Origin of the sequence: Microbacterium lushaniae (genome assembly GCF_008727775.1) — a bacterium.
Lineage (GTDB): Bacteria > Actinomycetota > Actinomycetes > Actinomycetales > Microbacteriaceae > Microbacterium > Microbacterium lushaniae.
The window spans coordinates 227,898-338,488 of the sequence record NZ_CP044232.1 but is presented as its reverse complement, the minus strand read 5'-3'; the positions used below and the strand labels follow the sequence as shown (position 1 = coordinate 338,488).

Annotated in this window: 113 protein-coding genes, 4 tRNA genes and 2 pseudogenes (2 of these 119 cut by a window edge); 53 read left to right on the top strand and 66 right to left on the bottom strand. The window is 70.0% G+C overall.

The window, feature by feature from the left end:
- Together F6J85_RS01575 and F6J85_RS01570 are read left to right on the top strand one after the other, a co-directional pair.
- On the top strand, positions 1–925 hold the 3' portion of the coding sequence (locus tag F6J85_RS01575; protein WP_150923560.1) for a hypothetical protein. 20 nt of this gene lie to the left of the window's left edge; 925 of the gene's 945 nt are visible here — the last part of the coding sequence; the start codon falls outside the window, past its left edge; it ends in the stop codon at positions 923–925.
- Between the two features lie 127 nt (positions 926–1,052).
- Positions 1,053–1,343, top strand: coding sequence for a hypothetical protein (locus F6J85_RS01570; RefSeq protein ID WP_150923559.1), 291 nt, complete (start codon positions 1,053–1,055; stop codon positions 1,341–1,343).
- Between the two features lie 120 nt (positions 1,344–1,463).
- On the opposite strand, the gene F6J85_RS18260 is transcribed toward F6J85_RS01570, so the two are convergent.
- Positions 1,464–1,718, bottom strand: coding sequence for a GNAT family N-acetyltransferase (locus tag F6J85_RS18260; RefSeq protein WP_150927090.1), 255 nt, complete (start codon positions 1,716–1,718; stop codon positions 1,464–1,466).
- Between the two features lie 403 nt (positions 1,719–2,121).
- Here F6J85_RS18260 and F6J85_RS01560 point away from each other — a divergent pair.
- Together F6J85_RS01560 and F6J85_RS01555 are read left to right on the top strand one after the other, a co-directional pair.
- Positions 2,122–2,352: pseudogene (locus tag F6J85_RS01560) on the top strand (IS110 family transposase); the annotation flags it as partial.
- Positions 2,353–2,411: 59 nt separating this feature from the next.
- A complete protein-coding gene (locus F6J85_RS01555) occupies positions 2,412–3,380 on the top strand; it encodes a DUF2332 domain-containing protein (protein ID WP_150923558.1) in 969 nt (322 codons plus the stop codon).
- A gap of 474 nt (positions 3,381–3,854) precedes the next feature.
- On the opposite strand, the gene F6J85_RS01550 is transcribed toward F6J85_RS01555, so the two are convergent.
- Genes F6J85_RS01550 through F6J85_RS01535 form a run of 4 tightly spaced genes read right to left on the bottom strand, consistent with a single transcriptional unit; the run spans position 3,855 to position 7,223 of the window.
- Positions 3,855–4,646 (bottom strand): alpha/beta hydrolase, encoded by a 792-nt coding sequence (locus F6J85_RS01550; RefSeq protein ID WP_150923557.1) that lies wholly within the window; start codon positions 4,644–4,646, stop codon positions 3,855–3,857.
- Between the two features lie 60 nt (positions 4,647–4,706).
- A complete protein-coding gene (locus F6J85_RS01545) occupies positions 4,707–5,015 on the bottom strand; it encodes an EthD family reductase (protein ID WP_150923556.1) in 309 nt (102 codons plus the stop codon).
- A 43-nt stretch (positions 5,016–5,058) separates the two neighbouring features.
- Positions 5,059–6,636 (bottom strand): dihydrolipoyl dehydrogenase family protein, encoded by a 1,578-nt coding sequence (locus F6J85_RS01540; RefSeq protein WP_150923555.1) that lies wholly within the window; start codon positions 6,634–6,636, stop codon positions 5,059–5,061.
- A complete protein-coding gene (locus F6J85_RS01535; RefSeq protein WP_150923554.1) occupies positions 6,633–7,223 on the bottom strand; it encodes a hypothetical protein in 591 nt (196 codons plus the stop codon). The genes F6J85_RS01540 and F6J85_RS01535 overlap by 4 nt, the downstream gene beginning before the upstream one ends.
- Positions 7,224–7,353: 130 nt before the next feature.
- Between F6J85_RS01535 and F6J85_RS01530 the strand changes: the two genes are divergently transcribed.
- Positions 7,354–7,950, top strand: coding sequence for a TetR/AcrR family transcriptional regulator (locus tag F6J85_RS01530; protein ID WP_150923553.1), 597 nt, complete (start codon positions 7,354–7,356; stop codon positions 7,948–7,950).
- Positions 7,951–8,024: 74 nt separating this feature from the next.
- Here F6J85_RS01530 and F6J85_RS01525 read toward each other — a convergent pair whose 3' ends face one another.
- On the bottom strand, positions 8,025–9,506 hold the full coding sequence (locus F6J85_RS01525) for an MDR family MFS transporter (protein ID WP_150923552.1): 1,482 nt from the start codon (positions 9,504–9,506) through the stop codon (positions 8,025–8,027).
- A gap of 127 nt (positions 9,507–9,633) precedes the next feature.
- Here F6J85_RS01525 and F6J85_RS01520 point away from each other — a divergent pair, with 127 nt between their 5' ends.
- Positions 9,634–10,314, top strand: a complete 681-nt coding sequence (locus F6J85_RS01520; protein ID WP_150923551.1) for a TetR/AcrR family transcriptional regulator — start codon at positions 9,634–9,636, stop codon at positions 10,312–10,314.
- A gap of 580 nt (positions 10,315–10,894) precedes the next feature.
- On the opposite strand, the gene F6J85_RS01515 is transcribed toward F6J85_RS01520, so the two are convergent.
- The 4 genes and pseudogenes from F6J85_RS01515 to F6J85_RS01505 form a co-directional block, all read right to left on the bottom strand.
- Positions 10,895–11,140 carry a hypothetical protein gene (locus F6J85_RS01515; RefSeq protein WP_150923550.1) on the bottom strand — a complete coding sequence of 82 codons (246 nt, stop codon included), beginning with the start codon at positions 11,138–11,140 and terminating at the stop codon, positions 10,895–10,897.
- Between the two features lie 1,025 nt (positions 11,141–12,165).
- A complete protein-coding gene (locus tag F6J85_RS17625) occupies positions 12,166–12,339 on the bottom strand; it encodes an RNA polymerase sigma factor (protein ID WP_275094068.1) in 174 nt (57 codons plus the stop codon).
- Between the two features lie 142 nt (positions 12,340–12,481).
- Positions 12,482–12,706 (bottom strand): annotated as a pseudogene (locus F6J85_RS18255) (RNA polymerase sigma factor); the annotation flags it as partial.
- An 8-nt stretch (positions 12,707–12,714) separates the two neighbouring features.
- The gene (locus tag F6J85_RS01505) at positions 12,715–13,086 is read right to left on the bottom strand and encodes a hypothetical protein (RefSeq protein WP_150923548.1); all 372 of its coding nucleotides are present in this window, start codon (positions 13,084–13,086) and stop codon (positions 12,715–12,717) included.
- A gap of 424 nt (positions 13,087–13,510) precedes the next feature.
- Between F6J85_RS01505 and F6J85_RS01500 the strand changes: the two genes are divergently transcribed.
- Both F6J85_RS01500 and F6J85_RS01495 read left to right on the top strand, forming a co-directional pair.
- On the top strand, positions 13,511–14,092 hold the full coding sequence (locus tag F6J85_RS01500; protein WP_202980859.1) for an RNA polymerase sigma factor: 582 nt from the start codon (positions 13,511–13,513) through the stop codon (positions 14,090–14,092).
- Positions 14,058–14,978, top strand: coding sequence for a hypothetical protein (locus tag F6J85_RS01495; RefSeq protein WP_150923546.1), 921 nt, complete (start codon positions 14,058–14,060; stop codon positions 14,976–14,978). The genes F6J85_RS01500 and F6J85_RS01495 overlap by 35 nt, the downstream gene beginning before the upstream one ends.
- 158 nt (positions 14,979–15,136) lie before the next feature.
- Here the strand turns inward: F6J85_RS01495 and F6J85_RS01490 are convergent, their stop codons facing one another.
- Positions 15,137–15,391, bottom strand: coding sequence for a hypothetical protein (locus F6J85_RS01490; RefSeq protein WP_150923545.1), 255 nt, complete (start codon positions 15,389–15,391; stop codon positions 15,137–15,139).
- Positions 15,392–15,912: 521 nt separating this feature from the next.
- Between F6J85_RS01490 and F6J85_RS17855 the strand changes: the two genes are divergently transcribed.
- Positions 15,913–16,419 carry a tyrosine-type recombinase/integrase gene (locus F6J85_RS17855; RefSeq protein WP_238707023.1) on the top strand — a complete coding sequence of 169 codons (507 nt, stop codon included), beginning with the start codon at positions 15,913–15,915 and terminating at the stop codon, positions 16,417–16,419.
- Positions 16,420–16,549: 130 nt separating this feature from the next.
- On the opposite strand, the gene F6J85_RS01480 is transcribed toward F6J85_RS17855, so the two are convergent.
- A tRNA-Ser gene (locus tag F6J85_RS01480) sits at positions 16,550–16,640 on the bottom strand.
- Between the two features lie 101 nt (positions 16,641–16,741).
- On the opposite strand from F6J85_RS01480, the gene F6J85_RS01475 reads away from it, so the two are divergent.
- A complete protein-coding gene (locus tag F6J85_RS01475) occupies positions 16,742–17,695 on the top strand; it encodes an L-lactate dehydrogenase (RefSeq protein WP_150923544.1) in 954 nt (317 codons plus the stop codon).
- Between the two features lie 42 nt (positions 17,696–17,737).
- On the opposite strand, the gene F6J85_RS01470 is transcribed toward F6J85_RS01475, so the two are convergent.
- The 8 genes from F6J85_RS01470 to F6J85_RS01435 form a co-directional block, all read right to left on the bottom strand.
- Positions 17,738–18,202, bottom strand: a complete 465-nt coding sequence (locus tag F6J85_RS01470) for an SRPBCC domain-containing protein (protein ID WP_150923543.1) — start codon at positions 18,200–18,202, stop codon at positions 17,738–17,740.
- 47 nt (positions 18,203–18,249) lie between these two features.
- Positions 18,250–20,733: a glycoside hydrolase family 38 N-terminal domain-containing protein gene (locus tag F6J85_RS01465; protein ID WP_150923542.1), complete on the bottom strand. Its 2,484-nt coding sequence runs from the start codon at positions 20,731–20,733 to the stop codon at positions 18,250–18,252.
- A gap of 93 nt (positions 20,734–20,826) precedes the next feature.
- Entirely contained in the window at positions 20,827–22,179 is a 1,353-nt protein-coding gene (locus F6J85_RS01460; RefSeq protein ID WP_238707022.1) for an ABC transporter substrate-binding protein, read from the bottom strand.
- 126 nt (positions 22,180–22,305) lie between these two features.
- On the bottom strand, positions 22,306–23,250 hold the full coding sequence (locus F6J85_RS01455) for a carbohydrate ABC transporter permease (RefSeq protein ID WP_150923540.1): 945 nt from the start codon (positions 23,248–23,250) through the stop codon (positions 22,306–22,308).
- A complete protein-coding gene (locus F6J85_RS01450; RefSeq protein ID WP_150923539.1) occupies positions 23,250–24,239 on the bottom strand; it encodes a carbohydrate ABC transporter permease in 990 nt (329 codons plus the stop codon). Before F6J85_RS01450 ends, F6J85_RS01455 begins: the two co-directional genes overlap by 1 nt.
- A 187-nt stretch (positions 24,240–24,426) precedes the next feature.
- Entirely contained in the window at positions 24,427–25,029 is a 603-nt protein-coding gene (locus F6J85_RS01445) for a class II aldolase/adducin family protein (RefSeq protein ID WP_150923538.1), read from the bottom strand.
- Entirely contained in the window at positions 25,026–26,279 is a 1,254-nt protein-coding gene (gene otnK / locus F6J85_RS01440) for a 3-oxo-tetronate kinase (RefSeq protein ID WP_150923537.1), read from the bottom strand. The genes F6J85_RS01445 and otnK overlap by 4 nt, the downstream gene beginning before the upstream one ends.
- Positions 26,276–27,025 (bottom strand): DeoR/GlpR family DNA-binding transcription regulator, encoded by a 750-nt coding sequence (locus F6J85_RS01435; RefSeq protein ID WP_191906706.1) that lies wholly within the window; start codon positions 27,023–27,025, stop codon positions 26,276–26,278. The genes otnK and F6J85_RS01435 overlap by 4 nt, the downstream gene beginning before the upstream one ends.
- 74 nt (positions 27,026–27,099) lie before the next feature.
- Between F6J85_RS01435 and F6J85_RS01430 the strand changes: the two genes are divergently transcribed.
- From F6J85_RS01430 to F6J85_RS01395, 8 genes are all read left to right on the top strand, one after another.
- Positions 27,100–28,506 (top strand): FGGY family carbohydrate kinase, encoded by a 1,407-nt coding sequence (locus F6J85_RS01430; RefSeq protein WP_150923535.1) that lies wholly within the window; start codon positions 27,100–27,102, stop codon positions 28,504–28,506.
- A complete protein-coding gene (locus F6J85_RS01425; RefSeq protein ID WP_150923534.1) occupies positions 28,503–29,369 on the top strand; it encodes a hypothetical protein in 867 nt (288 codons plus the stop codon). The genes F6J85_RS01430 and F6J85_RS01425 overlap by 4 nt, the downstream gene beginning before the upstream one ends.
- Positions 29,366–30,019, top strand: a complete 654-nt coding sequence (locus F6J85_RS01420; RefSeq protein ID WP_150923533.1) for an aspartate/glutamate racemase family protein — start codon at positions 29,366–29,368, stop codon at positions 30,017–30,019. The genes F6J85_RS01425 and F6J85_RS01420 overlap by 4 nt, the downstream gene beginning before the upstream one ends.
- A gap of 100 nt (positions 30,020–30,119) precedes the next feature.
- A complete protein-coding gene (locus F6J85_RS01415; protein WP_150923532.1) occupies positions 30,120–31,895 on the top strand; it encodes an alpha-galactosidase in 1,776 nt (591 codons plus the stop codon).
- Positions 31,892–33,739, top strand: a complete 1,848-nt coding sequence (locus tag F6J85_RS01410) for an MBL fold metallo-hydrolase (RefSeq protein ID WP_150923531.1) — start codon at positions 31,892–31,894, stop codon at positions 33,737–33,739. The genes F6J85_RS01415 and F6J85_RS01410 overlap by 4 nt, the downstream gene beginning before the upstream one ends.
- Positions 33,736–34,761 (top strand): LacI family DNA-binding transcriptional regulator, encoded by a 1,026-nt coding sequence (locus F6J85_RS01405; RefSeq protein WP_150923530.1) that lies wholly within the window; start codon positions 33,736–33,738, stop codon positions 34,759–34,761. The genes F6J85_RS01410 and F6J85_RS01405 overlap by 4 nt, the downstream gene beginning before the upstream one ends.
- A 297-nt stretch (positions 34,762–35,058) precedes the next feature.
- Positions 35,059–37,665: an alpha-mannosidase gene (locus F6J85_RS01400; protein ID WP_238707021.1), complete on the top strand. Its 2,607-nt coding sequence runs from the start codon at positions 35,059–35,061 to the stop codon at positions 37,663–37,665.
- Between the two features lie 139 nt (positions 37,666–37,804).
- A complete protein-coding gene (locus F6J85_RS01395; protein ID WP_150923528.1) occupies positions 37,805–38,506 on the top strand; it encodes an alpha/beta fold hydrolase in 702 nt (233 codons plus the stop codon).
- 18 nt (positions 38,507–38,524) lie between these two features.
- On the opposite strand, the gene F6J85_RS01390 is transcribed toward F6J85_RS01395, so the two are convergent.
- Together F6J85_RS01390 and F6J85_RS01385 are read right to left on the bottom strand one after the other, a co-directional pair.
- Positions 38,525–39,544, bottom strand: coding sequence for a Gfo/Idh/MocA family protein (locus tag F6J85_RS01390; RefSeq protein ID WP_150923527.1), 1,020 nt, complete (start codon positions 39,542–39,544; stop codon positions 38,525–38,527).
- Positions 39,541–40,548 (bottom strand): Gfo/Idh/MocA family protein, encoded by a 1,008-nt coding sequence (locus F6J85_RS01385; protein ID WP_150923526.1) that lies wholly within the window; start codon positions 40,546–40,548, stop codon positions 39,541–39,543. Before F6J85_RS01385 ends, F6J85_RS01390 begins: the two co-directional genes overlap by 4 nt.
- Positions 40,549–40,765: 217 nt before the next feature.
- Here F6J85_RS01385 and radA point away from each other — a divergent pair, with 217 nt between their 5' ends.
- On the top strand, positions 40,766–42,130 hold the full coding sequence (gene radA, locus F6J85_RS01380) for a DNA repair protein RadA (RefSeq protein WP_150923525.1): 1,365 nt from the start codon (positions 40,766–40,768) through the stop codon (positions 42,128–42,130).
- A gap of 42 nt (positions 42,131–42,172) precedes the next feature.
- On the opposite strand, the gene F6J85_RS01375 is transcribed toward radA, so the two are convergent.
- From F6J85_RS01375 to F6J85_RS01355, 5 genes are read right to left on the bottom strand one after another with little or no spacing between them, the layout of a single operon-like run.
- Complete coding sequence (locus F6J85_RS01375; RefSeq protein WP_150923524.1) at positions 42,173–43,777, bottom strand: dipeptide ABC transporter ATP-binding protein; 1,605 nt, start codon at positions 43,775–43,777, stop codon at positions 42,173–42,175.
- Entirely contained in the window at positions 43,774–44,571 is a 798-nt protein-coding gene (locus tag F6J85_RS01370; RefSeq protein WP_150923523.1) for an ABC transporter permease, read from the bottom strand. Before F6J85_RS01370 ends, F6J85_RS01375 begins: the two co-directional genes overlap by 4 nt.
- A complete protein-coding gene (locus F6J85_RS01365) occupies positions 44,568–45,584 on the bottom strand; it encodes an ABC transporter permease (protein ID WP_150923522.1) in 1,017 nt (338 codons plus the stop codon). The genes F6J85_RS01370 and F6J85_RS01365 overlap by 4 nt, the downstream gene beginning before the upstream one ends.
- The gene (locus F6J85_RS01360) at positions 45,584–47,191 is read right to left on the bottom strand and encodes an ABC transporter substrate-binding protein (RefSeq protein WP_191906705.1); all 1,608 of its coding nucleotides are present in this window, start codon (positions 47,189–47,191) and stop codon (positions 45,584–45,586) included. The genes F6J85_RS01365 and F6J85_RS01360 overlap by 1 nt, the downstream gene beginning before the upstream one ends.
- A gap of 40 nt (positions 47,192–47,231) precedes the next feature.
- The gene (locus tag F6J85_RS01355) at positions 47,232–48,434 is read right to left on the bottom strand and encodes a metal-dependent hydrolase family protein (RefSeq protein WP_191906704.1); all 1,203 of its coding nucleotides are present in this window, start codon (positions 48,432–48,434) and stop codon (positions 47,232–47,234) included.
- A gap of 234 nt (positions 48,435–48,668) precedes the next feature.
- Between F6J85_RS01355 and F6J85_RS01350 the strand changes: the two genes are divergently transcribed.
- From F6J85_RS01350 to F6J85_RS01330, 5 genes are all read left to right on the top strand, one after another.
- Complete coding sequence (locus tag F6J85_RS01350; protein WP_191906703.1) at positions 48,669–49,190, top strand: PPC domain-containing DNA-binding protein; 522 nt, start codon at positions 48,669–48,671, stop codon at positions 49,188–49,190.
- Positions 49,187–49,936 (top strand): GntR family transcriptional regulator, encoded by a 750-nt coding sequence (locus F6J85_RS01345; protein WP_191906702.1) that lies wholly within the window; start codon positions 49,187–49,189, stop codon positions 49,934–49,936. The genes F6J85_RS01350 and F6J85_RS01345 overlap by 4 nt, the downstream gene beginning before the upstream one ends.
- A gap of 184 nt (positions 49,937–50,120) precedes the next feature.
- On the top strand, positions 50,121–51,236 hold the full coding sequence (gene add, locus F6J85_RS01340) for an adenosine deaminase (RefSeq protein ID WP_150923517.1): 1,116 nt from the start codon (positions 50,121–50,123) through the stop codon (positions 51,234–51,236).
- Positions 51,233–53,041, top strand: coding sequence for an adenine deaminase C-terminal domain-containing protein (locus tag F6J85_RS01335; RefSeq protein WP_150923516.1), 1,809 nt, complete (start codon positions 51,233–51,235; stop codon positions 53,039–53,041). Before add ends, F6J85_RS01335 begins: the two co-directional genes overlap by 4 nt.
- A 301-nt stretch (positions 53,042–53,342) precedes the next feature.
- Complete coding sequence (locus F6J85_RS01330) at positions 53,343–54,230, top strand: acyl-CoA dehydrogenase family protein (protein ID WP_202980858.1); 888 nt, start codon at positions 53,343–53,345, stop codon at positions 54,228–54,230.
- Positions 54,231–54,266: 36 nt separating this feature from the next.
- Here F6J85_RS01330 and F6J85_RS18100 read toward each other — a convergent pair whose 3' ends face one another.
- From F6J85_RS18100 to F6J85_RS01315, 4 genes are all read right to left on the bottom strand, one after another.
- The gene (locus F6J85_RS18100) at positions 54,267–54,392 is read right to left on the bottom strand and encodes a hypothetical protein (protein ID WP_275094056.1); all 126 of its coding nucleotides are present in this window, start codon (positions 54,390–54,392) and stop codon (positions 54,267–54,269) included.
- Positions 54,393–54,463: 71 nt separating this feature from the next.
- The gene (locus F6J85_RS01325) at positions 54,464–54,868 is read right to left on the bottom strand and encodes a dehydrogenase (protein WP_150923515.1); all 405 of its coding nucleotides are present in this window, start codon (positions 54,866–54,868) and stop codon (positions 54,464–54,466) included.
- Between the two features lie 265 nt (positions 54,869–55,133).
- Complete coding sequence (locus tag F6J85_RS01320; protein ID WP_191906701.1) at positions 55,134–55,817, bottom strand: hypothetical protein; 684 nt, start codon at positions 55,815–55,817, stop codon at positions 55,134–55,136.
- Between the two features lie 59 nt (positions 55,818–55,876).
- Positions 55,877–56,377 carry an amino-acid N-acetyltransferase gene (locus F6J85_RS01315; protein ID WP_150918036.1) on the bottom strand — a complete coding sequence of 167 codons (501 nt, stop codon included), beginning with the start codon at positions 56,375–56,377 and terminating at the stop codon, positions 55,877–55,879.
- 84 nt (positions 56,378–56,461) lie between these two features.
- Between F6J85_RS01315 and F6J85_RS01310 the strand changes: the two genes are divergently transcribed.
- Positions 56,462–58,144, top strand: a complete 1,683-nt coding sequence (locus F6J85_RS01310; RefSeq protein ID WP_150923514.1) for an NAD(P)/FAD-dependent oxidoreductase — start codon at positions 56,462–56,464, stop codon at positions 58,142–58,144.
- Between the two features lie 68 nt (positions 58,145–58,212).
- On the opposite strand, the gene F6J85_RS01305 is transcribed toward F6J85_RS01310, so the two are convergent.
- Positions 58,213–60,738: an ATP-dependent Clp protease ATP-binding subunit gene (locus F6J85_RS01305; protein WP_150923513.1), complete on the bottom strand. Its 2,526-nt coding sequence runs from the start codon at positions 60,736–60,738 to the stop codon at positions 58,213–58,215.
- 222 nt (positions 60,739–60,960) lie between these two features.
- On the opposite strand from F6J85_RS01305, the gene F6J85_RS01300 reads away from it, so the two are divergent.
- Genes F6J85_RS01300 through F6J85_RS01285 form a run of 4 tightly spaced genes read left to right on the top strand, consistent with a single transcriptional unit; the run spans position 60,961 to position 63,240 of the window.
- Entirely contained in the window at positions 60,961–61,644 is a 684-nt protein-coding gene (locus F6J85_RS01300; RefSeq protein WP_150923512.1) for a hypothetical protein, read from the top strand.
- Positions 61,644–62,402, top strand: coding sequence for a hypothetical protein (locus tag F6J85_RS01295; RefSeq protein WP_150923511.1), 759 nt, complete (start codon positions 61,644–61,646; stop codon positions 62,400–62,402). Before F6J85_RS01300 ends, F6J85_RS01295 begins: the two co-directional genes overlap by 1 nt.
- A complete protein-coding gene (locus tag F6J85_RS01290) occupies positions 62,402–63,010 on the top strand; it encodes a hypothetical protein (protein ID WP_150923510.1) in 609 nt (202 codons plus the stop codon). The genes F6J85_RS01295 and F6J85_RS01290 overlap by 1 nt, the downstream gene beginning before the upstream one ends.
- Positions 63,007–63,240 (top strand): helix-turn-helix domain-containing protein, encoded by a 234-nt coding sequence (locus F6J85_RS01285; protein WP_150923509.1) that lies wholly within the window; start codon positions 63,007–63,009, stop codon positions 63,238–63,240. Before F6J85_RS01290 ends, F6J85_RS01285 begins: the two co-directional genes overlap by 4 nt.
- Position 63,241: 1 nt before the next feature.
- On the opposite strand, the gene F6J85_RS01280 is transcribed toward F6J85_RS01285, so the two are convergent.
- The 4 genes from F6J85_RS01280 to F6J85_RS01265 all read right to left on the bottom strand — a co-directional run bounded on the left by F6J85_RS01280 (position 63,242) and on the right by F6J85_RS01265 (position 66,765).
- The gene (locus F6J85_RS01280; RefSeq protein WP_150923508.1) at positions 63,242–64,039 is read right to left on the bottom strand and encodes an alpha/beta fold hydrolase; all 798 of its coding nucleotides are present in this window, start codon (positions 64,037–64,039) and stop codon (positions 63,242–63,244) included.
- A gap of 156 nt (positions 64,040–64,195) precedes the next feature.
- The gene (locus tag F6J85_RS01275; protein WP_150923507.1) at positions 64,196–64,912 is read right to left on the bottom strand and encodes a hypothetical protein; all 717 of its coding nucleotides are present in this window, start codon (positions 64,910–64,912) and stop codon (positions 64,196–64,198) included.
- Positions 64,913–65,047: 135 nt separating this feature from the next.
- A complete protein-coding gene (gene cls, locus F6J85_RS01270; protein ID WP_150923506.1) occupies positions 65,048–66,514 on the bottom strand; it encodes a cardiolipin synthase in 1,467 nt (488 codons plus the stop codon).
- A 62-nt stretch (positions 66,515–66,576) separates the two neighbouring features.
- Positions 66,577–66,765 carry an olfactory receptor family 2 protein gene (locus F6J85_RS01265; RefSeq protein ID WP_150918056.1) on the bottom strand — a complete coding sequence of 63 codons (189 nt, stop codon included), beginning with the start codon at positions 66,763–66,765 and terminating at the stop codon, positions 66,577–66,579.
- A gap of 168 nt (positions 66,766–66,933) precedes the next feature.
- Here F6J85_RS01265 and F6J85_RS01260 point away from each other — a divergent pair, with 168 nt between their 5' ends.
- Positions 66,934–68,109, top strand: a complete 1,176-nt coding sequence (locus F6J85_RS01260) for a DUF4192 family protein (protein WP_150923505.1) — start codon at positions 66,934–66,936, stop codon at positions 68,107–68,109.
- 11 nt (positions 68,110–68,120) lie between these two features.
- Here the strand turns inward: F6J85_RS01260 and lysS are convergent, their stop codons facing one another.
- From lysS to tilS, 13 genes are all read right to left on the bottom strand, one after another.
- Entirely contained in the window at positions 68,121–69,665 is a 1,545-nt protein-coding gene (lysS, locus tag F6J85_RS01255; RefSeq protein ID WP_150923504.1) for a lysine--tRNA ligase, read from the bottom strand.
- 82 nt (positions 69,666–69,747) lie between these two features.
- On the bottom strand, positions 69,748–70,605 hold the full coding sequence (gene panC / locus F6J85_RS01250) for a pantoate--beta-alanine ligase (RefSeq protein WP_150918062.1): 858 nt from the start codon (positions 70,603–70,605) through the stop codon (positions 69,748–69,750).
- Complete coding sequence (locus F6J85_RS01245) at positions 70,602–71,336, bottom strand: Rossmann-like and DUF2520 domain-containing protein (RefSeq protein ID WP_150918064.1); 735 nt, start codon at positions 71,334–71,336, stop codon at positions 70,602–70,604. The genes panC and F6J85_RS01245 overlap by 4 nt, the downstream gene beginning before the upstream one ends.
- On the bottom strand, positions 71,324–72,886 hold the full coding sequence (locus F6J85_RS01240; RefSeq protein ID WP_150923503.1) for a PH domain-containing protein: 1,563 nt from the start codon (positions 72,884–72,886) through the stop codon (positions 71,324–71,326). The genes F6J85_RS01245 and F6J85_RS01240 overlap by 13 nt, the downstream gene beginning before the upstream one ends.
- A complete protein-coding gene (locus F6J85_RS01235) occupies positions 72,883–73,476 on the bottom strand; it encodes a PH domain-containing protein (RefSeq protein WP_150923502.1) in 594 nt (197 codons plus the stop codon). Before F6J85_RS01235 ends, F6J85_RS01240 begins: the two co-directional genes overlap by 4 nt.
- On the bottom strand, positions 73,427–73,915 hold the full coding sequence (locus F6J85_RS01230) for a DUF3180 family protein (protein WP_150918068.1): 489 nt from the start codon (positions 73,913–73,915) through the stop codon (positions 73,427–73,429). The genes F6J85_RS01235 and F6J85_RS01230 overlap by 50 nt, the downstream gene beginning before the upstream one ends.
- Positions 73,912–74,439 carry a 2-amino-4-hydroxy-6-hydroxymethyldihydropteridine diphosphokinase gene (folK, locus tag F6J85_RS01225; protein WP_150923501.1) on the bottom strand — a complete coding sequence of 176 codons (528 nt, stop codon included), beginning with the start codon at positions 74,437–74,439 and terminating at the stop codon, positions 73,912–73,914. The genes F6J85_RS01230 and folK overlap by 4 nt, the downstream gene beginning before the upstream one ends.
- On the bottom strand, positions 74,436–74,849 hold the full coding sequence (gene folB, locus F6J85_RS01220) for a dihydroneopterin aldolase (protein WP_150918072.1): 414 nt from the start codon (positions 74,847–74,849) through the stop codon (positions 74,436–74,438). The genes folK and folB overlap by 4 nt, the downstream gene beginning before the upstream one ends.
- Complete coding sequence (folP, locus tag F6J85_RS01215) at positions 74,846–75,646, bottom strand: dihydropteroate synthase (RefSeq protein WP_150923500.1); 801 nt, start codon at positions 75,644–75,646, stop codon at positions 74,846–74,848. The genes folB and folP overlap by 4 nt, the downstream gene beginning before the upstream one ends.
- Positions 75,643–76,233, bottom strand: coding sequence for a GTP cyclohydrolase I (gene folE, locus F6J85_RS01210; RefSeq protein ID WP_150923499.1), 591 nt, complete (start codon positions 76,231–76,233; stop codon positions 75,643–75,645). The genes folP and folE overlap by 4 nt, the downstream gene beginning before the upstream one ends.
- 7 nt (positions 76,234–76,240) lie before the next feature.
- Positions 76,241–78,244: an ATP-dependent zinc metalloprotease FtsH gene (ftsH, locus tag F6J85_RS01205; protein ID WP_150923498.1), complete on the bottom strand. Its 2,004-nt coding sequence runs from the start codon at positions 78,242–78,244 to the stop codon at positions 76,241–76,243.
- A gap of 130 nt (positions 78,245–78,374) precedes the next feature.
- Entirely contained in the window at positions 78,375–78,926 is a 552-nt protein-coding gene (hpt, locus tag F6J85_RS01200) for a hypoxanthine phosphoribosyltransferase (protein ID WP_150918080.1), read from the bottom strand.
- Between the two features lie 9 nt (positions 78,927–78,935).
- A complete protein-coding gene (tilS, locus tag F6J85_RS01195; protein ID WP_150923497.1) occupies positions 78,936–79,955 on the bottom strand; it encodes a tRNA lysidine(34) synthetase TilS in 1,020 nt (339 codons plus the stop codon).
- Positions 79,956–80,117: 162 nt separating this feature from the next.
- On the opposite strand from tilS, the gene ppa reads away from it, so the two are divergent.
- On the top strand, positions 80,118–80,651 hold the full coding sequence (ppa, locus tag F6J85_RS01190) for an inorganic diphosphatase (protein ID WP_150918084.1): 534 nt from the start codon (positions 80,118–80,120) through the stop codon (positions 80,649–80,651).
- A gap of 60 nt (positions 80,652–80,711) precedes the next feature.
- Here ppa and F6J85_RS01185 read toward each other — a convergent pair whose 3' ends face one another.
- Complete coding sequence (locus F6J85_RS01185) at positions 80,712–82,127, bottom strand: M23 family metallopeptidase (protein ID WP_238707020.1); 1,416 nt, start codon at positions 82,125–82,127, stop codon at positions 80,712–80,714.
- A gap of 220 nt (positions 82,128–82,347) precedes the next feature.
- Here F6J85_RS01185 and F6J85_RS01180 point away from each other — a divergent pair.
- The 3 genes from F6J85_RS01180 (at position 82,348) to F6J85_RS01170 (ending at position 82,673) form a co-directional block, all read left to right on the top strand.
- Positions 82,348–82,420, top strand: a tRNA-Glu gene (locus F6J85_RS01180).
- Between the two features lie 26 nt (positions 82,421–82,446).
- Positions 82,447–82,520, top strand: a tRNA-Asp gene (locus F6J85_RS01175).
- Positions 82,521–82,600: 80 nt separating this feature from the next.
- Positions 82,601–82,673: transfer RNA gene (locus tag F6J85_RS01170), tRNA-Phe, on the top strand.
- A 93-nt stretch (positions 82,674–82,766) separates the two neighbouring features.
- On the opposite strand, the gene F6J85_RS01165 is transcribed toward F6J85_RS01170, so the two are convergent.
- Entirely contained in the window at positions 82,767–85,514 is a 2,748-nt protein-coding gene (locus F6J85_RS01165) for an ATP-binding protein (RefSeq protein ID WP_150923496.1), read from the bottom strand.
- A gap of 237 nt (positions 85,515–85,751) precedes the next feature.
- Between F6J85_RS01165 and F6J85_RS01160 the strand changes: the two genes are divergently transcribed.
- From F6J85_RS01160 to F6J85_RS01155, 3 genes are all read left to right on the top strand, one after another.
- On the top strand, positions 85,752–86,267 hold the full coding sequence (locus F6J85_RS01160) for a hypothetical protein (protein WP_150923495.1): 516 nt from the start codon (positions 85,752–85,754) through the stop codon (positions 86,265–86,267).
- A gap of 168 nt (positions 86,268–86,435) precedes the next feature.
- Positions 86,436–86,561, top strand: a complete 126-nt coding sequence (locus F6J85_RS18095; RefSeq protein WP_275094055.1) for a hypothetical protein — start codon at positions 86,436–86,438, stop codon at positions 86,559–86,561.
- 560 nt (positions 86,562–87,121) lie between these two features.
- Positions 87,122–87,556: a protein-tyrosine phosphatase family protein gene (locus tag F6J85_RS01155; protein WP_150923494.1), complete on the top strand. Its 435-nt coding sequence runs from the start codon at positions 87,122–87,124 to the stop codon at positions 87,554–87,556.
- A 39-nt stretch (positions 87,557–87,595) separates the two neighbouring features.
- On the opposite strand, the gene F6J85_RS01150 is transcribed toward F6J85_RS01155, so the two are convergent.
- Positions 87,596–87,943 carry an ArsR/SmtB family transcription factor gene (locus F6J85_RS01150; RefSeq protein WP_150923493.1) on the bottom strand — a complete coding sequence of 116 codons (348 nt, stop codon included), beginning with the start codon at positions 87,941–87,943 and terminating at the stop codon, positions 87,596–87,598.
- Positions 87,944–88,025: 82 nt separating this feature from the next.
- On the opposite strand from F6J85_RS01150, the gene F6J85_RS01145 reads away from it, so the two are divergent.
- The gene (locus F6J85_RS01145; RefSeq protein ID WP_150923492.1) at positions 88,026–89,348 is read left to right on the top strand and encodes an FAD-dependent oxidoreductase; all 1,323 of its coding nucleotides are present in this window, start codon (positions 88,026–88,028) and stop codon (positions 89,346–89,348) included.
- A 46-nt stretch (positions 89,349–89,394) separates the two neighbouring features.
- On the opposite strand, the gene F6J85_RS01140 is transcribed toward F6J85_RS01145, so the two are convergent.
- A complete protein-coding gene (locus F6J85_RS01140; protein WP_150923491.1) occupies positions 89,395–90,435 on the bottom strand; it encodes a DUF4037 domain-containing protein in 1,041 nt (346 codons plus the stop codon).
- Positions 90,436–90,557: 122 nt separating this feature from the next.
- On the bottom strand, positions 90,558–91,535 hold the full coding sequence (locus F6J85_RS01135) for a helix-turn-helix transcriptional regulator (protein ID WP_150923490.1): 978 nt from the start codon (positions 91,533–91,535) through the stop codon (positions 90,558–90,560).
- Positions 91,536–91,661: 126 nt separating this feature from the next.
- Between F6J85_RS01135 and F6J85_RS01130 the strand changes: the two genes are divergently transcribed.
- The 4 genes from F6J85_RS01130 (at position 91,662) to F6J85_RS01115 (ending at position 93,948) form a co-directional block, all read left to right on the top strand.
- Positions 91,662–92,063 carry a RidA family protein gene (locus F6J85_RS01130; RefSeq protein ID WP_150923489.1) on the top strand — a complete coding sequence of 134 codons (402 nt, stop codon included), beginning with the start codon at positions 91,662–91,664 and terminating at the stop codon, positions 92,061–92,063.
- Between the two features lie 87 nt (positions 92,064–92,150).
- Positions 92,151–92,849 carry a hypothetical protein gene (locus tag F6J85_RS01125; protein ID WP_150923488.1) on the top strand — a complete coding sequence of 233 codons (699 nt, stop codon included), beginning with the start codon at positions 92,151–92,153 and terminating at the stop codon, positions 92,847–92,849.
- Entirely contained in the window at positions 92,846–93,418 is a 573-nt protein-coding gene (locus tag F6J85_RS01120) for a pyridoxamine 5'-phosphate oxidase family protein (RefSeq protein ID WP_150923487.1), read from the top strand. The genes F6J85_RS01125 and F6J85_RS01120 overlap by 4 nt, the downstream gene beginning before the upstream one ends.
- A gap of 44 nt (positions 93,419–93,462) precedes the next feature.
- Complete coding sequence (locus F6J85_RS01115) at positions 93,463–93,948, top strand: hypothetical protein (protein WP_150923486.1); 486 nt, start codon at positions 93,463–93,465, stop codon at positions 93,946–93,948.
- A 31-nt stretch (positions 93,949–93,979) separates the two neighbouring features.
- Here F6J85_RS01115 and F6J85_RS01110 read toward each other — a convergent pair whose 3' ends face one another.
- Together F6J85_RS01110 and F6J85_RS01105 are read right to left on the bottom strand one after the other, a co-directional pair.
- Complete coding sequence (locus tag F6J85_RS01110) at positions 93,980–94,531, bottom strand: OsmC family protein (RefSeq protein ID WP_150923485.1); 552 nt, start codon at positions 94,529–94,531, stop codon at positions 93,980–93,982.
- Between the two features lie 78 nt (positions 94,532–94,609).
- The gene (locus tag F6J85_RS01105; RefSeq protein WP_150923484.1) at positions 94,610–95,155 is read right to left on the bottom strand and encodes a CGNR zinc finger domain-containing protein; all 546 of its coding nucleotides are present in this window, start codon (positions 95,153–95,155) and stop codon (positions 94,610–94,612) included.
- 66 nt (positions 95,156–95,221) lie between these two features.
- On the opposite strand from F6J85_RS01105, the gene F6J85_RS01100 reads away from it, so the two are divergent.
- The 8 genes from F6J85_RS01100 (at position 95,222) to F6J85_RS01065 (ending at position 101,387) form a co-directional block, all read left to right on the top strand.
- Complete coding sequence (locus F6J85_RS01100) at positions 95,222–95,887, top strand: LysE family translocator (RefSeq protein ID WP_202980856.1); 666 nt, start codon at positions 95,222–95,224, stop codon at positions 95,885–95,887.
- A 102-nt stretch (positions 95,888–95,989) separates the two neighbouring features.
- On the top strand, positions 95,990–96,304 hold the full coding sequence (locus tag F6J85_RS01095) for a hypothetical protein (RefSeq protein ID WP_150923483.1): 315 nt from the start codon (positions 95,990–95,992) through the stop codon (positions 96,302–96,304).
- 96 nt (positions 96,305–96,400) lie between these two features.
- Complete coding sequence (locus F6J85_RS01090; RefSeq protein WP_150923482.1) at positions 96,401–97,114, top strand: helix-turn-helix domain-containing protein; 714 nt, start codon at positions 96,401–96,403, stop codon at positions 97,112–97,114.
- A gap of 91 nt (positions 97,115–97,205) precedes the next feature.
- Complete coding sequence (locus F6J85_RS01085; protein ID WP_191906700.1) at positions 97,206–98,408, top strand: acyl-CoA dehydrogenase family protein; 1,203 nt, start codon at positions 97,206–97,208, stop codon at positions 98,406–98,408.
- A gap of 32 nt (positions 98,409–98,440) precedes the next feature.
- Positions 98,441–99,013: a flavin reductase family protein gene (locus F6J85_RS01080; protein ID WP_150923480.1), complete on the top strand. Its 573-nt coding sequence runs from the start codon at positions 98,441–98,443 to the stop codon at positions 99,011–99,013.
- A 43-nt stretch (positions 99,014–99,056) separates the two neighbouring features.
- Positions 99,057–99,443 carry a RidA family protein gene (locus F6J85_RS01075; RefSeq protein ID WP_150923479.1) on the top strand — a complete coding sequence of 129 codons (387 nt, stop codon included), beginning with the start codon at positions 99,057–99,059 and terminating at the stop codon, positions 99,441–99,443.
- A 113-nt stretch (positions 99,444–99,556) separates the two neighbouring features.
- Positions 99,557–100,483, top strand: a complete 927-nt coding sequence (locus tag F6J85_RS01070; protein ID WP_150923478.1) for an N-acyl homoserine lactonase family protein — start codon at positions 99,557–99,559, stop codon at positions 100,481–100,483.
- A 28-nt stretch (positions 100,484–100,511) separates the two neighbouring features.
- Entirely contained in the window at positions 100,512–101,387 is an 876-nt protein-coding gene (locus F6J85_RS01065; RefSeq protein WP_191906699.1) for an alpha/beta hydrolase, read from the top strand.
- Between the two features lie 905 nt (positions 101,388–102,292).
- Here the strand turns inward: F6J85_RS01065 and F6J85_RS01060 are convergent.
- Genes F6J85_RS01060 through F6J85_RS01045 form a run of 4 tightly spaced genes read right to left on the bottom strand, consistent with a single transcriptional unit; the run spans position 102,293 to position 106,022 of the window.
- Positions 102,293–102,703: a DUF2255 family protein gene (locus F6J85_RS01060; RefSeq protein ID WP_150923476.1), complete on the bottom strand. Its 411-nt coding sequence runs from the start codon at positions 102,701–102,703 to the stop codon at positions 102,293–102,295.
- A 56-nt stretch (positions 102,704–102,759) separates the two neighbouring features.
- Complete coding sequence (locus F6J85_RS01055) at positions 102,760–103,605, bottom strand: Cof-type HAD-IIB family hydrolase (protein WP_150923475.1); 846 nt, start codon at positions 103,603–103,605, stop codon at positions 102,760–102,762.
- A complete protein-coding gene (locus F6J85_RS01050; RefSeq protein WP_150923474.1) occupies positions 103,592–105,688 on the bottom strand; it encodes a S9 family peptidase in 2,097 nt (698 codons plus the stop codon). The genes F6J85_RS01055 and F6J85_RS01050 overlap by 14 nt, the downstream gene beginning before the upstream one ends.
- Before the next feature lie 43 nt (positions 105,689–105,731).
- Positions 105,732–106,022: a DUF4287 domain-containing protein gene (locus F6J85_RS01045; RefSeq protein ID WP_150923473.1), complete on the bottom strand. Its 291-nt coding sequence runs from the start codon at positions 106,020–106,022 to the stop codon at positions 105,732–105,734.
- Positions 106,023–106,181: 159 nt separating this feature from the next.
- Between F6J85_RS01045 and F6J85_RS01040 the strand changes: the two genes are divergently transcribed.
- Positions 106,182–106,445, top strand: a complete 264-nt coding sequence (locus tag F6J85_RS01040; RefSeq protein ID WP_150923472.1) for a hypothetical protein — start codon at positions 106,182–106,184, stop codon at positions 106,443–106,445.
- 7 nt (positions 106,446–106,452) lie between these two features.
- Here the strand turns inward: F6J85_RS01040 and F6J85_RS01035 are convergent, their stop codons facing one another.
- Together F6J85_RS01035 and F6J85_RS01030 are read right to left on the bottom strand one after the other, a co-directional pair.
- Positions 106,453–107,688, bottom strand: coding sequence for an RNA polymerase sigma factor (locus F6J85_RS01035; protein WP_150923471.1), 1,236 nt, complete (start codon positions 107,686–107,688; stop codon positions 106,453–106,455).
- Between the two features lie 2 nt (positions 107,689–107,690).
- Complete coding sequence (locus tag F6J85_RS01030; protein WP_150923470.1) at positions 107,691–108,119, bottom strand: YciI family protein; 429 nt, start codon at positions 108,117–108,119, stop codon at positions 107,691–107,693.
- A gap of 188 nt (positions 108,120–108,307) precedes the next feature.
- Between F6J85_RS01030 and F6J85_RS17620 the strand changes: the two genes are divergently transcribed.
- Positions 108,308–108,478 (top strand): hypothetical protein, encoded by a 171-nt coding sequence (locus F6J85_RS17620; RefSeq protein WP_191639796.1) that lies wholly within the window; start codon positions 108,308–108,310, stop codon positions 108,476–108,478.
- Positions 108,479–108,494: 16 nt separating this feature from the next.
- Here F6J85_RS17620 and F6J85_RS01025 read toward each other — a convergent pair whose 3' ends face one another.
- The 4 genes from F6J85_RS01025 to F6J85_RS01010 all read right to left on the bottom strand — a co-directional run bounded on the left by F6J85_RS01025 (position 108,495) and on the right by F6J85_RS01010 (position 110,197).
- Positions 108,495–108,752: a helix-turn-helix domain-containing protein gene (locus F6J85_RS01025; RefSeq protein ID WP_150918145.1), complete on the bottom strand. Its 258-nt coding sequence runs from the start codon at positions 108,750–108,752 to the stop codon at positions 108,495–108,497.
- Entirely contained in the window at positions 108,752–109,237 is a 486-nt protein-coding gene (locus F6J85_RS01020) for a DUF2975 domain-containing protein (protein ID WP_150923469.1), read from the bottom strand. Before F6J85_RS01020 ends, F6J85_RS01025 begins: the two co-directional genes overlap by 1 nt.
- Before the next feature lie 205 nt (positions 109,238–109,442).
- Positions 109,443–109,835 (bottom strand): hypothetical protein, encoded by a 393-nt coding sequence (locus F6J85_RS01015; protein ID WP_150923468.1) that lies wholly within the window; start codon positions 109,833–109,835, stop codon positions 109,443–109,445.
- Positions 109,835–110,197: a PadR family transcriptional regulator gene (locus F6J85_RS01010; RefSeq protein ID WP_191906698.1), complete on the bottom strand. Its 363-nt coding sequence runs from the start codon at positions 110,195–110,197 to the stop codon at positions 109,835–109,837. Before F6J85_RS01010 ends, F6J85_RS01015 begins: the two co-directional genes overlap by 1 nt.
- Before the next feature lie 208 nt (positions 110,198–110,405).
- Here F6J85_RS01010 and F6J85_RS01005 point away from each other — a divergent pair, with 208 nt between their 5' ends.
- Positions 110,406–110,591, top strand: the 5' end (the start) of a protein-coding gene (locus F6J85_RS01005) for a glycosyltransferase (RefSeq protein WP_150923466.1). It continues 948 nt past the right edge of the window; only the first 186 of its 1,134 coding nucleotides appear in the window; it begins with the start codon at positions 110,406–110,408; its stop codon lies beyond the right edge, outside the window.

The following is a 110,591-nucleotide window of genomic DNA, read 5'->3' as shown; positions in this document are numbered from 1 at the left end:
TACCGCGGGCGCTCGACACGCGCCGTCGGGCGGTGTCCGCGACGAAGCCGCTGTACTCCTGGCCGTCGGCGCGGTCATCCTCGGTCTGCTGCCGTGGCTCGCCACGGGTCTCCGACTGCCGCTGCAGAACCTCTGGCTCCTGCCCACCGCGCCCGAAGACATGCCGCTCGTGCTGCTGCCGTTCAGCCAGTACTCGCTCGTGCTCATCTTCGCTGTCCTGGTCGTCGGTGCCGCCGTGGCGGGAGTGGTCACGCGGTCACTGCGGAATCGGCTCAGCCGGCGGGGCCGGATGCTGCTGTTCGGCATCGTGCCGGCGCTGCAGCTGATCGCGATCGTGCAGACGGCCGTTGCCGTCCGCAGCGGACTTGCCGAGACGGGTCAGGCAGCGGTGTATCTGGCGGCTCTGGTCGGGGTGAGTGCGCTGTCCGTTCTGATCGGGATGCTCTGCCAGACCCTCATCGCCGTGGCGCCTCGGGCGGGCGCGCTCCTCGGTCTCACGATCGCGGCGGTCGCCGCGTCCTCATGGATCGGAGGCTTCCTCCAGCCGTTCACGCTCTACGGGCCGGACTGGCTTCTTCCGGTGGTGGGACTGATCGCCTGGGTCGCCCCGCTGCTCACCGGACTCGCCATCGCATGGACAGGTGTCTCCTCGCCTGGGCGCGTCGTCGCCGCTCTCGCGAGTCTCATCGTCGTCTGGGTCGCGCCCGCCGCCATCACCGGGGTCAGCAGCGCCGCCGGCAGTCGTGTGCTCGCCTCCGACCCGGCCGCGATGATCGAGTACGCGCTTCAGGTCTTCGCAAGCGCACTCCTGACCCCGGAGCTGGCGCTGCGCCCGATCGTGGCCACCGTCCTCGTCGCCGCGATCGGGCTCGCGGCGCGATGGACGATCCGCCGCCGCCGTGCCCGACCGAGCGCAACGCCCTGAACCGCCGGCAGCGTGCCTCGCTCAGGGCTCCTCGAAGGGCGGCCCAAGTGGAGCCGGCCGGATGAACGACGAAGCCGGTCGCCGACTGCGCTCCGCAGCGAAGTGCCCGCAGCGCTAGTGTCGGGGAATGCACAGCTCTGAGCTTCGCGGCGTCCGATTCCCCCCGGGCAAGCGGAGGGGGCTGTTCCGCGTGGAGGGGTTCTCCGCGGAGGACGTCGACGGTTTCCTGCGGGAGTGCGAAGTCGCTGTCCGCGCCTACGAGAACGGCGGGACGCCCCGCCTGCGCAGCGAAGACGTCGTGACCCGACAGCTCCTCACCTCCGCGCGTCACGGCGGCTCTTACGACATGGATGCCGTCAGCGAGTTCCTGGACCGCGTCGCCGCCGCGCTGCACGAACACGAACAGCGGGTGTCCTGACTGTCTGGTTTCAGGACATCGTGAACGGTGGCCGAGCAGGAGGTGCTGGTCAACAGCGGTGACCGTACAGGGTGCCGGGTGCACGCCGCGTCCCGCGAACGAGCGCCCCTCACGCCGCGGTCACTGTGCTGCGGATGGTACGGCCGCGGCAGGCTTCATGAGTATTGCGACCCGTTCCCCGTCACGCGGGTGGTTCGTCTGGACGAAACCGATACCGGTCAGCAGCCGGAGCGATCCCACATTCTCCGTATCCACAGTGGCGAATACAGCCGAGAGACCTAGGCGGTCGAAGGCGAAGTGAGCGATAAGACGCGCCACCTCGCGACCATAGCCCTTCGCCAGTGAGACCGACGGATGACGTATACGAGTTCCCAGCCGGGGACGTCCTCACGAGGCGAAGGCTTCAGCTCGGCGTGGCCGAGGAAACAGGCCCACGAAGTCTGACTCATCCTCTTTGCGGTACGGTCGCAGCTCGACGGACTGCCCGACGACGACGTCACTCGTCACTCTCTTCACACTCATCCGTGTTCACCCCCGGGTTCCTGGTCCACCGTTCGGCCATCGAAGAGTACGGCACCTTCGGAATGTCAGCGAGCGGCCCTGGGCTACCTCCCCGGGCCCGGGGCGAAGGCGTCTTCGGAACACGCGTTCGCCGACATGACGAAACCCCCGCTCCCCGTCTTCTCAAGGGACCTGCGGGCGCTTCGACGCCGGCGGCGAAGGTGGGATTCGAACTCCCAGCGGATCGAGTTCCTGATGTGTATCCGGTCGCCTATTCGAGTGCTCATCACGACGTGGGAACAAGATCCTCAAGAACGCGATGTTCCTCTCCGCATTCGCCGCGGTCCGCGACCCTCAATCCCGCGCCTACTACGACCGCAAGATCGCCCGGGGCAAGCGCCACAACCAAGCACTCCTCGCCCTGGCCAGACGCCGCTCAGACGTCCTCTACGCCATGCTCCGCGATGGCACCCTCTACCAGCAGCCAGTAGACGGGCTCGCTGCGTAACCGACCATCGAGGTTAATGACGACTCTTCGGCCGACCTGCACCCGATTAGGTTGATGCCATGAGCGCTCGCATCGCAGACGTCTACCGGAGGTTCGCAGAGTTCGAAGCGGAGGGCGTCTCCAACACCTACTTTGAATGGTCTTCCGCAATTGCAGAAGACCCCGAGATCGCTGATCTGATCTCCGAACTCCCAGGGATCAAGGTTCAGCCGAACCTGGTCTTCGCGGCAGCTCGACACCTTGGTGCCCCGGTCGGACCATACCCACCGTTCCGGGCATGGCTTGTCGAGAATTGGACGAGCGTCGTGTCAATCGTGATGGCGCGAGCAACACAGACAAATGAAGCAGCACGCTGCGCGGTGCTGCTCCCAGTACTGAGCCGCATCGACGGCCCGCTCGCGCTCATCGAGGCCGGCGCGTCAGCTGGCCTCTGTCTCTATCCGGATCGCTACAGCTACCGCTACGAGGTGGACGGGCGAACGGTCTCTCTGGACCCAGCGAGCGGCCCCAGTGTCGTTCAGATCCCGTGCGTTATCGACGCCCGCGACGTTCCAACGCGCCTGCCCAGCATCGCCTGGCGGGCGGGTGCAGACCTCAACCCCATCGATCCCACCGATCAAGACCAACTCGCGTGGCTCGAGACACTCGTCTGGCCGGAGCACACAGCGCGGCGCGACCGCCTTCACGCCGCTTCCACAATCGCCGCCGACGACCCGCCGAACCTCCGGCAAGGCGACATCCTGGCCGCCATCCCCGAACTCATCAAGCAAGCGCCAGCAGGCGCGAAGGTGGTCGTCTTCCACAGTGCGGTCCTGGTCTACTTGCCGGCTGATCGACGCCAAGAATTCGCTGAGAAGATGCTCGCGCTCGGCGATGTCACGTGGGTCAGCAACGAAGGGCCCGGCGTGTTCCCATTCATCACCGATCAGGTCGAAAGGCCTGTCGGCGGCCGCACAATTCTCGCGGTCGACGGCAGGCCCGTCGCGTTGGTGGGCCCACACGGTCAGAGCTACGAATCTCTCAACTAACCAACACCCGGTCAGGCCATCCGCAGCCCGGCCCGCCCCTGCCGCGACAAGTCACTCAACGCATCCCAGTACTTGACGGAGGAGATTGCCCCCCGGCAAGCGAATCAGCTCTCGATTGGATCCGGGCGAAGCACAGCGGACCTCGCGGGCGCGGGGCCAGGGGCGGAGGAAATGAGGCAGCATCTGCCGGTCGAGCTTGCGAGCGGCTGTATCGAACTGAGCGGACGTCTCCAGTCGCCAGCGCATCACACGCCCAGCTCACCCCACATCTCCTTCGCCGGCGGGGATCCTTGCCGGACGCTTCCCACCCGCGAACGACGTCACCCGTCCAATGGCGTAGCCCGGGCTTCCGCCCACCGATCCACGCGTGGGCCCCATCCGACACCGAGGGAACAGCGTCGAGCACTCGTCATCCAACACGCACCGGGCGTGCGGGTCACTGTGGCCCGTACGCCCGGTGCGTGACGAGGGTGGTCAGCTGGTCGCGCCGGCGGCCGCCTCGATCAGCTCCGCAGTCTCGTCCGGGTGGGAAACGTATCCGGCGTGCGACGCGTTGATCGACGTGGTGTGCGCGCCCATCCGCTCGGCGAAGAAGCGCTGCGCGACCGGGGACAGGGCCTTGTCCTGGTTGGAGACCTGGTACCAGCTGGGGATGGTCTTCCACGCCGGCTCGCCGGTCTGCTCCTCGAGGACGGCCACGTTGGTCGGGCGCTGGGTCGCGGCCATGACGTCGGTCTGTCGGGCGGGCAGGTCTGCGGCGAAGATCTGCCGGAACCGGGCCGGGGCGATGGTGGCGTCGATACCGCCGGGGTAGGGGCGCACGATGAGGGAGTCGGGCGTCAGCTCGGCGCCCGGGTACGTGACCGGGTCGTTGAACTGCGCGATGATCTCTCCTTCGTCGGGGGTGAAGGCCGCCGTGTAGACCAGTGCCTTGACGTTGCCGGCGCCGGTGGCGGCGTTCGTGATGACCGCACCGCCATAGGAGTGGCCGACGAGGACCACGTCGCCGTCGATCGAGTCGAGGATGCTGCGGACGTAGGCCGAGTCGGATGCCAGGCCGCGCAGCGGGTTGGCGACGGCGAGTACCGGGTAGCCATCCTCCTCGAGCTTGCTGATCACACCGCCCCAGCCGCTCGAGTCGGCCCAGGCGCCGTGCACGAGGACGACTGTGGGCTTCGCAGCCGGCTGCTGACCGGGGCTGTGGCCGGGGGCGGGCTGCGCCGCGCTGGCGCCCTGGGTGAGGCGCGTTGAGAAGTGGGTGTTCATGGGAGTTTCCTTTCGTGTCTTCGTGATGGATGGTTCGCCGGATGGACCCCCGGACGAGGCTCAGGGCTCTTCGACGTCGGAGAAGAGTCCTGTCATTCCTCCGGTCGCGAGTTCGCTGGCGCGCCGGAAGAAGGCCCCTGCTTCGGGCGTACCCAAGGGCGCGTTCGCTGCCTCGTAGTCGGGGAAGTAAAGGTCGATCATGCGGTAGGCCGGAGTGGCGGTGCCGTCCTCCTTGGGCCAGACCTTGGAGGTCTCCATCTTCAGGAGACCCGGAACGCTCCGGGCACGGTCGACCAATTCGGCGTAATCGGACTCGAAGGCGCCGGGGTCGATGGGGTTGTCGAAGATGAGAGTGATTTTCGTGGGCATGTGGAACTCCTTGCGTTGAGTGGTGATGTGGATGGGGGGAGCGTCAGGCGACTGCCGCGTCGGTCGCCGACTCGACCGTGACGAGAGTTCTGTCAGGGGCGGATACGGCGTGATCTCGGCCGTCTGCCTCAAGCAGGCGGAGCCAGATCTCGTTGATGGTCGGATACGCGGGCACCGCGTGCCACAGGCGGTCCAGCGGGACCTCTCCGGCGATGGCGATCGTCGCGGCATGGAGGAGTTCGGCGACGTCGGGGCCGACGGCGGTGAACCCGATCACGGTGTTACGGGCAGCGTCGATGACCATGCGGGCCTGGCCGCGATAGTGGTCGGCGTGCAGTGCGGCACCGGCGACCTTTCCCAGGTCGTAGTCGACGACCCGTGTGTCTCGTCCGGCTGCCGCGGCTTCCTGTGCGGTGAACCCGACGGTCGCCACCTCGGGCGCGGTGAAGATCACCTGCGTGAGCGCCAGTTCGTCAGCGGTCACGGCGTGGCGTCCCCACGGGTCCAGGCCGGGTTCCGCACCGTTCGCTCGTGCGACGATGGCATCGCCCAGCGCGCGGGCCTGATACTTTCCGTGGTGCGTCAGCGGTGCACGATGGTTGACGTCACCGGCGGCGAAAAGCCAGGCTGCGCCGGGGTCGGCGCCGGTGTCGTCGCCGATCCGGTCACCGTTCTGGTCGAGAACGGCGAGGGTGTGGTCGACCGTCAGCCACCTGCCCGGTTCCAGACCGATCCGGTCCAGGCCGAGGTCCTTGGTGTTCGCGGTACGTCCGGTGGCGACGAGAACCTCGTCCGCCGCGACGGTGCTGCCGTCCGACAGGGTGATCTCGAGGATGCCGGAATCGTTCCGTCGCGCCTCGATGACGCCGGCGTCCAGATGCAGTGCGACACCGGCGGAACGGAGCGCCTCGGTGACGTGCTCGCTCGCGAACAGCTCCGCCCGCGGAAGCAGGCGCGTCTGAGAGATCAGGGACACGTGGGAGCCGAGTGCGTGGAATGCCGTCGCCATCTCGGCGCCGACTACTCCGCCCCCGATGATCGCCAGGCGGTCCGGGACCATGTTGGTGGCCACGGCTTCGCGGTTCGTCCACGGCCTGACATCCGCGAGCCCCGCGATCGGCGGAATGTATGCGCTGCTGCCGGTGGCGATGACGACGGCATGGCGTGCCCGCAGGATCGTCGTGGTGCCGTCGCCGGTGTCGGTGACGGTCACGGTGCGAGGGCCGCTGATCCGTCCCTGTCCGCGGACCAGCGTGATGCCGGCACTGCGCAGCCAATCGACCTGACCGGAATCGTGCCAGTGCTCGGCGAACCGGTCCCGACGGGCGAAGACGGCGGCGGGGTCGAGGATGCCGCTCGCAGCGAGCCCCGCGGCGGGAAGGGCACGGGCAGCTCGGAGCGCGGCAGCATCACGGAGGAGTGCCTTGGTGGGCATGCAGGCCCAGTACGAGCATTCGCCACCGACGAGTTCACGTTCGACGATGGTCGCGGTCAGGCCGCCTTGCACGACCCGGTCGGCGACATTCTCGCCGACCGGTCCGGCGCCGATGACGATCACGTCGACGATGGCATCCCGGTCTACGTCGGACGCGATGAGGGACGGTCGGATGACTTCGGTCATGATCGCTTCCCCGCCTTTCGGATGACGAGGTGCAACTGGATTGCCGAGATCAGGAAGAAGATGCCACCGAGCACCGCATAGCCGCCAACGATGGTCAGCGCGGCATTCGGCCCCGCCGCCACCAGGAAGAAGCCGGCACCGGCGAGGACGGAGAGTCCACCGCTGAGGATCTGTGCCAGCTGGCCTCCGATGCGCCAGCGCAGACTCGCGACGATCAACTGGACGATTCCCGCGGTGATCGCCCAGACACCCCACACCCGCAAGACATCCGGGATGCCGGAGCCGACGACAGCGGCGAGGCCGATCGCAGCCGCCAGGCTCAGCGCGATGTTGATGTAGAGCGGGGCCTTCGGTCGGCTGGACCCGGAAGAGCGGAAGTCGATGATCGCTGCCGCGACATCGAACAACGGGTAGAGGACGAGCAGGGCGATCGCGCCAGGGTTGATCGATTGCGCGGTCGCGATCAGCAGGATCGCCCAGGTGACAGCGAACCCGAATCGTACGAAGTAGAGGTTTCGCAGCACTCTCGTGTTACTGGTGGCGGGCTCGACCACCCCTGGTGCGCCGGTGTGGATTGAAGCGGACATGCGCTCTCTTTCTGCTAGATAGAACGGTCGGTACACCGAGCATGCAGCAGCTGGACTCCCCTGTCAAGACCGATCGTTCTGTCTATCTGATAATCTGGAAGGCACAGCAACCACCAGAAACGAGGCACAAATGTCGGAGGCACGAACTCGGCTACTCGACACCGCCAGCCGGCTCTTCTACGCCGACGGGCTACGCGCCGTCGGGATAGATCGCGTCATCGCCGAGGCACAGGTCACCCGCGCCACGCTCTATCGGCACTTCCCGAGCAAGGACGACCTGCTCGTCGCCTACCTCACGCAGATCGACGAGGCGATCCGCGGCCGGATGGACGCCGCCCGATCCTCCGGCGCCGACCCTGACGACATCATCCGAACAGTCGCCCAGGCCATCTCCGACGACATCCAGGGCGCTGGCTTCCGCGGATGCGCATTCCTCAACGCCGCGGCCGAATACCCCGACCCCGATCACCCGGTCCACCATGCCGTCCTCGAGCATCGGGAGTGGTTTCTCAGGACGATGACCGAACTCTTCGCTCAGACCGGCAAGATCGACGCAGAACCCGCAGCACGACATTTCGTGATGCTCCGAGATGGCGCGATGACCGCCGGCTCTCTGACCGACCCGCAGCCCATCTGCGCGACCTTCCTGCGAGGTATCGAAGGACTCCTCGCTTATCGCAGCGGCCTGGAAGCCGACGACGTCACAGCGTTAAGCAACACGCCCTGAACGGGCGCGTTCAGCAGCCCGATTCGCGCACGTGGGCGAGCAGGTCCGGCCCCCACAGCCGATGGAGGCTCGGCCTAGTGCGCGGCTGGGTGAGCGAGCGGCTCCTCGACGTCGGCGGGCTTGCGCACGAAGAGGGTGAGCACGACCGCGACGCTCGCGATCACCGCTCCCACCACGAACGCAGTGTGCACACCCGCGGTCATCGCTTCGCCGGGGGCGTCGCCGGCAGCGAGGGCGCTGGCGGTCCCCACCGACATGAGCGTGACGAACAGGGCGGTGCCGGCGGCGCCGGCCACCTGCTGGAGGGTGCTCGTGATCGCGCTGCCGTGCGAGTACAGGGATCGGGGCAGCGACCCGAGTGCGGAGGTGAGCAATGGCGTGAAGACGAAACCGAGCCCCAAGTTGAGGGTCATGTGGATGAGCACGATCCACCAGATCTCGGCGTTCATGTCGAACGTCGTCATACCCCACAGCGCCGCTGCGGCGACGACCATCCCGGGAAGGACCAGCGGACGCGGCCCGAAGCGATCGAACAGCGCCCCCACGATCGGTGCGATGACGCCCATCAGGATGCCGCCGGGCAGCATCATGAGGCCGACCGTCAGGGTGTCGAGACCCAGCGCCTGCTGCAGGAACAGCGGCAGCAGGATGAGCGAACCGAACAGCGCCGCCATCACGACGACGACGAGCACGACGGCGAGACTGAAGGAGCGCGAGGCGAAGGTGCGGAGGTCGAGGAAGGCGGCATCCGTCTTCTGCAACGACAGCTGGCGCAGCACGAACACGACGAGCGAGACGACGCCGACGACGAGCGGGATCCAGACCGGCACGGGTGCGTGACCGGACGCCGACTCACCGATGAGGCTGAGGCCGTAGATGAGCCCGCCGAAGCCGAGGGCCGCGAGCACGGCCGAGAGCGGGTCGAATGAAGGCCGTGAGGTCTCAGTGACGTTGCGCACCCACACGGCGCCGAGCGCGATCGCGAGCAGGGCGATGGGAAGCACGAGCCAGAACATCCAGCGCCAGTCCAGTGCGGAGAGGATGACACCGGCCACCGTCGGACCGACCGCCGGCGCGACGGCGATGACGATGGAGATGACGCCCATCATGCGCCCGCGATGGGTGGGCGCCACGACGTTGAGCACGGTGGTGAACAGCAGGGGCATCATGATCGCGGTGCCGGACGCCTGCACCACGCGGCCGGCGAGCAGCATCCCGAAGCCCGCCGAGAGCGCGGCGATGAGGGTTCCGGCAGCGAACAGCGACATCGCGGTGAAGAACAGGCCTCGTAGCGAGAACCGCGCCAGCAGATAGCCGGTGCACGGGATCACGATCGCCATGGTGAGAAGAAATCCGGTGGTCAGCCACTGCGCGGTGGCGGCGGTGATGTCGAGGTCGGCCATGAGCCGGGGTAGGGCGACGCCCATGATCGTCTCGTTGAGGATGACGACGAAGGCCGAGGCCACGAGGAGGGCGATCACGGGGCCGGTCCGGGGCGCAGCTGCTGCGGCGGGAACGGATATCGAAGCGGTGTCGGGGTTTTTCTCGAGCGTCACGAAGGGCTTTCTATCGGCAGGGCTGCACACGGTTGCGGGAGGGGGCGCCGGATGAGCCGCACGAACGCCCCACTCAGTATATGGCAGTGACTGCCACTATCGGTTCTTCGGGTGCGAGAATGGGCGGATGCTCGAACCCGACGATCGGCGCCGGAACAACACCGGTCCCGCCGATGACCCTGACGCCCACCGCGGTCTGCGCGAACAGCGACGTCGTGAGACCCGTCGCGGTATCGCCGACGCGGCGATCGAGCTCTTCGAGCGCCAGGGTGTCACCGCCACGACGGTGGAGGAGATCGCCGAAGCGGCCGGCATCGCCCCGCGTACCTTCTACCGCCACGCGGTGACGAAAGAGAACGCCCTGTTCGTCGACGACGACTCGATGGAGCGGCTGATCGCCAGCGTGCGCGCCGTCGACGGGGCGGCGCCCGAGGTGAGACGCACGATCGAGCAGGCCTACCTGGCGTCCATCGATGCCTTCGACGCCGAGCAGCCCGACACCCACACACGCATCCTGCGGGCGCGTCGCCTCGTTCTCGCCGAGCCGGGCCTGCTCTCCCGCGCCCTCGCCCGTGACGACGAATACGTGCAGGCCCTCACCACCATCGTGTTGCACGCCGACGACGACCCGGACGCCGACGAGATCCGGGCCCGGGCTGTCGTCACCGCGATCAACACGAACGTTCGCCTGGCCTACGACGAGTGGGCGCGCCGCGCCGAACGCGGCCAGAAGGCATCCGTCCGACACCTCTACCTACAGGTGCGGTCAGTGCTGATCGACCACTTCACAGCCGACGACGTCGACTGAACGCAGAGCCCGCGCTGTACGCGATAGCACGTCGTGGACGTTCCTGTAGGGGGAGCCGCCCTCATCCTTCGCCGTGACGATCCGATGACGTCGGTACCCGGGAGCCTGAAGCGCACGAGCTTTCCCAGTCTTCCCACAATGCAGATCAGCGCCCTCAAAAGGGGCGCTGATCTGGGAAATGGCGGTGACGGTGGGATTTGAACCCAAAGAGGTTGAATCCTGCTCGTTCCCGATCGGTCGGATACCGCGGAATCACGCCGTTCTGGGCCAGGTGGAACCTTGGCCCGACTCGGTTCATTCGCCCCCGATCGCCGTCGCTTGTGGGCAGGATGTGGGCACGCCCTATTAGCCGCCGGAGAGCAAGATCGAGTGCTCGCTGCGACGCCGCCGGCCTAGAGTTCTCCCAGTTCTACGCCCCCAGCATCGCCAGCGTCACCAACGGCCCGTGAGCGGAGCCGGAGGGATTTGAACGTCGTCAGTAGAGACCGTGTTCTCACAACAAGGTCAAGTCGCTACGGGATCCTTCAGCCAGAATGTGGCACCGACGGTTGAAGGGTCGTCCTGCGCGGTTTACCACTGGTCAGATCTGCGTTTCGGTTTCTTGTCGTTTGATTTCCCGGCGCAAGGGAACCTTCGCGATCAGCGCCGCGACGAAGAGGCCGAGCGCCACGTATTGCAGCGCCTCAACGCGGACGAAGAATCCGGAGATGCTCGGGGGGAGAATTTTAAAGAGACCGAAGTCGAAGAAGTGCAACGCAATGTAGGCAGAGAAGACGATTGCGGACAGCAGCATGGCGGCGCTTAGCGCCACGTCGAGGAGCTTCATGATCTCTCCACGATCGCGTCCAGTCCCGGTCGGCTGCGGGTGAGTATCGCCATGACGGATCGGACGATCTCGCGCACCGGCCTCACGAGATCCTGAAGGTTGCCTAAGAGTTCTTTACGCGGGTTCACGGCTGGGTTCCTTTGCTGTGTAGGTCGTCACATCGAGAAGCTCTCGACTTCTGCCCCAGTAGAAGCCCTGTTCCCAGAACAATGTCAAGCTCCAGATGAACAACAACATCCTGGTGACCAGGTCAACCCCAAGAACTCAGTCCGAGCCTCGCGCTCTCCGCCAGTCGCGCTCTTTCTGCCTGCCGACGACGGGTCCGCCCGGTTCGGCTCGGACGCGGGGGCGTCGATGACATCGCCCTCGACCCGATCGAGCGGTCATCTGAGGCCCCCATGCGCGAGCTGACGTTGCGCTCCCGAGGCAGGCCGACAGGCGGATGGATAGCGTTCAGCCGTACAAGACTCGTCAAGGCAAGCGGTATCTCGTGTCCCCGTCACCCTCCAGTGGGCGAGATTCCCACGGTAGGTCGGAGCCAGTCCCGACCCGAGATCCGCGTCTTTCCGCGTTGGACGACCGTTCGAACCTCATCGAAACGGTCCGCAGGAGAGCGAAGCGTGAACAACCCGTGAACGAAATCTGTTCACGGATCTGTTCACAAACGCAGATCAGCGCTACTCGAAAGTAGCGCTGATCAGGTATTTTCCGTGGCGGTGACGGTGGGATTTGAACTCTTATCGGATCCCGTTTCGAAGGTAGGCACAGGCCCGATTTCCCTGTCATTGCGCGGCGGACGACCTTTCAGGGATCGACCGCACGAGGCCTGGACTTTCCTCGGCTTTGCCCACGGCCTTGCCCGCAGCGGGCACGAACGGCAGCCGCGCCGCGACGCCATGGCCGTGGGCAGCCACCTCCCAGGCCCAGGGGTGTCTTCGCCGATAATCACCGTTAAGGAGGCAAGCGGGGCAAAGCCGCGGCCATGTGCAGAGTGCCTGTCGGGCTGGGGCGGCACCGCGACGCATCTACGGAACAGGCGAGGGGCCGGGGGCTTTCGTGTGCCGTTGATGCTCCAGCTGCAGCTGGGAACGCAGCGACGCGCGGGCGCGGTGATACCGGCTTCGGACGGTGCCTTCCTTCATAGCGAGGATGCGACTTACTTCTACGAGCGAGAAGCCCTCCCAGTGGATGAGGCCGATGATATCGCGGTCGACCCCGGTCGAGGCGCGCTATGGCCTCGTGCAACTCGGGGTGTTCCGAGGGATCGTGGAAGCCCGGGTGGGGAGTGACAGACAAGATGGTTCGAACCCGATCAGCGAGTGCGTGTTGCCTTGTGGTGTGGCGGTAGTGGCGCAGCAGGACCTTTCGTGCGATGCCGAAGATCCATGGCCTCATTTCAGCGTCGGTCGGAGGTAACGACGAAGCACGCCGCCAGATCACGAGGAACGTTTCAGATAGGAGGTCAGCGGCGTCCTCTGGCTGGTCCACTCGTCGGGCGAAGTAGCCGAGAACGTCCGACGCGTTCGTGTCGACGGCCGCGGCGACTCGTGCCGTACGGGCGTCCATGCGAGGGTTCACGACTTCGGGGGCACGCAAGTCATGCCCCATCCATCGACGGCGGGCGCATCTTCGATACCGCCCTCGCTTAGCCAGCCGATGCCTGGAAATGTTTGCTCCGCAAACGACCGGATGATGGGCGCTAGGCCATCGCTGACCCGAATCTCACCGTCTACGTCCTCCGCATTATGGCCGACGGTGTTTTCGTCGTAGAGACGCTGCCCGAGGCCTGACCAGTCGTGAGCGGTGACGGCCGCATCAAGGGTTTCGCCATCGCCAGATTCCGGATTGCGGATCTCTATCCACCCCCAGCACTCTTCGGTGTGGCCGGTTTCGGTCGTCCAGCTGATCGGAATGGGTTCGTTATTGCGAAGGTGCTCAGGCGGCATTCCAACCCCTGCCCAGTGGGCCATTACAACGGCCGTACTTGCACCTGCAGTGAGTGCCACCCCGCCTGCAATGACCGCTGGCAGGACCCACCTCCCCCGAGGGGCGCGCCCGCGCCGTAGGCGTGCGGGCACCGTCGATTGCGCCAGTCGCCGCGCCTCGGAGTCGGCCTCATGGGGAAGCGGGCGCGCCAGTCGCGCAAGTAACTCATCTAAGTCAGATCGGGACATATCCCCTCCAGGGTTCACCACTACATGCCCCTTCACCGCAGAAACGTTGCAAACGCCTCGCATACTGCACTCTCGAGCGTCGCACCGCACGTGGCTGCGAAAGTGGAACGGAATGAGATGGTTGCCTTAAAGCAGCGCGGAAATTTGGGGGAGTGCCGGTCGTGAACCTTTCCGTGGTGAGCGATGAATACAAGACGTGAGCACAGACAGCAGCGTGATCCAACGGTCGGTGCGCGAGCCTGCGGTGTTCGGGGAACTATTCCACCGACACGCGTCACGGCTGCATCGGTACGTGGCGCGCCGCGCCGGTGACACCGTCGCGGACGACGTCATCAGCGAAACCTTCTTGATCGCTTTCGAGCGCCGGGCCCGGTTTGACCTCTCCCACGAGGACGCACGGCCATGGCTGTTCGGGATCGCGACTAACCTCATCCACCGCCACCGCATTGCGGAGGCGCGCACCCTTCGAACCGCCGAGCGGTTCGTGGCGGACAGCCCCGCCGTCAGCGACCCGGAGCGCATGGATGAACAAGTTGCAGCGCATCTGGAGATGAAGCGCGTCGCGAAGGTTCTGCGGAGGTTGCCCATTGGCGATCGGGACTGTCTGCTCCTGTACGCGTGGGAGGACCTCTCCTACGAGCAGATCGCGGAGGCGATGTCGATCCCGACCGGCACCGTCCGCTCACGACTCAACCGGGCTCGGCGCGCACTACGCGCAGAGCCCCTCATCGAGGAGGGAACTCATGAACGAGCTCACTATGCTCCGGACCCTGCGTGAAGACGTCTCCGAGCCCACGTCAGACCAGCTGGCACCAGCCTTCACCAAGCTGACTCACGCCATGCAGGCACCCAAACGGCGTCGTGGCCCCCGCGCGCGCTGGATTCTTGCCGGCGCAGCCGGAGCGGCCGTTCTGACGCTCGTCGGTGGAAATGCCGCGATGGCAGCCGAGTCCGCAGAAGCCGCATCCGCGCTGCGCGCACTAGCAAACGAGACGATCAATTTCACCGACCCCGCATCCGGTCAATATCTCCTCTCCCGCACGCATGCGGACTGGCTGATCGAAAGCACGCAGGCGGGCGGCACCATCGACCGCCAAATGAACGAACAGATCATCGAGGTCTACATGCCAACGGACCCCGACGCGCCATGGGTGATGTATCGGGATTGGCGAGCCAACGTCCCCGGCGACGAAGAAACGCTGAGAGCAGCCGATGGCAACTTCTACGGCGATTACCCCTCACCCGTGGCAGACCTCTCCGACATCCCCACCAACTCCGGAGCCGAAGCCCTCGCCTACTTCGACGCGCAGTACACCGGGGGCAACAAGTCGCGTGACGAAGACAACTTCGACCGCATCACCGACGTGCTCGCCACCGGCCTCGTTCCCGCGGACCTTCGTGCCGCGCTCTTCGAGGCGCTGGCCCTCATTCCGGGCGTAAGCAGCACCGCAGACGTGGAGAACTACGACGGCAAGCTCGGCATCGCGATCGGCCGCACCGAGTTCTTGCGCGGAGGCCAGAGGCAGGAAATCATCGTTGATCCTGCGACCGGACTGGTGATCGGAGAGCGCGACCTCTACACCGTCGCTGTCTTCGGCTTCGGCGTCAACGAGGTAGTGGGCCACACAGCAATCGAGACGACTGTTGCGGAGACCGCACCGTGATGTCGTCCCCGATCGGTCCGGCATCTCTCGCACTTCCCCCAACCGTCCCGATAGAGATACTGATCGAGCCGGAGGCCGCCGACACCCGCGCGCCCGAAGAGCGCCATAGGTCACGCGCGTCCTCGAACCCACCTGCGCATACTCCCTTGACCGATCCCCTACCGCTGTTGATCGGGCCGAGCCGCTGGTAACGAGCCGTCGCGACGAAGTTCGAGGACGCCCTGGCTCGGATTGATAGCCATCCAGCCGTCTCCGGTTTTGTGGAGGAACAGGATGGCTTCTTCATAACCCACCGCCGTCTCGAAGGGGTCAGGGCCGAAATACCGATCGTCACTCTCTCCGCACGCCGCAGGTGGCGAGGTCACCTCGATCTGCGAATCGCCGCGGCCGGTGAGCCACTCGTCGACACGCACGGACCAAACCTTCGCGGTTCACCGCGCGCCGATGACGTCTGTTGTTCGGGATTGGGAGCGCGAGACGACGGTGAACGGGTGAACCAGTGACATTTGTAGTTACTGATGCTCTAGACCTCGCCGATGGCTTGACCGAGTTGCAGGTACATTTCGGGCGCCCAGGTGCTCTGCGTATCCGTGCGTGGGTGACGGACATCGCTGGCCGACGGAAGGCGACGACGAAGATCCGCGCCTACGGAGTACTCGCGGCCATCCTCGATGTGGCGGTGCGTGACCGCCGGCTCGCCGACAATCCCGCACGCGGGATCAAGCTGCCCAGGAAAACCCCCAGCGGCGGGTGTACCTAACCCATAGCCAAGTGGACCTGCTCGCCAACCAGGCCCTACACCCAACGCTCGTCTACTTCTTGGCGTACACGGGACTGCGATGGGGCGAGGCGACAGGGCTCCGAGTCGCCGACGTCAACCTCAGTCGTCGTCGAGTTAATGTCCAGGAGAACGCCATCATGGTGAACCGCGGTCGTGACCGGTACCCCGAAGACCCATGCCACACGCTCCGTGCCCTACCCGGAGTTCCTCGAGGACCTCATCCGAATACAACTGCACCTCAAGCGCCCTAAGCATCTTCTCTTCGGAAACGGCTCCGAGCCGCAACGACTGCCGAACTCCCGCGACGGATGGTTTGCCGCTGCCGTGCGCCGCGCAATGCGCGTCGACCCAACTTTTCCTCGTATCACTCCGCACGACCTGCGCCATACGGCTGCCAGCCTTGCGATCAGCGCCGGAGCAAACGTCAAAGCCGTTCAGCGCATGCTCGGGCACGCATCGGCGGCCATGACCCTCGACACGTACGCCGACCTCTTCGACGATGACCTCGACTACGTAGCTCAGGCCCTCACGAGCGCCCGCCATGCTGCGGTCGTCGTCGTCCAGGAGCAGCAGGCGCGGGGCGCATCAATACGCCCGTCGGCGATACTGCCTCCGATGCCTTCCCCAGGCTCACCCAGGGACGCTGCGCGCGGTCTGTGAAGTCGGCCAGGCGGATCGTCATAGGGGCTCCGCGAAGCGGTTTTTCCCGAATCTTTCCCACGAAGCCGAACGAGGCAAGACGAAAGCCCCGCGATCCCAGTGTTTCCAAGGGCTCGCGGGGCTTCGACGCTGGCGGTGACGGTGGGATTTGAACCCACGGTAGGGGGTTACCCTACACAACTTTTCGAGAGTTGCACCTTCGGCCGCTCGGACACGTCACCGCCGATCAGTTTACGACACCACACGCAACCCCGCGAATCGGCGCTTTCCGGCGGGCCCGGGACCGTAGCCGGGCCGGGAGGGCGCCTGTAAGACTGGGCCCATGAGCGTGATCGAGAATTCCAAGATGACGGTGGTGGGCGCGGGCAGCGTGGGGGCCAGCGTCGCGTACGCCGCCCTCATCCGCGGATCGGCGCGGCATGTGGCGCTGTACGACATTGCGACGCAGAAGGTCGAGGCCGAAGTGCTCGACCTCGCCCACGGCACCCAGTTCACCGGGTCGAGCGACATCATCGGTGGCAGCGACATCTCCGTCGCCGCGGGATCGCACGTCGTCGTCATCACCGCCGGCGCGAAGCAGAAGCCCGGCCAGACGCGCATCGAACTGGCCGGGGTGAATGCCGGCATCCTGCGGTCGATGATGCCTCAGCTGCTCGAAGTCGCTCCGGATGCCATCTACGTCATCGTGACCAACCCGTGCGACGTCCTGACTGTCCTCGCGCAGGAGGCGACGAACCTGCCGCCGGAACGCATCTTCTCCTCCGGCACGGTGCTCGACACCTCCCGCCTGCGGTGGAAGCTCGCCCAGCGCGCGGGCGTGGCGACCTCGAACGTGCACGCCTACATCGTGGGCGAGCACGGCGACACGGAGTTCCCGCTGTGGTCGCGCGCGACGATCGGAACGGTGCCGATCCTCGAGTGGGAGTCGCCGGGGCACCCGCGGATGAGCGCCGAGGAGCTCGACCGCATCGCGGTGGACGTGCGCGACGCCGCCTACAAGGTCATCGAGGGCAAGGGCGCGACGAACTATGCCATCGGGCTCGCCAGCGCCCGGATCGTCGAGGCGGTCCTGCGCGACGAGCACACCGTCCTGCCGGTGAGTACCGTGCTCGACGACTTCCACGGGCTCGACGGGGTGGCCCTGTCGGTGCCGTCGATCGTGAGCGCGTCGGGCGCCGTGCCGATTCGGGAGACGCTCTTCTCCGAGGACGAGATGACGCTGCTCCAGCGCTCGGGCGATGCGTTGCGGACGGTGGCGGCGAGCCTGCGCGAGTGACCCCCGGCCGGTTCGCGGCCCCGGTGGGACCAGACCGACGCGTCAGCCGACGGTTCCGTGCTCCACGGCACGGGCCAACTGGGCGAGCGAGGAGATCATCGCCCCCACGTGCACGTCCTGGTCGATCCCCGCGGGAGCGTTCGTCGCCTCGATCGTGACGAGGGTCCCGGTCACCTCCGGCTGGAAAGTCCACGTCATCCGCATCGTGCCGGCGAACGAGGGGTCGCCGGAGGGGAAATCGACTTCTTCGACGAGCGTGCGGGGCGGATCGACGAGCACGCGCCGCACGACGCTGACGTCCGTGTCGAGCGTGGCCTTGCCGCCACCCTCGGGCGGATTCTCGTAGCGGAGAACCATCCGATACCCTCGTTCGGGGTCGAACTCCTCGAGCCTGCCGGTCATCCCCTCCGGTGGGATCCACGCCACGAACAGGTCGGGATCGGTGAAGGCCCGGAACACCCGCTCCGGGTCGGCGGTGATGTGTCGGGTGGCACGCTCGACTCGCATGGCGCCACGATACGCCCCGCGAGGCGAGGTCTCGTACGCCGGCATCGTCAGCGCGCGGGGAGCAGGATGTCGGCCACGCCGGAGGCCGGGACCTCGACCGGCGCTTCCGGCCCCCGGCCACGCACCACAGCCGTCACCGGGTTCCCCGTGATGTTGCGAAGCCGCACGCGCACCTGCCCCTCACCGGCAGGTCGCAGCTCCGCCAGCAGTCGCTCCGCGGGCTCGACGGTCACGGGCGGCGCGGGCCGCGCTGGCGGCGGCGCGAGGGTGTGGCGCGCGTGCAGCGGTTCCAGGAGGTCGCGACCGTATCTCCGCACATCGGCAGCGCTCACCGCATCCACGGGTCGGAATCGGTAGCGGAAGACCCGCGTGATCTCCTGCCGCGCCTGGAAGTTGGTGAAGTGCAGGTTGTTCATGAGCCAGCTGTTCACGTGTCCGCCGACGGCTTCCAAGCGGCGCGCCCACCGCCCCGTGTGGAAGTCGCCCACCTGCACGAGGGGGGCGTCCCGCGTTCCCCACAGCACGCCGCCGCCGTCGCCCCCGACGCCGACCGCGTGCTGGATGGAGTACCAGTCCTTGCTCGTGTCAGGCAGCTGCTCGCGTTCGGCGGCGAAGACGGCGCCCGCCGTCTCGAGGAGGAACTCCGGATTCGCCACCTGGAACGGAAACGCCACGAACACGCTCTCCGGCTCGAATCGCTCGGGTTTGCTCAGCCAGACGTCGAGCTCGAGGTCGGGGATGTCGTCGGCGATCGCGAGGGTCGTGACCACCCTCGGGATGCCCGGCGCCGAGCCCTCCCACGTGATCTGCGTCACGCCGGCGGCGCGCCGCACCCGTGGCGGCGCAGTGCCCGTGGCGACGTCGCGGGAGAACTCCGGTCCGGGATGGTCGGGGTGGAAGTGCTTGGGCGACTGGGTGAGCATCGGATGCTGCGACCCGGCCACGACCCGTTCGTCGACGAGCGCGCCCAGCGGCATGGCGGCCGCCGTGTCGACGAGCTCGCGGCCCGTGGCCACGTCCACGAGCGAGACGATGCCGCCGCGGCCGGGGTCCACCGCGACGCGGTATCGCCCAGCCTCGACCGGCCCGGTCACGGCCTCCTCCTCCCCCGGGCCCGGCACGGGGATCACCGCCACCCCGAACGGGCCCACCTCGGCGAGGGCGCGCACGCGGCGCACTCCCGCGACTTCGACGTCGACCAGCTCGCTGCGCGGCGCCTCGGTCGGGTTCACCACGACGAGCGCCCCCTCCCCCGCCGCATCCGCGGCTCCCTCGGCGACCTCAGCGCCCGATCCCGCGTACGCGTACCCGAACCACCCCTCGATCGCGAGGTCGCGTGCCTGGTCGAAGGCGTCGTAGGCGAACCCCGACTTGGCGTTGTGGTGGGAGTGACTGAACGTCGAATGAGGTTTGGAGTAGGTCTCCCAGCTTCCCCACGTGTGTTCGCCGTAGAGCAGCAGCTGCTCGAAGATGTGCTGCATCGCCTCGGCCACCTCCGCGGACGAGCGCAGGCGCACGGGTCCTCGGCGATACCCGAGCACGTCGAACAGCGGCACGTCCCCGGGCTCGGCGAGCGCAGCGAGCGCGAACGTGCTCTCCGCGGCGCGTGCGAACGTCCTCGCCTCCCGGTACACCGCGACTTCGCGTGCCGTGGACCCGTGGCCGTGCGACCACCAGTCGGCCCACTCGCCTCGCACGGTCGGGATGTCCCGGTCCGCGGCTTCGGCTTCGGCTTCGAGGCCGTCGAGTGCCTCGTCGATCGTCGCGGCGCGCATGGGCAGGTCGGGGTGACGCGCGTTCCACGTACGCACCACGTCGAGGAAGCGTGCGGTGGGCCAGCGGTTGTCGTTGCCCGCGTGCACGACCGCCGCGCTCCAGGGATAGTCCTCGCGCGCATCCAATCGCTCCACGAAGTCCTGGATGCGCCGTTCCGCGAGTGCGACGTCGCCGTCGACGATCCCCCACTCCTCGCCGAAACCGTAGTGCGTGGAGAGCCATACGAACACCCGCCGACCCGACGGGCCCTCCCACCAGAAGCCGCTCGGTTGAGTGAAGGGCGCCCGACCGTGGTCGGGATTGAGCGCCATCACCAGACGGCCGATCCCGGCGTCGCGCATCCGATCGACCAGGCCCCACGCGAGGCCGTTGACGTCGCCGTGCTGCTCGGTGCGCACCGGGATGCCGGCCTGCCGGATCTCCCCGAGCAGGTCGTAGGCGGCGTCGAACTCGAAGGTACTCGGCAGCTGAGTCATGTTGAGGTACCCGCCGGTGACCGAGATCGCGCCGGTCCGGGCCAGCTCCGACAGCTGCTCGCGCTGCCCCGCGGTGGCACGGCGAAGGAACGTCAGCACAGGTCGTGCGACCTCGAACGTCCACCGGAACGCGGCGGGCCCCTGCCCCGGGTGCTCCTCGGCGAGGTCGAGGACTCGTCCGACGATGTCGGCGTGCATGCGGTCGATCAGACGCGGACTGTTCGTGTACCCGACGTCGTGGTGGGTGTGACCGATGAGGAGGATCTCTCTGATCGGCATGGGTTCCTTCGTTCCGGTGCAGGGCACGCTGCTGACGGGGTAGGGGCGGGCCGACCGAAGTCGACCCGCCCCGCATCGAGAGGCCGCCCGGCGTCAGCCCGCGGTGACGTTCTCGTATGCCCGCATGGCCGCGGCCTGGGCGTCGGCGAGCGCCTCTTCGGGGGTCTTGTCGCCCAGGAGCGCCGCGGTGATGGCGTTGTTCAACTCGTTCTGGATCTCCTGCCCGGCGGGGGATGATCCGAACGACTCGCCGTACTCGACGACGTCGTAATACGTCGAGATGACCTGGTCGAAGCCGACGTTGCCGCTTTCCGCCACCCATCCCTCACGAACGGCCTCGTCGGCGGCGGGCGAACCCGTGAACAGGCCCGTGTTGATGCCGCCGTCCGCGGCACGGGTCGCCCCGCGCGCCTCCCCGGCTGCCATCCACGCGTCATCCGAGGTCAGATTGATCATCCACGCGCAGGCGGCCGCCGGGTTCTCCGCGCCGGCCGGGATCACGAACGCCGACCCCGAGGCCACCGAGAACGGTTCGCCGTCGGAGTCGCGGAACGGCACCGCCTCGATGTCGATCTGGTCGACGTACGGCGACAGCACGTTGGGGTACCACTGCGCGTTGACCTGCGCGCCCACCTGGTTGGCCACGAATTGGTTGTTCTCGCCGAACGTGTCGAAGGAGTCGGTGAAGCTCTTCACGGCTGCGTACCCGCCCTGTGCGTCGGAGATCTGCTGGAGCAGCTCGATGCCGGCGACATTGCTCGGGTCATCCAGCGTCGGGGCGCCCTCCTCGTCGATGAGCTGCCCGCCCATCCCGAGGATCCACAGACCCGACTGACCGGTCGTCTGGGGGTCGAACCCCAGTCGGGTCGGCACACCGCCGGAGGCCTGGTACATCTTCTCGATCGCGCCGATCAACGCATCCGGGTTGGACGTGTCGATCTCCTCGACGCTCACGCCGGCCTCGTCGAGCACCGTCTTGTTCACCATGATCGCCGGCGGCTGGTAGAACTGCGGCACGGCCCAGATCGCGTCCTCGTACGTCACGTCCTCCACGACGAAGGGGTACCACTGGTCGCGCGGTGAGACGTCGTGCGCCTCGAAGCATTCATCCAGCGGTATCACGAGGTCTTGCGCCGCGTACGTCGTCACGTAGCGCCGGTCCATCTGCACGACGTCGGGGACGTCGCCGCTGGCCAGCCGCGTGGTGAACTTCTGCGCGTCGAACGCGGTGGCGTCGAGGTCGATCTCCAGGTCGCTCAGCTGCTCCGCGGCGTGGTCCATCCGCGAGGTGCCGACATCGTCCGCGTTCTCGAAGCCCCACGCCGACAGCGTGCCGGTCGGCTCGGCGGTGAAGTCGACGTCCGCCGCCGCATCCCCGCCTCCTCCGCCGCCGCAGCCGGTGAGGACGACAGCGGATGCCGCGGCCACCGCCGCGATTCCTGTCATGCGCTTGCGCATCTCTTTCCCTTTCGGTCGGGGACTCCACCTCGTCGCGCCGTTCGGCGACGGTGGTGGTACCGCGTGTTCAGTTGGTGATGAGGGGAGGTCGCCGGATCGATGTGCGTGCCCGGGTCATCCTTTGCGCCCCTGCGTCGCGACGCCCTCGATGAAATAGCGCTGGCCGAACGCGAAGAGGATCAGCATCGGCAGCGTCACCACGAGCGAGGCGAGCATGACGTACTGGTAGTCGCCTTGACCACCCGCGGTGGGGCTGTACTTGGTCATCGCGTAGGCGATCCCCAGGGGCGCGGTGAACTCGTCCACCGAACCGGCGTTCAGGTAGATCAGCGCCGCCTGCAGGTTGTTCCAGCTCGCCTGGAACTCGAACAGGAACACGATGATGAAGGACGGGACCGACAGCGGCATCGCGATGCGCCAGAACAGGCCCCAGTAGCTGGCACCGTCCAGGCGCGCCGCCTCGAAGAGCTCCTTGGGCAGGCCGAGGAAGAACTGCCGTTGCAAGAAGATGTAGAACGCCGAGCCGAAGAGGTTCATGCCCCACAGCGGCACCCATGTCCCCAGCAGCCCGGTCTCCTTCCAGATGAGGTAGATCGGGATCATGGTCACCGCGCCCGGCAGCATCATGGTGGCCAGCACGAGACCGAAGAGGAGACTGCGGCCGGGGAAGCGGAAGTAGGCGAACCCGAATGCGACGATCGAGCTCGATACCGCGACCGCCGTCGCCGCCAGCAGCGCGATGGCGACGCTGTTGAACATCCAGCTCAGCAGCGGGAGCTGGTTCCACACCTCGACGTAGTTCTCGGGCAGGAAGGTCTTCGGGATCAGCCGATTGTCGAAGACCTCACCGCGGGGCTTGAAACTCGCCGCCAGCAGCCACACGAAGGGGTACATGAACAGCGCGGTGAAGCCGAGGAGGAGGATCCACAGCACGATCCTGCCGATGAGCGACTTCGGACCCCTGCGCGCCCTGCGGGTGGCGGTCGATGGCGCCGGCGGGACGATGGACGCCGCCGGCATCGTCGCCGGGGCGCCGGGCGTTTCCTGGGCGAGCGACATCAGCGGTCTCCCTCGTAGTAGACGAAGCGATTGCCGAACTTCACCTGGATGACCGTGATCACCATGATGATGACGAACAGCAGCCACGCCATCGCGGCGGCGAAGCCGAAGTTGAACTGACGGAAGGCCTGCTGGAACAGATAGATGGCATAGAAGAGGGACGCCTCCGGCGAGGAGTTGCTCTGATCTCGCCAGAACAGGATGTAGGCCTGATCGAACACCTGGAACGCCGCGATCGAGAGCACGATGACGTTGAAGAACATCGCGCCGGAGATCATCGGCAGCGTGATGGAGAAGAACTTGCGGATGGGTCCGGCCCCGTCGATCGATGCCACCTCGTACAGCTCCACCGGCACGTTCTTCAGCGCGGCGAGGAAGATGACCATCGTCCCGCTGACGGTCCACAGCGTCATGAGCACGATGCTGGGCTTCACCCAGGCCGGATCGACGAGCCACTGCGGGCCCTCGATGCCGATCGCGCGGAGGCCCTCGTTGATCGCTCCGGTGTTGCCGTTGAGGAGGAGGAAGAAGATCGCGCCCGTGGCGACGGCGGGGGTCATCTTCGGCAGGTAGTACACCGTGCGGAAGAAACCCGCGCCCTTGTTGGTCAGGTTCAGCAGCAGCGCCAGGGCGAGCGCGAAGATGATCTCCAGCGGCACGGCCATCACGGCGAAGAAGAGCGTGTTGGCCAGGGCCACACCCACGCGCGGATCCTCGAAGAGACCGGCGTAGTTGTCGAACCCGATCGGGCGGGCGGTGTTCGTGGCCAGGTTGTAAGTGCTGAAGGAGATGTAGAGGCTGTAGACCATCGCGCCGGCGGTGAACACGAGGAATCCGATGATCCAGGGCGAGATGAACAGGTAGCCCGCGAGGGCCTCGCGCTTGTTGTAGTGCTCCCTCTCCGCGCGAGGCTTGCGTCCGAAACGGCCCTTGCGCGGGCGGCTGTCTCGCGTGGTGATCGCTTCGGTGGAACCGGTGGCGGCGCTCATGTCCGGACCGCCGGGCGTAGGACGTGCCTGCGCATCGTGTACCTCCGCTGCTCTGCGTGCGTATGTGGCATCGTTACCACTTACGACATTTGGTGGACTTTACGTCCACGGGCACTTCTCCCGCAACGGGGTTCCCCGAGCAGTTGATCGTGTGCGTCATCCCGCCGGCGGCGGACAGCCCGGCGGGTCAGCGCCAGGCGGTCGCGGGATCGAGCACACGCGCACCGCGGCCGTGCAGAGCGAGCACCAACTCGGCCGCCGCCTCGAACTCCTCGGCGAGGTCCACCGCGTGCTCGAGGTCCGACCCGCAGACGAGGCTGCCGTGATTTGCCAGGAGCAGGGCATGCGCGGATGCGGCGGCCGCCGCCACCGCACGGGCCAGGTCGTCCGAGCCGGGGGCGGCGTATGCGATGAGCGCGACCCGACCGAGCATGCGGATGCGGTAGGGCGTGTAGGCCGGGAGGGGGTCGGACCCCGCGGCCACGGGAAGGCAGGACAGCGCCGTGGCCGCGCGGGAATGCAGGTGCACGATCGCCCCGGCATCCGGCCGCACACGGTACGCGCCCATATGCAGTGCCCACTCCTTGGTAGGGGCCGGTCCCGACAGGTGCGCTCCGTCGAGGGAGAGCACCGCGACATGCTCCGGACCCAGGCGCCGCAGCGCTGCACCCGTGGCGGTGATCAGGACACGATCGCCCTCCCGGACGCTCACGTTCCCCGACCGCCCGGGCGACAACCCCGCGGCCGCCAGCGCGTGGCAGGCGTCCACGAGTCGTTCCGCTGATCTCATCCTCGTTCCTCCCATGCGTCGTCGAAGAAGTCGGTGCCGCCGAAGTTGCCCGACTTGAGGCACAGGTCCAGCGCGCGGCCTGCCCGGTCGGTCGCGGTCGTCCACGCGACTCCCGGAGCGGCCACCCGGCGCACGCGCAGGACTGCCACGCCGAGGGCCGCCGCGACGGCGCCGGAGGTCTCGCCACCGGCGACGAGGACCCGCCGCACGCCCACCTCTCCGACCGCAGCGACCGCGATGCGGGCGAGGGCGTCCTCCACGAGCGCGGCGGTGCGGTCGCGACCCCAGCGCGCCTGCAGTCGTTCGACCTCCTCGGGTTCGGCCGTCGCGGTGATGAGCGGCGTGTCACCGGCGCGGCCGATGAAGGCCACCGCGGCGGCGACGACGGCAGCCGCATCCGACACGAGGGCGGGGACGTCGATCCGATGCGCGGGCCCCCGGTAGGCCGCCACCTGAGCTCGGGTGCGCTCCGAGCCGCTTCCGGAGAGGATCAGTCCGGCGCCCTCCGGCGGCGGTGCCCGGTCGGGTGTCTCCGTCGCGAGAGGTCGCGCGAGGGCGGTGGCGAATCCTGCCGCACCGGTCAGGAGGAGGTCGTCCAGGCCCGCGACGGCTGCCGCCGCGACATCCAGATCGTCGTCCTCCACCGCGTCGAACAGGACGTGCCGGACTCCCTGCGCCCGCAGTTCCGCGAGACGCCGGGCGACGGGCGCGGGTCCGGTGTGCAGGGTCTCGAGGGGGATCCCCGCCACCGGGCGGGGCGTCTGACGCGCGAGCACGCGGACGATGTCGGGATCGCGCATGGGCGTCAGCGGGTGGTGCGCGAGCGACGACTCCGACAACAGCCGATCACCGACGAACAGGTGACCGCGGTGCATCGTCCGCGCGGCAGCGGGGGTCGCCGGCGTGCCGGCGGATGCCGCGTCCTCACCCAGGACGTCCAGGAGCGCATCGGCGACCGGGCCGATGTTGCCCTCGTCGGTGGAATCGAACGTGGAGCAGTACTTCAGGTACAGCCGGCCCGCGCCCCACGCGCGCAGCACCCGGGCGGACTCGACGCTGTCGCGCACGGCCTCGGCGACGGGGGCGGTGCGCGACTTCAGCGCGACGATGACGACCCGGCCGCGGGGGCGTGCCTTCGCATCGGGCACGCCGAGACGCACCTCCGCCTCGACGCCCAGGCCGTGCACCCCGGCGGCGACATCGCAGGCACCGGTGAGGTCGTCGGCGATGACGCCGAGCTCCACGCTCATCCGGCCAGTTTCACGTCGATGCCGGCCGCCTCCAGCCGCGCGAGGAGGCCGGCGTCGGCGCGGCGATCGGTGATCAGCACGTCGATGAGGTGCAGGCCCGCGATCCGCACCGGAGCGACCCGGCCGAGCTTGCCGGCGTCGGCGAGCAGGATGACGCGGGTGGATTGCGCGGCGAGCACGCGTTTGATGGCGGCATCCAGCACGTTCGTGCCCCACAGGCCCTCGTCGTCGAGTGCGGTCGCCGACAGGAGCGCGACGTCGCAGCGGATGCTGCGCAGCGTCTCCTCGGCGAGGGGCCCCGCGAATGACCGCGTATCGGGCTGGTAATGCCCGCCCGCGGCGACCAGGCCGGGCGATCCGATGCGGGTGATCGCCTCGATCACGGGAAGCGAATGCGTGACGATGGTCCGGTCGCGCAGCAGCGGGGCGACGGCCTGCGTGGTGGTGCCGGCGTCGATGGCCACCGTGGCGGCGCCGGCGACCTCCCGCGCTGCCCGTTCGGCGATCGCACGTTTCTCAGCCGCGCCGACGGCGTCGCGCCGCTCGAAGGACGACCCGCCGGGCGCCGTCGCCCCGCCCGCCACCCGGCGAACCACGCCCTGCTCCTCGAGGGTCCGGAAGTCGCGCCGCACGGTCATCTCGGAGACACCGAGGCGCTCTGCGGCATCGGCGGAGGAGAGATAGCCGTCAGCGGCGACCGCGCGCTGCAGGTGCGCGCGGCGCTCAGGCGCTTCGGTGTAGCGCATCGCGGCTCCTTCCCTCGGATGTTGATTATCGGACATGCTTGCCAAATCTGTCCGATTCGTCACACACTGGCGCCGTGACACTCGCGGTCGGACTGGACGTGGGCAGCTCGACGGTGAAGGCATCGCTGGTCGAGCTGACCGATGCCGTCTCGGTGCTGCACGTCGCGCGCGCGGCGACGGCAGCGACGGTCGATGAGCTCCTGAGCACGGTCGCCGCGGTGACGCGGGAGTGTGCCGAGTCGGCACGCGGCCCCGTCGCCGCCGTCGGGATCGCCTCGATGGCCGAGAGCGGGGCTCCGCTGGATGCACGCGGCCGGCCCCTCACGCCGCTGCTGCGCTGGGATCGGTCGATGCAGTCCCGGCATCTGCAGAGCATGCGGGCGAAGCATCCCGACCTCGCCGCGGTCACCGGCGTGCCGGCCACCGGAAAGCCCGCCGTCGTGGCCCTCACAGCGTTGCGCGCCGACAGCCCCGACGTGTTCACCGCCACCCGCTACTGGGGCGGCGTCGCCGACCTCGTCGCTCATGCCCTCACCGACGTGCGCGCGACCGATCACACCCTCGCCGCCCGCACGATGATGGCGGGCGCGAACGGAGAGGCGTGGGATGCCGCGGTCCTGTCGGCACTCGGCATCTCGGAGCAGGAGCTGCCCGAGATCCGCGCTCCCGGCGCCCCTGTCGCGACGACGTCGGCGCACGCCCGCCGGTTCGGTCTGGGGCGCGGCATCCCCGTGTATGTCGCGGGGCACGACCACGTCGTGGGTGCGTGGGGGGCCGGCGTGCGTGCGCCCGGCGCGGTGGCCGACTCCCTCGGCACCGCCGAAGCGATCGTCCGCGTGGCCACGGACGCCTCGACCTCGCGTGCCGTGGCCTGCGGTTTCGCGGTGGGGCGCACGGTCGACGGTGCCGGCACCACGATCCTCGGGGGCAGCCCTGCGTGCGGGGCGATGCTGGCGTGGTGGGAGGCGCAGCACCCCGGCGACGACACGCTCGCAGCGCTCGGGGGCCTGGGTCCCGACGCGTGGCAGACCACGCGGCTCACCGTGCTCCCTTACCCATCCGGGCGGCAGTGCCCCCGCCCCGACCCCGACGCGCGCGTTCGGGTTCTGGGGGTCGCGGCCGACGCGACCGATCGCGCCAGGGCTGTGCTGCAGTCGCTCGTCTCCCACGCGCGGTGGATGCGCGAGACCGCGGACGATCTGGCCGGGAGTCCCGCCGCCGATGTCACCGTGCTCGGTTCGCTGGCCGCCCGCGTCCCGGCCTGGGCGCCGCTGGTCGCGGCGGCGGGCGTGCCCACGCACCTCTGCATGCTCGAGGAGCCGGTCGCCGCCGCCGCGGCGCTGCTGGCCGCTGTGCGCGCAGGCGCGGCATCCGGTGCCCTGACCCTCCCCCGCCGCCCGGTGGCCGCCGCCGGCGCGCCGGGCATGCGCGACGCCTACCGGCGGTTTCTCACCGCCGTCGCTGACGAAGGAGAATCATGACCGTCACGCTCAACGCGATCGCGCGGCCCTCGGGGGCCTTCGCGATGGTCGCGATGGACCAGCGCGAAAGCCTGCGGCACATGTTCGACACCGCCGGTCGCGGCCGCCCCGCCGACGATGTGCTGATCGACTTCAAGGTCGCCGTCGCCGAAACGCTCGGCCCGTACGCCTCGGGGTTCCTCGCCGACGCGCAGTACGGGTTCGACGCGGTCCGCGCCGCCCTCCCCTCATCGACGGGCCTGATCCTCGCCGTCGACGCGCTCGACCAGGCCGACGGCGGACCGGTCGAGGACACCGGGCTGGACGAGGGGGTGGTCGCACGCATTCCGGACGGGGTCTCGGCGCTCAAGCTCCTCGTGATCTGGCGTCGCGACGGGCGTCGTGAGGCCCGCGTGGCACTCGCGGAACGCTTCATCCGGGTGGCGCGCGAACACGGCGTGCTCTCGGTGCTCGAGCCGGTCGTGCGCGCCGCACCCGGCGAAGAGGGCTTCGATCCGGATGCCGCGATCCGGGAGGCCGCGCGCGAGCTGTCGGCGCTGCGGCCGGATCTGTACAAGGCGCAGGTCCCCCTCGCCGGGTCCGGCGACGAGGCTCGGCAGCGCTCGGCCAGCGCTGCCCTCCACGACTGCATGAACGGGCCGTGGGTCGTCCTCTCGCAGGGGGTGGAGCGCGATCGCTTCGCCGACGCCGTGCGGGCGGCGTGCCTGGAGGGCGCGAGCGGCTTCCTCGCCGGCCGGGCGCTGTGGAGCGACGTCGTCGGCAGCCACGACGCGCGGACCGAACTGCGCACGCGATCGGTCGAGCGGCTGCGGCGACTGTCCGACGTGGTCGACGAGACGGCTCGCCCCTGGAGCGCCGCATGAGCGCGCGAGTGGGAGTCCTGCACACCGTCCCGGGGCTCGTGCCCGTCTTCCACGCTCTGCTCACCGCCCACGGCGACGACCTCGACATCGTCCATGTCGCCGACCCGTCACTCCTCGCGCGGGCCGTCGAGGCCGGCAGCGTCACCGCCGACGTGACCGACGATCTGCGCCGGCACCTCGCTGCCCTGCGCGAAGCCGGCGCATCGTCGGTGCTGGTGACGTGCTCTTCGATCGGCGAGGCCGCCGCGGCCGCCGCTTCGACCGTCGGGCTGCCCCTCGTGCGCGTGGACGCCGCGATGGCCGCCGAGGCCGTGGCCCGCGCGTCCGCCGGCCGCGGCCGCATCCTGGTGCTCGCGACGGTGCAGGCGACCCTCGGACCCACGAAGCGGCTCGTCGAGGCCGCCGCCGGCCGCGGGCGCATCGACATCACCGCCGCGGTCGTCGCGGGCGCCGCCGACGCGCGCAGTGCCGGCGACCAGGAGCGGCACGACCGCCTGATCGCGGATGCCGTCGCTGCCGGCGACGCCGATGCCATCGTGCTCGCCCAGGCCTCGATGGCCACCGGCGCAGGAGACGACCCTCGCGTACTCACCTCTCCGGAGTCGGGGGCCGCGGCCTTCGCCGCGTCACTGGCCGGCCGCTCGGCGTAGGCGGCGGTCGCCATTCAGGACCGGCTGAGAACCGGTGATCTGCGCACTCTCACCGCGGGGCACCTGCCGTCTGGGAACGTTGTCACATAGGATGTCGCGCATGACCTCCGCCCCTGCGCTGGGAGAGGGCGCCACGCGCGCGACCGTCACCGCCGACGCCTTCACCCTCTCCTGGCGAATCGGAACGCGCGGTCTCACCCAGTCGCCGTACCTCGCACTGCGCGACGCCGACGGCGCCCGGTGGATGCGGCTGTGCGTGCTCTCCAGCGTCCACACCGCCCAGGCCCGCGACGAAACGACGCGGATCCACGAACCCGAGGTGTCGGTCGAGGACGACGCGATCGTGGTGAGGATCCGCACCGAGTCCGCCGCCTGGACCGACCGTGTCCTCGTGATCCGGTGCACCGCGGCGCAGCTGGAGATCACGCTCGAGTGCACGGGTACCGGCTCGCTCACCGACGTCACCATCCTGGGCGGAGACGGCGCGCTGCCCAGCGGCGCCTCCGGCACATTCCGCTCGGGGATCCATGCGCAGTCGATGTACGTGCCGGCCCCCACCGAACCCATCGCCTTCGTGCGGCCGGCGTGGGCGGGAGCGTCGCTGGGAGTCGTCGGCGACGCCACCCCCGGGCGGCTGCACGGCATCTTCTCGCCGCCGCCGCTCGCCCTGGCATTCGGGCGTGCGGCCACCGCCGACCCGTTCTCGCCGCCCGCCGGCCCGTGGCTGGCGACGTGGCTGCGGGCGCCGGTCGCCGAGCTCGGCTTCACGGCCATGCGCTTCGATCCCCTCGACGGTGCGGGGCTCCTGCGCCTCGGCTACGAGGGCCACACGCACGTCGACGGCTCCTGGCGCTCGCCCACCGTCGTCATCCGCCCCGTCGAGTCGCCCGTGACCGCCCTGCGCGCCTACCGCGACGACGCCGTGCGCACAGGCACGGCACCCGACGCCGCGCCCGAGCTGCACCGGTGGTGGCTGGAGCCGCTGTTCTGCGGCTGGGGCGCCCAGGTCGCGCGCGCCGGCAGAGCGGCGCCGAGCCTGTGCCGACAGGACGTCTACGACGAGTTCCTCGACCTCCTCGCCGCGGCGGAGCTGAACCCCGGCACCGTCGTGATCGACGACCGCTGGCAGGCCGAGTACGGCACCGCCGAACCGGACGCGGAGGCGTGGCCCGACCTTCGCGGCTGGATCGCACGTCGCCACGGCGAGGGGCGACGCGTTCTGCTGTGGTGGAAGGCGTGGGATCCCGGAGGCCTTCCCATCGAGGAGTGCATCACGGATGCCGCGGGCCGGCCCATCGCCGCCGACCCGGGCAATCCCGCCTACCTCGCACGCCTGGACGCGATCGTCGAGCGGCTCCTCTCCGCCGACGGGCTGGACGCCGACGGCCTCAAGGTGGACTTCACCCAGCGCACCCCCAGCGGCGCGACCCTCCGCTCGACGCCCGACGGCGACGGGGTGTGGGGGATCGCGGCAGTGCACCGGCTCGTCGAGCGGCTTCACGACGCGGCGAAGCGGATCAAGCCCGACGCCCTCGTGATCACCCACACGGTCCACCCGGCGTTCGGCGACGCCACCGACATGATCCGCACGAACGATGTGCTCAAGCGCGGCCTGACCGGCGAGCGCGTATCCGTCGCCGCTCAGCTGCGCGCCCGCCACCAGGTGGTGCAGGCGGTGCTCCCGCACCATCCGATCGACACCGATCAGTGGCCGATGCCCAGCCGCGACGAATGGCTCGACTACGCGCGCGCCCAGAGCGGGCTGGGCGTTCCGGCGCTCTACTACATCGATCGGGTGCGAGCCCAGCCGATCGAACCCGACCATCTCGCATTCATCGGGCGCACGTGGGACGAGCATCGAGAGACCCTGACATGACGGTCACCCCGATCGCCCGCGGGGTCTGGCGCATCGGCGACACGTGCAACGTCTACCTGCTCGCCGACCCCGACGCGCCCGAGGGCGAGCGCGACGGCATCGCCATCGACTTCGGGTCGGGCCGGGTGCTCGACCACCTCGATGATCTCGGCATCCGCCGCATCACCGATGTCCTGATGACCCACCACCACCGCGATCAGGGCCAGGGGCTGCCGCGGGCGGTGGGCCACGGTGCCCGTATCCACGTGCCGCCCGTCGAGCGCGACCTCTTCGATCGCGTGGAGGAGATGTGGGCGGGGCGCCCGCTCGACAACGACTACAACCTCCGCCAGGACCGGTTCTCGCTCCTGGCGTCCGTGCCGGTGCATGCGACAGTTCCGGAGTACCGCACGCTCGAGCTCGCCGGGACGCACCTGTTCGTCCTGCCCACCCCTGGGCATACCCCCGGTTCGGTGACGTACCTGCTCGATCGCGACGGCGAGCGGCTGGCCTTCACGGGCGACCTCCTGTACGCGCCGGGGAAGGTGTGGTCGCTCGCGGCCACACAGTGGTCGTACACGCAGAACGAGGGCCCCGCGATGACGGTGATCAGTGCGCTCCTGCTGCACCGCCACCACCTGTCGGCGATCGCACCCGCGCACGGCGATGTGATGCGAGATCCCGACCGCGCGCTCGAACTGCTCGCCCAGGCGATGCAGGAGTACGTCGACTCCCGGCGGTCCTATCCGACGGATCTGCGGGCGCGGCTCGAAGACCCGTACATCGCCCTCACGCCGCACCTCCTGCTCAATCGCACGTCCAACTCGTGCTCGTACGTCGTGCTCTCGGCGACGCGCGAGGCGCTCATCGTCGACTACGGGTACGACATGTCGCCGGGGATCGCGGCCGGTCAGGACCGCGCCGCGCGCCGGCCCTGGCTGGCCTCGCTCCCGGCGCTGCGCGAGCTCTACGGGGTCACCCGCATCACCGTCGCAGTGCCGACCCACTACCACGACGATCACATCGCCGGCATGCCGCTGCTGCGCGACGTGGAGGGCACCGAGCTGTGGATCCCGGAGAACATCGCACCCACGATGGCCGATCCCTGGCTCGAGGATCTGCCGTGCCAGTGGTACGACCCGATCGTGGCGGATCGCGTGCTGCCGCTGGGTGAGCCGTTCACGTGGAACGAGTACACCTTCACCGCGCACGAACAGCCCGGTCATACCCTCTACGCGGTGGCCTACGCCGTCGAGGTCGACGGCGTCCAAGTGGTCTTCACCGGCGATCAGCAGGAAGGCCTCGGCGGCCGCGACGGTCGCCGAGACCTCATGAACTACCAGTACCGCAACCTCTTCCGGCTCGGCGACTACTCGCGCAGCGCCGAGCTGTACCGCACCATCGCGCCTGGACTGATGGCGTCGGGGCACTGGGAGCCGCGGTGGACCGACGACGCCTATCTGGAGTACCTCGCCGAATCGGGCCGGCTCGTCGACGACATCCACCGGCGTCTGCTGCCCCTGGACGAGCTCTCCATCGCGCCCGACGGGCAGGCCGCCCGGCTCCAGCCCTACCGCGCGCGCGCCGAGGTCGGCGAGCCGATCCACTACACGGTGCGGGTGCGCAACCCTCTGCGCGAGCGGGCGGTCGCGCGGATGACACCTGTGCTCCCGATAGGCTGGCACTCGTCCGAATCCGAGCTGAGGGTCGATCTCGCACCGAACGAGGAGTCCTGCGTGCAGTTGACCGTGGTGCCGTCGTCTGCGGGGCGCAGGCAGCGCATCGCCATCGACGTCGCCATCGCCGACCTCCTGCTCGGCCAGCACGCGGAGGCGCTCGTCGACGTCGCGGACGCCCGGTCATGACGACCGCCCGCGAGAGCGTCACCCGCGCCACGATCCGCGAGGTCGCCGAGGCCGCGGGGGTGTCGCGATCCACCGCCTCGCGCGCGATGTCGGGCAACGGCTACGTCCGCCGCGACGTGCGCGAACGCGTCCGCGCCGCCGCGAAGGAGATCGGCTACGTCGTGGATGCGACCGCTCGCGGGCTCAAGCAGGGCACGAGCCGGGCGGTGGGCGTGCTCGTATCCGACCTGCGCAACGTCTTCTACGCCGAGCTGGCCTCCGGCATCGGGCGCGAGGCCAGCGCCCATGGCCGCACGCTCGTGCTGGTCGATCTGCACCGGGCCGCCGAGGACGAACTCGCCGCCGCCGAGGCGCTCGTCGCCTCGCGCGTGTCCGGCGTCATCGCGACGCCCGTCTCGGCCGAGCTGAGCGCCTTCCTGAGCCGAGTGGGCGTTCCCCTCATCGAGGTCGACCGCCGATTCGACAGCGAGGCGACCGACGCCGTCGTGGTCGACAACCGTGCGGCAGCGCGAGAGTCGACCTCCCGACTGATCACCGCCGGCCACCGCCGCATCGCCCTGCTCATCGACGAGACGGAGTGGACCACGGGCGAGGAGCGCCTGCGCGGGTACCGCGACGCGCTCACTGCCCACCGCATCCCGGTCGACGAGTCGCTCGTCGTCCCCGCCGGGTGGGACACCGCCGAGGCGACCCAGACGGCGCGGGAGCTGCTCTCGCGCGAAGACCGGCCCACCGCCGTCTTCGCCGCGAACAACGTCCTCACCGAGGGCGCGTGGCGCGCCGCTGCTGCCCTGGGACTGCGGGTCCCCGACCAGCTCAGCATCGTCGGCTTCGACGATGCCCCCTGGATGACGATCGTCGAGCCGGGTGTCTCCACGAGCGTGCAGGACGTGGGGTCGCTCGGATCCGCCGCCATGCGCGCCCTGCTCGAGCGCATCGAGTCACCGGCCGCACCCGTGCGGACCATCGTGATGCCCACGACGTTCATCGACCGCGGGTCGATCGCCGCTCCCCCCTCCTAGCCCGCCCCGCCTCTCGCCTCTCGCCTCTCGCCTCTCGCCTCTCGCGAACGTCGGAGGATCGCACCCACGTCGGGCGATGCGCGCCGCATCCTCCGACCTTCGTGCGATCCTCCGACGCCCGCGCGGCGGGGTGGGCGCGGCGGCGTGCGTCAGCCGGAGGCGGCGGGTCGAGGCAGCCGCGCGCTCACCTGACACTGGCGACGCGGGCGCACGCGTCGTTACTATGTGGGAACGATGTCACATCGACATCGATCCCAGGCCCGACGACCGGCGTCGCGACACGCAGGGGGAACGGACGTGAACCAAGAGGCATCCACGCCCGCGGGCCGCGCTCCGGTCGCCAACGCCCCGTCCGGTCGGCAGCCGCAGAACCTCGACCCGGCCCAGCGACCGGCGGCGACCCCCGACCGCACGCTGCACATGATCGGCAACGCGCACCTGGACCCGGTGTGGCTGTGGCCGTGGCAGGAGGGCTACCAGGAGGCGCGCGCGACGTTCGCGAGCGCCCTGGACCGGATGGACGAGTACCCCGACTTCATCTTCACGTGCGATCAGATCGTGCTGCTGTCGTGGGTCGAGGAGCAGGATCCGGACCTGTTCGCGCGCATCGCGCAGCGCGTGGCCGAGGGGCGGTGGGTCAACGTCGGCGGATGGTGGGTGGAGCCCGACTGCAACATGCCGATGGGCGAGTCGTTCGCGCGCCAGGGGCTCTACGGTCAGCGCTACCTGCACTCCCGCTTCGGGCGGATCGCCACCGTCGGCATGAACGTCGACCCCTTCGGGCACAGCGCGACGATCCCGCAGATACTGCGCGGGCAGCGCATGGACTCCTATTGCTTCCTGCGGCCGGGCCCGCACGAAGGCGACCTCGACGACACGCTGTTCCAGTGGGAGTCCCCCGACGGATCGCGCGTGCTGACCTACCGCATCCCCTTCGAGTACGGCAGCGCGCCGGGCGACGTCTCCTTCCAGACCGAGAAATCGCTCGGGCAGCTGGACCGCTCCCTCGGACAGATGATGGTGTTCTACGGCGTCGGCAACCACGGCGGCGGGCCCACGAAGGCCAACATCGAGTCGATCCACCGCTACGACCGGATGGGCACCTTCGGGAGGATGACGATGTCGTCGCCGCGCGCGTACTTCGATGAGATGCTGGCGCGCGGGGCGGGTTTCCTCGACGCCCTGACCGTGCGCCACGACGACCTGCAGCACCACGCGCCGGGGTGCTACTCGTCGCACTCGGGCATCAAGGCATGGCAGCGCCGCGCGCAGTTCGCCGTCCTCTCGGCCGAACGGTGGGCCGCGGTCGAGGTCGCCCTCACCGGCGCCGACTACCCGCGCGACGACCTCGAGCGCGCGTGGAAGCAGATCCTCTTCAATCAGTTCCACGACATCCTGCCGGGCTCGGCGGTCGAGCCGTCGTACGACGACGCCCGCGACCAGCTGGGCGAGGCCGTCGCGATCTCCAAGCGCATCATCACGCGGGTGCACAACCGCATCGCCCGGCGGATCGACGTCCCCGCGGATGCGGCGACCCAGCCGGTCGTGGTCTTCAACCCGCATCCGTGGCCGGTGTCGGTCGACGTCGACATGCAGTACAGCGCGCAGCCGCATGGGGTGCGCGTCGTCGACCACGCCGGAGCCCCCGTGCTGTCGCAGGCGACGCAGTCCACGGCCACGACCAGCGACGTCAGCCGAGGTGCGGTCACGTTCCGCGCCGACGTGCCTGCGCTGGGGTACGCGCTCTACCGCCTGCTCCCAGGCCCCGCGCTTCCCGCCGACGAGGACGTGCGCGTGTCGGAGGACGGCACCGTCATCGAGAACGCGCACCTGCGCGTCGAGTTGGACGCCGCCACCGGCGACGTCGTGTCACTCCTGCACAAGGGCACCGGCGTCGACCCGCTGGCCGGTACGCGCGGCCAGCCGCGTTCGGCCGTGTGCGAGGACCCCACCGACACGTGGGGCCACCGCGTGATCTCCTACGCCTGGCCCGGCGCAGCCCTGAGCCTGAAGCGCATCGTCGTGCGCGAAAGCGGCCCCGTGCGCTCCCGCGTGCGCGTGGAGCGCGGGTGGGGCTCCAGCACGCTCGTGGAGGAGTACCTCCTCTCCCACGACGCCCGCGCGCTGCGCGTGGACGTGACGCTGGACTGGCGAGAGCGGGCACACCTGCTGAAGCTGCGGTTCCCCGTCGGGCTGGAGCATCCGGTCGCCACGTACGAGATCCCCTACGCCACTCTCCGGCGCCCGGTAGACGGCGCCGAGGAGCCGGCCCAGTCGTGGGTCGATCTCACCGGCACGATCGCCGGGACCCCGGCCGGGCTCACCGTGGTGTGCACGACCAAGCACGGGTGGGATGTCTCCCCCGCCGCTACCGCCGGGATGGACACGGCGAGCATCGGCATCACCGCGGTGCGGAGCCCCGTGTACTCGTGGCACGATCCGCGCCTGCTCGATCCGGACGGGGTGTACTCCTTCCACGACCAGGGCGTGCAGAGGTTCAGCCTGGAGCTCATCCCGCACGACGGCGACTGGCGGGCCGCCCAGCCGACGCGTCGGGCCGCCGTGCTCGGCTCGCCCCTGCGCGCGCAGCTGGAGTCCTTCCACCCCGGCGACCTCCCTCCGCGCCGCAGCTTCGTCGACGACGGCGCCGGCGCCGTCATGGTCACCGCGGTCAAGGGCAGCGAAGACGTCCCGCATGCGGCGGTCGCCGACCTCATCGTGCGGGCCGTCGAGACGCGGGGAGTGCCCGGCTCCGCGCGGATCGCCCTCCCGATCGTCGACCGCGTCATCGAAGGCGAGTTCCGCCCGCATCAGGTGCGCACCTTCCGCATCCCGCTCGACCCCGCAGCGGCGATCGTGGAGGTGGATCTGCTGGAGTGGCCGCTCGACGAGGAGCCGGCATGAGCGCACAGCAGGCGCCGGATGCCGCGGGGCCGCGGTGGCCCGTGACCGCACGGCTGAGGGAAACGCAACCCCCTCCACCGCGCGGCGCTGCGGGGTGAGCATGTCGGTGCCGCGAGCGGTTCGCCGGCGAGGAGGTGCGATGGACGTCATCCTGGTTCCCGGCCTGTGGCTCGACGCCTCCTCGTGGGCGGACGTCTCCGAACTGCTGGCCGCCGCAGGGCATCGGCCGTCCGCACTGACGCTGCAAGGACTGCACTCCCGCACCGCGAACCGCAACGGCATCTGGCTCGCCGACCACGTCGCCGCCATCGCCGCCGAGATCGACCGGTGCAAGGAGAAGGCGGTCGTGGTCGGCCACGCCGAGGCCTGCGGGCTCATGCACGCGGCGGTCAGTCAGCGCCCCGACCGCGTCGCCCAAGCGATCCACGTGGGCGGGTTCCCGAGCGCCGACGGCGCGCGGGTGCTGAGCGGTTTCACGGTGGATGCGCGCGGGGTCACGACCCACACCGCCGGCCTGAGTGCCGTGGACCCCAGCCTGGGCGTGCTCCACGAGCGCATGAGCGAGAACGCCGCGCACGTGCTCGACGCCGTGCAGCGCCTCACCGACCACCGGCGGTTCACCGTGCCGGCCACGGTCGTGGCGACGGAGTTCACCACCGACGATGTGCGCAGGTGGATGGCCGCCGGCATCGATCCGGTCCGCGAACTCGCCCTCATGTCCGACGTCACGCTCGTGGATCTGCCGTCGGGCAGGTGGCCTCAGATCGAGCGACCGCGCGACCTCGCCGATGTGCTGCTGGCTCAGCTCGCTGTGCCGCGCACGGAGCCGGAGCGGGTGTGAGCCGGAGCCGTCGAGCCCTCAGCGACGCCCGACGGGGTGCGCGCCGACGCGCGCGATCGAGCCGGTGAGCGACGACTCGTACGCCGCCAGGATCACCCCGAGCACATCGATCCCCTCCTCGTGGGTCTGGATCGGGCGCGTGCCGTTGCGCACGCTGTCGGCGAAGTGGGCCACCTCCGCGGCGAACTCGTGCACGGGCTCGAACTCACGCGTCACCGGCTCTTCGCCGCGCATGCGGTAGGTGAGCGCGGTGCCGTCCGAGCTGAGCGAGCCCCGTTCGGCCACCAGCGAGAACTTCTCCGTGCCCAGGGCCGGCTCGTACGCCCAGCTCGTCACGACGTGACCCACCACGCCGTTGTCGTAGCGGACGAGCACCTGGGCGGAGTCCTCGCCCTCCATGAACTCGAGGCGGTGCCGCGAGAGCATCGCGGCCACCTCGACCGGCGCGCCCCCGGCGAGGTGCTGCATGAGGTAGAGCGGGTGATAGCCGGTGTCGATGAGCTCGCCGCCCCCGGACGTCTCGGCACGTGCGCGCCATCCCATGCTCTCGGGCGTGAAGTCGTTGAAGAAGCTGTCGGTCGTGCGCACCTCGTACACGCGACCGAGAACGCCGCTGTCGATGAGGCGCTTGGCCTCGGCGACGGCGGGAAGGAAGAGCTGGTTGTGCGCGCACATCACCGTCACCCCGCTGCGCTCCACGGCCGCCGAGATCGCCTCCGCCTCCTCGAGCGTGAGGCACAGCGGCTTCTCGCACAGCACGTGCAGGCCCGCGTCGGCGGCGGCGATGACGGCGTCGGCGTGGAGGTGGTGGGGCAGGCAGATGTCCACGGCATCCAGGCCGCCCGCGGCGATCATCTCGCGATAGTCCGCGAAGATCCGCACGCCCTCGTCGTCGCCGCGGCGCTTCTCCGCGCTCTCGCGCACGGGGTCGGCCACCGCCGCCAGCTCCACGGTCTCGGGGTTGCGGCGGAAGCCCGCGACATGCGCGCCGGCGATGCCGCCCGCGCCGATGAGTCCGATCCGCACTCTGCCGGTCATGAGGGTCCTTCCGGGTCGAAGCCGACACGCGAGCCCGTGGCGGCGGCGGTATTGGCGGCGACGATGAACCGCGTGAGGTCGATCGCGGCGGACACGTCGGCGGACGCATCCGCTCGCCCGCGCATGGCGTCCACCCACAGCTCGAAGGGCGTGGGCGGCGGCGGACGCAGCGGCACGACGACCCATTCCTCTCCGAACCGGCCGCCCTTGGCGAGGAGTCCGTCGCGGCCGAACCCGTGGAGCAGCGAGGCCTCGGTGCCGCGCACCTCCATCGCCACCGCGCCGGGGGTCGTGACGAAGCTGGCCTCGGCGACCCCGAGCGCCCCGTCGGCGTAGGCCGCGACGACCACCGCGTTGTCATCGACCTCCCGACCGGTGACGTGGGTGTACACGGCCGACACCGTCTCCGGCCGGGCACCGAGCAGCCGCTGCACGAGGTAGGCGGGATGGCACCCCAGATCGGTGAACGCCCCGCCGATGGCCCGGACCGGGTCGGCGAAGCGGTCGGGCAGCCATCCCGCGAGCCACCCGTCGTGCGCCATCCGCACGCGCGCGTAGGTGACGGCGCCGAGAGCGCCGCGGTCGACGAGGTCGGCGGCGGCGACCATCACCGGATTCGTCAGCTGCGGCAACGACACCACGAGCGTCACGCCTTTCGCTGTGGCCGCGGCGGCGAGCTGCTGCGATTCGGCCACGGTGGGCGCGAGGAGCTTCTCGGTGAAGACGTGCTTGCCTGCCGCGATCGCCCGCGAGATCACCTCGGTGTGGTCGACGGTCGCCGTCGTGACGGTGATCGCGTCGACACCCGGGTGTGCGAGCAGCGCGTCGAGGCTCTCGGCACGGTCAACACCCCAGCGCGTCGCGCCCTCGCGGGCCCGGCCGGGGTCGTCATCCCATGCCGCGATCAGGCGGGTCTCGGCGTGCGCCTCGGTTTCGCGCGCGTAGTCGTCCGCATGCACATGCCAGAAGCCGGCGACCCCCACGCCGATGGCATCCTCGGTCACGCTCTGCACTCCTCTGGGTGGACGTCGCGCCCATCATCGGATCGGGTCGGTGTGCTCGTGCTCCTCCGCGGCGCCGGGAGACCCGCGAAATTGTGGCAACGTTACCACATGCGTGCGCGCGGCTCTACGACGCCGCGTCGAGATCACCCGCCCGGTCCATCCCCCGCATCCCGCAGCGCCGCAGGTCCCTGTCGGGGGTCACGCGTAGCCTGGAGGCATGCCCGCGCGAAAGCCCTCCATGACCGTGCCGTACCGGTGCACCGAGTGCGGGTGGACGACTCTCAAGTGGGTCGGCCGCTGCGGAGAGTGCCAGCAGTGGGGCACCGTCGTCGAAGCCGCCGAACAGACCGGGATCACCCGCGCGGTGGCGGCCGTGGCCCCCGGCGCCTCGCGGGCCGCACGCCCGATCACCGCGATCGACACGCAGGATGCCCCGCGCCGCACGAGCGGGGTGGGCGAGTTCGATCGCGTCCTCGGCGGCGGCGTCGTTCCCGGCGCGGCCATCCTGCTCAGCGGCGAGCCCGGAGTCGGCAAGTCGACACTGCTGCTGGAGGTCGCGGCGCAGAGCGCCCGCGCCGGCCGCCGGGTCCTGTACGCCAGTGCGGAGGAGTCCACCGCACAGGTGCGACTGCGCGCCGAGCGCACCGGCGCGCTGCACGACGAGCTGTACCTCGCGGCGGAGACCGACCTCGCGACCATCCTCGGGCACATCGACGACGTGCAGCCTGAGCTGCTCATCGTCGACTCCGTGCAGACGGTGTCCTCGGCGCTGAGCGACGGTGCCGCCGGGCAGCCGAGCCAGGTCCGGGAAGTGGCATCCACGCTCATCCGCGTGGCCAAGGAGCGGTCGCTGCCGGTCATCATCGTCGGGCATGTCACCAAGGACGGCTCCATCGCGGGTCCCCGCATCCTGGAGCACCTCGTCGACGTCGTGTGCCAGTTCGAGGGCGACCGGCAGACGTCGCTGCGCTTCGTGCGCGCCCTGAAGAACCGGTTCGGCCCCACCGACGAGGTCGGATGCTTCGACATGACCGGTGCGGGCATCGCCGAGGTGCCCGACCCGAGCGCGCTGTTCCTCGGCCACGGCGATCCCGTCCCCGGCACCTGCGTGACCATTGCACTGGAGGGCCGGCGCGCGCTGCCGGTCGAGGTGCAGGCGCTCACGATCGACACGACCGCCCCCAACCCCCGCCGCGTGGTCAACGGCGTCGACTCGGCACGCGTGGCGATGGTGCTCGCCGTCCTGGAGCGGCGGGCCCACGTGAAGGTGTCGGACAAGGACGTGTACGTCTCGACGGTGGGCGGCGTGCGTCTGGTCGAGCCGGCCGCCGACCTTGCCATCGCGATCGCGGTGGCCAACGCCGTCCGCGACCACACGATCTCCCACCGCACGGTCGCGATCGGAGAACTGACGCTGACGGGCGAGATCCGTCCCGTCACCCAGTCTGCGCAGCGCGCGGGCGAGGCATCCCGCCTGGGCTATCACACGGTGCTCGACGCATCCTCACGCTCGATCGACCGTGCGCTGCGCGACCTGCAGACCCGTCGCCGGGCCGACCCCCGCGACGCCCCCGACTTCTGACCCGGCCGGTGGGCCCGTCCGCCCCCTGCGCGTGTCGAAGGGTCAGCGGCGGCCCGGGATGGCGGCGATCAGCTCCCGCGTGTACGGATGCTCCGCCTCGGCGAAGATACGGTCGGCGTCGGCCTGCTCGAGTATGCGCCCCTCCTTCATGACCGCGACCCGGTCGGAGATCTGCCGGATGACGCCGAGGTCGTGGGAGATGAAGAGGTAGGTCAGACCGAACTCCGCCTGCAGATCGACCAGGAGGCGCAGCACCTGCTCCTGCACCGACACGTCCAGCGCGGAGACCGGCTCGTCGAGGACGACCAGCTCGGGACGCAGTGCCAGCGCGCGGGCGATCGCCACCCGCTGCCGCTGGCCGCCCGACAGCTCCGCAGGCCTGCGCCCCACCAGGTCGCTGCTCAGGCGCACCTGGTCGAGCAGGTCGCGTACCGTGGCGGCGCGTTCGCGGGACGTGCCCACGCCGAAGGCGCGCAACGGCTCCGCGACGAGCCGCTGCACCGTCATGCGCGGGTCGAGAGATCCGAAGGGGTTCTGGTAGACGACCTGGATGCGCCGGCGAAGCTGCCGCAGCCCCTCCCCGGTGAGGGCGGTGATGTCGGCGCCGTCGAACTCGATGCGGCCGGTGTCGGCCGGGATGATGCGCGCCACCATGCGTGCTGTGGTGGTCTTGCCCGAACCCGACTCGCCCACGAGGGAGAACGTGGAGCCGCGCGTCACGGTGAAATCCGCGCCGTCGACGGCGGGCGCATCGCCCCCGGAGCCGTACGACTTGGTCAGCGACGAGACGACCACGAGCGGCTCGGGGCTTCGCGGCGGCACACGGTCGGAGACATCCACGCGCGGCTGCAGTCGCCGCGCGTTCAGGCCCGGCGCGGCCGCGACGAGGCGGCGGGTGTACGGATGCTGCGGCAGGGACAGCACGTCGGTCGCCGGTCCGCTCTCAACGATCTCGCCCTTCTCCACGACGACGATGCGATCGGCGCGGTCGCCGGCGATACCCAGGTCGTGCGTGACGAGGACAACCGCCGTGCCGTGGGCGGCGGCGAGCGCCTGCATACGGTCCAGGACGTGACGCTGCACGGTCGCATCCAGCGCGCTCGTGGGCTCGTCGGCGATCACGAGTGCCGGCTCGCACGCCCAGGCGATTCCGATGAGCACGCGCTGACGCAGCCCTCCGGACAGTTCGTGCGGGTACTGCGCGGCGCGGCGCTCGGGCTCGGGCACGCCCACCTCACGCAGGATCTCCACCGCGCGCGCGGCGGCACCTGCGCGGCTGCGGCCGCTGTGACGGCGCAGCGTCTCGGCGATCTGCTCGCCCACACGCATGAGCGGGTTGAGACTGTGCGAGGGATCCTGCGGCACGAAGCCGATGCGGGCACCCCGGATGCGGCGCAGCGCCGATACCGGCGCGCGCAGGAGGTCCGTCCCCTCGAACACGACCGAGCCGCCGCGGATGCGCGCCTGGTCGGGCAGGAGCCGGACGAGGGCGTGCGAGATCGTGCTCTTACCGGAGCCCGACTCGCCGACGACGGCGACGATCTCGCCGGGCGCGATCTCGAGGTCGATGCCGCGCACGGCGGAATGGGCACGACGGCCGGAGCCGTAGTCGACGCGCAGGCCGCTGACGCGGAGCAGAGCGGTCATCGGTCACCTCCGAGAAAACGGGAGACACGGTTGACCGACAGCACGACGGCCAGGATCACGACACCCGGCAGCAGACTCAGCCACGGCGCGGTCGCCACGAAGTCACGGCCGGCCGACACCAGCGCACCCCACTCGGGGGCCGGCGGCTGCGCGCCGAAGCCGAGGAAGCTCAGCGCCGAGACCGAGAGGATCGCGACCGCCAGTTCCAGCGCCGCCATCGCCACGACGGGGCGAGCGGCATTCGGCAGCACGTGGCCGAACAGGACCGCCGGCCCTCGCGCGCCGAGTGTGCGGGCGGCCTCGACATACTCCTCACCGCGCACGCGCAGCACCGCCGAACGCATGACCCGGGCGAACGAGCCCGCCGTACCGAGCCCCACACCCAACGCGATCGAGAGCGGACCGAAGCCGAGGGTGGCGACGACGATGAGGGCCAGCAGGATGCCGGGGATCGCGATGAGGACGTCGACGAAGCGCATCGCGATCGCATCCACGACCCCGCCGAGGTAGCCGCATACGAGCCCCACGATCGACCCGACGACGACGCCGCCCAGCACGGCGAGCCCCGCCGCCGAGAGGGACAGCTGTGCACCGTAGACGACCCGCGAGAAGACGTCGCGCGCGAGGTGGTCGGTGCCGAAGAGGTGCTCCGCGCTGGGCGGAGCCAGTCGCAGGGAGCCGACCGAGTCGAACGGGTCGTACGGCGCGATCAGCTGCGGTGCGATCATCGCGACGACCGTCGCAGCGAGCATGAGGACTGACAGGATCAGGCCGGGTTTGCGCAGGATGTTCACGCCTTCACCGCCTTCCCACCGGTGAGGCGGGTTCTCGTGCGGGGATCGATCACGCCGTACAGGCCGTCGACGACGAGGGTGACGACGGCGTAGACCACGGCGACGACGACGACGACCCCCATCACGACGTTGATGTCGCGGGCGAGCACGGCATCCACTGTGAGGCGGCCGATGCCGTCGCGGGAGAACACGGTCTCCACGACGGCGGTGCCGCCGGCGAGGTAGCCGATCTGCAGACCGATGATCGTGATGGAGGGCAGGAGGGCGTTGCGCAGGACGTGGCGGACGACGACGGTGCGCTGGGCGAGGCCCTTCGCGTTGGCGGTGAACACGAACGGGCTCGATCCCGCGTCGAAGACGGCGGCGGAGAAGACCTGGAAGAAGATCGCGCCGGTGGGCAGGGCGAGCGTGATCCCCGGCAGCACGATGCTGACGAAGCCGGAGGTGCCGGATGCGGGGAACCAGCCCAGCCCGAAGGAGAAGACGGTGATCAGGACGAGGCCACTGAGGAACGCGGGGATCGCGATTCCCAGCGGCGGGATCTGGGTGACGGCGTTGCGCACCCACGCCGGGCGGGCGATGTAGGCCCACACCGTGAACAGCAGCGCACCGACGAAACCGACCAGGAGAGCGAAACCGGCGACGGCGGCGGTATGCGGGAAGGCGCGTCCGATCATGTCGGCCACCGGCTGCCCCGTGGCGATCGAGACACCCAGGTCACCGCGGAACAGGGCGAGGAAGTTGACGATGTACTGCTGCCACACCGGTCCGTCCATCCCGTATCGGGCGCGCAGCGCCTCGAGCGCTTCGGGATCGGTCGTGGTGGCGTCCCCGCCCTTGACCGCGAGGGCGGCAAGGACGGGGTCGCCGGGCAGCGCGTGGATGAGCAGGAACGCGACGGTGTACGTCGCCCACACCACGAAGACGCACTGGGCGATCTTCGGGAGCAGGAACCGTGCGACCGAACGGGCGGTCGAGGAGCTCGCCGCCGCATCCACGCGCTGCCCTCTCATCAGTCGGCGACGACCATCGCGTCGTACAGGTGCACGCGCGCGGCCGAGTCGAAGGTGACGCCCTCCACGCCGGCGCGGGAGGCGTGCAGCTGCACGGTCTCCAGCGTCGGCATGACGTACGCGCGCTCCGCGACGAGCTGCTGGATCTCCGCCACCAGCTCCTGCCGCGCCTCCACGTCCGACGTCTGCGCCTGCTCCTGCAGCAGCCCCTCCAGTTCGGCGTCGTCCACGATCGCCCACCGGGCGACCGACGACGTCGACAGCAGGGTCCGCAGCGCGTCGGGGTCGGTGCGGGTCAGGCCCGCGCCCAGCATGTCGTAGTCGCCGGAGGCGATGGCGCCGAAGAAGTCGCCCGTGGAGACCATCTTGATCCGCAGGTCGATGCCGGCGTCGGCGAGCTGGATCTGAGCCGCTTCGAGCACATCCTGCGCGTAGAAGGCGGTGACGGTGACAGTGAGGGGCTGACCGTCCTTCTCGTAGATGCCGTCGCCGTCACGGGTCCAGCCGGAGTCCTCCAGCAGCTCCGCGGCGCCCTCGGGGTCGAAGGCGAGGGTGTCGCCCAGGTCGGCGTAGCCGGGGGTGGACGAGGTCAGGACACTCGTGGGCGCTGCACCGCTGACCGAGCCGGTGATGACGTTGATCTGCTCGCGGTCGAGGCTCTTGCTGATGGCCTGCCGGACCGCTTCGTCACCGAGGACGCCTCGCGTGGTGTTCACGATGAACGAGTTCGGCACTCCGGGGTTCGGCTTGGCGTACAGGTGGAAGGCGTCGCCCGTGAAACGGGCCTCGTCCACGTACGGCAGATCCTGGATGATGTCGTACTCGCCCGACTCCAGACCGCCCGTGCGGACGCTGGCCTCCGCGATGATCGGGAAGCTGACGGAACTCAGGTGCGGGTCGCCGTCGTGCTCGCGCAGTTCGGACGCCCATCCGTAACCCTCGCGGGCGACGATCTCGACGGAGTCGTTCGGCACGTACGACTCGAGGACGAAGGGGCCGGTACCGACGATACTCTGGCAGCGCTCCTCGGCGGTGGCGGCCGCGGTCGCCTCGGACACGATGCCGAGTGACATCGTGGTCGCGCCCTGCTGGAACTGCACGTTGGGCGCGGAGAAGTTCACGGTGAACTCCGTGTCGCTGGTGATCTCGGTGCCCGCGTATCCCGAGAGGTAGCCGCTCGCGAGGGATGCTGCACCACCCAGCCCTGCGACGGCGTCGAAGTTCGCGGCGACCGTCTGCGACGTCAGGGGGGTGCCGTCGCTGAATGTGACGTCCTCGCGCAGGGTGAACGTGTACGCCGTCAGGTCATCGCTCACGTCCCAGCTTTCAGCCAGCCATGGGACGATCTCACCGGTGTCGGGGTTCTGATCCAGCAGCGAGTCCGTGAGCTGCCGTCCGACGATGAGCGCCGTCGTCACGGACGTCTGCTGCGGGTCGACGCAGACGATGTCCTCCTTGAGCGCGAATACGACGTCCTGATCGATGTCGGTGTTCGGGGTCGCTGCGGTGTCCGCGCCGCCGGCGCAGCCGGCGAGTGAGACGATCGCGGCGACGGCGGCGAGCGGTACGGCGAGGCGCCGCATCCGGGAATCACGTGTGCGGATCACGGTGTGCTCCTTCATGGGGGTGGAGTGGTGCAGGGGCGGATCAGGAGGGGAGTGCTCCGGCGACGAGCCGGCCGCGGGCGACCACGGCGACGATGTTCTCGGCGGTGAGGTCGTCGATGTCCCGCCATGGCTTGCCGCGCACGACGACGAAGTCGGCGCCGAGGCCCGGCGCGAGGCGCCCGACCTTCGTCGTGAGGCGGATGGCGTCGGCGGCGTCGGAGGTCCCGGCGCGCAGCGTCCGTTCGGAGCTCCAGCTGAACGCACGCTTCATGAGCCGCAGCTCCTCGAGCTGGTCTCCGAACGCGACGAACACGCCGTTCGCATCGGTGCCGAGGACGAAGCGGATGCCCGCTGCGGCGGCGCCGACGAAGTTCTCGTCGCGCTCGGCGACGACGGCGCGCCCCTTCTCGGCCGCCTCGTCGCTGACGGGGATGCGGCGCTCGGCGATGGCGTCGTTGATCAGCAGCGTCGGCGCCACCGGGATGTTGCGCTCGAGCAGCACGTCCCAGTGCCGCGGCAGGATGCCGGTGCCGTGTTCGATCGAGTCGACCCCCATCTCCAGGGCGATGTCGACGCCCTCCGACGAGTGCGCGTGAGCGGCCACGAGCATGCCGAGAGCGTGGGCCTCGTCGATGGTCGCGGCGATCTCCTCCCGGGTCTGATTGCGCCAGCCCACCTTGTCGCCGATCGAGAGGACGCCGCCGCTGGTGAAGATCTTGATGCCGTCGGCACCCTCGCGGGCCCACTGACGCACGAGCTTGCGGCACTCGTCGGGTGAGTCGGCCACGGGGCCGCGGTGCGGATAATGAGGCGGCGTGAACAGATCGCCATGACCGGCGGTCATGCCGACCGCGCCGTGCACGAGCAGACGGGGGCCGGGGATGAGCCCCGCGTCGAAGGCGCGCGCGGCGGAGAGCTGGGGCTCGCTGCCGGAGAGATCCCTCAGGGTCGTGACGCCCATGGCGGCCGCGCGACGCGCGTGTGCGACCACGTGCAGCGACCGTTCGGAGACCGGCGTCACGAGGGGCCACGTCATCCAGTCGCCGGCTCCGGGCACCGCGGCGGAGTCCAGGTGGACGTGCGTGTCGATGAGACCCGGAATGATGCTGAGCTCACTCTGGACCGGCGCCGTCGGAGCGACCTCGACGATCCGGTCACCGTCCCACGACAGCGTCGCGGGCCCCACCTCGACGTCGCCGTCCCACACGGTGATACCGGTGAGCCGTTGCAGGTTCGCAGGCACGGTGGAACTCCTCGGGTCGGGGACAGGAAAGACGGAGCCGTCGTCGACAGCTCCGTCGAGCGCCACCATACCGCGGTCGCCACCGACACATCGACAAGTGGCGTCATCCGGCGCAACGTTTACCGCGCCGAAACATCCGGTAGGCCAGGATTCCGGGAGGAGTTGAAGGGCGAGGTCTCGACAAGTTCGATGCCGGGCGGGACACTTGTCGACAAGCGAGCGACGGGAGACCCCATGAAGATCGCCACCGCCGTCAGCGGCCGCCGACTGATGATCGCGCTGGAGCCCGGCGACGAGGTGCTCTCCTCGCTGGCGACGGCGTGCCGGGATGCCGGCATCGACCAGGGCGTCATCTCCACGTTCAGCGGTGCCCTGCGGTGGGCCCGGCTGATCGCCTCGGACACGGTGCCCGCCGACCCCGAACTCCCCCTGCCGGACCACATCGAGGCGACGTACTGCGAGGGGGTCGGCTCCGGCACGATCACGCGCGACCCGGACGGCGCGCACGTCGTCCACGTCCACGTCGCCCTCGGCGAGAAGGACCGTTCCGGTGCGGCGGTGGCCGGCCACCTCCTGGCCGCCGAGACGCACTACGTCGTCGAGGTCGTGATCGACGAGGTGCTCGCTCCGGTGATGACCCGCACGGCACACCCCTGCTCCAGTGGAGTCGCGATCCTGGGGTTCGTCGGGTCGGCCCCGCCCGCCGACCACGGGGCGGGAAGCGAGTCGGCCGACGAGGCGAGGACGACGTCGTGACGTATCTGCCGCTGCCGCACCCGCAGCGGGACACGGCCCACCTGCACGTGCAGCACGGGCTGCTGCGCTTCGTGCGGGAGGCCGCGCGCGACCAGTCCCCGCTACCCGGCGAGCTGGAGCTCACGGCCCGTCTGGGCTGCACGCGCCAGCAACTGCGCAACGCCATGTCGGAGCTGGAGGCGCAGGGCATCGTGCGGCGCCGGCAGGGCACCGTCACGACGGTGGACCCCATCGCGCTGCGCTTGAGCGTTCGGCTCGAGGAGCAGTTCGAGCACGCCGACCTCCTGCATCGGCTGGGGTACCGCGCGGAGGTCGAGACCCTCGACTCCCGCCGCAGCTCGCTGGGCTCGCGAGTCGGGGCGGTCATGGAGCTGCCGGAGTCGACGGCGGCGATCGCGATGCGCAGGCGCTGGCGGGCGGATGGGGCGGTCGCGATGATCGCCGACGACGTCGTCCCGTACGAAGGCGAACTGGAGCACGGCGGTGAGGAATCCGTCTTCCGCCTGGCCCAGCGGGCGTGGGGCGAACCCGTCATCTGGGAAGTGACCACCCCCGGCGTCACGACCCTGAACGCGGAACTGGCCGTGCTGTTCGAACGCGGCGAGGGCGCCCCGGTCGTCACCTTCGAGATGATCGGCATCGGCGCCAGCGGACGCCGTCTCATGCACAGCATCGAGTACCACGACCCCGACATCGTCTCGTATTCCTTCGTGCGCACGGTGCGCCCGCCATGGGGCGGCCACTGAGGCCCCAAGGGTCTCTTGTGAACAAGTGCTACGCGAGTTTTGGGACTCCCATCCTCGGACGGCGAAAATCAGGGCGAACAGTTACATCAGCGTTACAGGTCGCGAACAAGAACATCCTTCTTGTCAACAAGGAGCGGCCGGAGAGATACGGTCCTGATGTATCCGCTTGGCGTGAAAGGCCCCCATGCATTCCTCCCCGCGCTCCCGGCGCATCGATGAGCACACCATCCGTTCGCTGCCCAAGGCAGAGGTGCACGTGCATCTGGAGGGGACGTTCTCGCTGCTGGACATCCTGACGCTCGCGAAGGACAACGGCGTCCGGCTGCCGGGACCGGCGGCCACGCTCTTCGACATCACCACCCACGACGCGTTCACGGCGCCGGCGGTCACCTCGGGCGGAGGAGCCGGCGCGGGCGCGGCCGGGCTGAGCGGATTCCTGCGCTTCCTCGATTGGCAGTGCGGCCTCGTCCGCACCCCCGCTCAGGCGGCCAGGGTGGCGTACGCCTTCGCGGCGCGACAGAGCGCGTCCGGCGTCCGCTACAGCGATGTCATCGTCAACCCCACGCACTGGAACGCCTGGCACGGTCGAGAGCTGGCGCTCATGGACGCGCTGGCCTCCGGCTTCGACGAAGCCGAGCAGGATGGACTGTGCGCGGTGAGCATCGCCTACTCGCTGCTTCGCAGTCAGAGCGCCGCGGACGCGGAGGCCGTCGTGACGGACCTCATCACGCGGCGCCCGCACCGTGTCGTGGCGCTGTCCGTCGACGGCGACGAGAAGGTGACGGGTCGCACGGGCGAGAAGTTCCGGGCCGCCTTCGCGCGCGCAGCGCAGGGGGGTCTTCACCGCACCGTCCACGCCGGGGAGTCCAGCGGCCCCGAAGGCGTGTGGGACGCGGTCGAGTTGCTGCAGGCCGAGCGCATCGACCACGGCGTGCGCGCCGTGGAGGACCCCGCCCTCCTCGATCGACTCGTGGGCGGCGGCATCAGCCTCGGCGTCTGCCCCCGCTCCAACGTGACGCTCGGGATCTCGCCCTCCTGGCACGAGCATCCGCTCCGCCGACTGCACGAGGCGGGGGTGCTGGTCACGCTCAACACCGACGACCCCGCCCCACTCGGCACGACGCTCGAGGCCGATTGGGCCGTCGCGGCGGAGCAGTTCGGTTTCGACCACGCCGACCTCGTGGGCTTCGCCGCCCGCTCGATCGACGCGTCCTTCGCCGACCCCGACACCAAGGCGTCCCTGCACACCGAGCTCGCGTCGGTGGCGGCGAGCGCCGTCGATGCGACGACGACAGCATGACCGAGCTGACCTCTCTCCTCCCGAGCACCGCCGAGCTCGTTCGATTGCGCGAGGTCGCCGCAGGTCGCGCCTCCCCGGATCTCATCGTGCGCGGCGGACGCGTGCAGTCCCCGGGCACGGAGGAATGGCTCGAGCGCGACGTCGTGATCGCCGGGCGTCACATCGCCGCGCTCACCCCCTGGGGTCATGTGACCGGGGCCGCCGCGGAGGTCGACGCGCACGGCTGCCACGTGGTCCCGGGCTTCATCGACGCTCACCTGCACACCGAGTACACCAACCTCACCCCGGGAGAGCTGGCACGCCTGTCTGTGGCGCGCGGCACGACCACCGTGCTGACCGACCCCAACGCCGCGGCGAACGTGTGGGGAGCCGCCGGCATGGACTTCCTGCTCCGCACGCGCACCCCGCTGCACGTGTTCCAGCAGGTCTCCCCGGCCACCCCGGGCGCCCCCGCACTCGAGCGCGGCGGCGCGACGATCCCGGAGGGCACCGTGCGCGCCCGCCTCCACGACGACGTCACGGTCACCCTCGGGGAGAGCAATCCGTTCGACTACGGCGAGGTGTCGACGGGACGGTTCCGCGAGGCGCTGGTGGCCGGCCGCCGGCTGACCGGACACACCGCCGCCCAGACCGGGGAGTCGCTGTGGGGCTACCTGGCGGCCGGGATCAGCGACGACCACAACGCCGCCACCGTCGCGGAGGTGCTGGAGCGCACGCGCCTGGGCGCCATGGTGACGGTCATGGGCTCCTCCCTCACCGACAACACCGTGCCGCTGTTCGCCGACGTCGAAGCGATCTCGCCGGCGCTTCGCCACATGAGCTTCTGCGCCGACGACAAGCACGCGCTGGACCTCTCCACGCAGGGGCACATCGATCACCACGTGCGCCAGGCGATCCGCTTCGGCATCGACCCGCAGCTCGCGTACCGCATGGCCACGATCCACCCGGCGCAGTACTACCGGCTGGACCAGGTGCTCGGGATGCTGGCCCCCTCCCGCCTCGCCGACCTGCAGATCATCCCCGACCTCGCCGACGTGCGGCCGTCCGTCGTCGTGGTGGCCGGCGACATCGTCGCGCGCGACGGCGCGGCGCTGTTCCCGAACGACGACGAGATCCCTGCGTGGACGCGCGACACCGTGCACCTTCCCGCGGAGCTGCCCGCCGATCTGCTCAGGGTGCCCGCCCCACCCCATCACGACAGCGCCCGCGTGCGTGCGATGGAGATGTACAACGGGTACTTCAAGCGGGCCTTCACGGCCACCCTCCCGGTCGTGAACGGCTCCGTCACCGCCGATCCGGCCCAGGACGTCCTGAAGATCGCCGTCATCGATCGCCATCACGGCGATGCGCTGACCGGCGTCGGCTTCGTGCGCGGGTTCGGACTGCGCCGGGGCGCGATCGCGATCACGATGAACTGCCCCAACATGAACATCTCGGTGGTCGGTGCCGACGACGCATCCATGCGGCTCGCCGTCACCGAGCTGGGCCGGATGGGCGGCGGCTTCGTGACGGTGGCGGACGGCGAAGTCCTCGCCCGGGTTGCGCTGCCGGTGGGCGGCATGATGAGCGCGGCGCCGTTCGAGCAGACGGCCGCGGCCCTCGCGCACGGCCACGCCGTCACGGCCGAACTGGGGTGCCCCATTGCGTCGCCCTACATCATCCTGTCCTTCGTCGGCCTGTACGTCGTGCCCGACCTAGGGCTCACCGAGCGCGGCCTCATCGACGCGGCGACGCAGACCTTCGTCGACGTGCTGATGCCCGGGCCGGCGGATCCGTGCGGTCACCCCCGCGACCCCATCCGATGACCACCGCCGTCGAACCGACCTGATCGCATCCCTCTGCAGCGGCCGACCCGAACGGCCGGAAAGGAACGCCCACCATGCTCACGCGCCCCTCCCCCGTCGCCCCTCCCGAGAGCGAGCAGCGATGGGTCGACACCGTTCGCGAACTGATCCCCGGCTTCGCCGCCACGGCCGCCGACGACGACACCGCCGCCCGCCTGCCGATCGACCACCTGCGCACGCTCCACGCGACGGGTCTGGATGCGGCGTTCCTCCCCGCGAGCACGGCGGCGAGGCGCTCAGTTACGCAACCCTGGGCACCGTCGTGCGGACGCTCGCCTCGGCCCACCCTGCTCTGGCGACCGTGTGGCTCATGCACCTGGGCGCCGCCCATGCCCTGGTCACCATGTCCGCCCCCGAGGAGTCGGCGTTCTTCGCGCGTGAGCTGCGTGACGGACGTCGCTTCGCCAATGCCCTGTCCGAACCCGCCGGCGGCAACCACTTCCTCGCGTCGCAGCAGGATGCCGAGCCCGACGGCGCGGACTGGGCCCTCACCGGCCGCAAGCTGTTCGTCTCGGGGTCGGAGGCGGCGGACCACCTGTTCCTCAACGCCCGCATCGAGGGCGGTCCGGGCTTCTTCGGCGTCACGGTGGACGAGACGGTCACCTTTCCGCCGATCGAGGAGACGATGGGGATGCGGGCGACCCGCAGCCGCAGCATCCTGTTCGACCGCACCCCTCTGCTCGGCTCGCGCCTGTGCGCTCCGCCGGCTCCCGGGTACGCGAACCTCATCACCGTCGGATTCGGCTTCCTCTCCATCGGCATCGCCCACGCCGCGCTGGACGCGCTCAAGGACGCGGCGAACCGCAGCAAGGGCGGCGCCATCCTCGCCGACGTGCAGTGGGTGCGCCAGGAGACCGGGATGATGTGGGCCGAGGTCGAGGCGGCCCGCCTTCTGGCAGAGCGGGCGGCGTGGCTCGCCGATCAGCACTCGCCCGAGGCCATGCCCGCAGCGACCGAGACGAAGTTGCTCGCGAACGAGGTGGCCAAGCGTGCCGCGGCCGTCGCCGTGCGCGTGGGCGGAGGCGGCGGCTACCTCCTCTCGTCGCCGATCCAGCGGATCTTCCGCGACGCGCAGGCCGGCGCCCTCATGGCGTACTCGGTCCCGTTCAGCCAGGAGATGGTCGGCGGCTGGGTGCTGCAGTCCCCCTGAAGCGCAGGCTCGCCCGGCGCTCGAGGACGGAGCGGGTCAGATCGCCCCGTGCGTGCGGCCCGGAGGACCGGTGCGGCGACGGCGCTGCTGCTGCGCGAAGCCGAGGACGATCGGTAGGACGAGGCCCGCGGCGCACACGACGCCGACGATCAGGTACTCCATACGGCCGAGTCTGCCATCTGTGGCCGGGTGGACACGAGTTCGCGCGGAGTGTCGCCGGCTCGACCGGCGCGTCAGAGGCCGAGGGCGGCGAGCAGATCCGCAGGCGTCGCCTGCATGGGGTGAGGGCCGGCGATGTCGAAGAACACCGTGGTGATCCGGTCGCTGTGGGCCTGCAGGAACGCGCGCAACCACGCCGGCGACTGCAGCGCGACCCCCGGCGGCAGGGTCTCGGGTTTATGCGCCGCGTCGCTGAAGAGCAGAAGCGCGATATCGCCGCTGTCGGGGTCGCGGTAGGTCCAGACCTCCCCCGAGTCCAGCGGGTTGTCCCGGTCGCCCACCCGCAGAAGCGGCACCACGGTGGGCCCGTGGCGCAGTGCGAAGGCGACGGCAGCCATGTCCTGCGTCTGCAGCGCATCGGCCAGCGCCGTGTTGCGGAACTCCAGCTCGGCGTCCTTGCGCCCCTTCTTCCCCGGCATCCCTCCAGCCTAACGGCGCACTCGTGGGGCGCTGAAGCCGCGGTCATCCGACCCGAAGGGGAGGCCCTCTCGGATCCCCCAGTTGGGGGCTGGCGGATTCGAGAGGGCCTCGTGCATTCTGCAGGACCGCGGCCATGGGGTGCTTGGGGAACACCGGGCCGACTGCTGGGGACAGTCGTGCGATCCTTCGATGCAGAAGCGTATCTACTGTAGCTTCACCGATCGGTTCACGTCTGTCCGCCGTTTGGGGGACAAAAGTCCCGGGTCACTGGAGGATGAACGGCGCGGTGTTGGTCGAGGCGATACCGCCGATCGACACGGTCAGGTGGTACGTCGCTCCCCCACCGGGCGCGCTCGGACGGTCGCCATCGCACGTGTCGACGGATGACCGCGTACGATCCCACGTCAGCGGCGCCGAACTCGTGGTCTCCTGGCCTGCGGTCAGGAGCACGATCATGTCGCTGGGCTCGGTCTGGCAGTCGGTCGACCGCCACCACACGTCGCTCCCGCTGGAGACGGTGAACGACTGAGCACTCGTACCGACGTTGAGGGTGCAATCCCTGTCGCTGCGGTTGGCGAGGCGGATGGACAGCTGCGGGTTCTGGCCGGCGGCGTACGCCTGCTGGTCGGTGAGCGCCTCGATCGTGAGGTCGCCCGGCAGGCACGCATCCGCCGTGGGTGTGAGCTCGGGATTGGGAGCCTCTTCCTCCGCGCCTTCGGTCGGCGGCGTCTCGGTGGGCGCGTCGGAGGGTGTGGGAGAGGCGGTGGGCGTCTGACTCGTCGGTGTCGGGCTCGGCGTCGTGATGGACTGGGCGGCGCTGCGCCAGGGCTGTGCCACGAAGAGCCACACCAGGCCGCCGACGACGACCAGCACGACGAGCAGGAGGACGAGCCGGCGACGGCGGTAGACCGCCGGAGAGTGCCGCCTTCGCGGAGAGGAACCGCTCATGCTCTCCAGGGTAGGCGCGCCACCGGCAGGCGAGCGGGCGGCACGCCCGGCGTCACGCGCTACAGCGTCTTCAGCATCCGCGTGTTGCCGAGGGTGTTCGGCTTGACGTGCGCGAGGTCGAGGAACTCGGCGACGCCCTCATCGGGGCTGCGCACGAGCTGCGAATACACGTCGGGGTCGACGACCTGCTCCCCGATGGGGGCGAAGCCGCGCGCGGTGAAGAAGTCCACTTCGAAGGTCAAACAGAACAGGCGCTGCACGCCCAGCTCGCGCGCGCCGTCCTCCAGCGCCGCCACGAGGGCCCGGCCCACTCCGCGGTGCAGCCATTCGTCCACGACGATGAGCGTGCGGATCTCGGCGAGGTCCTCCCAGATGACGTGGAGGGCGCCGCATCCGATGAGCTCGCCGTCGGCCTCGGCGACGACGAACTGCTGCACCGACTCGTAGAGCACGACGAGGTCTTTGCCCAGCAGGATCCGCCGTTGCACGTACGGGTCGAGAAGTCGATGGATGCCGCGGACGTCGGCCGTGCGGGCGGGCCGGACCGTGAACGCGCTCATGCATCCAGCCTAGGACGAGTGAGCCTGGTGACGGCTCGGCAGTGGGTCTACACTGCCTGCGTCCCCGCCGACCGTGGAAGTGTCATGCCTGTCCTGTCGCCCCCTGCCCCCGTCATCGCGGTGGTCGATCCCGACCCCGCCGAGCGGGTCGCTCGCGCCCTGCGGCCGCGGTACTCATCCCATTACGACGTCGTGTCCCTCGACACCGCGGCGGATTCGCTGGCTGCACTGCATGCCGACGGCCGGTCGGTGGCGCTGGTCCTCGCGTCGGCCGACGCTCCCGAGCATCCCGACGAGGGCGTGTTCTCCCACGCCACCCGGTTGTTCCCGGAGGCGCGACGCGCGCTCCTGATCGAGTGGGGCGCGTGGGCGGACGCCGACACGGCGGCACGCGTGCTGCGACTGATGTCGGATCTGCTGATCGATTTCTACGTGGTCCGCCCCGCGGACCCGCGCGACGAAGACTTCCATCACGCCGTGACCGAGTACCTCCGCGACTGGCGCGCGACGACGCCCGAGCGGCGCGGATTCACGATCATCGGGTCGGACATCACGCCCCGCACGCATCTGCTCAGCGCACAGCTCGCGCGAAGCGGTCTGGCGGTGACGCGGCTGGATCCGACCTCGCCGCCCGCAGTGGAGCTGCTCGGGCGCGCCGGCTGGTCGTACCGCGGAGCACCGGTCGTCCAGACCGCGGACGGGAGCCTGCTGGACGACCCCGATGACCGCGCGATCGCGCACGCGACCGGCCTGTCCACAGGGCTTCCCGGATCGCCCGTGGATGTGGCGATCGTGGGAGCAGGGCCGAGCGGGCTCGCTGCGGCCGTCTACGCCGCCTCGGAAGGACTGTCGGCCCTCGTCATCGAACGCGGCTCGGTGGGCGGCCAGGCCGGATCGAGTTCGCTCATCCGAAATTACCTCGGCTTCCCGCGTGGCGTTGCCGGCGCGGAACTAGCGCGCCGGGCCTATCAGCAGGCGTGGGCGTTCGGGGCTCGGTTCGCGCACGCGCGGGAGGCGACCGGTCTGGCGCGTGCCGACGAGGATGCTGCCTTCACGCTCACCGTGGGGCCCGGTGACGAGCATGTGGTCGCCGGCAGCGTCGTGCTCGCGACCGGCATCGCGTACCGCCGGCTGTCAGTGCCCGCCCTGCGGCCCTTCGTGGGGACGTCGGTGTTCTACGGGGCGTCCTCCGTCGAGGCCCGGGCGCAGCGCGGCCGCGCGGTCGTCGTCGTGGGCGGCGGCAACTCCGCAGGGCAGGCGGCGCTGCACCTCGCTCGCTACGCGGCATCCGTAGCCCTTCTCGTCCGGGGCCCGTCTCTGGCCGCGAGCATGTCGAGCTACCTCATCGCTCAGCTCGATGCCCTCGGCGTGGAGATCGTGCGCGACTCGCGCGTGGTGGGGGCGCAACCGGATGACGAGGGGCGCCTGGCCGCCATCGAGGTCGAGCACGTCACGGATGCAGTCCGCGAGCTGCGCCCCTGTCACGCGCTGTTCGTCACGATCGGCGCGCGCCCGCATACCGAGTGGCTGCCCGACAGTGTCCTGCGCGACCGGTGGGGGTATCTCGTGACCGGATCCTCCGCTCCCGACGAAGACCTCCCCGACCCCTGGCGCGGCGGAGAGCCGCCCGGGTCGCTCGAGACCTCCGTCCCCGGCTTGTTCGCGGTGGGTGACACCCGGCGCAGCTCCCTCAAACGCGTCGCATCCGCCGTGGGCGAGGGGTCGGTGGTGATCTCCGCCGTGCACGCGCACCTGGCCGCCCGCTGACCGGCTTCTCGCGCCTGACCCCAGGAACGACGAAGGGCGGATGCCGCAGCATCCGCCCTTCGTGTCGCTCAGGAACCGGCGACGATGTCCGGTGTCGCGGTGATCTCCCCGCCGCCGGTCACACCGACGGCGACCTTCTCGCCTCGGGGACCGTTCTCGAAGACGAACTCGCCGTTCTCCGCGTCGACCTTCACGTGGTCGCCGGACTCGAGCTCACCGTGCAGGATCTTCTCGCTCAGACGATCCTCGACTTCGCGCTGCATGGCCCGACGCAGCGGGCGGGCGCCCAGAGCCGGGTCGAATCCGATCTCGATGAGCCGCTCCTTGGCCGCCTGCGACAGCTCGATCGTCATGTCGCGATCGAGCAGCCGGTCGGCGAGGCGCTTGGTGAACAGGTCGACGATCTGCACCAGCTCGGGCTTGGACAGCTGCGGGAAGACGATGATGTCGTCGAGACGGTTGAGGAACTCGGGCTTGAAGTGACGCTTCAGCTCCTCGTCGACCTTGCCCTTCATCCGGTCGTAGCTCGTCTGGCTGTTGCCCTCGACCTGGAACCCGACCGGACCACCGGCGATCGCCGACGAACCGAGGTTCGTCGTCATGATGATGACGGTGTTCTTGAAGTCGATCATGCGGCCCTGACCGTCGGTCAGACGACCCTCTTCGAGGATCTGCAGGAGCGAGTTGAAGATGTCGGGGTGGGCCTTCTCGATCTCGTCGAAGAGCACGACCGAGAACGGCTTGCGCCGCACCTTCTCGGTGAGCTGGCCACCCTCTTCGAAGCCGACGAACCCGGGAGGGGCACCGAACAGCCGCGAGACGGTGTGCTTCTCACCGAACTCCGACATGTCGAGGGAGATCAGCGCGCCCTCGTCGTCGAAGAGGAACTCGGCGAGCGCCTTGGCCAGCTCGGTCTTTCCGACACCCGTGGGGCCGGCGAAGATGAACGATCCGGACGGGCGCTTGGGGTCCTTCAGACCCGCACGCTGGCGGCGGATCGTCTTGGCCAGGGCCGAGATCGCCTCTTCCTGACCGATGACCCGCTGGTGCAGCGCCTTCTCCATGAAGACGAGCCGGCTGGACTCCTCCTCGGTGAGCTTGAACACCGGGATGCCGGTGGCCTGGGCGAGCACCTCGGCGATGAGACCTTCGTCAACGACCGCGTGGCTCGCGACGTCGCCGCTGCGCCACTGCTTCTCGAGACGAAGACGCTCGGCCAGGAGCGACTTCTCCTCGTCGCGCAGCGACGCGGCCTTCTCGAAGTCCTGCTCCTCGGAGGCGACTTCCTTCTGCTCGCGCACCTTGGCGATCTTCTCGTCGAATTCGCGCAGCTCGGGTGGGCTGGACAGGATCGACAGACGCAGGCGTGCGCCGGCCTCGTCGATCAGGTCGATGGCCTTGTCGGGCAGGAACCGGTCGCTGACGTAACGGTCGGCCAGGTTCGCCGCCGCCACGATCGCACCGTCGGTGATCTGCACCTTGTGGTGCGCCTCGTACCGGTCGCGCAGGCCCTTCAGGATGTTGATGGCGTGCGGCAGGCTGGGCTCTGCGACCTGGATCGGCTGGAAGCGGCGCTCCAGCGCAGCATCCTTCTCGAAGTGCTTGCGGTACTCGTCGAGCGTCGTGGCACCAATCGTCTGCAGCTCGCCGCGGGCGAGCAGCGGCTTCAGGATCGACGCGGCGTCGATGGCGCCCTCGGCGGCACCGGCACCCACGAGCGTGTGGATCTCGTCGATGAAGACGATGATGTCACCGCGCGTGCGGATCTCCTTCGTGACCTTCTTCAGGCGCTCTTCGAAGTCACCGCGGTAGCGGGATCCGGCGATGAGCGACCCGAGGTCGAGCGAGTAGACCTGCTTGTCCTTGAGCGTCTCGGGCACATCGCCCTTGACGATGGCCTGCGCGAGGCCCTCCACGACGGCGGTCTTGCCGACGCCGGGCTCGCCGATGAGGACGGGGTTGTTCTTCGAGCGGCGCGACAGGATCTGCATGACGCGCTCGATCTCCTTCTCGCGTCCGATCACCGGGTCGAGCTTGTTGTCGCGCGCGGCCTGCGTGAGGTTGCGCCCGAACTGGTCGAGCACCGCGGAGCCGCCCTGCGAGCTGGCGGAGGTCTGCTCGCCGGCGCCGGATGCGACGCCCGCGGGCTCCTTGCCCTGGTATCCGCTGAGCAGCTGGATGACCTGCTGGCGCACCTTGTTCAGGTCGGCGCCGAGCTTGACGAGCACCTGCGCGGCCACGCCCTCGCCCTCGCGGATGAGGCCGAGCAGGATGTGCTCGGTGCCGATGTAGTTGTGGCCCAGCTGCAGCGCTTCGCGCAGCGACAGCTCGAGCACCTTCTTGGCGCGCGGGGTGAAGGGGATGTGGCCGGTGGGCTGCTGCTGCCCCTGGCCGATGATGTCCTGCACCTGCTCACGCACGGCGTCGAGCGAGATGCCGAGGGACTCGAGGGCCTTGGCGGCCACGCCCTCGCCCTCGTGGATCAGCCCGAGCAGGATGTGCTCGGTGCCGATGTAGTTGTGGTTGAGCATCTTCGCCTCTTCTTGGGCGAGCACCACAACTCGACGGGCACGGTCGGTGAATCTTTCGAACATCCTCAAACCCTCCAGAATGGGTCGATAGGCACGCTTCCGCGCGCCGTATATCGAGACTAACCAGCGCTCGGATGCGGGACGGCCGTGTTCGCCGTCGGCATAGCGCGCGCCGGGACCGCCCCGAGGCATCCCTCGGATGCGACGGGAGGACGGGGGTTGACCGATGCGCACCACCCATGTAACGATTTTCGATAACAACGATTATCGTTAAGGACGGTTCGCATGACGACGCAGCCCACGACCGCTGCGGTGACCCGATCGCTCACCCGGGCGGTTCAGGTGCTCGCCGCCGCGCTCGCGCTCGGCACGGTGGCGCTCGGCGCCGTGCTCACCGCCGGCATCGCGTTCGGCGCACTGACGGCCTCCGTGCCGCTCGTTCCCGACGTCGGCAGCGCGCCCGACCTCGGCCAGGACGATGTGTACGCCTGGGTGTTCTTCGACAGCGTGCAGGTGACCCACCCCGACCCGCCCGGCCTTGCCCGCGCACTCAAGTGGGGCGGCTACGCCGCGATCGCCGTCGTGGTGCTGGCCGGATGCGTCGTCGCCTTCACCCTCGCCCGCCGCCTCGGCACCGGGCTGCCGTTCTCCCGCTTCGCCGCCGGCGCTCTGCTCGCCCTCGGCGTGCTCGCGATCGCTGCGGCGTTCCTCTCCCCCGCACTGCTGCTCGAATCCACCGCGGTGATGGTGGGCGACCTCGGACTGCGCACCGCGGATGCGGCAGGTCTCGTCGTGTACGAGGACACCGCCGGACCGGCCGCGCTGCTGCTGGACCGCTTCCCGTCCTCCGGCGTCGTGATCCGCCACGCCAACTGGGTGCTCGCCGGGGTCGGCGGCATCCTCGTCGTCATCTCGTTCGCGTTCCGGCGCGGAGCCGCCCTGCAAGCCGACACGGAAGGACTGGTGTGATGGACGCCATCGGCACGAATCTGGGGATGCTCGCCGTCGCCGTCGCCGAGATCGTCTGCGCCGCGGCCCTGGTGGCCTGGGCCCGCCGGCGTGACGCGGCGGCTGAGGGCGCCTCGCCATCAGCTCTCACTCGCGGAGAGCGCGTCGTCGTCGCCATCGTGGGAGGCGGCGCGCTCGTCGCGATCCCGCTCAGCGTGTACAGCCTCCTCGCCTCGGCGGTGTGGTTCGCCAGCGCGCCCGTGCTGCGCGTGGACGACCTGCCCCTAGGCGGCAGCACAGCGCCGGGCTTCCTCGAGTCCGCCACCGCCGTCCCGGCCGCGGGGTACGACACCGCATGGATCGAGGTCGCCGACCTCCCTGCCGGGCCGCGCTGGCTGCTGTGGGCGGAGGCCGCGCTTCCCATGGCGCTCGCGCTCGTCCTCGCCGTCGGGATCGCGTCGCTGGCCCTCGCGCTCCTGCGGGGGGCTCCCTTCGCCCGGACGCTGCCGGTGGCCCTCGGCGGCGCCGCGATCGTCGTCGTCGCGGCGGGTCTGGGCACGCAGGTCTTCGGCGCCATCGCGCGCGGTCAGATCATCTCCTCCCTCGGCCCACCCGAGCTGATCACCTCGCACGATGACGGCAGCGGGGTGGCGGAAGGTTTCATCTTCGCCCTATCGCTGGATCTCAGCCCCATCGGCTGGGGACTCGGGATCGCACTCCTGTCCGCCGTGTTCGCGATCGGCACACGTATGCAGCACGACACGAAGGGACTGGTGTGATGGAACAGACGACGAAGAAGGAACGCAACGACATCCTCGCCACGCTCGGGGCCAGCGGCGTCCTGGCGGTCATCGTGCTGTTCGCCGCGGTCATCCGCTGGATGGGGACGTTCACCCCCGCGGGCACGTCGGTGTCCGTGCCGTTCAACGGCGTCCCGGCGGAGTTGCCCCCCTCCGACGGTCTCCCGCCCACGGCCGTCGACGTCACGTGGGGCGATGTGTCCGCCGAGGGCGTCAACCTCCTCTCCGTGCTGTCGCTGGGGGTGTCGATTCTCGTGGGCGCGGCGGCCGCCCTGACGGTGATCGTCCTGTTCGCCGTCCTCGCGCTGCGGTTCCTGCGCGGCCGCTTCTTCGACGCGACGAACCCGCGCCTGCTCGACGCGGCGGGGTGGATCATGTTCGCCGGTGCCCTCGTGGTGTACTTCCTCGACACCCTCGGACGCAACGGTGTCCTCGCGGCCGCGGGCCTGGCCGACTTCGATCCGAACTCGTGGGCTCTGGCGTGGCCGTTCTTCGCCGTCTGGATCGCTGCCACGGTGCTCGGGCTGCTCTCGCTCGCGTTCCGCCGCGGCATCCGACTGCAGCAGGATTCGGAGGGGCTGGTGTGAGCCCCGCCGAGGACGACGGGCCCAGCGGGGTCCACTGCCGGCTGGACGAGCTGCTCGCCGAGCGCGGGATGACGCTGACCCGGCTGTCGGAGCTGGTCGGCGTCTCCATCGTGAACCTGTCGGTGCTCAAGAACGACCGTGCCCGCGCCATCCGCTATTCGACGCTGTCGGCGATCTGCCGGGCGCTGGACTGCGAGATCGGCGACCTGCTGGTGCTGGCGCGGGACTGACTCAGGGCGCCGCGAGGAAGTCGGCGCCGGCCTGCCGGAACGCCCGCGCGCCGGGCGCGTTGGTGTGGTGGCGGCCGGGGATCTCGAAGAACGTGCCGTTCGGGGTCAGCCCGGCCAGGTGCCGGGATTCTTCGATGATCGGATCGTCGCTGCCGGTGGCGAACAGCACCCGCTGGTGGGGCGGCGCGGCGGGATCCGGATCGCTGTCGCCGATGCGCATCCCCTCGGCCACCGCGATGAGCGCGCGCAGGTCGTTGCCGGCGACCCGCTCGGCCAGCCCCACATACCGTCGGGTGACCGGATCGGTGACCGGCTCGCCGGAATCGACGTACGCCCGCGCCTGCTCGACCTGGAGCCGCGCGAGCGGGCGGCCGTCGGGGATGCCGCCGAGCACCGCCCGCTCGACGTGCTCTGGCGCGTCGACGGCGAGCTGCCACCCCACGCGGCCGCCGAGGGAGTAGCCGAGGTAACGGACGCCGTCAAGGAGGTACGTGTCGAGCACCGTCGTGAGGTCGCTCACGAGCACCGGCATCGCATAGTCGGCGGCATCGTGCGGCTTGTCGCTCGCGCCGTGCCCGCGCTGGTCGACGGCCAGCACCCGGAGTCCGCGGCGCAGCAGCTCGCGCACCCACCCGGTGCTGACCCAGTTGTCGCGGGTGCTCGAGCCGAACCCGTGGACGCAGAACACCGCCGGCGCATCGGGGTCGCCCCACGAGTAGGTCACCAGCCGCGCGCCGTCGCCCACCATGACATAGCGCCGCGCGGGCATCTCGGTCAGGGCGGGGATGGCAGCATCCATGCCTCTCATCGTGGCGCATCCCGGCGACCGCCCGAGCCCACGTCCGCGCCACTTCCGTGCATCCGCGCCATCTCTTAACGGCGCGGATGCATCGAACAGGCGCGCACGTGGGATCGGGCGGTGAGGCGGGGTCAGGTGCGAGGTGACCCGCTCGGGTCAGGGCTGGCCGGCGATGGGGATGCGGATGCCGTCGTACGAGTCGCCCGAGAGCACTGCCTCGTAGGCGACACCGGCGGGCACATCAGGCACCTCGACGACGGTCACCCGCGCCGCCATGTCGGCCGTGCAGATCTGGTCGGGCGCCGGAGCGACGAACGCCACGGAGATCTCACCCGGCGCCGACACCGCTGCCGACTCCACCTGCGGCGGGCAGCTCGACGAACCCCACGTGAGCAGGGCGAAGGTGCCGGGGCCGGCCCATCCGGCGCTCGGCTGGCCGCCGTCCATCCCCGTGCCGGGGGTGAGACCGGGGGCGCCGGGAAGGTCGGTGCGGCCCACGTAGCCCGATCCGCGCACCTCGATCGTCAGATCCTCGGCCGGGTCGACACCCTCGGGAAGGGGCACGGCCAACCCGCGCAGCACGTAGTCGCGGGTGCACGCACCGTCGGGCTCCATGACCGAGACGCTCAGCACGCCGTCGTCGTAGGCGACCTCCTCGGCGAAGGGCTTGCAGGTCGAACTGCCCGCTACGAGCACCCCGACCATCGCGCCGCCGTCCAGCCACGCGGCCCCGACATCCACGGCGTCGCCGGTCTGCGTCGCCGGCGGAGCGGAGGATGCGCCGCCTTGGCCGGATGCGCATCCGGAGAGCACACCGACAGCCAGTGCGGCCGCGCCCCATGCGACGACGAGCGAGCGAATGCGACGGGACATTGAGACCTCCGGATGCTGCGGCGGCCACCCAGCGGAGGCCTGTGACCCATCCTTCCGAACCTGGCTGGACGAATCCGACGGATGAGGTAACGCCCCCATCACGATCCACGCGGGTCGCGACGACTGCAGGACCGGCTACTGGAGGGCGGAAGTGAGGCGCGCGAGGTTGTCGAGGAGGGTGGAGCGAAGCGGCTGGTTCAGCCACTCCTCGAGGGTCAGCTCCCGGCTGAGGCTGCGGTAGGTGTCTTCGACGGCATGCATCTCGCGCGCGAATTCCCCGCCCCGCACGAGCATCGAGATCTCCAGGTTCAGACCGAACGAGCGCATGTCCATGTTGCTGGACCCGATCACCGCCACCTCGTCGTCGATCGTGACGCTCTTGGAGTGGAGGATGTAGGGCTTGCGGTACATCCAGATCTTCACGCCGGCCCGCAGCAGCGACTCGTAGTAGCTGCGCTGCGCGTGATAGACCACCGCCTGGTCGCCCTCCTCGGAGACGAACAGCTCGACGCTCACCCCGCGCTGGCATGCCGTGGTGATGGCCAGGAGCAGCGCCTCTTCCGGCACGAAGTACGGGCTGACGATGCTGATCCGCTCGCGTGCCGCGTAGATGAGGGCCAGGAACAGCTTCAGGTTGTTCTGGAAATCGAATCCCGGCCCCGACGGGACGATCTGGCAGTCCAGGTCGCCCGCTCCCCCGGTCACGTCGAACAGGCCGATCTCGTCGGAGAGGATCTCGTCGCTCTCCCCGTACCAGTCGGACAGGAACACGGCGTTGATGCTCGCGACCACGGGACCCTCGACGCGGACCATGAGGTCGACCCAGTGCAGCCCCCGGCGGATGTTCTTGTGCAGGTTGTAGGTGGAGTCCGTGACGTTCTGCGATCCCATGTAGGCGACCCTGCCGTCCACGACCAGCAGCTTGCGGTGGTTGCGCAGGTCGGGGCGCTGCGTCCGGCCCCGCAGGGGCTGGACGGGCAGCAGCAGGTACCAGTGCGCCCCCATCGCCGTCAGCCGGCGCAGCGTGCGGCGGTAGTACGGCTTGCCGCGATTGGCCCAGTGATCCAGCAGCACCCTGACCACGACGCCGCGCGCGGTGGCCTCCTCCAGCGCACGGAAGAAGTTGTCGGTGGCGTCATCGGACTGGAGGATGTAGAACTCCACGTGCACGTAGCGCTCGGCCTGCCGGATGGCCTCGGCCATCTCGTCGAGGCTCTTCTGGTAGTCCGAGATGAGGGTCGCGCCGTTGTCACCGGCGAGCGGCATGGCCCCTAGGTTGCGGTTCAATGTCACCAGCGCACGGAACCACTCGGGGGCGTTCGGCCGCAGGGTCCCGAAATCGAGTGAGGCGCTGGTCTCGCGCAGGTAGTTGTTCAACGCCTCCTGCTTGCGCCGGAATTTGCGCGGGAGGCGCGGGTTTCCGATCAGCAGGAACAGCACCACCCCGATGTACGGGATGAAGTAGATGGCCAGCAGCCACGCCATCGCCGAGGTGGGCCGGCGGTTCCGCGGGACGATGATGATCGCCGCGACGCGGATCGTCACGTCGACGATGAGGGCGACGACCACCCACCATGTGGCGTCAAAGGTGACTTCGACCACTGCACCCCCCGCCGGTGAACCCTCTCAGCGTATCCAATGGCGCCGACAGGGCATCCGACGGATCAGCGGTCGGATGCCGCGGGCTGGGGCGGCAGTCCGCGCTTGGCGCGTTCCTCGGCCTCCACGCGCGCGTACGCCTTCCGCTCCGTGCGGTCCATGCGCAGGATGGAGCGGAGGATGAAGTAGAACACCGCCGACACCGCCACGGTCGGCAGAAGCGACCAGATCACAGCAGTCCAGTAGGGGTCCACCTCTCCAGGATACGCCGTGCCGGCGGGACGCTCTCCGCGCGTCGACCGGCGAGGGATGCGTGGCCCGCTCGCGCACCTCTCCTCCCCAGCCCCACCGGCGGAACCAGTCATCCACCGACGGGTCGGCACGTGCCCGCGGGAATGCCGCCGCCGACCAGGGTGATCGGCATGACGACCATCTTCCGCGCGGCCGGAGCCGCCGACTTCCTGGCCCTGGTCCCGCGCCTCCTGGGCTACCGGCCCACGCGCAGCCTCGTGCTCATCCCGTTCGACGGCAACCGCACCCTCGGCGGCCTTCGTCTTGACCTTCCCGACACCCTCGACCGCGCCGAGCTCGACAGTCTGAGCTCGACCTACATCGGAATGGTGTGCAAGGTCAGTCATGCGGATGCGGTGGCCGCCGTCGTGTACACCGATGACGCCTTCGCGGCGGTGGAGGGTCGGCCGCAGGAGGCCCTGGCGCGCGCTCTGATCGCGCAGTCCGATGTGTGCGGCCTGCGGGTGAGCGAGGCACTGTGCGTCGCGGCGGACGGATGGGGGTCATATCTCGACCCCGGATGCCCCGCCGCGGGGCACCCGCTGTCGGACATCCCGTACGACCATGAAGCGTTCGCCGACGAGCCGCTGCCGACCGAGGATCAGGCCTCCGGGGCCGACCTCCCCAGGATCGACCTGGCGGAGAAGGAGCGTCTGGGACGCGCTCTGATCGAGATCGACCGCGCGCTGAGCGCGCTCTTCGGCGACGTGCCGCAGTCCTCGAGCCCTCCCCTCGGGCCGGACGCCCTGTCGACGGTGGGCCGGATGGACGACGTGCCGCTGCTGCTGGAGGAGGCGATCGAGTACGCTCCCGCGGAGCTGGACCCCTACGAAGCCGCTGCCGTGGTGTGGTGCCTGACGCGTCCCGGCCTGCGCGACGTCGCGCTCGTCCAGTGGGCGCGCGACCTCGCGGCCGGGGACGAGGCGTTCGCCGCGCAGATGCGTTACGCCGAGGGCGGTGGGTATCCCGAGCACCTCGCCGCGCCGATCTGGGGCGAGGGACCCTCACCCGACCCCGACCGGCTGCAGGCCGCGCTCGCCCTGACCCGCCACTTGGCCGCGGCGGCTCCCCGCGCCACCCGGCCGGGAATCCTCGCCGCGGCGGCGTGGCTCGCGTGGGCGCTGGGACGCTCGACGCATGCCGGCCGCTACGCCGAGATGGCGCGCGAGATCGAACCGGATCACGGCATGGCCGGGATCGTGCTGGCCTTCGCCGCCAGCGGTCATCTGCCCGAGTGGGTGTACCGGCGGTCGGTGCCGTCCGACCCGGTGACCCGCCTCATCGACTCGCGCGGGGTCGAGTCGTGAGCATGGTCACTTCACTTCACGAGGGGGAACAGGATGGTCTCGCGGATGCCGAGCCCGGTGATCGCCATCAGCAGGCGGTCGATGCCCATCCCCATGCCACCGGTGGGAGGCATGCCGTGCTCGAGGGCACGCAGGAACTCCTCGTCGATGCGCATCGCCTCATCGTCGCCACCGGCGGCCAGCAGCGCCTGCTCGACGAAGCGCTCACGCTGGATGACCGGATCGACGAGTTCGGAATACCCCGTGGCCAGCTCGAACCCGCGCACGTACAGGTCCCACTTCTCCACGACACCGGGGATCGACCGGTGCTCGCGCACGAGCGGGCTCGTGTCGACGGGGAAGTCCATCACGAACGTCGGGCGGGTCAGCCCGGTCTTGACGAAGTGCTCCCACAGCTCCTCGACCCACTTGCCGTGGGTGGGATGCGGCGGCGCGTCCACGCCCGCCTTCTCGGCGAGCGCGCGCAGCTCCTCGATCGAGGTCTCGGGCGTGATCTCCTGGCCCGCGGCCTCCGACAGCGACCCGTACATCGAGAGGCGGTCCCACTCGCCGCCGAGGTCGTAGTCGGTGCCGTCGGCCCACGTGACGGTGGTCGACCCGGTCACGGCCACGGCGGCGTTCTGCACGAGCGCCTGCGTCAGGTCGGCGATGCCGGAGTAGTCGGTGTACGCCTGGTAGGCCTCGAGCATCGCGAACTCGGGGCTGTGCGTGGAGTCGGCGCCCTCGTTGCGGAAGTTGCGGTTGATCTCGAAGACGCGGTCGATGCCGCCGACCACGGCGCGCTTGAGGAAGAGCTCGGGCGCGATCCGCAGGAACAGGTCGGCGTCGAAGGCGTTGGCGTGCGTGACGAACGGCCGTGCGCTCGCGCCGCCGTGCTGCACCTGCAGCATGGGGGTCTCCACCTCGAGGAAGCCGCGCTCGGCGAAGGTCGCCCGCAGGCTCGCGTTGACCTTCGCGCGCGCGACGACGGTCTCGCGGGCGCGGTCGCGCACGATCAGGTCGAGGTACCGGCTGCGCACGCGGCTCTCTTCGCTGAGCTCGGTGTACATGTTGGGCAGCGGCAGGACGGCCTTGGCGGCGATCTGCCACTCGCGCACCATGATCGACAGCTCGCCGCGGCGGCTGGAGATCACCTCGCCCGAGACGAACACGTGGTCGCCGAGGTCGACGAGGTCCTTCCAGCGCTGGAGCGATTCCTCCCCGACGACGGCGAGAGACACCATCGCCTGGATGCGACTGCCGTCACCGGACTGCAGCGAGGCGAAGCACAGCTTCCCGGTGTTGCGGCTGAAGACCACACGGCCGGCGACGCCGACGGTGACGCCGGTCTCCTCGCCTGCCTCCAGCTCGCCGAAGCGGGCACGGACCTCGGGGATGGTGTCGGTCACCGGTACGACGACGGGATACGGGCCGCCGGCAGCATCCGCGCGCTCGGCCAGCAGACGCTCGCGCTTGGCCAGACGCACCGCCTTCTGCTCGAAGGCGTCGTTCAGTTCGGCGCGTTCGGCGTCGTCGTCGGACGATGCGGCGGGTGCGGATACGGGCGCGTCGGTCATCGCTGGGGGCTCCTCGGGATTCGCTCCCAGTCTACGTGCGCCGCCTCACCGGCCCCCTCGACGGTCGTGGGCCGCTCCGGGCTCAGTGCACGTAGATGTCGGTGTTGTCGACGAATCGGTGGCCGCCCACGGTCGCGGCGATGAGCATGTGCGCACGCCCGGCGTGCCCTTCGTCCACGGGGAGGAAGGTGGCGGGGTCCACGACGCTGAGGTAGTCCAGGCGGATGCGCGCCTCCCCCATGAGGGTGGACTGGGCGGCGGCGATGCACGCGTCCACGCCCCGGTCGGCGGTGGATGCCGCGGCCTCCAGTGCTGCGGGCAACCGGGCGGCCGCCCGGCGGTCGTCGTCGTCGAGGAGCGCCACGCGGCTGGAGAGCGGCAGGCCGTCGTCCGAGCGGACCGTGGGCACGGTCGCGACGTCGATGCCGAAGGCGAGGTCGCCGATCATGCGGCGCACCAGGAAGACCCGCTGCAGGTCCCGCTCGCCGTAGACCGCGAGGTCGGGGCGCACGAGGTGGAACAGCAGCGCCTCGACGGTGAGGAGGCCGTCGAAGTAGTACGGACGCGAACGCCCTTCGTAGCGCAGGCCCAGGTCACCGGCGCTGATGCGCGTCGTGGCGAAGCCGGCGGGCAGCAGTTCGGATGCGGCGGGCGCGAACACCACGTCGACGCCGAGGGAGTCCAGCAGTGCCCGATCCACCGACGGCGTGGTGGGGTAGGCCGCGGCGTCGTCGGTCGTGCGGAAGCGCAGCGGATTGACGAACGTGGAGACCACGACGATGTCGGCGCGTTCACGGGCGAGGCGCACGAGGTCGACGTGGCCCTCATGGAGCGCGCCGAGGGTGGAGACGAGGGCGACGGTCGGCGCGAGCCGGTCCGTGGGGGCTGCGGCGCTGGCCTGGGCCAGTCGGGTGCGCAGCTCCGGGACGGTGCTGATCATCCGTCGAGCGTAGCCTCGGGCGGGAGGGTGTCCGTACCGGACGGCGCCCCCTCGGCCAGCGCCTGGTCCACCGTCGAGCGCACGAGCGCGGAGAGGTATCCGCCGGGATTGTCGATGCCGACGCCGGCCAGGAGGCCGGACGCTTGGCGCACGACCGACCGGGAGAACTCCGTCGCCGTGGCGATTGCCTCCGCGTACGCGGGTCGGTCGGCTTCGGCGATCACGACGGGCTCGCAGCCCAGTTCGACGGCGAGCGCCTGCGCGATGGGCAGGACCGGACCGGGGGCGGTCACGGCCGCGTAGCTCTCGCTGAGCTGGCGCAGATCGATGGATGTGCCGGTGAAGGAGATCGCCGGGTGGATCGCGAGCGGAATCGCTCCCGACCGCAGCGCCGGAGCGAGCACGTCGACGCCGTAACCGGGGTCCACGTGCAGGACGAGCTGGCCGATCTGCCACGCCCCGATGTCGGCGAGTCCCGCGACCAGCCCCGGCAGCTGATCGTGCGGCACGGCCAGGACCACCAGCTCGGCGCGCCGGACCACCTCGTCGGCGTCGAGGACGGGCACTCCCGGCAGCACTGCGTCAGCGCGGTCGGGATCCGACCCTGCGGTGATGCCCACCACGGCATGTCCGGCATTGCGCAGCGCCGCCCCGATCACCGGGCCCACCCGGCCGGCGCCCAGCACCCCGACGCCGAGCCGGCCGTCACGCGTCCCGCTCACCGCGCCCACCGGTGGCTGCGGTCGTCCGCCGAGGCGGCGACGATGCCGTGGGCCGCGTCTTCGAACGCACGCAAGGCGTCATCGCGATCGACCACCCCGACCGTCGTCGTGACGGTGCCGCTGACCACGTTGGCGGTGAGGTTCGCCACTCGCAGCGCGCGATCGATCGGGCCCTGGCTGATGCGGATGCTCTGCATCCGGGCCAGCGGGAAGACCCCGAGCGCGCGCCAGATGAACCCACGACGCAGGAACAGCGCATCCGGGGTGAGGAAGAAGCCGTTGCGACGCCACGACAGCGGACGGAACACACGCGCCCGACGGGGCGTGGTGGCGTACGGGTCCCCTGGCGCGGGGCCGAGGATGCCCTGTTCGAACACGAGCGCCAGCTGGTCTTCAGGGAGCGCCGGCAGCAGGAGGCGGACGACCTTCTCGACGTCGGCGCGCGTTCCCACCGGCAGCACGCTCGTGAGCTGGTCGGTTCCGGCGTCGGTCATCGCCCGCCCCGAGATGCGGTTCACGGCGATCGACCACCATCCGAAGGGGCGCCACATCAGCGACTGCCGCACCTCCACCGCATGCACCCGGCCCGGCGGCAGGATCTCGCTCACGGTTGTGAACAGCCCGAAGGTGATGCGCACACCACCGGAGGTGGGGGCGATCGAATAGCGCAGCGAGCGCACGAAGGAGCGCACCCAGTACGCACCGAACCCCAGGAGCGCCGGCACGAAGGCGAACAGGACCCAGGGCTCGCCGATCACGGCACCGACGATCACGACGGCGAGGAAGGCCAGCAGTCCGAGCGTCGACGTGCTGAGCACCCGGGATGCAGCGAGCCGGCCGGCGGGGATGTGGACGACGGATTCGACCTCGGCCGCCTCGATGTCTTCGCCCTCGATGATGCCGGTGATCCCGGCGCTGACGAGGTTGGCCGCCTGGTGCACACGTGATCCCGCGTCCACCGCGTCGCCGGTGACGGCGGCTTCGCTCAGCTGGCGCCCCGAGGCCAGGCGCAGGATGTCGGCCCGGATCGTCTCGGAGTTGGAGGTGGAGAGGTACTCGAGCTTGACGTTGGAATCCAGGCCCGCCCCGATGACTTCGAGCTTGGCCATCCCGAACAGCCGGGCCACGAGCGGACGCGTGAGGTTCACGCCCTGGACCCGGTCCAGCGGCGCGCGGCGGTGCGTCCGGAAGAACACGCCCGTGCGCACCTCGACGTCGTCGCCGGTGATGCGGAAGGTGTGGAACCGCCACGACACCCAGAAGATGACGGTCAGCACCACGAGGCCGCCCAGGACCACGAGTCCGGCGATGAGCACCAGATTGTTGGAGAGCACGTAGTCGACCGGGTCGCCGGGCACCTCGCCCTCTTCGGAGAACTCGGGGATGAACAGCGCCACGAGACGCTCGCGGAGATTCGCCACGATGATGCCGATGACGACGAGGAGGGACAGCCCCCCGCGCAGCAGCGGCGTGAGCGGGTGCATGCGGTGCCACTCGCCGTCGCTCAGGGGCGAGCGCACCTCCCGGGCGGGAGGAGCAGGTGCGGTCGGATCGCTCACAGGCCGGTCCGGCGGGTCTCGGCGACGTCCACGAGCGTGTCGCGCAGCCTCTCCGCCGCGTCCTGGGTCAGGCCGGGGATCGTGACGGCGGTGGTGGCAGCAGCGGTCACGAGCTTCAGCTGGGCGATCCCGAAACCGCGGTCGAGGGGGCCGTGCGTGATGTCGATCAGCTGCATCCGTCCGTAGGGGACGGCGACCATCCGCTGCCAGAGGATGCCGCGGCGGAAGACCAGGTCGTCCTGGCGCAGCTGGTAGCCGTACGAGCGCGCCTGACGCGGCGTGATCGCCAGCGCCCACAGCAGGATGACACCGACCACGCCGGCGGGCGCCCACACCCACGTCTGCTGCAGCCACAGCTGCATCACCAGTGCGACCGCCAGCACCACGACCAGCATGGTGGCGGTAGAGATCATCTGGACCCACACGTACGCCCGGGCCAGCTGGTGCCACTGGCCGTCTCCGAGTGGAAGCCGGCCTGCGCCGCGCGGCTCCCGGATGGCGTCGAACGTCGCCCGGTCGAGCACGTCGTCGCCGCGGTGGTCAGCGGTCGGAGGCATCGACTCCGGAGGGGTTCCCGGGTTGATCGTCATCGTCGTCCTTCCGGATCGTGCACAGCTGTTCCGCGACGAGTCCTGCGGCGATCAGGAGCCCGCCGCAGACCGCCGTCGCTATGACCGTGCCCATCGAGCCTAGCGACGGGACGACGGGCCGCGTGAGCAGGAAGGCGAGGAGTCCGACCCCCAGGCCACCCAGGGCCGCGCCCACGATGCTGGAGGCCTTGGCGAGCATCGCGATGCGCAGCGACCGGAACGGATCGATGGCCGCTGCCGTGCGTCCGCGGCTGGCACGGTAGACCGGGATGGCCAGGACGACGACGATGGCCCCGAGGAGCAGCAGGAGGATGGGCAGGCTCACCGCCGGGGTGAAGGTCGGGCGCCCGGCGGCGCTGAAGGCCATGTCGATGAGGAAGCCCGCACCCGCTCCCAGCACTGCCGCGAGTGTGAGGGAGCCGGCGCCGGTGCGCTTCACGATCGGTCCTGCAGGCGCTCGCGCGCGTCACGCACCGCTCCCACGCCGGGCAGCTGCGCGTCGGGGTCGACGTCGAGCCACGGCGTCAGGACGAATTCGCGCTCGGCGGCGCGCGGATGCGGCAGGGTCAGGGCGGGATCGGTCGAGGTGAGCTGCCCGTAGGAGATGAGATCCAGATCCAGCGTCCGGTCGCCCCACCGTTCGCGACGTACGCGGCCGTGCGCCGACTCGACGCCGTGCAGCGCCTGCAGCAGCAGCGAGGGAGCCAGGCGCGTGCGGATGAGCGCGACCGCGTTGAGGTACCGCGGGGCGTCCTCGTTCTCACCGGCCACGGTGACGGCGACGGTCTCGAACGCGCGCGATGCGCGCAGGTCGGTGGTCAGGGGCAGCTCGCCGATGGCGGTGAGGGCGGCGGTGAGCGTCTCGGCGCGGTCGCCGAGGTTCGCGCCCAGCGCGATGACGGCCTCGGTGCCCAGCGGCGCCGCGCGGCGCACACCTGCGTCGCCGGGATCCGCCGCGGTCACCGGGGCTCCGAGGCGAAGCCGGCCGGCCGCGAGATCGGGCGCGATCGGCGCACCGTCACCGCGACGTCGCCGAAGGGCACGGGGATGGGCGCGGAGGGCTTGTGGACGGTGACTTCCACCAGCTGCACGCGATCGTCGGCGAGGACGACGTCGGCGATGCGCTGGGCGAGGCGCTCGAGCAGGTTGACCGGCTCGCCCGTCACGACGGCGGCGACCTTCTCGGCCAGCTCGCCGTAATGCACGGTGTCGGCGACATCGTCCGAAGCGGCCGCGGGTCCGGTCGGCACGTGGAGCGTCAGGTCGACGACGAACTCCTGGCCGTCGCGACGTTCGTCGGGGTAGACCCCGTGGTATCCGAAGGCCCGCACCCCGGTGAGGGTGATCTCATCCACGACGTCGTCTCTGCTCATGCCCCGATCCCATCCCACCGCTCCACGACCTGCAGAGCATCGCACGTGGCCGCCACATCGTGCACGCGCACCCCCCACGCTCCCGCACGGGAGGCGAGGACGCTCGTCACGGCGGTCGCCAGATCCTTGCGCTCGGTCGACGCGTCGTCGCCGAGCGCGTCGGCGAGGAATCGCTTGCGGCTGGTGCCCACGAGCACGCGCGGCCCGAGCGCCGTCAGCTGTGGCAGGGCCCGCAGCACGTCCCAGTTCTGGGCACCCCGCTTGCCGAAGCCGATCCCGGGATCCAGGATGACGCGGGATGGCGCGATCCCCGCCGCGGCGGCGGCTTCGACCCGGGCGAGCAGTTCCGTGGTGACCTCCCGCACGACATCGCGGTACGACGCGGCGGCGTACATGTCCTCCGACGGCCCGCGCCAGTGGCCCAGCACGACGTCGGCGTCGGTGGCGGCGACGGCGGCCAGCATCTCGGGGTCGGACAGTCCCCCCGACACGTCGTTGACGATCCGTGCGCCCGCGGCCACCGCGGCCACCGCCGTCGCGGCGTTCATCGTGTCGATGCTCACCGCGATGCCGGCCGAAGCCAGGGCCGAGACCACCGGCAGCACCCGCTCCTGCTCCACGCCCTCCGCCACCCGGGTGGCCCCGGGCCGGGTCGATTCTCCGCCCACGTCGATCATCGCGGCGCCGAGGTCGCGGAGCCGCACACCGTGGGCGATCGCGGCGCCCGGGTCGACGTAGCGGCCGCCGTCGCTGAAGGAGTCGGGCGTGACGTTGACGATGCCCATCACGACGGTCATGCGCGCGCGACGCCGATCAGGGCGATGAGCTCGGCGCGCGCGACAGGGTCGAGCAGCTCTCCGCGAGCAGCGACCGTGACGGTGGATGCGTCGGGCTGGCGGGCGCCGCGCATCGTGACGCATTCGTGCACGGCGTCCAGCACCACGAGCACGCCGCGGGCATCCAGCGACGCCGCGATCGTGTCGGCGATCTGCTCGCCCAGCCGCTCCTGCACCTGCGGACGGGAGGCGAGGATGTCGACGACCTTGGGCAATGCGCTCAGGCCCACGACCTGCTCGCCCGGCAGATAGGCGAGGTGCGCCCGTCCACGGAAGGGCAGCAGGTGGTGCTCGCACATCGAACGGAAGGCCACGTCCCGCAGCAGCACTGCGCCGGAGGGAAGGGTCTCGGGCGCCGGCCCCTGGGCGACCGAGATGGTGTGCGCGAGCGGGGCCGCGGCATCCTCGCCGATGCCGGAGAAGAACTCCCCGTACGCCTCGGCGACGCGCTGCGGCGTCTGACGCAGCCCGGGGCGATCGGGGTCCTCCCCGATCGCGGCGAGCAGGTCGCGCACGAGCGCGGCGACGCGTGCGCGGTCGACGGCCACGAGCGGCCTACGCGGTGGCCGGCCGGGTCTGCCCGCTCGCGCGGCGGCGCGGCGCCTTCTCGGTCTCCGCCTCCACCTCCACGCTCGCGGCGACACCGGCGGGCTCTCGGCGGTGCGGAACGTCGACCGGCGGGAGGACCGACACGGGACGCTCGCTGCTGGAGAGCCACTGCGGACGCGGGGGCAGGCGCTTGATGTCCTTGAAGATCTCGGCGAGCTCGATGTGATCGAGCGTCTCCTTCTCCAGCAGCTCGAGCGCGAGCCGGTCGAGGATCTCGCGGTTGTCGTTGATCACCTGGTAGGCCTCGTTGTGGGCCTGCTCGATCAGCCCCCGGACCTGCTCGTCGACCCGCTCGGCGATGCGCTCGCTGAACTCCCGCCCGTGGCCCATGTCACGGCCCATGAACACCTCGCCCGAGGACGAGCCGAGCTTGACCGGGCCGACGTCGGTGGTCATGCCGTACTCGGTGACCATCTTGCGGGCAATGCCGGTGGCCTTCTCGATGTCGTTGGAGGCGCCGGTGGTGGGGTCGTGGAACACGATCTCCTCGGCCACACGTCCGCCCATCGCATAGGTGAGCTGATCCTGCAGCTCGTTGCGCGTGACGGAGTACTTGTCATCCAGCGGCAGCACCATCGTGTAGCCGAGCGCCTTGCCGCGAGGCAGGATCGTGACCTTCGTGACCGGATCGGTGTGGTTCATCGCCGCCGCGGCGAGGGCGTGACCGCCCTCGTGGTACGCGGTGATGAGCTTCTCCTTGTCGCGCATGACGCGCGTGCGGCGCTGGGGCCCGGCGATGACACGGTCGATGGCCTCATCCAGGGCGCGGTTGTCGATGAGCTGCGCGTTGGAGCGCGCGGTCAGCAGCGCCGCCTCGTTGAGGACGTTGGCCAGGTCGGCGCCGGTGAATCCGGGCGTCTTGCGGGCGACGACCTCGAGGTCGACGCTGTCGGCCAGCGGCTTTCCGCGACCGTGCACCTCGAGGATCTTCTGGCGGCCCTTGAGGTCGGGGGCGTCGACGCCGATCTGCCGGTCGAAGCGGCCGGGGCGCAGCAGGGCCGGGTCGAGGATGTCGGGACGGTTCGTCGCGGCGATGACGATGACGTTCACCTTCGGGTCGAAGCCGTCCATCTCCACGAGCATCTGGTTCAGCGTCTGCTCGCGCTCGTCGTGCCCGCCGCCCATGCCGGCGCCGCGGTGGCGGCCGACGGCGTCGATCTCGTCGATGAAGATGATCGCGGGGGCGTTCTCCTTGGCCTGGTTGAACAGGTCGCGCACGCGGCTGGCGCCCACACCGACGAACATCTCGACGAAGTCCGAACCGGAGATGGAGTAGAACGGCACGCCGGCCTCGCCGGCCACGGCGCGCGCGAGGAGGGTCTTACCCGTTCCGGGAGGGCCGTACAGGAGCACGCCCTTGGGGATGCGGGCCCCGACGGCCTGGAAGCGGGCGGGGTCCTTCAGGAAGTCCTTGATCTCGTGCAGCTCTTCGATGGCCTCATCCGCACCGGCGACGTCCTGGAACGTCACGGTCGGGCTCTCCTTCGTCACGAGCTTCGCGCGCGACTTGCCGAACTGCATGACGCGGCCACCGCCGCCCTGGGCACTGGAGAGGAGGAACCAGAACAGCAGGCCCAGCAGCACCAGCGGCAGAAGAAGGGAGATGAAGCCGTCGAACCACGTGGCCCGCGGAACGAGGTCGTTGAAGCCGTCGGACGGGTTCGCCGCGTCGATCGCGCGCACGACCTCCTCGCCGCGGGCGGTGACGTAGTAGAACTGCACGTCGGTCGCGCCTTCGAACGGCTCGGAGAGAACCATGTCGACGCGCTGGTCGCCGTCGGTGTTCGTCACCTCGGTGACCGTGCCGCCGTCGAGCAGCTCGAGGCCCTGCTGCGTGGAGATCTGCTTCGCACCGTTGAGGCTGGTGATGAGCGAGAACCCGACGATCAGCAGGATCCCGATCAGCAGCACGTACAGGATCGGGTTGCGCGTCAGCTTCTTGAAGTCCATGGTTGGGCGGGGCCCATGACCCTTCCATCTGGGGATCCGCCGATGCGGCGGTGCACTCAGGGTATCGCGGGCCGACTATGCCCGGCCTGTGCATTCGCCCACGGCGTACGCCGCGAGCGGCGGGCGGGTGCTACGAATACACGTGCGGGGCGAGGACGGCGACGTCGCGCAGGTTGCGGTAGCGCTCGGCGTAGTCCAGGCCGTACCCGATGACGAACTCGTTCGGGATGTCGAACCCGACGTACCGGCAGTCCACGTGCACCTTCATCGCCTCGGGCTTGCGCAGAAGCGCCAGCACCTCGATCGACTCCGCACCGCGGGAGGCGAAGTTCTCCAGCAGCCAGCTGAGGGTCAGGCCCGAGTCGATGATGTCCTCGACGATGAGCACGTGCCGGCCGTGCAGATCGGTGTCGAGGTCTTTGCGGATCTGGACGACGCCGCTGGAGCGCGTTCCCGCGCCGTAGGAGGACACGGCCATCCAGTCCATCGCGATGTGACCGGGCAGCAGGCGCGCGAAGTCGGCCATCACCATGACCGCGCCCTTCAGCACGCCGACCAGGAGGAGGTTCTTGCCCTCGTAGTCGATCGCCACCTGCGCGGCGATCTCGGCCAGCTTCTCGTGGATCTGCTCCTCGGTGAGCAGGATCTCGGTGATGTCCTCGGGGATGTCGGCCGCGCGCATGTTCCGATCCTAAGCGTCGGCGCCGGCAGTGCCTGCGGCGGTGAACTCGATGCGGCCGCCGTTGCGGCGGGCGGAGCATCCGGGCAGGTGGATCGGCCCCTGCCCGGTCCACCCGGTCGCGAGGCGGGCGACCGCCAGGGTCTGCGTGCGGGTGAGGCTCTGCCCGAATTCACTCATGACCACGTGACGGATGATGCGGTGCCGCAGCGCCGCGGGGTTGGCGGCGAGCGCGGCCGCGGAGACGGAGATGCCGGCTTCGGCGTGCTCGACGATGTCTTCGATCACCTCGTCGATCATGTCGGCGAAGGCGGCGGCATCCTCCCGCAGCTGCTCCGCGGTGCGGGCGAGCGCCTCGGCCACGCCGGGGCCCAGCTCGGCCTCCATGGTCGGCAGCACCCGTTCGCGCACGCGCACCCGCGCGAAGCGGGGGTCGGAATTGTGCGGGTCTTCCCACGGCTCGATCCCCGCGGCCGCGCACGCTGCGCGCGTGGTCTCGCGTCGCACGCCGAGGAGCGGGCGCAGCAGCGTGACGCCGTCCAGCTCGGAGGACGCGGCCATCCCCTGGAGGCTGGCGGCCCCCGATCCTCGGGCCAGACCCAGCAGCACCGTCTCGGCCTGATCGTCGAGGGTGTGCCCGATCAGCACGGCGGCGGCCCGTCGTGCGCGCGCGGTCTCGGTGAGGGCGCGGTATCGCGCACTGCGCGCTGCGGCTTCGGGTCCGTCGGCGCCGTCGACGGTCACGCCCACCACGTGCGCGTCCATCCCCAGCAGCCGTGCGGCGTCGGCGGCGCACGCGGAGACCTCGGCCGACCCGGGCTGCAGCCGGTGGTCGACGACGATCGCCAGGGGCCGGAAGCCGAGCTTGGGCGCTTCGAACGCCGTCGCGGCGGCGAGGGCGAGCGAGTCCGCTCCGCCCGAGAGCGCGACGATCACGGACGGGCTGCCGTCCGCGTCGAGCGGTTCCAGCGCCTCGCGCACGGCACGGCGCACCTCCGCGACGGCGGGGGCGAGAGCGGGTCGGCGGTCCACGTTCCCACGCTACCCGGGCCGTGCATGACGTTCCGGATCGCCCGGGGCCCCGGGCGGGCTCGAGCCGCTCCGGGAGGCCGGGTGGGCCCATCCACCGGGAATGCCGCCCGGGCACCGGCAGTAGGCTGGTGCGCGGTATTCCCAGACCGAAGGAGCACACGCATGGGCGCGTACGACGCCGTCATCGAGATCCCGCGCAACAGCAAGATCAAGTACGAGGTCGACCATGGCACCGGACGAGTGTTCCTCGACCGCATCCTCTACACGCCGATGGGTTACCCCACGAATTACGGCTTCTTCGAGAACACCCTGGGCGAAGACGGCGACCCGCTCGACGTGCTCGTGCTCCTGGACCACGACCTCGCCCCCGGCATCCTCGCGAAGGTGCGTCCGGTCGGTGTGCTGAAGATGAGCGACGAGGCCGGCGGCGACGACAAGGTCGTCGCAGTGCTCGCCAAAGACCCGCGCTGGGCGCACATCCAGGACGTCGGCGACATCCCGGAGTACACCCAGAAGGAGATCGCGCACTTCTTCGAGCACTACAAAGACCTCGAGCCCGGCAAATGGGTCAAGGTCGACGACTGGGCGGATGCCGCGGAGGCCGAGCGTCTGGTCACCGAGGCGTTCGAGCGCTTCGAGCACCACGAGGGCGAGACCCGCACGCAGGGTTCCGGCGAGGCGCCCAACTCGCTCTGACCCGCACGGATATGCAGGAAGCCCGGCCGATCGGCCGGGCTTCTTCGTTTCGTGGGGGTGTCAGACCCAGACGCCGCGGTCACGCAGGAACGGCGCGGGGTTCACCGTGCCGGAGCCGGTGTACACCTCGAAGTGCAGGTGGCAGCCGAAGGAGTTGCCGGTCGCACCGGTTCCGGCGATCTGCTGGCCGGCGTTGACCCACTGCCCGCGCGAGACGTAGATACCGCCGTTGGAGATGTGCCCGTACCCGGTCGCGACGCCGTTGCCGTGGTCGATGCGGACGTAGTTGCCGTAACCGCCGTTGTACCCGGCGTAGGTGACGGTGCCGCTGGATGCGGCGAAGATCGGTGCCCAGCATCCGGCCCCGAAGTCCAGGCCGAGGTGCCACGTGGTCGAGCAGTAACTGGGCGTACATTGGCCCGACCGGGGGCCGTAGCCGGAACTCACGCCGGCCGAGGAGGGCCGCGCCCACCCGGATCCGCCGACGGAACCTCCGTTGCCGCCGCCGCCACCGCCGCCGCCACCCCCGCCGCCGCCGCCACCGTTGTTGGCCTGCTCGCGTTCCAGGCGCTCGCGCTCTTCGCGAGCCCGGCGCTCGGCCTCTTCCCTGGCCTTCCGCTCGCGCTCCTCGCGGGCCTTGCGTTCGGCCTCGACACCGGCCTGGTAGTCGGCGACGGTCTTGGCCGTCGTGTCCTTGAGTGCGGCGAGCTGCGCCTCGAGCGTCACCTGGTTCGCCTGCTGCTCGGCAAGCGCCGCCTGTGCCGCGTCGGCTGCCTGCTGGGCGGCGAGCATCTTCTCTTCGGCGACCTTCTGCAGGCGGTCCCGCTCCGCGCGCATGACCTCGGCCTGGTCGCTCAGGCTCTGCGCGCTGTCGCGCGCGGTGACCGCCTGCGCATACACCGACTGGTTGCGCTCGATGAGCTTGTCCATCGTCCCGAGGCGCGAGAGCAGGTCCTCGGCCGAGGTCGCAGATCCGGCGAAGAACAGGTCGAGGGACGTATCGTCGCCGCCGCTGCGGTACAGCTGGGCAGCGACGCGGCCGGCCTTGTTGGCGGCTTCGGTCGCCTCTGCCCCCTTCGCGTCGGCCTGGGCCTGGAGCTGGTCGGCCTCGTACGCCGCCTGCAGGTAGGCCTGCTGCGCCTCGTAGTACTCGTTGGAGCGCGCGACGACCTCGGCCTGGGTGCGCTGCACCTCTGCGGCGAGGCTCTGGATCATTCCTTGGATGCGGGTGATCTCGGCGGCTTTGGATGCCTCGTTGGCTTTGGCGCGCTCCACGTCGGCCCATGAGGGGTATCCGGCGGCGAAGGCGGGGGCCAGGAGCGGCCCGCCGGTCGCGCCCAGCACGCCGAGCGACACCGCACCGAGGGCGCCGAGAGTGAGGGCGCCCCGCCGATCGAGCGAAGGCCACAGCATCCGGCGTTCACGAGGGCTAGGGGCGCAGTTGCACTCCTCGTCGTCCAGGCGGTCGAGCGTCACGACAGCACCTTTCCCCTCCGCGGCCACAACTTGCACCACAGTAGCAACAGGAGTAACAGGCGCAACAGGTGTCGGCCGCCGCCTCCGCGACCTCCATGGTGCGCCCGAAAACCGCGCAGAACGGGACGACGCGCCCTCGATTGGCGGATCGGTGGGGGATTGCGTATGCTTGAGCGTCGGCAAGTGAGCGCTGAGTCCGCGTGGCGAAGGGGTTCATTTCGGCCCCATCGTTTAGCGGCCTAGGACGCCGCCCTTTCACGGCGGTAGCACGGGTTCGAATCCCGTTGGGGTCACGTTCCACCCACAATTTAATAAGCATGGCCCTGTAGCGCAGTTGGTTAGCGTGCCGCCCTGTCACGGCGGAGGTCGCGGGTTCAAGTCCCGTCAGGGTCGCTCCGAGCGACGGGCCTTCTTTCGAGGAGGCCCTTCGTCTAGGACGTGGCATCGCGTCGTTCGCGATACGGATGCCACGCGGCTCTGTAGCTCAGTTGGTAGAGCGCACGACTGAAAATCGTGAGGTCACGGGATCGACGCCCGTCGGAGCCACTGAAACCCTCGTGAGGCTTCTACTCACGGGGGTTTCTTCTTGCCCTGTCCTCGACATCCCCACGGACATCCGAAGTGGTCCGAAAGCGGGGTTCAGGGGAGCCGAATCTCCCTCAGCTGGCGCCGAGACGTGATGCCGAGCTTGCGGAAGATGTTGCGCAGGTGAGCCTCGATCGTCCGAGGACTCAGGAAGAGCTGCACACCGACCTCACGCGATGTCGCGCCCGTCGCGACCAGTCGAGCGATCTGCAACTCGTGTTCAGTGAGCGCGGTTGCCGGCGAGGTGGCGCGCTTTCGCGGATGCTCGCCTGTCGCGCGCAACTCCCGCGCGGCGCGTTCGGCGAACGCCTCTGCGCCCATAGTCGACAGCAGCTCGTGCGCGACACGCAGCTGTTCCCGGGCATCCTGGCGCCGCCCTTCCCGGCGCAGCCACTCCCCGTACACAAGGTGCGTGCGGGCGAGATAGCCCGTCATCCGGGACGCCCGGATTCGCGCGATCGCTTCGAGGTACTCGTCTTCGACAGCGGCTCCTGAGTTCGCCAGCGCGCGGGAGCGCGCAGCAACCCCGAGTGCGAACGGGGCGCCGCTGGCCTCGGCGCGGGCGCAAAGCTCGGTCAGCGCGGTGGCCGCGAGTCCGGGCTGACCGGCGCGAGTGGCGGCCTCGACCAGCTCGAGCATAGCGAGACCGGTGTTGGAGAGCTCGTTCGTCTCACACCCCTCTGCCGCCGACGTCGCCGCGGACTCATAATCGCCCGTGCCGTTGCGCAACACAGCCAACGAGTAGTTGGCGGTGGCCACCTCCGCGCCGCCCCGTTGCCCCGCTGCCTTCTCTACGTTCGCCGCGTAGAGCTGAGTGGTTTCGCTCTCGTGACCGCGCCACGCCGCCAGGATGATGTCGGCGTACGGCAGCGGCACAGCGCCGGTTGCACGCGTGATCGCGGACGCTTCTGCACACAGCTCCGCCGCCAGGGACAGCTCGCCGGCGAGCACCAGTATCCCGGCGTGACCGACGAGCGCCCCCGGCAGCGTGGCCAGCGCACCAGAGTCGCGGGCCAGCCGGACGTTCCGTGCTGCCAGCACACGTACCCGCTCCTCGTCGAACAGGGCGGCCGCGCTCCGGGTCGCGAGCCACAGCCAGCGGCGGCTGCCCATCTCGCCCAGCGCCTCCCCGTCGAACCCGCGATCGTGGAACGCCCTCAGCGCATCCTTCACCGCGGGCGCGCCCGCCACGTACCCCCGCGTGAAGGTCACGATGAGGCCGTCGAGCAGCAGATCCGACGGCGTCGGCGGCCCCGGGGGCGGCGGCGCTCCGAGAGCCGCCGCGGCCACTTCGCGCGCGCCGCGAACACCTCCAGTCCCGCCGGTGATCATCGCCGCGTCGATCGCGTGGAGGTACGTCTCGCGAGCCAAGGCGGGATCGAGCGGAGCGAGAGTCTCGGCGGCGTCGAGCAGCATACCCGGCACCTCTGCGCCCTGGGTCAGCTGGAAGGCGATCCGGGCTCGGAGCAGCTCGAGTCGGGCGCGCTGCAGCTCGTTCAGCGGCCCCACCGCCGCGACGTCCAAGAGTTCCGCCGCCGCGATCGACGCTCCGGAGTCGTGCTTTGCGTGCGCCGCTGCCAGCGCTCGCCGGGCGCGGGCGGCTGGTTCGGGTGTGAGGTCCACAGCCTGCTGCAGGAACGCGGCGGCGGCCGCCACTCCGCCGCGTTCGCGTGTCCGTTCGGCCGAGCGCTCCAGCTCGGCCGCGACCTCCTCGTCCTGCCCCCACACCGCTTGCGCTCGATGCCAGGCACGACGGTCCGGGTGGACCTGCGGGTCGATGGCGGTGGCGAGCGCCGCATGCACGCGTCGGCGATCGGTCGGCGAGGCCGCGCGGTAGACGGCTGAGCGCACGAGCGGGTGACGGAATCGCACACGGGTATCGATCTCCAGCAGCCCGGAGTCTTCCGCAGGCCCCGCAGCCTCGAGGGGCACCCCGAGGTGCTCGGCCGCTCGCCAGAGCAGAGCCCCATCGCCGGTCGGTTCGGCGGCGGCGAGCAACAGCAGCAATTGCGCCTGCGCGGACAGCTCAGCCGACCGGCGATGGAAGACCTCCTCGATGCGGCGCGGGATGGTGAGCGAGTCCGGAAGCTCGAACCCGCCCGCGAGCCGGCTGGGCGACGCGCTCCGTGGCAGCTCCAGGATTGCGAGGGGGTTGCCACGCGACTCCGCGAGGATCCGGTCACGCACCTCGTCATCGAGAGGGGCGCGGAGTCCTCCCGCCAGCAGCATCCGGGCGTCGTTCTCGCCGAGACCATTCACGCGCAGCTCGGGCGACAGGCCGGCCACGGGATCGACGTCGCCGATGCCCACGTCGCGCGCGGCGAACAACAGCACGACTCCCTCGGCGGCGACGCGTCGGGCGACGAAGGTCAAGACCTGCGCCGAGGCCTGATCGATCCATTGCGCGTCGTCGATGAGGCACAGCAGTGGGCCCTGCTCGGCGACGTCGGCCAGGAGGCTCAGCGTCGCGAGCCCGACGAGGAAAGGATCGGGCACCGCACCGCTGCGCAGCCCGAGGGCCACACCGAGAGCAGCCAGCTGCGGCCCCGGCAGCGCATCGACACGGTCGAGCAACGGCGCACACAACTGGTGGAGGGCTGCGAAAGCGAACTGCATCTCGGACTCGGCCCCGCAGCATCCTGCGACTCGGACCCCGAGGGATGTCGCGGTCTCGCGGGCATGCTCGAGTAACGCGGTCTTGCCGATGCCGGCCTCGCCGCGCACCACCAACGTCCCGCTACGACCGGCCTGCGCCTCGGCGAGCAAGTGGTCGATGGCATCGCGCTCTATGAGACGACCCAAGAGAGTTGCCAAAGTGGTCCCCGTCCCGGCCCCATGAGTCCCGCTCGAACCCGGTAACCGTGTGCTAACCACACAGTATTGCGCAGGCGCCGCGACGGACCCGACGGCGCCCAAGGCGTGATGACCGGTTCCAGCCCGGAAGATGAGGCTGAGGACGCGCAGGCGTCCTGTCGGAGACTGTCGGCGTTCTTCCGCAATGATGGGCAGACCCACGCCCTGCGACCACCGATGGAACGGATGACGATGATGCGACGGATCGGCTCGCGTCGCTCCTTGCCGGCGATCGCGCTGGCGGGCGCGCTGCTCGCCTCCGGGATGATCGGATGCAGCGCGCTGACACCGACGCCGCAGCCCTCACCGCCGCAGAGCACTGAGCAGGCTCTGGCGGAGTACGGGGATCTGTCCGAGGCCGTGACCACCGCCGCGCCCCGCGTGGTCGCCGTCACCGATCCCGGCCGCTCGCGCAACGGCCTCGGCGAGCGCCTCGAGCTCACCGTGCTGACCGATGTCGCTGAACCCTTCAGCGCGGAGGAACTGGATGCTGTCGCCGAGGCGATCTGGCAGGCCCTCCCATGGGAGCCGAACGCGATCGACCTCGTCGCCGGGGTGGAGTCGGCAGGCGGTGCCGAACCCGTCGATCTGCGTACCGCGGCAGGGCAGCTCAGCCCGATGGGGTTCACCGAGTCCGGGCAGGGCGGGGTGAGCCTGTTCGACATGGCCGCCCGCTACGGCGCATGGACCGCGCCGGAATGACCGGCCGCGAGCTGCGCCTCCCGGGGAGCTGGTGCTCGGTCCACCTCCCGAGCTCGACGGCCACCGACGCCTCGATCCGCCCCTGGGACACCGCTGCCGCTGACCCAGCTCCCTGATCTGCGGAGGAGTCGCGTCATCGGGACGGCACCCGACCGTGTGCTCGGCGTCATGACCGAGGCGCTGGCCCGGCTCGACCCGGAGGCGCACACGTCGCTGGTGGAGGTGCGCGGGCCCGCTGTCCCCGCCCTCCGCACGCACCGTGTGGGCCTGCTCGATGGCGACGGGACCTGCTGATCACCGGAATCCGTCGATGCGCCCGAGAGCGCGGGTCATTCTCGACGCCCGCCGGAGACCGGCCCTTCTTAGGCCTCTACTGAGGAGGGTGTTTTTTCGCCTCCGATTCGGCGTGGCAGGGGGAAGGCTCCCTCGAGCATCGCGATGGGGAACGCGTCGCGAGGGAGCCCCCAATCACTCGACCGCTGGGGACGATCGAGCACCCCCACCCAACCGCCAACGGCCTTCGCGGCGCGATCTCTTGACATTGCGACGATGTCGCGGGAAGAGTCCGAGGCCTCACTCCAGGACCGCATCAAGATTCCCGCGAGGATGCCTGAGCAAACGGTCAAGAACGATGACCCGCGGATAACGTTTCTGTGTGTGGTCGTGCCGTTGGGGCGGCGCGGGCACATCAAGCGGCCTGCCGGCTGCACGTGATGGTTCCACCGCCTGGGGTTGTGGGGATCCGAGCGCGCAACCGGCAGGCCGCAGACCCACCGTGCAGCCGCGCACCTGGTGATCGGGTCGGTTCGCCGACTTCTGCGGCGCAAGGTCCGCGACGACGTCACTATGGATGAATGGGCAGTTGGGAGGCGGGTCAGGACGGCGTGGTCACGCTGCCCGACGGCCGCCTGATCCGGGGCCGCGCCCTCCGAGCCGGCGCGCTCACCCCCGACCTGGAACCCGACTTCGGGCTCTACCTCACGTCACGACCGCACGCCGAACGGGGGGAATCACGGTGGATTCGGTGGCCGGACTTCCGTCTCCCCCGGGAGCAGTCGGAGGCGATCACGGCGCTTCGCGACGCCTACGAGCGCTCACTTCGCATGAGAGTCGAGATCGGATGCGACGGCGGTAAGGGGCGAACGGGAACGGCCATCGCCATCCTCGCTCGGTATGCGGGCGTGCCGGCCGAGGACGCCGTCACCTGGGTGAGAGTGAATTACCGGGCCGGCGCCATCGAAACCCCCTGGCAGCGGCGGTTCGCGCACCGGGCGCGGCTCTGGATCTGAACGGCCATCCCGCATCGCCGCCGCAACGCGGGCGGGCGTTCAGGCGCGCAGCGCGCGCGACGCGTGTTCCAGGGCCTCGGTGACGACGCGATAGTACGCCCAGCGTCCGCGCTGTTCTCGTGTCGCGAGCCCCGCGTCGACGAGCATCTTCATGTGGTGCGAGACGGTCGGCTGCGACAGTCCCACCGGGGCGGTCAGGTCGCAGATGCACGCTTCCCCGCCATCGGATGCGGCGATCAGCGAGAGCAGGCGCACCCGTGTCGGGTCACCCAGTGCCTTGAAGGTGTGCGCGATCCGCTCGGCTTCGTCAGTCGTGAGGACGCCGCCGGTCACCGGGGAGCAGCAGACTGCGGCGTCGCCGGGCAGGAGGGGAAGCGTCGTGGACATGGAATGAGTCTGCCACGTCGTATTGACATCTGTCGATACATCGATCAATCTCGATGGATCGGGTGAATGTCGAGGAGACGTCGTGGAGAAGAATGCGTTGCCGGTCGTTGTCATCGGGGCGGGCCCGCAGGGGCTCGCCGCCGCCGCGCACCTGGCCGAGCGAAACGTGCCGACCGTGGTGCTGGAGGCAGGCGACGGCCCGGCGGCGGCCGTAGCCGAGTGGGGTCACGTGCGCCTGTTCTCCGGATGGCCTGAGCTGATCGACGCGGCCGGCGCACGTGTCCTCGCCGGCACCGGCTGGACGGCACCGGCCACGGGCTACCCCACCGGCGCGCAGTGGATCTCGGGGTATCTCGCCCCTCTCGCCGCCACGCTCGGCGACCGCATCCGCTACGGCGCTCGGGTGGTCGGGGTGTCGCGCCTCGGCCGCGACCGTCTCGTCGACGCCGGACGCGGCGAACAGCCCTTCACCGTCCACGTGCGACCGGCCGAGGGCGAGGAGTATCGACTCCAGGCGCGCGCCGTCATCGACGCCTCCGGCACGTGGTCCACTCCGAATCCGGCCGGCGCCGACGGCCTGCCGGCGCTCGGAGAGACAGCGACCGCCGACCTGCTGTCGTACCGCATCCCCGACTTCCGCGACCGCGCGGGCTTCGAGGGCAAGCACACGGTCGTCATCGGCTCCGGACATTCGGCCATCACCGCGGTGCTCGCGCTCGCCCGGATGGCGCGGCGCGACCCGCACACGACAGTGACCTGGGCGCTGCGCCGCGCGACCGCAGGCAACGCCTTCGGCGGCGGGGATGCGGACGAGCTGCCCGCGCGCGGCGCCCTGGGCGCCACGGCCAAAGAGTACGTCGACGCCGGGCTGGTCTCGCTCGTCACGGGTTTCCGCGTGGAGCGCGTCACCCGCGAGGGCGAGCGGCCGGTGCTCATCGCCGAGGACGGCCGCACCCTCACGGCAGATCGTGTCGTCGTGCTCACGGGTTTCCGGCCCGACCTGTCGTTCCTGTCGGAACTGCGGCTGGAGCTGGACCCGACCCTGCAGGCCCCCGTTCGGATCGCCGCAGAGGTCGACCCGAACGTGCATTCGTGCGGCTCCGTCGCGGCGACAGGCGCCGCAGACCTGGCCCAGCCGGAACCCGACTTCTACCTCGTCGGGGCCAAGTCGTACGGGCGCGCACCGACCTTCCTCGCGCTCACCGGTTACGAGCAGGTGCGCAGCGTGGTCGCGGAACTCGCCGGCGATCACGAGGCCGCGCGGCGCGTGGAACTGGCGCTGCCCGACACCGGGGTGTGCGGCGGCGCCGGACTGTTCGACGCCTCCGGAGCGTCGCTCGGCGGGTCGTGCTGCGCCGTACCCAGCCAGGTTCTCCAGATCGGGCGCGCACCCGCCTCCGTGTGAGGAGGCTCAGGCGGACCGGACGCGACGCCCGGTTCCCGTGCCCGCGTCAGACCGCCCGCACGACCGCGAGACGTGCGCGCGGGTTCACGAGCAGGGCGACGTTGTCGGTGATCTGCTCTATGCCGCCCCGGCCACGGGGAAGGACGCGAACGGCCGGATCGGTGATCGATTCCCGCAGGGCCGACGCGATCTCCGGGTTCGGGTAGAGGAACGGGCGATCCCAGAACGGCAGCGTGGCCGGCCCGGGTGCAGGAAGGCCGGCGCGACCCTGCAGGTCGAGCAGCGCGTCGATGGCGCAAGCGATGTGCTTCTGCCGGCTTTGCCACGTGCCCGCTCCCAGGGCCGCATCCACGTGCACTCCGATCGGGGCGGAATCAGGGAGGCGGGCGAAAAGACTGCCGAACCACTTCGAGTAGGGCGCCCACGCGCGATGAAGAAGGAACGTCAGCTGCATCACGGTCCGGATGAGTGAAGCGGCGATGACCCGTGCGCCCCGTTCGTCGCCGACCTGACCCGCCCGCCCCATGAGCGGCATCTCCTCCTCCAGCTGAGTCCAGCAGCTCGCCACGACGTAGGCCCAGACGTCGCGCGGGTACCACTCGAGCGCGCGCCGGACGGCGCGCAAGACATCCCCGTCATCATGGAAGACCGGGCCGGCAGTCACTTCGAGCACCGACTGACCGGTGAACGACAGCCACGCACCGGCGTCCAGCTGGTCGACGTCGTCCAGACCGAGCCTCCCCCGCACGAACGCCTCGACGGTCTGCGTCTCCACATGGTGCCGCGGCGTCGCAGCACCCGTGAACGCGAAGCGAGTCGGAAGCCCGGCGAACTCCGCCGGCATTTCCGCAGCGAGGTACGCGTCGACCGGGCGCACGAGATCCTCGGCGACGAAGAGGCTCAATCGGAGCCCCCAGTCGTGGTCGCGCGAGATGTCGTCATCGAGCCCGAGCACGTCGGAGCCCGCGCCGAGCCGAGCGGCGGCATGCGGCAGACCCGGCCAGCGCGCGTACAGCAGCGGTTGGACGACCTGCAGGTAGAACGCGCGAGAGATCTCGGCGCCTGGCCCGCTGTCGAGCGAATTCATCGAGTGGCCTCCGAATCACGTCCCCACGCTCGGCGCGCGAAGCGCTGCACCGTCTGCGTCCAAGCCCGCCGCGTCTTCACAGGGCGGGGGAGACATTCTGCCACCGGCATCATCCACGCCCGCTACGCCCCAGCATCGGAGTAATGCGTGGCCACACGAGCAGCACGCTCGCGCAGGGCCGCCCGCAGCGCCGGAGGGCTGAGAGCCTCGGCCGCCGTCCCGAGTTGCCAGAACGTCCACTCCGCGTGCCGGCCGTCCTGAAACGACACCTCCATGTGATGCCACCCATCGGGGTCGCGCACTTCGGTGCGGATCTCGAGCACGGTCGCCGCGAGGTCGTCCCGACGCGACGGCTCGATCCGGGCGACCACGGCAAGCTGCTCGCCGCCGGACCGGAAGCGGATGCTGCGCTGCCGCCACAGCTCAGCGAGGTGGACGGTGGCCGGTCGCGCTGCGGGCTCGGCGAGCTCCTCGGCGGCGAGGATGCGTGAGAGGCGGTAGGTCCGGTCACTGCCATCGACCGTGGCGAGCAGATACCCCACACCCCGCGCGGTGACCAGACCGATCGGGTCGACCTCGCGCCAGGAGGCGGTGCCGCGTTCCGAGGCGTAGTGCAGGCGGAGCCGGCGACCCTCGAGCACCGCGCGGCGCACCGCGGCCATGATCGCAGCGGGAATGCTCTCCCCGACGTTGGGGCGCGACAGGAGATCGGCATCGGGGTCGACGAGGATTCGCTGCGCAGCATCCGTCGCGGTGGGCTGGTGGGGCGCCGGGATGGCGTCGACCACCTTTCGCATCGCGGATGTCAGCGCCGAACCGAGTCCGAAAACCCGCGATCCGCCCGCACCGGCGGCGGTGAGGAGCGCGAGCGCCTCGTCGTGGGTGAGGCCCGTCAGCTCGGCGCGGAACCCGGGCAGCAGGGAGAACCCGCCATGCCGCCCCCGATCGACGTAGACGGGCACGCCGGCTGCCGACAGGGCATCGATATCGCGAAGGACGGTGCGCGTGGAGACTTCGAGCTCTCTGGCCAGCTGCGGGGCGGAGAGACGACCGCGCTGGCGCAGCAGCAGAACGAGTGAGACCAGCCGATCCGCACGCATAAGGAACTGTCTCAGAAATACCCGACACAAGGTGTCGTGATTCGTTGCGAGGCTCGGATCGGCGCTGTGCGAACGGCCCTCAGCGCGACCGATCGGCGGTCGCGATCCAGACGAACGGAGCAGACGATGACACTCGAACGAACCGCGGTGAACCCGGTGACGTGGTCGGTGGAGCTGGGATTCAACCAGGGCGAACTCGTGTCGGGGCAGACCCGCATGCTGTACGTCTCCGGGCAGACCGCCATGGGTGCGGATGGGCGCCCGCAGCATGACGGCGACATCGCGGCGCAACTCGCGCTGAGCGTGGAAAACCTCGAAGCGGTGCTGACCGCGGCCGGGATGTCGCTGGCCGACCTGGTGCGGCTGAACGTCTACACGACCGACGTCGACGCGCTGTTCGCCCACTACGGCGTGCTGGCCGGGCGCCTGGGAGCCGCCGGCGTGGCTCCGACCACGACGATGCTGGGAGTGTCGCGCCTGGCGATCCCCGGACAGATGGTCGAGCTGGAGGGCACCGCCGTCGCCTGAGCGGACGGACGGGCGGGGCCGGAAGGCGCCTCCCCGTGGCGGCATCCCTGCTTGCGCGTGGCACCGCGAGCCCGGCAAGGTGAACGGATGACGGGGATGGCCGGCGGCCCGGCGGCACGCGACGCCCCACCCGGAGCGCGTGATCTGCCGGCACACCGCTGGCTGTCGGCCGGAGGCGCATCACTCACCGCGGTCGCCCTCCTCCTGCTGTCGCTCCTTCCCGAGGCTCCGGCCGACGCGGTCGCCGTGGCGGCGTGGGTCGAACAGGGGCGCTCGCTCCTGACATGGAGCGACGAGCTGCTCTTCTTCGCCGTCCTCTGCTGGGGAGCCGGCGCCCGCGGGCTCCTCGGCGCACGCACGGCGGCACCGTCGCCACGGATCGACGTGGGGGCCACCGCGCTCGCGGCCGCATTCGTCGCCCTCCTCGTCGTGCTGCTCGCGGTGGGGCGCCTGGTCTACCCCGTGTTCGCAATCGACCTGGCCCCGGAGGCGGTGGCCCTCCTCGTCAGCACGACGTTCGGCGCTGTTCATCTGGCCTTCCTCGGCTTCGCCGTGGCTGCCGCCACCCTCACCTGGTCGACGCGTGCCAGGCTCCTCGGGCGAGGTGTCGGCATCGTCGCCTCCGCCGCGTTCCTCGCCGGCTCCTTCCCCTGGATGATGCCGGCGTGGGCGAATTCACTGGCCGCCATCGCGGTCGCCGGATGGGGCGTGTTCCTCGCGTTCACGAGCGTGACCTCCCCCGTGGATGCGGCGGCACACCCCCGCCGAAGAGAGGCGAGAACATGACGTCGATGCGGCCGGGCAGCATGGCGCAGTGGCTGCGGGCCCAAGCCTCACTCGTGGGAACGGCGCCCCCATTCGACCTGGCATCCTTGCCCGACGATCCGGTCGAGCTGTTCGTGGCGTGGATCCGCCACGCGGCGGACGCGGGAGTCGCCGAACCGCGTGCCGCCACGCTGGCCACGGTGGATGCCGACGGCAGGCCCGATGCCCGCACGCTCATCCTCAAAGACGTCGGCCCGCGGGGATGGGGCGTCGCCGGTCGACGCTCCTCGGCCAAAGGCGCCCAGCTCGCTGCCCACCCGGCGGCGGCGCTGGACTTCTGGTGGCAGCCGGTGGTGCGCGCAGTGCGCCTGCGCGGGCCGGTGCGTGAGGCGACGAGACAGGAGAGCGCCGCCGACCTGGCCGCACGGTCGGCGTCGGCGAGAGCAGGCATTCCGCCCGAGGACTGGGTGCTGTGGTGGGTCGAGCCGGCACACGTGGAGTTCTGGCAGGGCGCACCCGATCGGCATCACACCCGCGTCCTCTACGAGCGCCGCGATGAGTCATGGCACCGATCGCACAGGATCACCTGAACGTCACCATTGCGCGGGGCGGCTCGCCATGCTGTGGTGGTGCGATGACGGGCGACTCGACACTGCACGACCGGATGGACCGGCTGGTCGGCACCTGGCGGACCGAGGGGATCATCGTCGACGGCGGCGAACACGACGGCCACCGGTGGACCGGGTGGGATGTCTACGAATGGTTCCCCGGAGCCCGGCAGATGGTGCACCGCGTCGACGTGGAGATCTTCGGCGCGCGGAAAGAGGCGATGGAGTTCTTCACCCCTCGCGAAGGATCGGCGGACGCCTTCGATCAGACGTCGTTCGACGCCGACGGAACCGTCGAGCATGCGGTCGGGAGCTTCGACGCGCACGGCCGCTACCTCAACGACGCCGGCGACGCCCGCGCGATCCTCACCTTCGACGCCCCGGATGCCATGCGCGCGGTGTGGGAGACCCGGCAGCCCGATGACGGCTGGGCGGAGTGGATGCACGTGACATTCACCCGGATAGCCGGCCCTCACATCGAGGTGCGTTCCAAGGACTCCCACACGACCTGACTCGTGCGAGGCGGAAGCCGCGCCACCGGCGTCAGGCCTTCGACACCTCGACCGCGATCGGGGTGGGGTTGGCGAAGAGGTCGAGCACGGGGCAGTGCTCGTCCACCGCGGCCTTGAGTTCGGCGTAGCGCTGTTCGGTCTCGGGCCCGTCGATCGTCACGTGCAGCCGCACGCCGGTGAACCCGGGGCGCACCGACTCGTCGATGCCGAAGAGCTTCCGCGCGTCGAGGTCACCCTCCGCCTCGACCCGGATGTCGTCGACCTGGATGCCGAGAGCCTGCGCGTAGAGGCGGTACACGACGACCTGGCAGGAGATCAGCGCGCCCAGCGCGTACTCGACGGGGCTCGCGCCGACGTCGTCACCGGCCAGGGCGGCCGGCTCGTCGACGATGAACCGGTGCTTGCCGGCGCGGACGACGGTCGCGACGGATCCGGAGCCCTCCCCGCTGACGCGGTAGGTCAGCTGAGCGCTGCGGGGATCGGCGGCGATCCGTTCGCCCCACGCCGCGCCGGCTTCGGCGAGCCGGATGGCGCGGTCGGCGGCGGTGGACTCGGGAACAACGGTGGTGTCGGCAAGTGTCATGGCCGCGAGCGTAGGTCGCCCGCTGCACCCGGCGCGCGCCGCCGGTAACGCGGCGTCACGATGCGGGGTCACACAACGTCACGATGCGGTGATCCGACCGCGCGCCCGGTGTCGCCGGACGGCGGAGCGATTGGCGCAGCGCACCGAGCAGTAGCGCTGCCTGCCGTTGCGGGTCACATCCACGACGACGTTGCGGCATCCGTCGCCAGCGTCATCGCCCGCGCCGCAGCGCCCGAGTCGGTGCATTCCCCGCGTGGTCAGGTGCAGGGCGGTGCCGACGCTGATGACGGCGGCCAGCACGTGCGGCAGGGTCTGATCGGTGTCCCGGTAGTGCAGGTGCCACCCCTCGCCGTCGTGGTCGGTCAGTCGGGGGTAGGCGGATGCTGCGGCGAGGGCCGCGTTCAGAAGCGACGCGCGCGTCTGCGGGTCGCGCTCGTCGACGACGCGCAGCCATTCGTCCAGCACGGCCCGCGACGCGGCCCGGTCGTCGGCGCCGGCGCGGAACTCCATCGTCATGCCGAAGTCGCGCGTGCGGGCGACGATGCCCTCGCGAGTCTCCGGCCAGTCGTTCGCCAGGGAGGCGGCCATCAGCACGGCATACTCGCCGTAAGGGTTGAGATGCATAAGGGCATTACAGCACGCTGGCGGGATGACCGACCAGACCCCATCCGCACTTCCCGTGCGCCGCCCATGACCGTCTTCGGAACCGGAGTCTCGCTCGCCGCGGCGGGCGGCATGGCCCTGGCCGCCCTGCTGATGGTCCTCACTCCCGGCCCCAACATGGTCTACCTCGTCTCCCGGAGCATCAGCCAGGGGCGCGCTGCCGGCCTGGTGTCCCTCGCCGGCACCGGCACCGGCTTCCTCGTCTACATGACGATGGCAGGCGCCGGACTCGCCGTGGTGTTCGTCGCCGTGCCGTGGCTGTTCATCGGCCTGAAGGCGGCCGGGGTCGTGTACCTCGCCTACCTCGCATGGCAGGCGCTGAGGCCGAGCGGACGCGGGGTGTTCGAGGCGCGCGGGCTTCGCAGGGACTCGGCGGCGAAGCTGTTCCGCATGGGCCTGGTCACGAACCTGCTCAACCCCAAGGCCGCGGTGATGTACCTCGCGCTCATCCCCCAGTTCATCGACCCCGCCGCCGGCAGCCCCGCCCTGCAGGGCTTCACCCTCGGCGGCATCCAGATCGCCGTCAGCCTGACCGTCAACGCCGCGATCATCCTGGCGGCCGGATCGATCGCGGCCTTCCTGGCCGCGCGGCCGGTGTGGACGGAGTGGCAGCGACGCGTCACGGGCGGCCTTCTCGGCCTCGTCGCGGTCCTGCTCGCCCTCGAGGTGGCGGAGCCCGCTTCGCCGGCATAGTCGCAGGAGCGCCCTCCTCTGGACGATCGAACGCACCGCTTATGTTTGCTGGTGGCGTCATCACCCCGGGACGCCGAGAACGCGACAGGAGTCGATGCACACGTGAGTCATGAAGATGAGACGACCCGTCGCATTCAGCTGACGCTGCGCAAGCCATGGTTCGCCCTCTACGGGGGCGTCCGGCCGACACTCGTCATCGCCGGACGCGGACAGCCGGCGCAGTGGGGCGTGGGCACGTGGCAGGTTCCGGCCGACCGGCCGGTGACCGTCGGGGTGTACCTGTTCAACCGGGTGTGGCGGTTCGGCCAGGCGGAGTTCTCGCTGGATCCCGCGGATGCGCCGTCGCTCGTCTACCGTGCACCGGCGCTGCCGTTCCTGCGGGGGCGCATCCACGTGCCGGCGGACGCCCGCGCCTGACTCGTCGGGACTCTGTTGTAGACCCGCAGTGTTAAGTATTTCTACACATACGTGCGCGGGCGCGGTAGGGTGCAGGAGGGGCCAGCGGGAGAGCGAATGTCCACTGCAGAGAACATCGGCGAGCGCATCCGCCGCATCCGGCAAGCGCGCGGCGTGAGCCTGCGCAAGGTGGCGCAGCAGCTGGGGGTCTCCCCCAGCCTCATCTCCCAGGTCGAAACGGGCAAGAGCCGCCCGTCGGTGGCGACCCTGTACTCCCTCGCCGGCCTGCTGGAAGTCTCGGCCGACGAGCTGCTCGGGATCGATGGCGCTGCGGGTGCCCCGAGCTTCGCCGCCGCAGGTGCCCCGAGCTTCGCCGCCACACCTCCGCTCACCCCGGAAGTGCAGCGCGCGAGCGAGAATCCGATGATCGAGATGGAGGACGGCGTCCGCTGGGAGCGGCTCGCCCGCCGGCCGGATGGCCGCACCGACTCCCTCCTCGTCACCTACGAGGCGGGCGCTTCCAGTTCTCCCACCGGCAAGCTCACCCGGCACTCCGGATTCGAGCAGGCGTTCATTCTGGAGGGCGAGCTGATCCTGCGGCTCGAGTTCGACGAGTACACCCTCGGACCCGGTGACTCTCTTCAGTTCGAGTCCGCCCGGCCGCACCTGTACCTCAACCGCAGCTCCGCGCCGGCCCGCGGGGTCTGGTTCGTGATGGACCGCAACGGCGCCGGGCTGGAGGCGGAGCCGGGTGCCGACGGCGCGCGCTGGCGTCCGCATCCGCCGGCCAACCCGCTGAACGTGCTGCGCCGGTTCGACCATCTCGATTGACGGTCATTTTGCTGTTCACTGTGCATTGACATAGTGAATGCCCAGTGTCACGCTCTGTTTAACACTTAGGCGTCGACACTTGGAGTCACTCATGGCAGCCACGGCACTCCGTCCCGAGATCAGCACGATCGTCGACCGGATCGACGAACTGCGTCCCACCCTCACCGCGGGCGGGCGCGACGCAGACCGCGACCGCCGCATCCCGCAAGAGGCGTTCGACGCCGTGGCGGCGACGGGCGCGTTCAGCATCTCCGCTCCGACGAACGTGGGCGGACTCGGCGCGAACACGGCCGAGTGCCACGCGGTGGCCCGCGCCATCGGGCGCGGCGACGGCAGCATCGCGTGGGTGCACGGCATCCTCGACTCCGGCGCATGGGTGGTCTCGCTCATGGACGAGCAGGCACAGCAGGACGTGTGGGGAACGGACAAGGGCGCGGACTCGTTCATCTCCATCGTCCTGGCCACCACCTCCGACTCCGAGCGCGTCGACGGCGGATACCGCGTGACGGGCAAGTGGGGATACGGGACGGGGAGCCTGCACGCCGACTGGTCGCTGCTGGGGATCCCGCTGAAGAACGACGCCGGCGAGGTCGTGGACGCCGGGCTCGCGCTCATCCCCACCTCCGAGCTGTCGATGGAGGACAACTGGTTCGTCGCGGGCATGAAGTCCACCGCGAGCGTCATGCAGATCGCCGAGGACGTCTTCGTCCCCGCACATCGGGTCTTCCCGCTCACGGCAGCGGTCGAAGGCGGATATCTGGGCGGTAACGACGAGCAGACCTACCGCACCGTCTTCGTCCCGTCCCTGTTCATGAAGCTCATCGGTCCACACCTGGGGATGGGTCGCGCCGCGCTGGACTACGTCACCTCCAAGGCCGAGAGCAAGGCGATCGCCTACACCGGCTACGAGAAGCAGGCCGACTCGGCGGTGTTCCAGAGCGCCATCGCCAAGGCTGCCGTGCAACTCGACGCGGCCGAACTCGTCGCCCGCGAACTGGCCGACCGCATCTACGAGGGTGCGGGCAGCGACGCCTACGCGCCGTACGCCGAGCGGATCGAGATGCGTGCCAAGGCCGGGTGGGTGGTCGAGACCATCACCACGATGATCAACGACCTGATGACCGCGCACGGCTCGGCCGGCTTCGCCGAATCCGCCCCGCTCCAGCGCGTCTGGCGCGACCAGGCCACCGCCAGCCGCCACGGCCACACCCTCGCCGCCAGCGGATTCGAGGCATACGGCAAGGTGCTGTTCGGCCGCGAAGACGACGCCCGATTCGTCCTGCCGATCGTCTGAGCATGGGGCAACGCCTCCGAGAGGAGCTCACGATGAATTCCACCGTCTCCGAACCGCAGATCTCCGCGGGCGACTTCACGCACGCGTTCCGCCACCACCCCGCAGGCGTCGCCATCATCACCGCCGACGCCGGCGACGGCCCGGTGGCGATGACGGTGAGCTCGGTCGCATCCGTGGCGATCGATCCGCCGACTCTGGTGTTCTCCGCATCCGGCCGCTCCTCCAGCACACCCACGATCCGCCGGGCCGACACGGTCGTGGTGCACCTGCTGGCCTCGGATCAGGTCGAACTGGCCAAGCTCGGGGCCCGCAGCGGCGTCGAGCGCTTCGGCGACGACGTGGAGTGGGGCCGCCTGCCCACGGGCGAGCCGTACTACCCGCGTGCGAACGCGTGGCTGCGCGGCCGCGTCATCGAACGCCTGAACGTGCACGGTTCGACGCTCGTGGTCGTCGAGGCCATCGAGGCGAAACCGCGTGCGGAAACACCGGAGAAGTCGCCCCACCCGCTCGTCTACCATGACCGCAAATGGTTCGTGCTGAACGAGCACGCCGCCCTCCCCCGCACGGTCGTGCCGTTCTACGCCGTCTACGGGCGGGGCGATTGACCCGCTACGCCGCATCCCGACCGAACCCCTCCAAGGAGAATTCATGACGAACGACCGCATCAGCCGCACCGCCTCCCCCACCGTGCCCGGGATCTCCGACAGCACGCGCGTGACCAGCGGCGACCTCGTCTTCATCTCCGGCCAGGTCGGATTCGAAGCGGACGGCTCGGTGCCGGAGAGCTTCGAGCGGGCGATCGAGCTGACATACGGGGAGCTCGAGCGTGCGCTGACGGCGGCGGGGGCGACGTACGAGGATGTGGTGCGCGTCAACGTGTACATCACGCACCTGGACCAGGAGAAGCTGGCCACCTGGCGCCGCACCCGCGATCGCATCGTGCAGGCCCCGGAGCCCTCGGCCAGCACCGTCATCGGCGTCTACTCGCTGTACAACGGCGCGACGATCGAGATCGACGCGATCGCCGCCGTCTGACGCCGCTCGGCCCAGAGGCGTGACGCCGCAGGTCCCGGCGGCCTCGGCGCCGGGACATCCACTACGCCCGCGCGACGCCCGTCGCCGGACGGACGACGACACGAAGGAGTGTCATGAACATCACTGGTTCGACGAAGTTCTCGGCAGCAGCCGACACCGACTACTCGATCTGGTCTCTCGAGTACTGCCACGCGGACATGCCGCACGACTTCTTCGGCGGGTCCGGCCTGTTCAGCAACAGGGGCATCATCCGTATCCCGATGCTGTACACCCTGCTCATCGGCGGTGCAGTCGGAGGCAAGCAGCACGTCGCACTGGTGGACTGCGGATTCCGCAACGACTACTGGCTCGACCGCTACGCATTCTCGAACTGGGAGAGCCCGACCGAGGTGCTCGGGCAGGTCGGGATCAACCCCGAAGACGTCGACGTCATCCTCGTCTCGCACATGCACTTCGACCACGTCGGCAACTTCGAGGCGTTCCCCAACGCGCAGCTCTACGTGCAGTACGAGGAGTTCACGGGATGGTCCTCGGCTGTGGACATCGCCAACCGCATGACCACCGAAGAACAGAAGGCATGGATCTTTTCCTCCTTCGATCCGCTCGATCTCGCCAAAGCCGCCCAAGGCATCGCCGACGGACGGATCCGTTTCGTTCACGGAGACGAGGAACTCCTTCCCGGCGTGACCGCCCGCCTGGCAAGGGATTCGCATACCTTCGGATCCCAGTGGTTCAAGATCCAGACGCGCAATGGGCCGTTCGTCGCCGCCGGAGACACCGTGTACTGGTACTCCAACATCGAAGGCATGTGGGCGCCCGGCTACGTGCAGGGCAACACCTTCAACCTGATCAGCCTGTACCAGACACTCCAGAAGGAACTGCAGGGCGAGACGAGCAGAATAATCCCGGGCCACGACCCTGAGGTGGCGTTGCGGCACAGCTCCTGGCTCTCCCCGAGCGGCAACTCGATCGCGCAGCTGAATCTTCGCGAAGACGATGCGTCGCGCCGCCCGCACGGGGCTCCGCAGCTCCTGCGCTGATGCGTCCCATCCCGTCAAGGAGGAAGCAATGACCGGAATCACACCGCTGTACCGCGACTTCACGAGCGTCGACGAGTTGAACCGCGCCTACGACATCGAGGCGACGGTGCCCGACTTCGGCGCGTACGCCGGCGACTTCGTCGCCCGCAGCGCCGCGTACCGCGACGAGGCCCGCGGTCTGCTGGACGTGCGGTACGGACCGACCGTCGACGAGACGTACGACGTGTTCCTCCCAATCGCAGATGCTCCCGGCCCGCGTCCCGCGCTGTTCTTCATCCACGGCGGCTACTGGAAGGCCACCACGAGCAAGGTCTGGAGCTACGTCGCCCGCGGCCTGGCCGCGCGCGGCTTCGTCGTGGCGGTGGAGAACTACGCACTCTGCCCACGTGTGAGCATCGCCGAGATCGTCCGTCAGCACCGCGCGGCCTACGCGCACTTCTTCGCCCATGCGGGCGATTACGGGGTCGATGTCGACCGCATCGTCATCTCGGGCCACTCGGCAGGAGGACACGCCGTCGCCACACTGCTGCAAGCCGACTGGGTCGGGGACTACGGGCTTCCTCGGGAACCGTTCGCCGGCGCCCTCCCGGTCAGCGGCGTGTTCGACCTGCGCCCACTCGTCCACACGTTCCTCAACACCGACCTACACCTGGACGAAGGCGCAGCAGATAGCCTCAGTGTCCTCAGCACGCCACCGGTGGTCCCTTCCCTCGTCGTCGCGTACGGCAACGATGAAACGCCGGAGTTCGAGCGCCAGTCAATCGATTTCGCCGCCATGGTGTCCTCCAGCGGACATCCAGTCGAGGTGGTGGTGAGGGAGAACAACCACTTCGACATCCTGGAGTCGCTGGCGGACGGCACCGGCGAACTGGCCCGGATCGTCGAGCGGCTCGCCGGCGTCTGACGGCGCTCGATGCAGCAGCGCGACGCCGCCGCCCCGGTGGCCTCGATGTCGGACGATCCCCGGGCGCCGGCGCCCGCCCCGGGACCGCACTCCCCGTCGCCGCCCCGAACTCCTCAGATCGGGCCGGAAATCGGCAGAACGGCGCGGGCGGCCTCGTGTTAGAGGAGTTCGGGCAGGACGGGGTAAGGCGAGACGGAGGGGCGGGCGGGAGGGGGGAAGGCGAGACGGGGACGGGAAGGAGCGGGAGACGGAAGGGCAACTCGCCCGCACCGTCGGGGGGCTCCCCGCCCAGCCGCCGGCGCCCCACCGGCGACCTCACCCTCTTCACCATCCCGAACTCCTCAAACTCGGGGCGGATCGGGCCGAAACCCGCGCAGAACCGCCCCGGCGGCCTGGAGTTTGAGGAGTTTGGGCAGGGCGGGGAAGGGCGGGACGGGGAAGTCCAGACGGAGGGGCAGGAAGACGGGCGGAGTCGGGACCTCGTCCGGACCCTCGAGCGGCTCGAGGACATCCCTCCGACGGCGCCCGCCCGGCTACCTCACGCCTCGTCACCATCCCGAACTCCTCCAAACGGCGCGCAGATCGGGCCGGAACCGGCCAAAACCGCGCGGGCGGCCCCGCATTTGAGGAGTTCGGGCGTGAAGGGGACGGTGGGCCGGGACGGTCAGACGGAGGGGCCGGACGGGCACCGGCACGACGGGGACCGCACGACGGGGACCGGCAGGACGCGCACCCGCGGACGGTGGCGCGCAGACGGGACCGGCAGGCCGGCGGCGGGCAGACGGAGACGGTCAGGACGGAGGGTCGGACGCCCGGGAGACGGGACAGGAGAGGGCAGGACAGGAAGGCAGAGAGCTACCTGAGGAGCGCGCACTGTCGGCGCCCGCAGGCGTCGGACCGCCTCGTCAGGGGGCGACGACCCGCAGGGTGCAGCCCACGGCTTCGGGGCTCTTCATCGCGGCGACCGACTCGGGCTCGGCCGCGTACTTCGCCTCGAGCGCGCGGTCGATGTCGCGCTGCACCGGGTCGTCCGCGGCCACGGACTCGACCGCCACGGGCTCGGCCGGCAGGTCGAGCGCGGCCTGCCGGTCACGCTCGGCGATCCTGCCGTCTCCCAGCGCGAACTCCACCTCGCGCCCGGCGAGCACGTGCCGGTACCACCACGACGACGGCCCGTAGGCCGACCGGAGGTAGGGCACACCGTCTACCACCACCGCCCAGATGGGGGTGGCGACACGGGTGCCGTCGGCACGGCGGGTGATGACGGCGACCACGCGGGTCTCGTCGAGGACACGAACCACATCGTCGAAGGCCATGCCCGAGGGTAGCGCGAGGCACCGCGCGGGGGCAGGGCTGCGCGGACAGCTCCGTGTCAGCCGCCGAGCAGCTCCCTCAGGACGGTGACCACGCCGTACTCGGTGTTCGAGGGCGCGCGGAAGCGGGCTCGGGCGGCGACGTCGTCGTGCGCGTTGGCCATCGCGTATGACCAGGCCGCCGCATCCAGCAGCTCGAGATCGTTGAGGTAGTCGCCGAACGCGACGGTCTGCTCCCGCGTGATCCCGAGCGTCTCCTGCAGACGGCGCAGCGCGGTGCCCTTGTTGACGTCACTGTTCATCACATCGACCCAGTGCCGGCCCGAGACGACGACCTGGTGACTGGAGGCGATGTCGCCGAGCTCGGGGTAGACGGAGTCCTCCGCGCTGTCGAAGGCGTACACCGCGACCTTCAGCACGTCGTCGTAAACCCTGGTGAGGTCGTCGACCTGGACGAGCTCGGCGTAGTACCGCTCGGCCTCGGCCACGAACGCCCGGTCGCGCCGCTCGATGTAGGCCGACCGCTTGCCGCAGACGACCACGCCGATGTCGTGCCGCGTCGCGACCTCGCGCAACCGCGCCAGCACGCGCTGCACGAACGCGGAGTCGATGACGTCGCTCGACAGCTCGACGCCGCCGCGCATCACGATGGTGCCGTTCTCGGCGATGAACGCCATGTCGTCGGCGGATGCGCCGAATTCGCGGCGGAGCGTGGCGTACTGCCGGCCGCTGGCCGGCGTGAAGACGATCCCGCGGGCGAGCATGTGCTCGAGCACCGCGTCGAATCCCGGCGGCAGCCGGCCCTCGCCATCGAGCAGCGTGCCGTCCATGTCGACGGCGACCAGGCGGATGTCGAGGCCTTCGCGCGGCGGAGTGTCCAGCAGGCGCGGGTCAGCCGAGGACATCCGGCACCTCCACGGACTCTCCGAGCACGTGCTGAGCGAGGAAGGCGAACACCGTCTCGTACCAGACCACGGCGTGCTGGGGCTTGAGCACCCAGTGGTTCTCGTCGGGGAAGTACAGGAACCGGTGCACGAGCGACCCGTCATCGGCTCCGAAGTGCTCGTTCAGCTCCGACCACAGCCGCAGGCTCTCCCCGATCGGCACGCGGTAGTCGCGGTCGCCGTGGATCACCAACACGGGCGTGCGGATGTCGCGGACGAACCGGTGCGGGGAGTTCTCCACCATCGCCTCTGGCGTGAAGATCCGCTGCCAGTACGCCGACGAGTCGGTCGTGCCGGCGAACTGGTCGAGCGCCCACAGGCTCGCGTGCGTGACGATCGCGCGGAACCGGTCGGTGTGCCCGGCGACCCAGTTGGCCATGTAGCCGCCGAACGATCCGCCCATCGCCGCCGTGCGGGTCTGGTCGATGTCGTCGCGGGCGACGACGGCGTCGGTGATCGACAGGAGGTCGGTGTAGGGCTTGCCGCCCCAGCTGTTCCACCCCCGCGCGATGAAGTCCAGCCCGTACCCGGTGGAGAGGGCGGGGTCGGGCAGCAGCACCGCGTAGCCGCGCGCGAGGGCCAGCTGCGGGTTCCACCGCCAGCTCCAGGCGTTCCAGCTGTTGAGCGGTCCGCCGTGGATCCACAGCAGGAGCGGGGCGGGATGCTCCGCCGAGGCGCCCTCCGGCAGGAGCAGCCATCCGCGCACCCGGGCGCCGTCCTCGGCCGTCGCCTCGATCTCGGTCATGGTCCCGGCGGCGTCGGGGAGGGCCACCGGTGAGGTCAGCGCCGTCACGGCCCCGTCACGGCCGACGCGGACGGCATGCGGCGGCGCCATCCACGACGAGCGCAGCGCGACCAGATCGCCGGTGGCGCGGTCGACGTGCACGTGCGTGTACGTGAACTCGTCGGAAGTGAGCTGCACGACCGGGTCACCCTCGAGGGGGACGCGGAAGATCGGTCCGCGCCCGTCCTGGTCGGCGGTCACGATGAGGGCGGAGTCGTCGGCGTCGAAGGTGAGGGCGCTCGGCCACCGATCCCACCCCGCTGCCAGTCGTCGCGGGTTCGCGCCGTCGATGTCCGACACCCACAGCTCCTGGTCTGCCGGCCCCTCGGGTGAACCGAAGCCCGAGCGCACGAAGGCGAGCGTCGTGCCGTCGTGGCTGATGGCGGGCATCTCGAAGGAGGTGCTGCGCTCGTCGAAGAGGGTCGTGCGGGCACCGGTGGCCGTGTCGATCGCCGCGAGGATGTGGCGGGAGTCCCGCCCCTCGGGAATCTGCAGGGATGCCACGAGCGTCGCGCCGTCGGGGGTGAGGGCGGCGCCGGCGATGTCGGCCGTGCGACCGGGGTTCGGCGTCAGGTCGCGCGGCCGCGGCAGCGTGGACGGGTACGGCGTCGTCGCATCCGCCTGCGCCTCGTCGTCCGCCTCCGAGGCACCTTCTTCGGCCACCGCGGCGATGGTGTCGGCCAGGGCACCGAGGTCGAGCGCGAGCAGGTGCGGCTGGGCCGGGCCGAGGTCGTGGTCCCAGACTCGCACCGGGTAGGTGTCGTGCAGGATCGCGGAGACCTTCCGCTTCTTGCGGTCGGCCCGCAGCCGCGCGTCGTCTTCGAGCGTCTGGGCCGAAGGCATCAGGTCGGCCGAGAGGACCAGGCGAGGGGATGCCTCGGCCACCGCCGCGATCCCGCCCACGCCGCCCGCCAGGCGCGTGACCGGCCGCGCCTCGCCGCCACCGGTGGGGAGCAGCCACAGCTGACCCGACTCGTCGTCGTCCTCGGCGTCGGCGTCCGGTCGAGCACTGACGAACAGCACATCGCCGTCTGCGGTGAACACCGCGCCGGATTCGCCCTTGGCCGAACGGGTCAGGCGCCGCGGGGCGCCGGCACCCTTGGCCGGAACCTCCCACAGCGACCGCTCGTACGACGTGCGGTCTTTCGTGAGCGTTGCGACCGTGAGGACGACGCGACGACCGTCGGGCGACAGCGCGAGCGCTTCGATGCGCGGGAGGGCGATGTACTCGTCGAGCGAGGAGAACGCAGTCGAGGGCATGCCTTTCACGCTATCCCGCCCGCAGCGGTCGGGCGGCGGCGCGTCAGGCGGACGGGCGGGTGGCCTGCCCGTCGAGCCAGAGGCGGTCGCTGTCGTCACTGTGGGCGCTGCCCGAGCCGACATGCTTCGAATCGATGCGGTCGCCCTTCGTGATGACGTGCACGAGGGCCATGCCGTGCCCGCGCCCCAGGTCGTAGTCGTTCTTCAGCCACTCCAGGATGGGGCCGGCCTTCGTCTGCGGACCGAACCCGCGCTCATGGGCCTGCTCGACGAACTGACGCGGCGTGAGGCCGGTCTTCGTCTCGATGCTGTCAAGGTATGCCTGGAACGACACGATGGCTCCCTGGATGACGGGTCGGGATCGGGCTGTTCGCGCACTCTAGGACGATCGGCGGCCGGGGACCAGAGGCCAAGGGTCAGAAGAACAATGCTTGAGAGGCGGAAGCGATTCATGCCACGCTTCGTATATATAACACCCGCTGAAGGAGAGTTCATGCGCTGGACGTCCCGCCTCGCCGCCGCCGCGATCGCCACCGCCGTCATGGCGGGTGGGACGGTGGTCACTGCGGCACCCGCCGTCGCCGCCAACCACCGCATCGCGGTGGACGGCATCCACAAGAAGGCGGACTGCGTCTACGCGCAGAACTCGTGGCGTACGCACATCCTGCGCAAGGGCGGCAAGATCTACGCGGGCGAGGGCTGCCTGTACGCCGGTGCCGCGCGCAAGTGGATGTTCAGCATCAGCTACACGCTCTGACGCCCGGTCAGGGCGCCAGGCGCTTCGCCTTGGCCCGGAGCACGGTGCGCTCCCGCGCGTTCGTCGCCAGGGCGGCGGCCGTGAGCAGCTCGGCACGCGCCTCCGCGGTACGGCCCACGCGGGCGAGCAGCTCGCCGCGCACGCTCGGGAGCAGGTGCGATCCCTGAAGGACGGCGGCGTCGGCGAGGGCGTCCACGATCTCCAGTGCGGCATCCGGCCCCCACGCCATCGAGACGGCCACGGCCCGGTTGAGCGCGACGACGGGGCTCGGCGCAAGTCGCCCGAGGGCTTCGTACAGGAGCACGATCCGCTCCCAGTCGGTGTCGTCGACGCTCGCGGCAGTCGCATGGCACTGCGCGATCGCGGCCTGCAGCGCGTACGGGCCGCGCCCTCGTCCGAGCGCGTCCGCGCGCGCGAGCGCGACGCGCCCGCGCAGGATCTGGGGGCGATCCCACTTCATCCGGTCCTGATCGGCCAGGAGCACGGGCGAGCCGTCCGGCGCCACGCGCGCGGAGAATCGCGAGGCCTGGAACTCCATCAGGGCGAGCAGCCCGAGCACTTCGGGTTCGCGGGGCACGAGGCCAGCCAGCACCCGGCCGAGTCGCAGCGCTTCGGAGGCGAGATCCCGCCGGATCCACAGGTCCCCCGCGGTCGCGGCGTATCCCTCGGTGAAGACGAGATAGATCACGCCGAGCACCCCCGCCAGCCGCGCCGCCCATTCCGCCGGCTCCGGTGTTTCGAACGGTGCGCGCGCCGCGGCGAGCGTCTTCTTGGCCCGGGTGATGCGCGCCTGCACGGTCGGCACCGGAACCAGCAGCATCCGTGCGATCTCCTGCGTCGACAGTCCGCTGACCACCCGCAGCGTCAGGGCGATCTGCGACTCCCGCGAGAGCACCGGATGGCACGCGATGAACACCAGGCGGAGCACATCGTCCTCGATCGGCTCCCACTCCTCCTCGGTGGTATCCGCGAGTGTGCGTGCGATCAGGCGATGCCGCTCGTCCAGCGCGGCACGGCGCCGCCACGAGTCGATCGCGCGCCGCTTCGCCACCATCGTGAGCCACGCGCCGGCGTTTCGGGGAACCCCGGTCCGTGGCCACTTCTCGAGGGCCTCGACGAGCGCTTCCTGGGCGAGATCCTCCGCAAGGCCCACGTCGCCGGTGGCTCGGGCGAGCGTCGCGACGATGCGGGCGCTCTCGATCCGCCAGACGCCGTCGACCGTGCGGTGGATGTCGTCGGCCATGATCACTCCGCGGCGGCGGCCTCCTGGGCGCGCCACTCCTTCTCCTTCTGGATGTACTCGTTGTCGGAGTAATCCGCGAAGTCGGACTCGTCGGTGACCCGGCGCACCTCGATCTTGTTCCCCGGTCCGAGCGGGGCACGGCACGCCCACTCGACGGCCTCCTCCTTCGTGGCGGTCTCCACAACCCAGTAGCCGTTGAAGAGCTCGTGGGTCTCTCCGTAGGGGCCGTCGGTCACGACCGGCGCCTCGCCCGTGAACTCCACGACCGAGCCCTGCGCAGCATCCGTAAGTCCTTCGCCGCCGACCATGACGCCGGCCTTGATCATCGACTCGTTGTAGGCGCCCATCGCGTTGATGATCGCCTCGAAGTCCATGTTCTGGTACTCCTCCGTCGATGCGCTGTTGCGCATGATGAGCATGTACTTGGCCATGAGATCCTCCTGTCGTCGGGGGCTCCGATCCGGCCCCTCCACTATCGCGTCGAACGGCGCGGAGCGGAATCGACATCGCAGTCGGAATCCGTCGGAACAGAGCGCTGGGTGTGCCCCGTTGTCAAGCCCGTGTCGGAGCCGCCGACCCGGACCGATCCTTGCCTTCAGCACGGGCGAGAGGAGCAGCCATGGCGGCCGCACACGACTTCGGATCACACGGTGACGGCAGCGCCGTCTGGACCAGCGCCATCAGCGTCGCCTACGGCGACGGAATCGTGCCGCGCAAGCGGACGCGGCGCGCTCCCCGGCACCACTGGTGGACGCGGAACGCATCCAAGGAGGATGGGCAGCGCAGCTGAGGGCGACGGCGGCGCGTCAGCGCTCGTCCGACACGGATGCGCCGGAGAGTCGCTCCTCGGCGTCCGCACCCGCCGGCTCCCATCGCAGCAGGTCGCCCGGCTGGCACTCCAGCACCTGGCACAGCGCATCGAGGGTGGAGAACCGCACGGCCTTCGCCCGCCCGTTCTTGAGCACCGCGAGGTTGGCGGGGGTGATCCCCACGCGCTCGGCGAGCGCACCGACGCTCATCTTGCGCCGCGCGAGCATCACGTCGATGTCGACGATGATGGGCATCAGATCACCTCGTCCAGCTCCGAGCGCAGCCCGCGCGCCTCGTTCTCACGGTCGATCGCCTGCGCCAGCAGCCGGCGCATGACCACGACCAGCAGCGCCATCCCGGCCAGCACCAGCGCCGCACCGCAGATGAGGCCCACGATCCCGGGCGCCACCTCCCCCGGCGCGAGCACGACGGCCAGGATGAAGGTGAGTGCGGATGCGGCGGCGATGGCGCCGATCACGACGTCGACGTAGCGGAACGCAGCATCCGAGAACACCGCCCCCCGCCGCACGAGGGTCAGCAGCTGCCACACGCACACGGCGAAGACCTGCAGCGTGGCGACGCCGAGCACGGCGAGCACGACGAGGGCGACGCGTCCCCACAGCGGCTCTCCGGCCAGATCCGCCCACATGAGCGGCACGATGACCGTTTGGACGACGACCGATCCGATCAGCGACAGGGCGATGACGATCCGCAGCAGCACGATGGTGACGGTGCCCATGGCCCCTCCTTCGTCGGAATGCCGCCACTCTATCGTTATTCGATAGATTCCTCCAGGTATTCGATAGGTCCGCGGTGTGGCCGCCCTGCACAGGCGCGGGGATGCTCGGCGACGCGCCGTCGCGCGGGGCGCGGCGGCGGCGTGTCGGCCACGATTTCCGCCGTTGTGCGGGGCGTGGGGCGGCCACCGGTCGGCGCAGCAGGCGTCAGGCGGCGGGAGGGAGGCCGAAGCCCTGCGGGAGTCTCCGGTTGACGAGAGTCGTGACGATCTCGCTCATCACCCCCACCGCGACGAAGACCACGGCCGACAGGAGGGCACCCCACGGAAGGAAGTCGATGTGAGGGAAGGCGAAGACCCGCAGAACGACCACGGCGAGGATCGCTGCGGGCAGCGTCAGCCACCGGAGCAGCTGCGCCGGCGTGCGCCTGCGGGTCCCGGTGAAGCTCTCCGCGTACTGCTTCGCCGGCCCGAACTCGTCCTCGGGGGCGCTCCCACTCAGGGCGGTCGTCTCGGACACGGCCGCCAGGGCCTCCCGGACCTGCGCCTCCGTACACCCACGGTCGCGCAGCGCCTGCGCGAGTGCGGCGTAGTAGCTCATCAGTCTTCCTCCCCGTCGGCGGCACTGCCATGGGCCGGCCGTTCCAGCGCTGCGTCCATCTGGCTCCGGAACAGGGCCCACTGCTCCTGGAGTTCGCGAAGGTGTTCGCGACCCTCATCCGTGATGGTCATGATCTTCCGCGCCGGGCCGCTTCGGGGAGCGTGCCATTCGGAGTCGATCCGGCCCTCGTCGTGCAGGCGGTTCAGGTGGGGATACACGGTCGCTCCTTTGACGTCGAACCCCCAGGAGCGCAACCCCTCCATCAGCGCATAGCCGTGCTGCGGCTCGTCAGCGAGACGGCAGAGGAGGAGCATCGGCAGCGCCGAGCGGAACCAGTCGCCCGTCGATCTATCCCCACCCACGGCTAGATCGTAACTCAGACTAGTTCGCTCTGTAAATAGTCCGCGTCCTTTCACCGTGCGCCGTCCGTCGTCCGCCCTGCGCCGAGAGTGCATCATCCTGGCGAAACGGCACCGGATCCGGTGCACTCTCGCCGAGTCGGTGCACTCTCGGGGTGGCGCGTGGCGGGCGCATTAGGCTGAGAGCCCTGCCATCGAATCGCGAGTTCCCATGGATCTGTCCCTGATCGTTCCGACCTTCAACGAGGGTCCGAATGTGCGGGAGCTGCTGCGCCGGCTCGCCCAGACCCTCGCCGGCACGGCGTACGAGGTCGTCTTCGTCGACGACTCCACCGATGACACCCCCGACATCATCCGCGCGGCCGCGGCCGAGAGCGACGCACCGGTCCGGCTCATC

What these genes read in the sequence shown, in the direction of transcription:
- F6J85_RS01060 (WP_150923476.1), bottom strand. Translation starts at nt 102,703, where the DNA reads ATGGCCTTCGACGATGTGGTTCGTGTCCTCGACGAGACCCGCGTGGTC.
- hpt (WP_150918080.1), bottom strand. Translation starts at nt 78,926, where the DNA reads ATGCGCGCGGCCGACATCCCCGAGGACATCACCGAGATCCTGCTCACC.
- panC (WP_150918062.1), bottom strand. Translation starts at nt 70,605, where the DNA reads ATGATCAGCACCGTCCCGGAGCTGCGCACCCGACTGGCCCAGGCCAGC.
- F6J85_RS01365 (WP_150923522.1), bottom strand. Translation starts at nt 45,584, where the DNA reads ATGAGAGGGCAGCGCGTGGATGCGGCGGCGAGCTCCTCGACCGCCCGT.
- F6J85_RS01550 (WP_150923557.1), bottom strand. Translation starts at nt 4,646, where the DNA reads ATGAACACCCACTTCTCAACGCGCCTCACCCAGGGCGCCAGCGCGGCG.
- F6J85_RS01570 (WP_150923559.1), top strand. Translation starts at nt 1,053, where the DNA reads ATGCACAGCTCTGAGCTTCGCGGCGTCCGATTCCCCCCGGGCAAGCGG.
- F6J85_RS01495 (WP_150923546.1), top strand. Translation starts at nt 14,058, where the DNA reads ATGAACGAGCTCACTATGCTCCGGACCCTGCGTGAAGACGTCTCCGAG.
- F6J85_RS01505 (WP_150923548.1), bottom strand. Translation starts at nt 13,086, where the DNA reads ATGCCGCCTGAGCACCTTCGCAATAACGAACCCATTCCGATCAGCTGG.
- radA (WP_150923525.1), top strand. Translation starts at nt 40,766, where the DNA reads ATGCCCGCGCGAAAGCCCTCCATGACCGTGCCGTACCGGTGCACCGAG.
- F6J85_RS01435 (WP_191906706.1), bottom strand. Translation starts at nt 27,025, where the DNA reads ATGCGCTACACCGAAGCGCCTGAGCGCCGCGCGCACCTGCAGCGCGCG.
- F6J85_RS01295 (WP_150923511.1), top strand. Translation starts at nt 61,644, where the DNA reads ATGGACGCCATCGGCACGAATCTGGGGATGCTCGCCGTCGCCGTCGCC.
- F6J85_RS01050 (WP_150923474.1), bottom strand. Translation starts at nt 105,688, where the DNA reads ATGCCCTCGACTGCGTTCTCCTCGCTCGACGAGTACATCGCCCTCCCG.
- ppa (WP_150918084.1), top strand. Translation starts at nt 80,118, where the DNA reads ATGGGCGCGTACGACGCCGTCATCGAGATCCCGCGCAACAGCAAGATC.
- F6J85_RS01070 (WP_150923478.1), top strand. Translation starts at nt 99,557, where the DNA reads ATGAACATCACTGGTTCGACGAAGTTCTCGGCAGCAGCCGACACCGAC.
- F6J85_RS01425 (WP_150923534.1), top strand. Translation starts at nt 28,503, where the DNA reads ATGACCGTCACGCTCAACGCGATCGCGCGGCCCTCGGGGGCCTTCGCG.
- F6J85_RS17620 (WP_191639796.1), top strand. Translation starts at nt 108,308, where the DNA reads ATGGCGGCCGCACACGACTTCGGATCACACGGTGACGGCAGCGCCGTC.
- F6J85_RS01310 (WP_150923514.1), top strand. Translation starts at nt 56,462, where the DNA reads ATGCCTGTCCTGTCGCCCCCTGCCCCCGTCATCGCGGTGGTCGATCCC.
- folB (WP_150918072.1), bottom strand. Translation starts at nt 74,849, where the DNA reads ATGAGCAGAGACGACGTCGTGGATGAGATCACCCTCACCGGGGTGCGG.
- F6J85_RS01080 (WP_150923480.1), top strand. Translation starts at nt 98,441, where the DNA reads ATGAATTCCACCGTCTCCGAACCGCAGATCTCCGCGGGCGACTTCACG.
- F6J85_RS01090 (WP_150923482.1), top strand. Translation starts at nt 96,401, where the DNA reads ATGTCCACTGCAGAGAACATCGGCGAGCGCATCCGCCGCATCCGGCAA.
- F6J85_RS01115 (WP_150923486.1), top strand. Translation starts at nt 93,463, where the DNA reads ATGACGGGCGACTCGACACTGCACGACCGGATGGACCGGCTGGTCGGC.
- F6J85_RS01020 (WP_150923469.1), bottom strand. Translation starts at nt 109,237, where the DNA reads ATGGGCACCGTCACCATCGTGCTGCTGCGGATCGTCATCGCCCTGTCG.
- F6J85_RS01325 (WP_150923515.1), bottom strand. Translation starts at nt 54,868, where the DNA reads ATGCCGGGGAAGAAGGGGCGCAAGGACGCCGAGCTGGAGTTCCGCAAC.
- ftsH (WP_150923498.1), bottom strand. Translation starts at nt 78,244, where the DNA reads ATGGACTTCAAGAAGCTGACGCGCAACCCGATCCTGTACGTGCTGCTG.
- F6J85_RS01015 (WP_150923468.1), bottom strand. Translation starts at nt 109,835, where the DNA reads ATGAGCTACTACGCCGCACTCGCGCAGGCGCTGCGCGACCGTGGGTGT.
- F6J85_RS01335 (WP_150923516.1), top strand. Translation starts at nt 51,233, where the DNA reads ATGACCGAGCTGACCTCTCTCCTCCCGAGCACCGCCGAGCTCGTTCGA.
- F6J85_RS01030 (WP_150923470.1), bottom strand. Translation starts at nt 108,119, where the DNA reads ATGGCCAAGTACATGCTCATCATGCGCAACAGCGCATCGACGGAGGAG.
- F6J85_RS01025 (WP_150918145.1), bottom strand. Translation starts at nt 108,752, where the DNA reads ATGCCCATCATCGTCGACATCGACGTGATGCTCGCGCGGCGCAAGATG.
- F6J85_RS01530 (WP_150923553.1), top strand. Translation starts at nt 7,354, where the DNA reads ATGTCGGAGGCACGAACTCGGCTACTCGACACCGCCAGCCGGCTCTTC.
- F6J85_RS01520 (WP_150923551.1), top strand. Translation starts at nt 9,634, where the DNA reads ATGCTCGAACCCGACGATCGGCGCCGGAACAACACCGGTCCCGCCGAT.
- F6J85_RS01120 (WP_150923487.1), top strand. Translation starts at nt 92,846, where the DNA reads ATGACGTCGATGCGGCCGGGCAGCATGGCGCAGTGGCTGCGGGCCCAA.
- F6J85_RS01305 (WP_150923513.1), bottom strand. Translation starts at nt 60,738, where the DNA reads ATGTTCGAAAGATTCACCGACCGTGCCCGTCGAGTTGTGGTGCTCGCC.
- F6J85_RS01395 (WP_150923528.1), top strand. Translation starts at nt 37,805, where the DNA reads ATGGACGTCATCCTGGTTCCCGGCCTGTGGCTCGACGCCTCCTCGTGG.
- F6J85_RS01275 (WP_150923507.1), bottom strand. Translation starts at nt 64,912, where the DNA reads ATGTCCCGTCGCATTCGCTCGCTCGTCGTCGCATGGGGCGCGGCCGCA.
- F6J85_RS01475 (WP_150923544.1), top strand. Translation starts at nt 16,742, where the DNA reads ATGAGCGTGATCGAGAATTCCAAGATGACGGTGGTGGGCGCGGGCAGC.
- F6J85_RS01460 (WP_238707022.1), bottom strand. Translation starts at nt 22,179, where the DNA reads ATGACAGGAATCGCGGCGGTGGCCGCGGCATCCGCTGTCGTCCTCACC.
- lysS (WP_150923504.1), bottom strand. Translation starts at nt 69,665, where the DNA reads ATGACCGACGCGCCCGTATCCGCACCCGCCGCATCGTCCGACGACGAC.
- F6J85_RS01130 (WP_150923489.1), top strand. Translation starts at nt 91,662, where the DNA reads ATGACACTCGAACGAACCGCGGTGAACCCGGTGACGTGGTCGGTGGAG.
- F6J85_RS01420 (WP_150923533.1), top strand. Translation starts at nt 29,366, where the DNA reads ATGAGCGCGCGAGTGGGAGTCCTGCACACCGTCCCGGGGCTCGTGCCC.
- F6J85_RS01260 (WP_150923505.1), top strand. Translation starts at nt 66,934, where the DNA reads ATGACGACCATCTTCCGCGCGGCCGGAGCCGCCGACTTCCTGGCCCTG.
- F6J85_RS01135 (WP_150923490.1), bottom strand. Translation starts at nt 91,535, where the DNA reads ATGCGTGCGGATCGGCTGGTCTCACTCGTTCTGCTGCTGCGCCAGCGC.
- F6J85_RS01065 (WP_191906699.1), top strand. Translation starts at nt 100,512, where the DNA reads ATGACCGGAATCACACCGCTGTACCGCGACTTCACGAGCGTCGACGAG.
- F6J85_RS01410 (WP_150923531.1), top strand. Translation starts at nt 31,892, where the DNA reads ATGACGGTCACCCCGATCGCCCGCGGGGTCTGGCGCATCGGCGACACG.
- F6J85_RS01075 (WP_150923479.1), top strand. Translation starts at nt 99,057, where the DNA reads ATGACGAACGACCGCATCAGCCGCACCGCCTCCCCCACCGTGCCCGGG.
- F6J85_RS01545 (WP_150923556.1), bottom strand. Translation starts at nt 5,015, where the DNA reads ATGCCCACGAAAATCACTCTCATCTTCGACAACCCCATCGACCCCGGC.
- F6J85_RS01375 (WP_150923524.1), bottom strand. Translation starts at nt 43,777, where the DNA reads ATGACCGCTCTGCTCCGCGTCAGCGGCCTGCGCGTCGACTACGGCTCC.
- F6J85_RS01085 (WP_191906700.1), top strand. Translation starts at nt 97,206, where the DNA reads ATGGCAGCCACGGCACTCCGTCCCGAGATCAGCACGATCGTCGACCGG.
- F6J85_RS01540 (WP_150923555.1), bottom strand. Translation starts at nt 6,636, where the DNA reads ATGACCGAAGTCATCCGACCGTCCCTCATCGCGTCCGACGTAGACCGG.
- F6J85_RS01300 (WP_150923512.1), top strand. Translation starts at nt 60,961, where the DNA reads ATGACGACGCAGCCCACGACCGCTGCGGTGACCCGATCGCTCACCCGG.
- F6J85_RS01465 (WP_150923542.1), bottom strand. Translation starts at nt 20,733, where the DNA reads ATGCCGATCAGAGAGATCCTCCTCATCGGTCACACCCACCACGACGTC.
- F6J85_RS01235 (WP_150923502.1), bottom strand. Translation starts at nt 73,476, where the DNA reads ATGACGATCAACCCGGGAACCCCTCCGGAGTCGATGCCTCCGACCGCT.
- F6J85_RS18095 (WP_275094055.1), top strand. Translation starts at nt 86,436, where the DNA reads ATGACCGAGGCGCTGGCCCGGCTCGACCCGGAGGCGCACACGTCGCTG.
- otnK (WP_150923537.1), bottom strand. Translation starts at nt 26,279, where the DNA reads ATGAGCGTGGAGCTCGGCGTCATCGCCGACGACCTCACCGGTGCCTGC.
- F6J85_RS01035 (WP_150923471.1), bottom strand. Translation starts at nt 107,688, where the DNA reads ATGGCCGACGACATCCACCGCACGGTCGACGGCGTCTGGCGGATCGAG.
- F6J85_RS01415 (WP_150923532.1), top strand. Translation starts at nt 30,120, where the DNA reads ATGACCTCCGCCCCTGCGCTGGGAGAGGGCGCCACGCGCGCGACCGTC.
- F6J85_RS01555 (WP_150923558.1), top strand. Translation starts at nt 2,412, where the DNA reads ATGAGCGCTCGCATCGCAGACGTCTACCGGAGGTTCGCAGAGTTCGAA.
- F6J85_RS01140 (WP_150923491.1), bottom strand. Translation starts at nt 90,435, where the DNA reads ATGAATTCGCTCGACAGCGGGCCAGGCGCCGAGATCTCTCGCGCGTTC.
- F6J85_RS01535 (WP_150923554.1), bottom strand. Translation starts at nt 7,223, where the DNA reads ATGTCCGCTTCAATCCACACCGGCGCACCAGGGGTGGTCGAGCCCGCC.
- folP (WP_150923500.1), bottom strand. Translation starts at nt 75,646, where the DNA reads ATGACCGTCGTGATGGGCATCGTCAACGTCACGCCCGACTCCTTCAGC.
- F6J85_RS01105 (WP_150923484.1), bottom strand. Translation starts at nt 95,155, where the DNA reads ATGCATCTCAACCCTTACGGCGAGTATGCCGTGCTGATGGCCGCCTCC.
- F6J85_RS01350 (WP_191906703.1), top strand. Translation starts at nt 48,669, where the DNA reads ATGAAGATCGCCACCGCCGTCAGCGGCCGCCGACTGATGATCGCGCTG.
- F6J85_RS01055 (WP_150923475.1), bottom strand. Translation starts at nt 103,605, where the DNA reads ATGTCCTCGGCTGACCCGCGCCTGCTGGACACTCCGCCGCGCGAAGGC.
- F6J85_RS01160 (WP_150923495.1), top strand. Translation starts at nt 85,752, where the DNA reads ATGACGATGATGCGACGGATCGGCTCGCGTCGCTCCTTGCCGGCGATC.
- add (WP_150923517.1), top strand. Translation starts at nt 50,121, where the DNA reads ATGCATTCCTCCCCGCGCTCCCGGCGCATCGATGAGCACACCATCCGT.
- F6J85_RS01315 (WP_150918036.1), bottom strand. Translation starts at nt 56,377, where the DNA reads ATGAGCGCGTTCACGGTCCGGCCCGCCCGCACGGCCGACGTCCGCGGC.
- F6J85_RS01150 (WP_150923493.1), bottom strand. Translation starts at nt 87,943, where the DNA reads ATGTCCACGACGCTTCCCCTCCTGCCCGGCGACGCCGCAGTCTGCTGC.
- F6J85_RS01515 (WP_150923550.1), bottom strand. Translation starts at nt 11,140, where the DNA reads ATGAAGCTCCTCGACGTGGCGCTAAGCGCCGCCATGCTGCTGTCCGCA.
- F6J85_RS18100 (WP_275094056.1), bottom strand. Translation starts at nt 54,392, where the DNA reads ATGGAGTACCTGATCGTCGGCGTCGTGTGCGCCGCGGGCCTCGTCCTA.
- F6J85_RS01405 (WP_150923530.1), top strand. Translation starts at nt 33,736, where the DNA reads ATGACGACCGCCCGCGAGAGCGTCACCCGCGCCACGATCCGCGAGGTC.
- F6J85_RS01100 (WP_202980856.1), top strand. Translation starts at nt 95,222, where the DNA reads ATGACCGTCTTCGGAACCGGAGTCTCGCTCGCCGCGGCGGGCGGCATG.
- F6J85_RS01450 (WP_150923539.1), bottom strand. Translation starts at nt 24,239, where the DNA reads ATGAGCGCCGCCACCGGTTCCACCGAAGCGATCACCACGCGAGACAGC.
- F6J85_RS01455 (WP_150923540.1), bottom strand. Translation starts at nt 23,250, where the DNA reads ATGTCGCTCGCCCAGGAAACGCCCGGCGCCCCGGCGACGATGCCGGCG.
- F6J85_RS01470 (WP_150923543.1), bottom strand. Translation starts at nt 18,202, where the DNA reads ATGCGAGTCGAGCGTGCCACCCGACACATCACCGCCGACCCGGAGCGG.
- F6J85_RS01110 (WP_150923485.1), bottom strand. Translation starts at nt 94,531, where the DNA reads ATGACACTTGCCGACACCACCGTTGTTCCCGAGTCCACCGCCGCCGAC.
- F6J85_RS01155 (WP_150923494.1), top strand. Translation starts at nt 87,122, where the DNA reads ATGGGCAGTTGGGAGGCGGGTCAGGACGGCGTGGTCACGCTGCCCGAC.
- F6J85_RS01040 (WP_150923472.1), top strand. Translation starts at nt 106,182, where the DNA reads ATGCGCTGGACGTCCCGCCTCGCCGCCGCCGCGATCGCCACCGCCGTC.
- F6J85_RS01320 (WP_191906701.1), bottom strand. Translation starts at nt 55,817, where the DNA reads ATGAGCGGTTCCTCTCCGCGAAGGCGGCACTCTCCGGCGGTCTACCGC.
- F6J85_RS01290 (WP_150923510.1), top strand. Translation starts at nt 62,402, where the DNA reads ATGGAACAGACGACGAAGAAGGAACGCAACGACATCCTCGCCACGCTC.
- F6J85_RS01445 (WP_150923538.1), bottom strand. Translation starts at nt 25,029, where the DNA reads ATGAGATCAGCGGAACGACTCGTGGACGCCTGCCACGCGCTGGCGGCC.
- F6J85_RS01390 (WP_150923527.1), bottom strand. Translation starts at nt 39,544, where the DNA reads ATGACCGGCAGAGTGCGGATCGGACTCATCGGCGCGGGCGGCATCGCC.
- F6J85_RS01125 (WP_150923488.1), top strand. Translation starts at nt 92,151, where the DNA reads ATGACGGGGATGGCCGGCGGCCCGGCGGCACGCGACGCCCCACCCGGA.
- F6J85_RS01280 (WP_150923508.1), bottom strand. Translation starts at nt 64,039, where the DNA reads ATGGATGCTGCCATCCCCGCCCTGACCGAGATGCCCGCGCGGCGCTAT.